Origin of the sequence: Pseudomonas sp., from assembly GCF_017744435.1 — a bacterium.
Taxonomy (GTDB): Bacteria; Pseudomonadota; Gammaproteobacteria; order Pseudomonadales; family Pseudomonadaceae; genus Aquipseudomonas.
On record NZ_JAGIBG010000004.1, the window covers coordinates 64327 to 179669 of the forward strand.

Genomic DNA, 115343 nt, shown 5'->3' on the forward strand with positions numbered 1-115343 from the left:
CAAGCAATTCGTGTGGGAGCTCATCAGCAGGCTGATGTCGTCGATTAAGGAGGTGATCCAGCCGCAGGTTCCCCTACGGCTACCTTGTTACGACTTCACCCCAGTCATGAATCACACCGTGGTAACCGTCCTCCCGAAGGTTAGACTAGCTACTTCTGGTGCAACCCACTCCCATGGTGTGACGGGCGGTGTGTACAAGGCCCGGGAACGTATTCACCGCGACATTCTGATTCGCGATTACTAGCGATTCCGACTTCACGCAGTCGAGTTGCAGACTGCGATCCGGACTACGATCGGTTTTGTGAGATTAGCTCCACCTCGCGGCTTGGCAACCCTCTGTACCGACCATTGTAGCACGTGTGTAGCCCAGGCCGTAAGGGCCATGATGACTTGACGTCATCCCCACCTTCCTCCGGTTTGTCACCGGCAGTCTCCTTAGAGTGCCCACCATAACGTGCTGGTAACTAAGGACAAGGGTTGCGCTCGTTACGGGACTTAACCCAACATCTCACGACACGAGCTGACGACAGCCATGCAGCACCTGTGTCAGAGTTCCCGAAGGCACCAATCCATCTCTGGAAAGTTCTCTGCATGTCAAGGCCTGGTAAGGTTCTTCGCGTTGCTTCGAATTAAACCACATGCTCCACCGCTTGTGCGGGCCCCCGTCAATTCATTTGAGTTTTAACCTTGCGGCCGTACTCCCCAGGCGGTCAACTTAATGCGTTAGCTGCGCCACTAAAATCTCAAGGATTCCAACGGCTAGTTGACATCGTTTACGGCGTGGACTACCAGGGTATCTAATCCTGTTTGCTCCCCACGCTTTCGCACCTCAGTGTCAGTATCAGTCCAGGTGGTCGCCTTCGCCACTGGTGTTCCTTCCTATATCTACGCATTTCACCGCTACACAGGAAATTCCACCACCCTCTACCGTACTCTAGCTTGCCAGTTTTGGATGCAGTTCCCAGGTTGAGCCCGGGGCTTTCACATCCAACTTAACAAACCACCTACGCGCGCTTTACGCCCAGTAATTCCGATTAACGCTTGCACCCTCTGTATTACCGCGGCTGCTGGCACAGAGTTAGCCGGTGCTTATTCTGTCGGTAACGTCAAAACAGCAAGGTATTAACTTACTGCCCTTCCTCCCAACTTAAAGTGCTTTACAATCCGAAGACCTTCTTCACACACGCGGCATGGCTGGATCAGGCTTTCGCCCATTGTCCAATATTCCCCACTGCTGCCTCCCGTAGGAGTCTGGACCGTGTCTCAGTTCCAGTGTGACTGATCATCCTCTCAGACCAGTTACGGATCGTCGCCTTGGTGAGCCATTACCCCACCAACTAGCTAATCCGACCTAGGCTCATCTGATAGCGCAAGGCCCGAAGGTCCCCTGCTTTCTCCCGTAGGACGTATGCGGTATTAGCGTTCCTTTCGAAACGTTGTCCCCCACTACCAGGCAGATTCCTAGGCATTACTCACCCGTCCGCCGCTGAATCAAGGAGCAAGCTCCCGTCATCCGCTCGACTTGCATGTGTTAGGCCTGCCGCCAGCGTTCAATCTGAGCCATGATCAAACTCTTCAGTTCAATACTGCTTGGGTTTTTAAGAAACCCTAAACTTGGCTCAGCAATCTCAAATGACTATGTGATTTCTCGCATGGCCACTTGTGATGCTGATAATCTTTGTGACTATCAGTCCGTACTCACAAGCACCCACACGAATTGCTTGATTCGATTTGTTAAAGAGCGTTTGGTTAAGAGCTTTTCGTCTCAACCGAGGCGCGCATTCTACGCCTTCCTCATTTGCTGTCAAGCGTTATTTTGAAGTTTTTTTGAAGCTGCTTTCTTTCAAAAGCGTTCAACTTCAACAACTTACCGCCTGCCTCGTTGCGTTCATCGCTGCGAGGAGGCGAATAATACGCGCTTTGAAATCAGAGTCAACACCTTGATCTGAAAAAACTTTCGATCTTCATCTGCGGCTGCCTGGCAACTAAATGCATGCAGCGCCGCTCTGTAGAGAAACAACCCGTGGAGCGTAACGACCATGAGCGATGCGCAGAGCGAAAAAACCCCTGGCCTGTCGGCGGACGAAGAAAAGGAAGTCAGCCATAACCAGCCGCCGCGGGCTGCGGTATTGCACGAGATCATTCGTTCTCAGGGCGACCAGGAACTGGAGCGCACGCTCGCGGCGCTCTGGTGGTCCGCCGTTGCCGCCGGCCTGAGCATGGGCCTGTCGCTGATGGCCATGGGGCTGTTCTATGCCCGGTTGCCCGAAGGTGACAGCGCCCAGGTTATCGCCAGCATTGGCTATAGCGCGGGTTTTCTTGCGGTGATCCTGGCACGCCAGCAACTGTTCACCGAAAACACCCTCACTGCCGTGCTGCCCGTCATGACCACGCCAACCCTGGCCAACCTCGGACGCTTGCTGAGGCTGTGGAGCGTGGTGCTGCTCGGCAACCTGGCGGGCACCTTGCTGGTGGCCTGGGTAATGCTCGAACTGCCGATCTTCGACAGCAAGACCGACGTAGCCTTCCTCGAAGTCGGGCGCAAGGTAATGAAGAACGACATCAGTCAGATGTTCGCCAAAGGCATCGTGTCGGGCTGGATGATCGCCACCATGGTCTGGATGATCCCATCCATGGAGCACGCCAAGATCTGGATCATCCTGATGATCACCTACCTGATGGCGCTAGGTGACTTCACCCATATCGTCGTCGGCTCGGTGGAAGTTTCCTACCTGGTATGGGCCGGCGACGAAACCTGGCGCAGCTTCTGGCTGGCGTTCGCCTTGCCGACCCTGGCTGGCAATATCATCGGTGGCAGCTTCATTTTCGCCCTGATCAGCCATGCCCAGGTACGCAGCGACAGCGGCAAGCCGCCATCGCAACTATTAATGGATGAAGAAAACCAGCAGGACCGGGACTGAACTCAGCGCGCCGCCAATGCCCGTTCAACTGCCCTGCCCCGCTGACGCGCCGGGTGTGGCTGCCACCAGTTCTGCCCCTCGTGCGGTGAGTCGATACTGACCCGCTCGCCCATCTGTGGCGTACTCAGCCGCACCTGGGCTGCAGCTGCCAGGGCGACGATGCGCTCGAACGGCTCCTGCCAGCCATGGATCGACAAGTCGAAGGTGCCATTATGGATCGGCAGCATCCAGCGCCCGCGCAGATCCAGATGTGCCTGCAGGCTCTGTTCCGGTTGCATGTGCACGTTGGGCCAGGCCACGTTGTAGGCACCGGTCTCGATCAACGTCAGGTCGAACGGCCCGAAGCGTTCGCCGATTTCAGCAAAGCCGGCGAAGTAACCGGTATCACCGCTGAAGAACAGGCGCGTCTGGTCATCTATCAATACCCAGGAGGCCCACAAGGTGCGGTTGCTGTCGAACAGGCCACGCCCGGAGAAATGTTGCGCGGGCGTGGCAACGAAACGCACACCCTCGACTTCGGTTTCCTGCCACCAGTCCAGTTGCACGACCTTTGCAGCAGGCACACCCCACTCGATGAGCAGGTCCCCTACCCCGAGTGGTGCCAGGAAGCGTTCGGCACGTGGGGCCAACCGGCGTATCGCCTGCTCATCTAGGTGGTCGAAATGGTCGTGGGACAGAATCACCGCCGTCAGCGGCGGCAACTCATCGAGCCCCAGCGGTGGTGCATGAAAGCGCAACGGCCCGGCCCATTGCACCGGCGAGGCGCGTTCGGCAAAGACCGGGTCGGTAATGAAGTAGCGACCGCGCAGCTTGAGCAATACCGTGGAATGGCCCAGGCGCCAGAGACTGTGGTCCGGCGCATCGAGCACCTGCTGGCGAGTCATGGGCTGCACGCTGATCGCGGCCGCCGGCCGGGTTTCCGGCGGCTTGCGCAGGAACAGGTACTTGAGGCCGATGCGCAGCTTCTTCAGCACGCCATCCTGAGGCAGGCTGGCCTGGTTGTGAAAACGTCCGTCCCGCTGCGGCGCCGATTGGTCGCCAGGATTAGCCATGGGAGCCATGAGCAGCAACACTCCAAGCAAGAGGAAAGGCTTCATGTTACCCCACTGGGATCACATCAACCGTGAATTGGCTTGTAAGGTCATTTTTCGCCGATGAAACACTGTTCAACAATATTCACGTGAGTTATGCGATAAACGGCACCCCAGCAGAAGAACAACGACCATGATGGACAATCGCAGCGGCAAGGGTCTTTCTTTCGTCAAGCGCATCTACTTGCCGCGTGTCATCGGCCTGGGCATCGGCATGTTCAGCGTAGCCGCTGCCGTGGCGCCGCTATCGCCGCCACCCTGGGTCTGGGTGCTGCTGCTGTTCAATGGCCTGGTCTGGCCGCATGTCGCCTATCAGTGGGCGTCGCGTTCGGCGGCCCCTTATCAGGCGGAACAGCGCAACATGCTACTGGACTCGCTGCTGGGCGGCTTCTGGACCGCGGCCATGCACTTCAACCCGCTGCCGACCGTAACCGTGCTGTCGATGATGACCATGAACAACGTGGCGGCGGGCGGTAAGCGCCTGATCGTGCGCGGGATAATGGCTCAACTTGCCGGCATGCTGCTGGCCAGCACGCTGCTGGGCACCGGGCTGCAGCTGAACACCACGGCGCTGCAGATCTACGCCTGCCTGCCAATGCTGACCCTGTACCCGTTGGCACTGGGCTGGGTCTGCTACCGCCTGGCAATCAAGCTGGGCGAGCACAAGCGTCGCCTCAGCGCCCTGAGCCTGACCGACAGCCTGACCGGCCTGCTCAACCACGGTGCCTGGAAAGACCTGCTGCTGCTCAGGTTCCAGGCCTGCCGGCAACAACAGTCAGCCGCCGTGATCGCGCTGATCGACATCGATCACTTCAAGACCATCAACGACACCTTCGGCCATGTGGTCGGCGATTGCGTGCTGCGCCAGATGAGCGAGGAGCTCAAGCGCAACCTGCGCGAATCCGACCAGGCTGGGCGCTATGGCGGCGATGAGTTCTGCGTGATCCTGCCCGCCACCAGCGAGGCTCAGGCCTGCCAGGCCATGGAGCGTCTGCGCGAACAGGTCGCCAGCTACCGCAACCCGCAGCTGCCGCACCTGCGCATCAGCCTGAGCATTGGCCTGGCGGCTTTCCACGCCGAGCTGCAGTCTCCCGAACACTGGCTGGAGCAGGCCGACAAGGCGCTGTACAGCGCCAAGCACCGCGGTCGCGACCAGGTCAATTTCGCCCAGGGCGAGGCCACCCCGCTCAGGCTGGCCTATCCTGACTGAACCTCCTTGCTGATTGCCCGGCAGGGGACTGCAGTCAACAAGGAGTTGTTCGCGCATGGCCAGGACCGCCAGCCCCCTCCCCCGTCTCCAAGTCCGTCATCTGATTGGCGGCTTCTGCGCAGTTTTCGGCCTCGCCTGCCTGGTCACGCTGGGTGCCTTGTTCAATATCGCCGCCACGCTCGACCAACAGGAGCAGCAACGCAGTGCGTTCCATGCCACCCAGGCGCTGGAACAACGGTTGCTGGCCTCCAGGCAGTTTCTTTCCAGCTATGCGGTATGGGACGCCGCCTTCGAACACCTGGCTGGCAAGGTCGACTGGCAGTGGGCCTATGAAGAAAAGAATGTCGGCGAGTCGCTGTACAGCGCCAGCGGCTACGAAGGGGTATTCGTGGTGGAGGACCAACGCACCACCTATGCGCTTTTCAAGGGGGCACCGACCCAGGCGGATGCCGGCAGTTTCATCGATGCCCCCCTGGCCGAAGTCATCGACGCGGCACGTGGGGCCGCCAGCGCCCGCGAGCAGATTACTCGCTTCGTCATGTTCAACAACTGGCCTGCAGTGCTCAGCGCTGCCGCCGTGCGCCCGGACCGGGATGTTTCCGCGCAGGAGGTGAGCCAGGCACCGGTCATGCTGTTCGTCGACCAGCTTACCGAAGCCAAGCTCGAGAGCCTGGGCACGGGGGCCGGCCTTGCGCACATGCACATCGAAAAGAACGGCGAGCACGACCGCCCCCAGCAACAAATCGCCCTGGGCAATACTGGCTACCACCTTACCTGGACCAGCCCACAGCCTGGGCGACAACTGTTATGGGCCGTACTGCCGCCCTTGATCTGCGCACTGCTGATACTGGCCTTGGTCATGCTCTATCTGTTTCGCCATGCACTGCGCAGCTCCCGCGCCATCGACCTCAGCCTTGAGCGCCTGCAGGAGAGCAACCAGGCGTTGGAAGCCAGTGAACAGCGTTTTCGTGCGGTCGCCGAGGCTGCGTCCGACTGGATCTGGGAGACCGACCGCCAGCAACGGCTGACCTATCTGTCACAGCGGTTCGTCAAGGTCACCGGTGACCCGGTCGAGGCCTGGCTGGGCCAGCCGCTCAACCAGTTGCTCAGCTGTGAAACCACGCCCCTTTCTCCGTGGCTCGACGCCCAGGCCGAGGCCGATTCGGAGCAACCGGCCAACTTGCGTTGCGCCTACCTCGACCACAATGGCCTGAGCCGCTACTGCCGGATTTCAGCCCGGGCGATCCGCTTCGATGGCAAGCTCGCCGGATTTCGCGGCACGGCCAGCGATATCACCGACGAAGTCGAGGCCCATGCGCGCATCCAGCACCTGTCGCTGCACGACCCGCTGACCGGCCTGGCCAACCGCAACAAGCTGGCCCGCCACCTGGAACAGGCATTGCTGCGCGGCAGTGACTCGCCGCCGCTGACCCTGCTGCTGCTTGACCTCGACAACTTCAAGCCCATCAACGACTCCCTTGGCCACGCGGCAGGTGATGCAGTCCTGCAAGAGGTCGCCGCGCGCCTGCGTGACACCACCCGCGACGTCGACCTGGTGGCGCGTCTGGGCGGTGACGAGTTCGTCCTGGTGCTCACCGGCATGGATAACCGCAGCGAGATCGACAAGCTGTGTCGGCGGCTCATCGAACTGCTGCAACAGCCCATCGCCTTCGAAAGCCATCAGTTGCACATCGGCGCCAGCGTCGGCATCGCCCAGACCCGCAATCAAGGTTTCGATGCTGGCGAGCTGATCCGCTGCGCGGACATCGCCCTGTACCAGGCCAAGGCCGATGGCAAAGGCACCTGGCGCTACTTCAGCGCCGAGATGAACCAGCAGATCCAGTATCGCCGCCAGCTGGAAAATGACCTGCGTCGCGCCCTGAACAACAACGAATTCGTTCTCCATTACCAGCCACGCTACCGCCTGGGCGACTTGCGCATCGTTTCGGTCGAAGCCCTGCTGCGTTGGCAACACCCGCAAGAAGGCCTGCTTGCCCCGGACACCTTCATCCCGCTGGCCGAGCAGAGCGAGCTGATCGTCACCCTGGGACGCTGGGTGTTGCGCGAAGCGTGCCGCAATGCGCTCGACTGGCCGGAGCACCTGCTGGTGTCGGTAAACCTGTCACCGGCGCAGTTCTTGCGCAGCGACGTGGTCGCCGACATTCGCGAGATCCTTCTGGATACGCGCTTCCCCGCCCAGCGGCTGGAGCTGGAGATAACCGAGAACGTGATGCTCAATGATATCGAAGGCGCCCTGGCCACCATGCTTGCGCTGAAGGAACTGGGCGTGCGGCTGAACATGGACGACTTCGGCACAGGCTACTCGTCGCTGGGTTACCTGCGGACCTATCCGTTCGACAGCATCAAGATCGACAAGCGCTTCATCGCCGGCCTTGCCAACGCCACCGGCAACGACCGGGCGGTCGTGCAGGCCATCATCAACCTGGGTGAGGCCATGGGGCTTACCGTGACCGCCGAGGGCGTGGAAACCGAACAACAGCTGCAAACCCTGGCCAGGGACAATTGTCATGAAGTGCAGGGCTACTACCTGAGCCGGCCACTGGACAGGGCCGGCTTCGAGCAATTGTTGCAACACAAGCCGGGTTGCGCTGCCGATGCCACTTGAACCAGCTCAGCGCAACGAGCGCTCGGCGACGATTTCCGGCAGATCGCGGCGGCGCAGGTAGATGCGCAATGGCTCGCCAATGTTCAGCCGGTCATCCACATGCTGCTCCAGCAACAGCGCCAGACGCTCCCGGCACAGTGCCATGCGCGCGCCCTGTTGCGGCCGCCAGACGAATTCGCTGCAGGGAGTGATGCTGTCATCCGCCACGTCCATGCCGAACGCGTCCTCGGAAAAGCGCACGATATGGACGCCGCGCTTGCCATGAAAGCCGACAAAGCCATTGAGCTGGTCGGCGGCGCTGCAGATGTCCTGGGAAGTGATGGCCATGACGTAACCTCGCAAATGAACGAAAGTGACGCACGCCAGGCAGCGGTCGCCTCTGTCGGGCAACGCGCAGTGGGCAGCCTAGCTCATGTACTCATCGTTGTGCCAAGGTTTTCGCCGTCTGGCATCGGGTCGACCTGCGACGCCAGCAGCCCACCCAGCCAGCCCATGAAGGCCTGGACCCGGCGTGGTACATGCCGTTGCCGGGCATACAGCAAGGACACCGGCATGGCCTGCGCCTGCCAGCCGTGCATCACCTCCACCAGCTCGCCGCTGGCCAGGTGATGCGCCACGCCGACTGCCGGCACCTGGATCAAGCCGAGGCCCGCCAGACATGCCGCCGAATACGCCTCGGCATTGTTGACCGTGACCACACCGGCCATGGGCTGAAAGCACACCTGGCCGGCCTGCATGTATTCAAAGCCCGCGCTGCGCGCCCCCAGGTTGCGCACATAGTGGACCAGGCGATGCCCCACCAGATCGTCCAGGCTCTGCGGCACGCCGCATCGGCCAAGGTAGGCGGGGCTGGCGCAATTACGCATGCTCAACTGGCCGACAGGCCGCGCCACGACATCAAGATCAGTCAGTGCACCGATGCGCATGACGCAGTCGAAACCTTCACGCAACAGGTCAACGTGTCGATCAGTGCAACTGATCTCCACCTCCAGCCTGGGAAACCGCGACAGGAACTGCGGCAAGGCCGGAATGATCACTCGGCGGGCCATCATGGTCGGCATGTCGACCCGCAGACAGCCAGCCAGCTCGGCATCGTCCGCGCGGAACAGGCTCTCGATTTCGTCCATGCCCGACAGCAGGTCCTTGCTGCGCTCATACAGCAGCGTACCGTCCTGGGTCGCCTGGACGCGCCGCGTGGTGCGGTTGAACAGACGCGTGCCGAGCAATTGCTCCAGCGCCCTCACCTGCTCCGATACCGTCGAGCGCGGCAGGCCCAGGCTGTCTGCCGCCAGTGTGAAACTGCTCAACTCACTGACGCGTACGAACGTGCGCAGCAGTTCCAGCTTGTTCATATTCACCCCGACTGTTCGAAACACACGAACAGTATTTCCGATTCCGCTGGATTTAACAGCCGCAGCACGATCAATAACCTGTCCTTCATCCACCACCCACGAGGGATACGACATGACCCGCAAGATCGCTCTGATCACTGGCGCCAGCCGTGGCCTGGGCCGCAATGCCGCCGAACATCTGGCTGCACGCGGTATCGACATCATCGGCACCTACCACAGCAAGGCCGACGAGGCCCAACAGGTGGCTAAGGCCCTCGAAGCGGCTGGCGCCAAGGCTGCCATGCTGCAGCTGGATGTCGGCGACAGCAGCAGCTTCGTCGACTTTGCCGAACGCCTGGGCACGACCTTGCAACAGCACTTCGGCCGTGAGCACTTCGATTTCCTGGTGAACAATGCCGGCATCGGCCTGAATGTGCCGTTCAGCGAAACCACCGAGGCGCAGTTCGACCAGTTGCTGAACATTCAGCTGAAGGGGCCGTTCTTCCTCACCCAGCGGCTGCTGCCGTTGCTGGTCGATGGCGGGCGCATCGTCAACATTTCGTCCGGGCTGGCGCGTTTCGCACTGCCCGGGTATGCCGCCTATGCGGCCATGAAGGGGGCGATGGAGGTCTTGACCCGGTATCAGGCCAAGGAGCTGGGGGCTCGTGGCATCCGCGTCAACATTCTCGCACCGGGGGCAATCGAGACAGACTTTGGTGGCGGCGTGGTACGCGACAACCAGCAGGTCAATGACTTCATTGCAGGCAATACGGCCCTGGGGCGGGTCGGGTTGCCCGATGATATCGGCGCGGCAATTGCGCTGTTGCTCGAAGAGGGCAATGGCTGGATTACCGGGCAGCGGCTGGAGGTGTCTGGCGGGATGTTCCTTTAAAGCAGAAATTCTGGGGCCGCTTTGCGGCCCCCTGGCCATCACTGTTCTATCTGATCCTCACGCACCTGCACACTGGCGGTCATCCCCGCGCTCAGGTGCACGCCTTCGGGAATCTGGTCCAGCCTGATCCGCACCGGTATGCGCTGCGCCAGCCGCACCCAGTTGAAGGTCGGCTCCACCACGGGCAGCAGCTGGCTGTCCGGGTTGCTGTTGCTGTCGGTGATGCCGCGGCTGATGCTTTCCACATGGCCTTGCATCGCATCGCCTGCGCCCATCAGCCAGACCTTCACCTGATCGCCCACCCGAATGCGCGGCAGCTTGGTCTCCTCGAAATAGGCCTGGATGTAGAACGTCGAATCATCCACCAGGGCCATCACCGATTGGCCGGTATTCACATAGTTGCCCTGGGCCAGGCGCAGGTTGGTGATATGCCCGCTGCGCGGTGCCCGCACTTCGCTGCGCGCCAGGTTGATCTTCGCCACCTGCAACTGGGCTTCGGCCTCATGCAGTTCGCCGCGGGCGACGGCGGCGTTGATCTGGGCATTCTCGCGCAGCTCGGCACTGATCGCCTCCGGGCCCAAGGCCGTGCGCCGCGCCGCTTCACGCTCACGCAGATGCAACTGCTGGGCGCGGGTCTCCGTCACCGCGCTGGCCTGGTCGAACGCGGCCTGGAAGCGCTCGCGATCGATGCTCATCAACAGGTCGCCAGCCTTGACCTGCTGGTTGTCTTGCACCTTGAGTTCACGCACCCAGCCAGACACGTCCGGGGCGATCACCACCACATCGGCACGTACCCGGGCATCACGCGTCCATGGCGTGAGCATGTAGTACTGCCAGAGCTTGAAGCCGGCCAGAACGGCAATGGCAACCACGCACAAGGTCACCAGGGTACGGACGACGGCACGCATTGATTCACTCCTTACAAAGGCCCCAGCAGGCGAACTACCAGGAACAGCACACAAACGAACAGCGCCGTGTCGAACAGCGCTTCATGCCAGATCCAGCGCCCCAGCGGCGTGGCCTGCACCACCAGGCGCAGCACGCCGGTCAGCGCCAGCGCCATCAGCACATAAATCAGGAACGGGCTGAGCAGCACACCGCCCAGCTCCCACTCACGCAAGCCCATGGGCATCCTCCTGCGAACGGCACCATTTCCCCCAGCTTTTCTGCAACTGCAGCACCGCGCCCTGGGCGAGGCGCAACGGGTCGCTGGCTGGCGCCCGCTGCAAGGCAGCGATGAACTGCTCGCTGGCCGCATCCAGACGCTGCCCGCGGCCCGCTGCCGGGCCTTTGGCCAGCACTGCCTCGACCTGCTGCAGGTACTCGCGCTCGGCGCCAGCCAATGCCACCTGGGCCGCCTGGGCCACCGCCAGGCACATGCGCAAGTGCACCAGCTCGTCACCGATATCCAGCCCATGCAGGCCGTCATCCCAACGCTTGCGCTCGGTAGCCGGCAATTCACTGGCATGCCGGGCCAGCTGCATCAGGCGGTCGGCCATGCGCCCGCCAAACCAGCTGTCGGCACCACGCAAATCGCGCCGGGTCAGGCGCACCAGGTCGCTCTGGGTCGCGGCGCGCAGGCGCCGGCCAAGCCAGGCCGGGTGACGGAACACCAGCAGGCGGAACGCCAACACGGCGGCGCCCACACCCATCAACATGGCCAGGGCGCTGTTGAGCATGGTAGCCACACCAAACGTCATGGCATTGAGCGGTGAGACCAGCACGATGAAGTGCAGGCAATAAGAGGTCGCCGTGGCGCCGGTACGCGGATGGGCCATGCCTAGCGCCCCGAAGAACAGCGGCACACCCATGCCCAGGCAGAGCATGGCAAAACTGCTCCACTGCGGCAGGATGATCTGCCCGACCAGGAAGGCGGCCGGGATCGCCAGGAAGATCCCGCGCAAGAAGCTCAGCCCGATCTGCGCGCCGTTCTCGCGGCTGGCGAACAGGCTGCAGACCACGCAGGTCAGCACCAGGCCGCCAGGCGCTGACGGCCAGGCAGTGGCCAGCCAGAAGCTGCTCATCACCAGGAAGGCCAGGGCACTTCGTGAACCGAACAACAAGGCCAGCGACCAGTCGCGGTGCACCGCCAGGCCCTGGGCGACATCCTTCGGCGCCCTGCCCGCCTCGACATCGTCCAGGGCCTGGGTGGCGGCCATGGCAAAGTCCAGCAGCAAGGCCATGCGCGCCAGGCAGAAGTGCTCGGCAGAACTGAACCGCTCGTCATGCGCGGCGTCCCAGATGCGCTGGCGCAGCACCAACAGGCTCGGCTGATCGGGGTTGACCAACTGGCCCCGCACCTCCTCAAGCCAAGGACCGAGGCGCCCGGCTTCCTGTTCGTCCAGTTGCAGCCATTGCCGGCGTACCGAGCGTGAAATACGCAGCAGCACCATGAGCTTCTGGCTCAGCCCGCGAATGGCCTTGGCCCGCAGCCGCCCGCGCGGGCCTTCGAACCAGGCGTGCTCGCGCTGGGTATCGATGGCGACAATGCGACCAAGGCTGTCGAGCAACCCTTTGCGCGCTTCGTCCTCGCCGCCAAGCATGGCGCTTGCCGCCTGCAAGCCGTTCTGCCAGGCCTGACGGGCCTGCCCGGCGAGCTGCTGCTCGACCCGCATCGGCCAGATCAGGGCACTGCTGGCGGTGGCGCAGAAAATCCCCAGGCAGATTTCGGTGCAACGCGCCACCGCCTGATCGAACACCTGCAAGGGATGACTGATGGCGGGCAAGGCAATAATGGCTGCGGTATAGCCGGCCAGTACGAACGAATAGGCCCAGGCACTGCGCAACTGCGTGGAAGCCGCCGTGCACAGGGCCAGCCACAGCGCCAGGGTAATCAGGAACAGCCATGGCGTCTGGGCGAACAAGCCGATGAACACCACCGACATGACCGTGCCGACCAAGGTCCCGGCCAGACGCGCCAGGCCCTTTTGCACCACCATTCCCGACAACGGCTGGGCGACGATGAATGCGGTCATCAACGCCCAGGACGGTTGCTCCAGCCCCCAACGCATGGCCAGCCACAGTGCCAGGCCCGCCCCAAGCAGGGTCTTGATGGCGAACTTGATGGCGAGGCTGCTGGGCGCGAACAGGGCCTGGAAAGTGATGGGCACGAATCGGACCTTGCGGGGGGATGGTCATTTAAACGATAGACAATGGGGGGAGGATACTGCCGGAACGATTAATTAGCTAGCTAATCATCTATGACAACGCACAAATTGCGGGCAAAAAAATGGGCGACCGAAGTCGCCCTAAATGCCTTGCGTGCTCATGGATCCGGAAGGTCAGCGCGGCTTGCGCTTTTGCGAGTCCTTCCAGATGAAAATGCCCAGACCGGCAAAGAATGCAAACATCAACCCGACCGTTACCACGCCCGCGATAACCACATTGTCGAAAAACATGCTGGCCTCCCGATTCGTTTGCCGTTGTCCGATGGATGCAAGGTAACGAATACGGGGGTGGGGAAAATTGATCAGGGTCAATGCTGCCCGGGGCCGGGCACGCGAGGCGGGTGCAGGGTTGACCTGCATCAAGTTTCAGCGCTTCTTGGGCTTGCCCTTGGGCTTCTTTTTCTTCGCGGTAGCCAGCGGCATGGCCTGCTCGAACGCCTGGCGCACTTCGTTCAGGCGTTTTTCCTTGAGGTCATGGATGCGCTTGGCGCGTTCGGCATCGAAGTCGATGAGGTTGTCTTGGCTCATGGGTGGGCTCGACGATCTACAGAGACTTGCATCATGAAGCCAGGCACTGGCCGTGACCAGCCCCGTGTCAGACTTCGATATCGACCAGCAGGCCTTGGCGCGGGTTTTCACCCATCAGCGGTGCCACCGGCACGGTGTTGTCGGCGTTGACTTCGTCACCCGGCACGGCGCTGTAAAGCTCCGCTTCGCCCTTGTTCTTGCGCCGTTGCTGCTGGCGGCGCTGCTCGTCGCGTAGCAATAACACCTGCTCCTGCGGGTCGCGCTGTTGCTTCAGGTCGATGGCGCTTTCATTGGACGAAGGCTGCACAGGCACCACCGGCTTGATGTCGGGGGTCTGCTTGGCCGGGTCCTGTTGAGAGGTCACGGGGGCGGCACTGAGCGGGATGATCGGCGGCAACATGGAAGTTCTCCTGTGCCCACTGTATCGGCCATCCGTTAGCCAGCTTGAGCGTAAAAGGTGAGGACGCGCGGCCTTTCAAGGCCGCGCCATGCCAGTATAGACAGCTGTTACTCGGCTTCATCCTCAGGGTCTTCGTCGCTGGCCGGCGGGCTAGCTTCGCTCCAGGGCCGTTTGTAGACCTGCTGCCAGACCGAGTCCATATGCTCTCGCAGCACCTGTGGCGCGTTCTTCAACGAAGCGCTGTCTTCGCGTTCGCCGCCAACCGGCTCTTCACCTGCCGGTGTGATCAGCGACTGGCCGGTGATGGTGTAGGCGTTCTGCCCTTCGCGCATCTCGATGGCGATGTCGTGCGGGTCGATACCGCCACCACAGAAGGCATGGCTGGCCACGGTCACTTCGGCGACACCATCCTTGTTCAGGTCACTGACGTCACTGACATCGGTATAGAAATCAACATCCAGGTCCAGCCCCGGGCAGGTGGTTTCCTGCTCGATCTGCCAGCGCGGCTTGAATGCGTCGCTCTCGGAACTGCGCCCGTACAGGGTGGCCTTGAGCACCACCTTGTCGACCTCCTGCTCGGACTCGGCATCGACCGCCTGGCCATCGCTGCGGCTGAGCACCAGCAGGCCCTCGCCGTCGCGGTCGCGGAAGTGCACGCTCTTGATCGGCGTCTGCACGCCCAGCACTTCGAGCTGCTCGACCGGGATCGCGGGCAGGGTTTCGAAATTTTTCTGTTCACAGGCAGCCAGCAGCAGCAAGCTGCCCAGGGCCATGGAGGTGTGCAACCAGCGGTGCTTGAGCGGCATATCGGTGCGTAGCCCTCGTCAGCAAGACGGTGTTCTGCGATGAAACAGCTAGACTCATGGACTTCTGGTCTATGGTCCGCCCGGCCTATCCGTTAACATAGCCGGCTTTTTCATCGCGGGAGTTCAGGCAGTATGGCGCAGCAGTATCAACCGGGGCAACGCTGGATCAGCGACAGTGAAGCGGAGCTTGGCCTGGGGACCATCCTGGCACAGGATGGCCGCCTGTTGACCGTGCTCTACCCGGCCACTGGCGACACCCGCCAGTATTCCCTGCGCAATGCGCCGCTGACCCGCGTGCGTTTCTCGCCGGGTGACCAGATCACCCACTTCGAAGGCTGGAAGCTGACCGTACGCGAGGTCGAGGACATCGACGGGCTGATGGTCTACCACGGCCTGGATGGCCAGAACCAGGCGCGCACCCTGCCGGAAACCCAGCTGTCGAACTTCATCCAGTTCCGCCTGGCCAGCGACCGCCTGTTCGCCGGGCAGATCGACCCGCTGTCGTGGTTCAGCCTGCGTTACAACACCCTGCACCACACCAGCAAGCAGATGCAGTCGTCGCTATGGGGCCTGGGCGGTTGCCGCGCGCAACCGATCGCCCACCAGTTGCATATCGCCCGCGAAGTCGCCGACCGCAGCGCCCCGCGCGTATTGCTGGCCGACGAAGTAGGCCTGGGCAAGACTATCGAGGCCGGCCTGGTGATTCACCGCCAGCTGCTGTCCGGTCGCGCCAGCCGCGTGCTGATCCTGGTGCCGGAGAACCTCCAGCACCAGTGGCTGGTGGAAATGCGCCGGCGCTTCAACCTGCAGGTCGCCCTGTTCGACGCCGAGCGCTTCATCGAAAGCGACGCCAGCAACCCGTTCGAGGATGCCCAGCTGGCGCTGGTCGCTCTGGAATGGCTGGTCGATGACGAAAAGGCCCAGGACGCACTGTTCGCCGCTGGCTGGGACCTGATGGTGGTCGACGAGGCGCACCACCTGGTGTGGCACGAAGAGCAGGTCAGCGCCGAGTACGGCCTGGTCGAACAACTGGCCCAGGTCATCCCGGGCGTGCTGCTGCTGACCGCTACCCCCGAACAGCTTGGCCAGGACAGCCACTTCGCCCGCCTGCGCCTGCTCGACCCCAACCGTTTCCATGACCTCGCGGCGTTCCGCGCCGAGAGCGAAAACTACCGCCCGGTGGCCGAAGCCGTGCAAGAGCTGCTTGAAGAAGGCCGCCTGTCACCCAAGGCCCATGCCACCATCCAGGGCTTCCTCGGTGCAGAGGGCGAAGCCCTGCTGGCCGCGGTCAACGATGGCGATACCCAGGCCAGTGCCCGCCTGATCCGCGAACTGCTCGACCGCCACGGTACCGGCCGCGTGCTGTTCCGCAACACCCGTGCGGCCGTGCAGGGCTTCCCCGAGCGCCAGCTGCATCCGTACCCGCTGGCCAACCCCGCGCCCTACCAGGACCTGCCAGCCGGCGAACACGCCGAGCTGTACCCGGAAGTGGCTTTCCAGGCCCAGGGTGAGGTCAGCGATGACGAACGCTGGTGGCGCTTCGACCCACGGGTCGACTGGCTGATCGATACGCTGAAGATGCTCAAGCGCACCAAGGTCCTGGTGATCTGCGCCCATGCTGAAACCGCCATGGACCTGGAAGACGCCCTGCGCGTGCGCTCCGGCATCCCGGCCACGGTGTTCCACGAAGGCATGAGCATCCTCGAGCGCGACCGCGCCGCGGCCTACTTCGCCGACGAGGAGTTCGGCGCCCAGGTGCTGATCTGCTCCGAGATCGGCAGTGAAGGCCGCAACTTCCAGTTCGCCCATCACCTGGTGATGTTCGACCTGCCGGCCCACCCGGACCTGCTCGAACAGCGCATCGGCCGTCTCGACCGGATCGGCCAGAAGCACACCATCGAACTGCACATTCCGTATCTGCAGGACAGCCCGCAGGAGCGCCTGTTCCAGTGGTACCACGATGGCCTGAATGCCTTCCTCAACACCTGCCCGACCGGCAACGCCCTTCAGCACCAGTTCGGCCCGCGCCTGCTGCCGATGCTCGAAGGCGGCGATGCCAAGGCCTGGACCGCACTGGTCAGCGAAGCCCGTGGCGAGCGCGAGCGCCTGGAGGCAGAACTGCATAGCGGCCGTGACCGCCTGCTGGAGCTCAACTCCGGTGGCGCCGGTGAGGGCCAGGCGCTGGTCGAGGCGATCCTTGAGCAAGACGACCAGTTCGCCCTGCCGATCTACATGGAAACCCTGTTCGACGCCTTCGGCATCGACAGCGAAGACCACTCGGAAAACGCCCTGATCCTCAAGCCGAGCGAGAAGATGCTCGACGCCAGCTTCCCGCTGGGCGACGACGAAGGCGTGACCATCACCTACGACCGCGCCCAGGCCCTGTCGCGTGAAGACATGCAGTTCCTCACCTGGGAACACCCGATGGTGCAGGGCGGCATGGACCTGGTGCTGTCCGGCTCCATGGGCAACACCGCGGTCGCGCTGATCAAGAACAAGGCGCTCAAGCCGGGTACCGTGCTGCTCGAACTGCTGTTTGTCAGCGAGGTGGTGGCGCCCCGCAGCCTGCAACTGGGCCGCTACCTGCCACCAGCGGCACTACGCTGCCTGCTCGATGCCAATGGCAACGACCTGGCTTCGCGCGTGGCGTTCGAAACCCTCAACGACCAACTCGAAAGCGTGCCACGGGCCAGCGCCAACAAGTTCGTCCAGGCCCAGCGTGACGTGCTGGCCAAGCGCATCAGCGGCGGTGAAGCCAAGGTCATGCCGGTCCACGTCGAGCGCGTGGCCGAAGCCCAGCGCCGCCTGGTCGCCGAGGCCGATGAAGAGCTGGCACGCCTGACCGCGCTGCAGGCCGTCAACCCAAGCGTACGTGACAGCGAGATCGATGCGCTGCGCAAGCAGCGTGAACAAGGCCTGGCGATGCTCGACAAGGCTGCGCTGCGCCTCGAGGCGATTCGTGTGCTGGTCGCCGGCTGATCGACCTGCCACATGACTGGGGGGCGCTTTGGCGCCCCCCAGTTCGTTATGCCGACTGGCTATCGACTTCAGAGCCAAATCATTGAAGCCAAAGTGCCACTAGTCAGGAAGGTTTAACCACCTGTTTCTATACTGCCTCAGAACAGTCTCCACGGCGCTTGAACGGAGACGAGTGAAAACTCGAGCAAAGGGCAAGCAATGGACTGGCTGGGGCTGCAACTGTTCACCGAACTGCCGGTAACCGGGCGCATCGTCATCGACTGCCGCCATGAACCGCTACTGGTGCTGATCGCTTTTGCCGTGGCCAGCGCAGCGTGCTTCGCCACGCTCGACATGGCCGAGCGCCAATCCCACACCGAGCTGCGCGCTGCCCAGCGACAATGGCGTGTCCTCGGCGCCTGTTGCCTGGCCGGCGGCATATGGGCCATGCACTTCATCAGCATGCTGGCCTTTCAGGCCCCGGTAGAGATGCATTACGACGTGTCGCTGACCGGCCTGTCACTGTTGATCGCCTTGCTGGTGGCCTGGCTGGCGATGAACAGCCTGGACCGCAGTGAAATGCGCCCGCAGCACTACCTGCAAAGCGCGCTGCTTATCGGCCTGGGCATTGTCATCATGCATTTCGTCGGCATGGCCGCGCTGCAGACCGGTGCCCAGCAGTATTACCAGACCGGCCTGCTGCTAAGCAGCGCCGTCATCGCCCTGCTCACCAGCCTTGTCGCGTTGTTGCTGGCCCGCTACTTCCGTAACGGCAGCGGTACCCTGCACCAGACCATGAAGTATGGCGCCAGCCTGATCATGGCCAGCGGCATCGTGGCTACCCACTTCACCGCCATGTCAGCCATGACCCTGGTAATCCCCGCCGACACCGCCTTGCGCCTGCCCTCGGGCGACAACAGCCTGCAGCTGGGGCTGTCCATCGCCTTCATCACCTTGCTGATCAGCGGTAGCAGCATCAGCGCCGCCCTGGCCGACAAGAAGCTGCAGAGCAAGGAAGACGACCTGCGCCGTTACGGTGTGCTGCTCAGCCAGCTGGACCAGGCCCGCGAGTCACTGCAACAGGCCGCCCACTACGACGCCCTGACCAACCTGGTCAACCGCCGTGGTTTCAACCAGATCTTCGCCGAACGCCTGGCAGAACAGAATCCCGGCGAACACCGCCTGGCCGTGATGTTCCTCGACATCGACCACTTCAAGCGGATCAACGACAGCCTCGGCCACGACGCCGGCGACGAATTGCTCAAGGTGATCGCCAACCACATCAAGGCTGCCACCCGCAGCCACGACCTGGTGGCCCGCTTCGGCGGTGACGAATTCTGTGTGGTCACCAGCCTCAACAACACCGACGAGGCGCGCCACCTGGCCCAGCGCATCATGCAGCGGATGAAGGAGCCGATCGATCTGGGCGGCCGGCGCATGGTCATGACCACCAGCATCGGCATCAGCATCTACCCCGATGACGGCCTGACCACCGAAGAACTGCTCAAGCATGCCGACCTGGCCCTGTATCAATCCAAAGGCAGCGGGCGCAACAGCCTGCACTTTTTCAACAGCAGCCTGAAAAGCCGTGCCAGCCTGGCCTTGCAACTGGAAGAGGAACTGCGCCTTGCCCTGCTCGAAGAACGAGGCCTGTGTGTGCATTACCAACCCATCTTCGACCTGCGCACCGGCCAGGTGGCCAAGCTCGAAGCACTGGTACGCTGGCAGCACCCGCTGCACGGGCTGATGGGGCCTGACCGGTTCATCGGCATTGCCGAAGCCAACGGCCTGATCGTCGACCTCGACCTGTGGGTGCTGCGCCACGCCTGCCAGGACCTGGCCCGGCTTCAGCAGCATGGCTTTACCAGCCTCAAGGTCACGGTCAATTGCTCGGCGGTGACCCTGGGCCATGAAACCCTGCCCAACGAAGTGGAAGTGGCACTGTTCCAGGCGGGCCTGGCGCCTCGCCAGCTGGAACTGGAAGTCACCGAAAACGCTTTGATGGGTGACATCGAGCATACCGTCAGCCTGCTCAAGCGCATTCGCGGCCAGGGGGTCGGCCTGTCGATCGACGATTTCGGCACCGGCTATTCGTCGCTGGCCTACCTCAAGCGCCTGCCTCTGGACGTGCTGAAGATCGACCGCACGTTCCTGCAGGATGTGCCCGGCAGCCTGAAGGACCGCGAGATCATCGAGGCCATCATCGCCATGGCCCACACCCTGCACCTGGAAGTGGTCAGCGAAGGCGTCGAAACCGTCGAGCAGCATGAGTTCCTGGCCAGCAATGGCTGCGACTACCTGCAGGGCTACCTGCTCAGCCGCCCCGTGCCGCTGAGCGAACTACGCTCGCTGCTCGATCAGCTCGACCGCCAGGAGAGTGTATTCAGCCCTTGTTGCGATACAGCTCTACCAGGGTCGCCGGATCTTTTTGCAGATACCCTTGGCTACCGTGCAGGCGCATCAACTGTGCGGCAAGGCCACTGAGCGGCGTTGCCGAGCCCTGCTCACGGGAAAGCTTGACGGCACCGTCGAGGTCCTTGAGCAGCGTGCGGACATGCCATTTGATCGGTTCGAAACGGCTTTCGGCCATCTGCGGCGCCAGGATCTGCAGCGGCTTCGAATCGGCAAAGCCACCGGCAAGGGCCTCGGCGATCAGGGTGGCGTCGACGCCTGACTGTTCGGCCAACGCCACCACCTCGGCAATCACCAGGGCATTGCAGGCCACGATCATCTGATTGCAGGCCTTGGTCACCTGCCCTGCCCCCACTGCGCCCATGTGCGTCACCCGCTGGCCAAGCACCTGCAGAACCGGGCGCGCACGCTGCAGGTCAGTGGCCTCGCCACCCACCATGATCGCCAAGGTGCCCGCCTCTGCCCCTGGCGTGCCGCCGGAAACTGGAGCATCCAGCCAGGCCATGCCACACAGTGCAGCCAGCTCGGCAGCCATTTCCCGGGTAGCGGTCGGTTCGAGGCTGGAGAAGTCCACCAGCAACTGCCCGCTGCGCCCGCCCTCGGCGATGCCTTGCTCGCCAAACACCACCTCGCGCACCACTGCCGTGTCGGCCAGGCACAGCAGCACCATGTCGCTGTCACGGCACAGCTCGGCCGGGCAGGCCGCCAGGCGGGCGCCTGCTGCGACCAACGCGGCACATTTGTCGGGGCTGCGGTTCCAGACCGTCAGCGGATAACCCGCGGCCAACAGGCGCCGGCACATCGGCAGGCCCATCAGGCCAATCCCGGCAAATCCCAGCGAAGGCAGTGCAGTACTCATGAACGACTCCAGGCAGACAATTAAAGAAGCGTGGCAAACGGGCGATGCAATGCCAGCTCGACAGAAAAATACTTAAAACAAGTAAGGGAAACCCCTATCGCACCCGCAAATGGCGCACTGATAGAGTCGCGGCGTTTCGCGTGATGGCCATATGGCATAACCCTCTGATAATCACTTAACACCAGGCAAATGGCGCACTATGACCTCTACGAACACTTCTGCCAATGCGGTCCCCGAGTCTTCGACTCTCCCCAACTTACCGACCGCCAGTGGTGTTCGTGACACACTACCGACACGCACCCCACCGACACAGCAGTACCTGTATTTCACCGAGCAGGACATCCAGCGCATCCTCGACAACCTCGACGGCCTGCGTGACCTGGTATTCCCCAGCAACCAGCACATCGAAGACGATGACCAACTGCGCCTGGAGCAGCAGTTCCCGTCGGTCTGCCTGATCGGCCTGGGCCGTTGCGGTTCGAACATCGCCCTGGACGTGGCGGAACTGGTCTACAACGCCCGTACCTTCTTCCTCAACGAGTTCAACAACGAAGACCGCCTCAAGGGCGAGTCGGGCTACAGCCCGGCACGCTGGATCCGCCAGAACCTGCGGCTGGTGCAGAACAAGGGCGTCAAACCGGTGTTCCTGGTCGAGCCGCTGGTGATGCTCGGCGACCTGGACAAGGACATCGCCGGGCGTATCCGCTTCTCGCGCAAGGGCGAACGCGGCGGATTCCTGCGTGACTACAGCAAGATGAAGATCATGGACCTGTCCGAGGTGCACGCAGGCGGTGCCGGCAATGCACCGATCCTCGGCCAGTACCTGGCCAAGATCATCCTCAACAAGGACACCCAGCGCTTCTCCAGCGCCGATTGGAAACTGATCCACTCCTACCTGATCGACTCCTGCGGCATCAAGGCCAACCAGTCGCGGCTGTACTTCTACATTTTCAGTGCCGGTGGCGGTACCGGTTCAGGCATGGCCTCGGAGTTCGGCCTGGCCCAGCAGTACTCGTACATGAACAAGACCTTCGACACCAAGCCTGCCGACGAGAACGACGGCAAGAGCGGGCACTCGTTCGTCTTCGAGCCGATCTTCACCAGCGGCATCTGCGTGCTGCCCAATGCGACGGACCATCGCAGCGAAATGTCCGAAGCCCTGCACATCAACGCCGGCCGACTGTTGTGCAAATACCTGTCGGAAGAATGGGACTTCTCGTACAACTTCGATAATGAAGACAGCAGCGAAGCCAGCGTGATGGGCCGTATCCGCCCATGGAACGCGATGATGCTGATCTCCAACGACATCATGCGCTACGCCGAAGAAAGCGATGACGGCACCATCCACAACATCGACGTCAACGCCATGGAGAAGCACGCCAACCAGTACATCTCCCAGCAGATCTTCAACATCCTGACCGCCCAGGCGGTGACCACCGACTACGACCAGAACTACTTCCGCCGCGCGGGCATCGACATTGGTGAAACCATCCGCCTGGACGCCAACGACCTGTTCATGAGCCTGGCCGGCCCGGTAGCGATTGCCTATGCCGAATCGGTGGTGCCCGAAGCACCAGCGCCAGGCACGGACAAGTTCAAGGTGTTCGAACGCGAAACCCCGCGCCTGGACATCGACGACCTGTTCTTCCGCTCCATCGACCTGCCGCACTTCAACAAGCAGACCCAGGCCATCGAGGGCATCAGCCTGCTGCCGATCGAATCGCGCCGCTACCGCGCTGCCCTGGAGCAATACCAGGCCTCGGGTTACGACGCCGCCGCACTGCATGACCTGCACTTCTTCAAGAACTGCTCGTCGGTGGTGTCGATCGTCTCGCTGCCCAAGGACTACAAGCTGTCGTACATGGACTTGAACCGGCTCAAGACCCACCTCAACAGCCTGTTCCCCAATACCACGCTCAAGCGCTACGCACTGGTGATCGGCGCCTCGGCCAACCTGTCGCTGACCACCCTGATCGCCAAGAGCCCATGCTTGTCGGACGACTTCCTGACCCTGATCGTGGCCTTCATCAAGCGTTGCTTTGCCCGCACCCCGTACCGCTTCGATGACACCCTGGACAACGCCATCCTCGAGTTCATCACCAGCGAGCACTTCGAGGAGGAGCGGATAGACGACCTGCTCAGTGAGTTCGAGAACCCGGCGAAGATCCTCGACACCAACTGGTATGCGATCAAGCCGATGTACGAAAAGAAATATCGCGAACTGATCAACGACAAGAGCCGCTTCGTGTCGATCAACGATATTCGTCTGTCGCGCGAATGCGTGAAGAAGGCGGTGAAGTACCTGCGCGAGATCTTCCGCCACCGCATCGGCAAGACCCGGGTGATTTCGCTGAACAGCCATACCGGCCGGGTCGATTACTAAACACGACGGGGCCGCTTTGCGGCCCTTCGCTGGCACGCCCGCTCCCACAGGGATTTCGTGCATGTTGGAATTGCACAGCACCTGTGGGAGCGGGCATGCCCGCGAAGGGCTGCTCTGCAGCCCCCATTACGCATGCCGTAAACTGTTACCGCAGCGCCGAATCAGCCCACCACTGTTACCAACTTCTACCTTACGTGAGCGTCAACGAGCACCGTCATGGGGCGGCTGTGCATTTTTACGCACTAAAAAAGCGCGCCGTTATTCCGCTTGTTTAGCCTGAATCACGATGAACGGTGAAACCACCACGGCCCAGATCTCTGGATCGCGGCTTTGCAGGTCGAGCGCTTGCTCGGCGCTGACCGGCCCGACAGTGCCATCACTACGCCACTTGGCGAAGATCTCGCTGCGATTCTCGGCCATTGCCGCGGCAACCTCGATCAGGTCGAGACTAGGGTCGACCCAAATCAGGTCACCCTTGGCCCAGAAACGCTCCAAAGCCTTCCACTCGATTGTCGCGGTCTCGCCGAGCAATTTGGCATAGAGGGTGCTTGTTTGATCAGTCATGGGTTTGTACCCGCAAATTCGGCCAATGAAAAAAGGCCGGCATTTTTGCAGAAAAACCCGGTTTCAAATATGTAATTTGGTCGATTGGCCCCGAAGTTGTGGGGTGGGGCCCGGGATACAGGCAAAGTGATGGCGCTTTTCTGTATCTTTGTGTCGATCATGCGACAACCCGCGGAACAGGCACTTTTTGCCCGCTTTTCAAGCGCGCGAACAGGGCTCTACACTGTACCGGTACAGTTCCGGGACATGTTCCGGGGGAAGGTGGGCATGCAGTGTGGCGTGGCCATACCGCAAATCCCGCCCGGTCTGTAGCCCTGGCCGCCAGGACTATAAGAATTACAACAGAATGAGTGGAGCACTATGATCAAGATTTCCAAGCTGTTCGCCGCAATGGTACTGGCCGGGGTAGCCAGCCATTCGTTTGCCGCCGATACCATCAAGATCGGGATCGCGGGCCCTAAAACCGGCCCTGTGACCCAGTACGGCGACATGCAGTTCATCGGCGCCAAGCAGGCCATCAAGGATATCAACGCCAAGGGCGGCGTCGATGGCAAGATGCTCGAAGCCAAGGAATACGACGACGCCTGCGACCCTAAACAGGCCGTGGCAGTCGCCAACAAAGTGGTCAACGACGGCGTCAAGTTCGTCATCGGCCACCTGTGCTCCAGCTCCACCCAGCCAGCGTCCGACATCTACGAAGACGAAGGCGTGATCATGATCACCCCGGCCGCCACCTCGCCGGAAATCACCGCCCGTGGCTACAAGCTGATCTTCCGCACCATCGGCCTGGACAGCGCCCAGGGCCCGGCTGCCGGCAACTACATCGCCGACCACGTCAAGCCGAAGGTCGTTGCCGTTCTGCACGACAAGCAGCAGTACGGTGAGGGCATCGCCACCGCAGTCAAGCAGACCCTCGAGAAGAAAGGCACCAAGGTTGCCGTCTTCGAAGGCCTGAATGCCGGTGACAAGGACTTCTCCTCGATCATCCAGAAGCTCAAGCAGAACAACGTCGACTTCGTCTACTACGGCGGCTACCACCCAGAGCTGGGTCTGATCCTGCGCCAAGCCCAGGAAAAGGGCCTGAAAGCCAAGTTCATGGGCCCGGAAGGCGTGGGTAACGACTCCATCTCGCAGATCGCCCAAGGTGCTTCCGAAGGCCTGCTGGTGACCCTGCCGAAGTCGTTCGACACCGACCCTGAGAACAAGGCCATCGTCGACGCCATCAAGGCTGACGGCAAGGACCCGAGCGGTCCGTTCGTGTTCCCGGCCTACTCGGCTGTCGAGCTGATCGCCAAAGGTATCGAAGCGGCCAAGTCCGAAGACACCGACAAGGTGGCAGCCGCCATCCACGCCGGTTCCTTCAAGACCCCGACCGGCACCCTGTCGTACGACGAGAAAGGCGACCTGAAAGACTTCAAGTTCGTGGTCTACGAATGGCACTTCGGCAAGCCGAAGACCGAAGTCTCCCCTCAGTAACTGCGTGACTAATAGCTGACCGTAGAAGCCCACTGTGCGAGCAGTGGGCTTTGTTTTACGAGGTTCATGGGCCTGATCCCCGCGATCCGGGGGCGGACTCACCTGAAAATCTTAAAACCGTCACCCGCGGTTTCCTGGCCGTACCCCCGCCAGCGAAATGCAAATCAGGTTTTTAGGAGCGCTGTAATGCCTGAGATCTACCATTTCTTCCAACAACTGGTTAATGGATTGACCATCGGCAGCACCTATGCCTTGATCGCCATCGGCTACACGATGGTGTACGGCATCATCGGCATGATCAACTTCGCCCACGGCGAGGTATACATGATCGGTTCCTACGTGGCCTTTATCGCCCTGGCGGGCCTGGCCATGATGGGTATCCATTCGCTGCCGATCCTGATGACCGTCGCCTTCGTCGCGACGATCTGCGTCACCAGTGCCTATGGCTACAGCATCGAACGGGTTGCCTACCGCCCCCTGCGCAACAGCAACCGCCTGATCCCGCTGATTTCCGCCATCGGCATGTCGATCTTCCTGCAGAACACGGTCTTGCTGTCGCAAGACTCGAAGGACAAATCCATCCCCAACCTGATCCCGGGAGCCTTCTCCTTCGGGCCGGGCGGTGCTGAAGAAGTCCTGATCAGCTACATGCAGATCCTGGTGTTCGTGGTCACCCTGGTGGCCATGACCTGCCTGACCCTGTTCATCTCCCGTTCCCGCCTGGGCCGCGCCTGCCGTGCCTGTGCCGAGGACATCAAGATGGCCAACCTGCTGGGCATCAACACCAACAACATCATCGCCCTGACCTTCGTCATCGGTGCCGCCCTGGCGGCCGTGGCGGCCGTGCTGCTGAGCATGCAGTACGGGGTGATCAACCCCAACGCCGGTTTCCTGGTGGGCCTGAAGGCCTTCACCGCAGCGGTACTGGGCGGCATCGGCAGCATCCCGGGCGCCATGCTCGGCGGGCTGGTGCTGGGCGTGGCCGAAGCCTTCGGCGCCGACATCTTCGGCGACCAGTACAAGGACGTGGTGGCATTCGGCTTGTTGGTTCTTGTCCTGCTGTTCCGGCCGACCGGCATCCTGGGCCGCCCGGAGGTTGAAAAAGTATGAACAGAAATCTCAAACAGGCGTTCTTCAGCGCCTTGCTGGTCTGGGCCGTGGCCTTCCCGGTGCTGGGCCTGAAACTGAGCATCGACGGCATCAGCCTGGCGGTGCACAGCCAAGGGTCGTTCACCATCAGTATCATCGCCGTGTGTTCGGTGCTGATGTTCCTGCGTGTGCTGTTCGACAAGCAGTGGAGCGCGGTGATGGGCCGTCGCTCGGATCGCAAGCTGATCCCGCCAGCCGTCAGCAACTACCTGACCCTGCCGAAAACCCAGCGCTACGTGATCATCGGCCTGATCGTCGCGGCACTGGTGTGGCCGTTCTTCGGCTCGCGCGGGGCGGTCGACATCGCCACGCTGATCCTGATCTACGTGCTGCTGGGCCTGGGCCTGAACATCGTGGTCGGCCTGGCCGGCCTGCTCGACCTCGGCTATGTCGGTTTCTATGCCGTCGGCGCCTACAGCTACGCGATGCTCTCGCACTACCTGGGCTGGAGCTTCTGGGTCTGCCTGCCGATCGCCGGCCTGATGTCGGCTACCTTCGGCTTCCTGCTCGGCTTCCCGGTGCTGCGTCTGCGCGGTGACTACCTGGCGATCGTGACCCTCGGCTTCGGCGAGATCATCCGCCTGTTCCTGCGCAACCTCACCGACTGGACCGGCGGCCCCAACGGCATCAGCAACATCCCCAAGCCGGAGTTCTTCGGCCTGACCTTCGAGCGCAAGGCCGCCGAGGGGATGCAGACCTTCCACGAGTTCTTCGGGCTGGAATACAACTCGATCAACAAGGTCATCTTCCTCTACCTGGTTGCCCTGCTGCTGGCCCTGCTGGCACTGTTCGTGATCAACCGCCTGCTGCGCATGCCGATCGGCCGTGCCTGGGAAGCGCTGCGCGAAGACGAGATCGCCTGCCGTGCGCTGGGCCTGAACCCCACCGTGATCAAGCTCTCGGCATTCACCCTGGGTGCCTGCTTCGCCGGTTTCGCCGGCAGCTTCTTCGCGGCGCGCCAAGGCCTGGTGACGCCAGAGTCGTTCACCTTCATCGAGTCGGCGATCATCCTCGCCATCGTCGTGCTCGGCGGCATGGGCTCACAACTGGGCGTGATTCTCGCGGCCATCGTGATGATCCTGCTGCCGGAGCTGATGCGTGAGTTCAGCGAATACCGGATGCTGATGTTCGGTGCGCTGATGGTGTTGATGATGATCTGGCGTCCGCAAGGCCTGCTGCCTATGCAACGTCCCCACATGGAGCTGCGTCGATGAGCCGCGAAATTCTGCAAGTCAGCGGCCTGAGCATGCGCTTCGGCGGCTTGTTGGCGGTCAACGGCGTGGCCCTGACCGTCAAGGAAAAACAGGTGGTGGCGCTGATCGGCCCGAACGGCGCTGGCAAGACCACGGTGTTCAACTGCCTGACCGGCTTCTACAAGCCCAGCGGCGGTACCATCCTGCTCGACGGCCAGCCGATCCAGGGCCTGGCCGGCCACCAGATCGCCCGCAAGGGCGTGGTGCGGACCTTCCAGAACGTGCGCCTGTTCAAGGAAATGACCGCGCTGGAAAACCTGCTGATCGCCCAGCACCGTCACCTGAACACCAACTTCTTCGCCGGCCTGTTCAAAACCCCGAACTTCCGCCGCAGCGAGAAGGAGGCCATGGAGCGCGCCCAGTACTGGCTGGAGAAGGTCAACCTGACCGAATTCGCCAACCGTACCGCCGGCACCCTCGCCTACGGCCAGCAGCGCCGCCTGGAAATCGCCCGCTGCATGATGACCCAGCCACGGATCATCATGCTCGACGAACCCGCCGCGGGCCTGAACCCCAAGGAAACCGAAGACCTCAAGACACTGATCGCCTACCTGCGCGAGTCGCACAACGTCACCGTGCTGCTGATCGAGCACGACATGAAGCTGGTGATGAGCATCTCCGACCACATCGTCGTGATCAACCAGGGCACGCCCCTGGCCCACGGCACGCCGGAGGAGATCCGCGACAACCCTGATGTGATCAAAGCCTACCTGGGGGAAGCGTAAATGCTGAAGTTCGAGAACGTTTCCACCTTCTACGGCAAGATCCAGGCGCTGCACAGCGTCAACGTGGAGATCAACCAGGGCGAGATCGTCACCCTGATCGGTGCCAACGGTGCCGGCAAGTCGACCTTGCTGATGACCCTGTGCGGGTCGCCGCAGGCGCACAGCGGCAGCATCAAGTACCTGGGTGAAGAACTGGTCGGCCAGCCGTCCTCGCACATCATGCGCAAGAGCATCGCGGTGGTGCCGGAAGGCCGCCGTGTGTTCGCCCGCCTGACCGTCGAGGAAAACCTGGCCATGGGCGGCTTCTTCACCGACAAGGGCGACTACCAGGAGCAACTGGACAAGGTCCTGCAGCTGTTCCCGCGGCTGAAGGAGCGTTACATCCAGCGTGGCGGCACCATGTCCGGTGGCGAGCAGCAGATGCTGGCCATTGGCCGAGCGCTGATGAGCAAGCCCAAGCTGCTGCTGCTCGACGAGCCTTCGCTGGGCCTGGCGCCGATCATCATCCAGCAGATCTTCGACATCATCGAACAGCTGCGCCGTGATGGCGTGACGGTGTTCCTGGTGGAGCAGAACGCCAACCAGGCGCTGAAGATCGCCGACCGGGCGTATGTACTGGAGAACGGCCGGGTGGTGATGCAGGGCACCGGTGAGGCACTGCTGACCGACCCGAAGGTGCGCGACGCCTACTTGGGTGGTTGAATGAAAAAGGGCCTTCGGGCCCTTTTTTCTGCCCGCAGGACGTGTATCGTGGCCAGCTCTTTGGCAAAGATTCTCCGGAGCCCGCCCCATGCGCCTCACCCCTACCCTGCTGCTCACTGCCCTGCTGCCCCTGTTCGCCGGCTGCCAGTTGCTGGCCGAGCAGCCCCGTGACCCGAACATCGGTACCACGCGCATGCAGGGCGAACTGAGCGCTGGCGGCGGCCGGCTGTTGTTCAAACCCTGCGGTGAAAGCCGCCACTTCGTGATCAATGACGTCGCCGGCACCGGCATCCTTCAGGAGTCCGTCAACCTGGCCAAGGACGCCAACGCCAAGTTGTTCACCGACGTGCGCGGGCGCCTCACCGGCAGCAAGCAGGCCGACAACGATGGCCAGCTGGAGGTCAGCCGCCTGTACCGCCTGGAACCCTCCACCCGCGCCTGCGACGACCCCAACTTCAAGCAGCTGACCCTACGCGCCAATGGCCACGAACCGGACTGGGACATCAAGGCCAGTGGCAAGGGCATGGTGCTCAACCGCGTCGGCAAAGACCCACTGCCCCTGCCGTTCCTCGAAGAAGAAGTGCCCGGCGGCGGCCTGACCCTGACCAGCGAAGCCAATGGCCAGCACGTTGAACTGTGGGTCGCCCCGCAACGCTGCGTCGATGGCGCCACTGGCGCCGTGCGTCACCTGCGCGCCGAGCTGCGCATCGACGGCCAGACCCTGCGCGGCTGCGGCTACTACGGCGGTGCGCGCGACAACTGATCGCCGGGCGCTTTTATCCTGCCAGTCGGGGCGGCTAACAGCTTATACTTGGCGGTTTGTGTAAAGCCGCCGGCCGCCCATGGCCGGGATACTGGACCCTGCCATGCTACGAATCACCGAACTCAAGCTGCCCCTGGACCATCCCGACGAAGCCCTGCGTGAAGCCATCGTCCAGCGCCTGGGCATCCGCGACGAGCAACTGCTCAGCTTCAACCTGTTCAAGCGCAGCTACGATGCGCGCAAGAAGAACAGCGAGCTGCTGTTCATCTACACCATCGACCTTGAAGCCAGCAACGAAGCCGAGCTGCTCAGCAAGTTCGCCGACGATCACAACATTGGCGTGGCACCCGACGTCACCTACAAGTTCGTCGGCCAAGCGCCGGCCGACCTGCAGGAGCGCCCGATCGTGGTCGGCTTCGGCCCGTGCGGCATCTTTGCCGGCCTGCTACTGGCACAGATGGGCTTCAAGCCGATCATCCTCGAGCGCGGCAAGGAAGTGCGCCAGCGTACCAAGGACACCTGGGGCCTGTGGCGTAAAAGCGTGCTCAACCCCGAGTCCAACGTGCAGTTCGGCGAAGGCGGCGCCGGGACCTTCTCCGACGGCAAGCTCTACAGCCAGATCAAGGACCCGAACCACCACGGCCGCAAGGTTCTGGAAGAGTTCGTCAAGGCCGGTGCGCCGGACGAAATCCTGTACATCAACAAACCGCACATCGGTACCTTCCGCCTGACTGGCATGGTCGAACAGATGCGCCAGGACATGATCGCCCTCGGCGCCGAAGTGCGCTTCCAGGAAAAGGTCACCGACCTGCTAATCGAAGACGGCCAGCTGACCGGCGTGGTGCTGGAAAGCGGCGAGCAGCTGCACTCGCGCCATGTGGTCCTGGCCCTGGGCCACAGCGCCCGCGACACCTTCCGCATGCTGCACGCCAAGGGCGTGTACATGGAAGCCAAGCCGTTCTCGGTGGGCTTCCGTATCGAACACCCACAAACGCTGATCGACAAGGCGCGCCTGGGTAAATACGCCGGCCACCCGAAACTCGGCGCCGCCGACTACAAGCTGGTGTATCACGCCAAGAACGGCCGTTCGGTGTACAGCTTCTGCATGTGCCCGGGCGGCACCGTGGTCGCCGCCACCAGCGAGCCGGGCCGCGTGGTGACCAACGGCATGAGCCAGTACTCGCGTAACGAGCGCAACGCCAACTCCGGCATCGTCGTCGGCATCGACCCCGAGCGCGACTATCCGGGCGGCCCGCTGGCCGGTATCGAGCTGCAGGAGCGACTGGAAGCCCACGCCTACGTCATGGGTGGCAGCAACTACCAGGCGCCGGCGCAGCTGGTGGGCGACTTCGTCGCTGGCAAGCCGTCCACCGCACTGGGCAGCGTCGAACCGTCGTACAAGCCGGGGGTGACCCTGGGTGACCTGGCACCGAGCCTGCCAGACTTCGCCATCGAGGCAATCCGCGAAGCGCTGCCGGCGTTCGACCGCCAGATCAAAGGCTACAACCTGCATGATGCGGTGCTGACCGGCATCGAGACACGCACCTCGTCGCCGCTGCGCATTACCCGTGGTGCGGATTTCCAGAGCCTGAACATGAAGGGGCTGTTCCCGGCGGGTGAAGGTGCGGGGTATGCCGGGGGGATTCTTTCGGCAGGCGTGGACGGTATCCGCATTGCCGAAGCCGTGGCTCGCGACATTCTCGGGCTCTAAGCTGCATTGCCTGAACTGGCCTCTTCGCGGGTAAACCCGCTCCCACAGGGATCGCACAACCTTTGAAAACTGTGCAGTACCTGTGGGAGCGGGCTTGCCCGCGAAGAGGCCGGCGCAGGAAAACAAAAAACCCCGAATGGGCCTGGCCCATTCGGGGTTTTTATTGACCGCTACGATCAGTGCGAAACGCGGCTGGTACCGTCAACGGTCATGATGCGCACGCGGTCGCCAACGCGGAAGACTTCGTTCTGCTGCACGGCCTGCACATAGGCGCGCATGCTGCCGTCGTCTTCACGCACGGTGATTTCCACGCCCTGGGTACGGGTCAGGCCTTCCTCGGCAGCGGAACCTGCCAGGCCACCGGCCACCGCACCAATCACGGCGGTGACGATGCTGCCACGGCCACCGCCAATGGCGCTGCCGGCCACGCCACCGACGATGGCGCCAGCACCACCGCCGATCGGGGTCTTGGTGCCTTCGATCTTGACCGGGCGCAGGGATTCAATGGTACCCATACGCACGGTCTGTACGCGACGGGCCTCATCACGGGAGTAGCTGTCGCCGGTCAGGCTCGAGGCACAGCCACCAAGCAGCAGCGACAGGGTGGTGAAAGTCGCCACCAGCAAAGCGGATTTACGCATGGGTACAATCTCCAAAAAACAGGTGTCCATTAGACGCCGCGCGTTGACGGCTGTCACTGCGCTGACGCAATAAATTTATTTCCATTCAGCCCCTGTACAGCCTTGACGGACAGTAATGCGGGCGTTACAGCTCAGACCAAGGATAGCCACGGATTACTTCATCAGTTGTGAAGAAGTGTTGGCTTGAGGAGGGAATGGGGCTGCCTGGCAGCCCCAAGGTGTCACGGTGCCAGGCGCTCGCGCGCCCACTGCCCGTCGACCAGACGGTAGTTCAGACGGTCATGCAACCTGCTGGCCCGGCCCTGCCAGAACTCGATCCGCTCAGGCAGCAAGCGATAGCCACCCCAATGTTCCGGGCAATGCGGCTGGGTATCGGAGAAGCGCGCTTCGGTGGCCTTGACCAGGCCTTCGAGCTCCTCACGGTTGGCAATGACACGGCTCTGTGGCGAAGCCCAGGCCCCCAGGCGGCTGCCCAGCGGGCGTACCTGGTAGTAGTCATCCGACTCCTTGGCCGTGACCTTTTCCACTCGCCCTTCGATCCGCACCTGGCGCTCCAGCGCCGGCCAGAAGAAGGTCATGGCAGCGAACGGGTTGGCCAGCAGTTGCTGGCCCTTGGCGCTGTCATAGTTGGTGAAGAAGGTGAAACCACGGTCATCGAGGCCCTTGAGCAGCAACACACGACAGTGCGGGCGGCCCTCGCCATCGACCGTGGCGAGGGTCAGGGCGTTGGCCTCCACCGGTGGCTGCTCGGTCTTCACCGCGTCGGCAAACCACTGGTGGAACAGGGCGAACGGCTCACCCGGGGCCTGGGCTTCGGCCAGGCCATCACGGGTGTAGTCGCGGCGCATATCGGCCAGGGATTGGGTCATGGCTGCGTTTCCTTGACGATCAGTTGGTCTTCGCAGGGCTGTTGGCGGCTACTTTCTTGTCAGTGGTAGCGGCTTTCTTGGCAGCCGGCTTGGCTGGCGCGGCCTTCTTCTTGGCAGTGGCCTTGGCCGCAGGCTTGGCAGCGGCTTTCTTCGCAGCTGGCTTGGCGGCTGGTTTCTTGGTCTCAACCGGCTTGGCGGCAGGCGCCTTGGCATCCTGCACGGCAACCATCGATGCCGGGGTTGCCACTGGAGCTGCCTGTTGATACTTGGCCAGCAAGGCAACCATGGTGTTCTGCGGCGTCAGCAGCATTTCAACACGGCGGTTCAGGGCACGGCCTTCAGCGCTGTCGTTGGCGGCACGCGGCATTTCCGAGCCCATGCCCTTGAGCGACAGGCGGTCACGCTGCAGGCCGCTCAGACGGAAGATCGCCGATACCGAGGCGGCACGCTCCAGGCTCAGCTTCTGGTTGGCGGCTGCGACACCGCTGCTGTCGGCGTGGCCAAGTACCAGCACGGCAGTCTTCGAGTCACCTTCGACGGCCTTGGCCACGCGGGTGATCGGGCCCAAGGTCATCGGCAGCAGCATGTTCGGGCGATCCGGGTTGTACGAGCTGTCGACCGGGATGGTCACCACCAGCACGTTGTCGCGGCGCTCCAGCTCCAGCTTGCTGTCCTTGACGGCTTCACGCAGCTTTGGCTCGTACTGGTCCAGCCAGGCCTGGGTGGCCTTCTCGTCGATCTTCGGCATTGCTGGCCCTTTGGCCTGCTGGTCGCTACCGCCAAACGGCCACCACCAGTGGCTGGCGCTCTCGGACTTGGCGTCGGCCTTGGCGACTTTCTCGGTAACCGCCGCTTTCACTTCCTTGTCGGCAACCTTGTCCGAACCGAACGGCCACCAGCTGCTGCCGCCGTCCTTGGAAGCGTCCTGGGAGTGGCTGGCGCAACCGGTCATAGCGGCCAGGCACAGGGCGAGAGCTAAGGTTTTATGTGAAGACATCAGCGATACACCATGAAATTGAAAGATATTTTGCCAACGCACTTCAGGCGTTGGCATTGAGGATAGTCAAAGGGGTTGCGTAATACCCGCTTTACCCGATCAAAGGCAAGTGCCAAGCACGCGTACCAGCTGCTGGGCTCTTGGATCCATGAGCACGTATGGGCCGAGGGTATTGACCACGAAGCCGAACGCCACGTCGTGTTCCGGATCGGCGAAACCCACCGAGCCGCCAGCGCCTGGATGACCGAAGGCACGGGCACCGAGGCCGAAGGTGGCGTTGGCCACATCGGGCTGGTCGAGCATGCACCCCAGGCCAAAACGGGTCTGGGTCAACAAGGTACGATCCTGGCCAAGGCTGTGTTCACGGGTCAGTTCGTCGAGCAGTTCGGATTCGAGCAGGCTGCCGTCGAGCAGGCCTGCGTAGAAGCCGGCCAGACTGCGCGCATTGCCGTGGCCATTGGCCGCCGGCTGCTGCATGCGCCGCCATTCGGGCTTGTTGGTGCTGGTCAGGATGGCTGGCGGATTGGTGAAGGCGCGAGTCGACAGTGCCTCGGGTTCACGCATGGTCACCTGCAGCAGGCGCTGGGCTGCGGCGTCACCCGCGTTGCCCTTGCCACGGGCAATATGCGCCACACGGTGGAACTCTTCGTCGGCCAGGCCGATATGGAAGTCCAGGCCTAGCGGCCGGGCGGTACGGGCGACGATCGACTCACCCGGGCCACGGTTATCGACGCGGCGGATCAGCTCGCCGATCAGCCAGCCGTAGGTGATGGCGGCATAGCCGTGCTCAGTGCCGGGCGTCCACCACGGCGTTTCCGCAGCCAGGGCGTCGACCATGGTCTGCCAGTCATACAGGGCCTCAGCCGGCAGCAGCTCGCGGATGGCCGGCAGGCCGGCACGGTGGCTGAGCAACTGGCGCAGGGTAATGTTCTGCTTGCCGGCCTGGGCGAATTCTGGCCAGTAGCGCGCCACCGGGGCATCCAGGGCAAGCTTGCCCTCACCCACCAGTTGCAGCGCCGTCACGGCGGTGAAGGTCTTGGTGCAGGAAAACAGGTTGGCGATGGTGTCGCTGTGCCAGGCCTGCTGGCAGTCCTTGTCGGCACTGCCCGCCCACAGGTCGACCACGGTCTCGCCACCGACCTGGATGCACAGCGCCGCGCCACGCTCCTGGGGATCTTCGAACAATGCCGCAAACGCTTCACGCACCGCTTCGAACTTCAGCTCATAGTGACCCTGGATCTGCACCCGCTGTTCTCCGTACGACCTTGCTGACAAAGGCGTGCATTGTTTCAGTAGTTGGCGGTTTTGCCTACTGGGCAAGGGCGGATGGTCGGTGCCGAAACAGCAGTGTCATCTGTGCCAGGGGGCGCAAGCGCCCCCGGTAGACCCTCAGGGGACCTTTTTCTCCAGATCGCCGCGCAACTGACCAACGGCCTGCAGGTTGCTCTTGCGCACCGCCTCGACGAACCCCGGGTATGGCACATCGGTAATTGCCACCAGGCCCAGGTGGCCGTTCTCGCCATCCAGCAGACGCCCACTGGCCGGTTGGTCGAGATACTGGAACCAATGCACACCGACGATCATCGGCTGTGCCAGGGCGGCCTTGAGGAAGTTGCCGTAGGCAGGCCCACGGTCCTCTTCCCTGGCCACTTCTACCGGCCCTGGCCAGAACGGCCCACGGTCGCGCGAACCGAACTGGAACTCGGACACCAGCACCGGCTTGTCGAGTTCGGCCAGACGGGCAAAGTCATAGCCATCCTCGGGCTTGAGGGTATAGAAGTTGAAACTCAGGACATCGCAGAACTCGGCGCAGGCCTTGACCGCTTCCGGTGTGCTCACGGCGTAGCGACCTCCCAGCAGCAGGTGGTTGGGCGCATGCCACTTCAGTGCATCGGAAATGGTCTTGAAGTAGGTTTCGGCGAATACCTGCTGGAAGTACTGGTAATCACGCTCGATTTCCGGGTGCTCGGGGTTGGGCAGCGGCGCCTCGAAGCCTGGGTCCTCCATCAGCTCCCAGGCCTGCAGGTCGATGCCCCAGGCCTTGGACAGCCCCTCCTGGTTGCGATACTTGTCGCGCAATTGCTTGAGGAATGCGCGCTTGGCCGGCACGTCGGTGGTCAGGCGCAGGGTGCCATAGGCCAGGCCATAGCGCGCCTTGGGGTCGCTGCCGGGCGCAGCCCAGGCCAGTTCGTTGTCGGCGAAATAGCCGATCAGCCAGGGGTCGTCACGGTGATCGCGCGCGGCGATGGCCACGGCACGTTCCGTGGCCATGGCAAACCGTGGGTCGAACGGGTCCGGCATGCGGCCCCACCAGTCCATGCCAGTGCTGATGCTGGCATAGTCACCGACGATCGACAGCGGCAAGGTATAGGCCATGCGCTTGGCCTGGCCGATGGCCGGGTCACTCCAGTTGCCCAGGGTGTTGAAGCCCCAGGCCTGCAGCCGGTCCAGTGTGTGAGCCCGCCAACGCTCGGCGTCCAGCGCCAACGGTGGGCAGACGGGAGGTGCCTGGCCTTCCACGGCTGGCGGGCAAGGCTTGCCATAGGTGCGCTGGATATTCGCGGCGTAGAAGTCGAACCAACGCCCCTGCTTGAAGCTGCGCCCTTGCGACGAAGCGTTGCCATCGTCGTTGTTGCCTTCGCCATAAAAGGCCGTCAGCGCATCGCCTTCACCTGGCAAGACCTTGAACATCCCCTCGCGACCGGCAACGTAGGTGCGCCCGCCATCGGCGGCCACGGCATTGACCCCCAGCGAGTAGAACGGATGGCCTTCCGGTGTGACCAGGTACCAGCGGCCATCACGCTTCTCCGTGCGGAAAAAACCCTTGGCGGCGAATGCCGGGCCGGCCAGCAAGCCCCCGTAGCTGTCCAGCTGCTGCTTCTGACGGTCAGCCAGCCAGCTCTTGAGTTGCTGCTGTTCACGAGTATCAGCAGCCTTGAGCTGATCGTCACTGACAATCTTCTCGGGCCAATGCCCCCGGGTGGACTGGCCGTAGGCATCGATCAACTCGTGGTAGGCCGCCTGGTAGGCCTGGTCGTCGTCCTGGATGCCGACCTTCTCGATCAGCAGGTTCTGCGCCATCTTCGGGTTGGGGATGGTCAGGCTGACCGACACCACCTGCTTGAGGTCTACCTCACCGGCACTGCTGGTCAACAGCAACCGCTGCCCTTCGTAGGCCCATGGCATGGGCGGGCCGGCACGCATGCCCTGGCTCAGTGGCGAACTGGCCTTGAGCGGCACCATGACGGTTTGCGCAGGCCCTGCAGGCAGGTCGATACGGCTGGTCAGCGTGCGCCCATCGCTGCCGAGCACCGTGACATCGACGGTCAAGGCCCAGTCCTGGGCGCTTTGCATGCGCAAGGTGAGGAACTGCCCAGCCGACCAGTCCCACACGCCGCTCTGCGGGCTCAGGCGCAAAGTCGGCCGTTCGACCGGGTTGAACACCACCCGCCTGAGCACCTCGCCCTCTGCCGTCTGCTCCGCATTGTACTGCGGCATGCCGGTGCCTTCGGTCGCCACATTGACCACCGAGGCCGGGCGGACGAAGCTGAACAACGTCTGTTGCCCAGCCAGCAATGGCGTGCTGAACAACAGAGTGAATACCACGGGCAAGGTGCGGCGGATCATAGGGCTGAGGCTCTCCTTCCAGGCCCTCATGGGCCCGCGACTGAGTCATGGACAACGGGCCGGCGCATCGTGCTCCGGCCGTCAGGAAATCTCCCGCCGGAATGGCGGCAGCGCATTGAGAATAGCCTTGCCGTAGCGCTGCGTGACCAGACGCCGATCCAGCAAGGTGATGACGCCGCGATCCTGCTCGGTACGCAGCAGGCGACCGCAGGCCTGGATCAGCTTCAGCGAGGCATCGGGCACGGCAATCTCCATGAACGGGTTGCCGCCACGGGCTTCGATCCATTCGGCCAGGGCCGCTTCGACCGGGTCGTCGGGCACGGCGAAGGGGATCTTGGCGATGACCACATGTTCACAATAAGCGCCTGGCAGGTCGACACCCTCGGCGAAGCTGGCCAGGCCGAACAGCACACTGTGCTGGCCGTCGTCGACCCGTGCCTTGTGCTTGTTCAAGGTTTCCTGCTTGGACAGGTTGCCCTGGATCAGCACCAGCTTGCGCCAGTCACGGTCCAGGCCGTCGAACACTTCCTGCATCTGCTTGCGCGAAGAGAACAGCACCAGCGCGCCACGGGCATCTTCGACGATGCTCGGCAGCTCACGGATGATCGCCGCGGTGTGTGCCGCCGCGTCACGCGGGTCGGCCTTGAGGTCGGGGACCCGCAACAGGCCGGCATCGCCGTGCACGAACGGGCTTGGGACCACACAGGTGACGGCATCGCGGGGCAGCCCCGAGCGCATGCGGAAGCGGTCGAACTTGCCCAGCGCGGTCAATGTAGCCGAGGTCACCAGGGCGCCATGGGCGACACTCCAGAGGCTGCGCCGCAGCATTTCGGCGGCGAGAATCGGGCTGGCATTGACCTCGATGTCGAACAGCGCACCACTTTCGGCCAGGGTCAGCCAACGCGCCATGGGCGGGCTGTCTTCCGGGTCTTCGGCAGTGAACGCGGTCCACAGCTCCCAGTTGCCCTGGGCGCGGGTGACCAGGCTGCCGAACAGCGGGTACCACTCCTCGGCCTGGTGGCTGGCGATACCGATGTTGACCTCACCGTCCATGCCTTCCTTGAGCAGGTCGGCCAGGCGGGTGAACAGGTCATTGAGGCGGGCGAAGCCCTTTTTCAGCTCGATGCCGACTTCGCGAATCTGCTCCGGCACCACACCGCCCTCGAAGCGGTAACGCGGGCGCTCCCGGCCTTCTGTGTCCTCGCTCGGGCGGAAGTCGGCGACCTGCTCGCACAGGGTGAACATGAACTGCTGCTGGGTACGCACTTCCCGCGCCAGCTCCGGCACCTGCTCGATGTACTTGCCCAGGTCGCCCGGCAGCGGGTGCTGGGCCAGCAGCTTGGTCAGGTTCTTGGCGGTCTGCTCCAGCCAGTCGGCAGTGGAGCGCAGGCGCGAATAATGGGCGAAGTGACCGATGGCCTTGTCAGGCAGGTGGTGGCCTTCGTCGAACACGTACAAGGTGTCGCGCGGGTCGGGCAGCACCGCGCCACCGCCCAGGGCCAGGTCGGCCAGGACCATGTCGTGGTTGGTGACGATCACATCGACCTTGCCCATGCCCTCACGGGCCTTGTAGAACACGCATTGCTGGAAATTCGGGCAGTGGCGACCGGTGCACTGGCTGTGGTCAGTGGTCAGGCGCGCCCAATCCTGGTCCTCTATGGCCTCCGACCAGCTGTCGCGGTCGCCATCCCAACGGTTGCCGGCGAGCTTTTCGATCATGCTGTTGAACAGCTTCTGGCTGCGCTCGTCGACCTCGATGTGGAAGCCTTCTTCTTCGAACAGCTGGGCAGTGGCCGACTGCGCGTGGCCCTCCTGTAGCAGGATGTCGAGTTTGGACAGGCACAGGTAGCGACCGCGCCCCTTGGCCAGGGCGAAGCTGAAGTTCAGGCCGCTGTTACGCATCAGGTCCGGCAAGTCCTTGATGACGATCTGCTCTTGCAAGGCCACGGTTGCGGTGGCAATCACCAGGCGCTTGCCGGCGGCCTTGGCGGCCGGGATCGCGGCCAGCGCGTAGGCGACCGTCTTGCCGGTACCGGTGCCCGCCTCCACCGCAACCACGGCAGGTTCGCCGGCGCGGCGGCCTTCGTCGTCACAGGCGATGTCGCCGAGCACCTTGGCCACTTCGGCGATCATCAGGCGCTGGCCATACCGCGGCTTGAGGCTCTTGGCTTCGAGAAAACGCGTGTAGGCGCCCTGGATGGTGGCTTTGAGTTCGTTGCTGATCATGGTCTGCAGGCGCCCGGAGGGCTGGATATATTTTCAGTGTTTCACATGGGGCGGCTATCATACCCCGCTATTGCCCTTTGTGCCGCATGGAGATCCGGATGCTAGCCTTTGCCCTGCCCTACACATTGCATGTCCTTGCCGCCCTGGTATGGGTCGGCGGCATGTTCTTCGCCTGGTTGGTGCTGCGCCCGGCAACGGTTGCAGCCCTTGAAGGGCCTGCCCGGCTGCGGTTGTGGGTGGAAGTTTTCCGACGCTTCTTCGTTTGGGTCTGGCTCGCCGTGGCGATTCTGGCGATAAGTGGTATCGGCATGTTGCACATGCGCTTCAGCGGCTTCGAGACGGCGCCCAAATATGTGCAGGTGATGATTGGCGGCGGGATTGCCATGTTCGCGCTGTTCATGCGCATCCAGGCATTGCTGCTGCCGGAGCTCAAGGCGGCGGTGCAGGCCGAGGACTGGCCGGCAGGCGCCGCCGTGCTGGGGCGCATTCGGCGGATGGTGGGGATCAACCTGCTGCTTGGCCTGGCGGTCGTCGCAGTGGCCAGTTCGCGACTGCTGATGTGATGTTGCGGGTGCCGGCGATGGGCCGGCGCCCGTTATCAGAGGCGCTGCAGAATCAGTTCACCCTCGGCGCCTGCCAACCCAGGCTGCCCCTCCTGCCCCGGCCGGCCATTGGCCCCGGCATCGGTGCGATAAACCAGGCAACCCTTGCTCGCCCCGCCCTTACCGGCCTTGCCGGCAGCCCCGGCCTTGCCCGGCGCACCGCCTTCCAGGCGTACCACGATGCGCTCCTGCGGGAAGCCTTGCGGCAGGCTAAGACGAATTCGCCCGCCAGGCGCACCGTCATGCCCGTTGCCACCATCATCGCCATTCGCCCCTTTGCTTGCCTGGCCCCAGGTACAGCCTCCCGCCTGGCCATTGGCGCCATCAAGGCCCATGTAGCCTGGCGCTCCGGCGCCACCACGGGCATCGATGGCCAGACGCTCGGCATCGACCTCGGCAAGCTTCAACTCCAGGCTGCGCCCAGAGCGTGCAGCGCGTTCGTAGGTGCCGGGCGCTCCTGGCGCGCTGATCTCGCTGCCCTCGCCCAGCACAGCACTGCGTACATCGATGAGCAACGGTGCTTCGGCAGGCGCAATGGCAATCCGCGCATCGCGGCCCAGTTGCAGATGATCGACTTTCAGCTCGGTCAATGTAGCCGGCAACAGCAAGGTCGCCGAGTCCGCCACACGCAATTGCTCCAGGTGCACGCTGGCCGACTTGTTCGGCAGGCGCAGCATGGAATGGGGGGCTACCTCCAGGCTCTGCGCCTGGGCCATGGGCGCGGCCAACATCGCCAGCAACATCAGTTTACGCATGGCGAGGTGCCTCCTGCGGACGGGGAATGGACATGACATGAAAGATACCGGTCAGCAGGATCTGCAGCCGGTCGAACCAGCGATGGCTGCGGCCTCGCAGGCTGCCGTTGAAAAACAGCACTTCAAGAAAATGCAGGCTCAGCACAAGAATGCCCAAGGCATTGATCAACAGATTCAACGGCAACGGTTGCGGCATCATCAGGTTGAACAGCACCACGCCCCAGAACGCCACGGTCAGGACCTTGCCCAGGCCCAGGATGAACTTCATACCCCGCCCCTACGTGTCTATTTATTGTTATGTCTACGCGGCCCGAGCAAACGCGCCGCGCAGCCAACACTACCTGCATGCCCAGGCACACGCCAGTGCAGTCAGTTGAGGTGCAAGTCCACCCGTCGGTTGTGCGCGCGCCCTTCATCGGTGCCGTTGTCGGCGATTGGCTCATGGGCGCCTCGGCCCTCGCTGGTCACCTTCTGCGGCGCCAGGCCCTGGCGAATCAGGTACTCGGCGACACTGGCGGCGCGGCGTTCGGAAAGCGCCTGGTTGTAGCTGTCGGAGCCGACGTTGTCGGTATGCCCAACCACCTTGATGCGCGTGACCCCCAGCTCGCTGAGGCGCGGCAGCAGGCTTTTCAGGCGCTCCTCGCTACCCGGGGTGAGGTCGGCGGAATTGAAGGCGAACATCACCTGGCCCTGGTCATCGAGGGTGATCACCTCGGGCTTGGGCTCCGGTGCGGGTTGGGACGGCGGATAGTGCGGCAGCGGGCAGCCCATGTGGTCGACCGGGGTGTTGGCCGGGGTGTCGGGGCAGCGGTCGCGACGGTCGAATACGCCATCGCCATCTTCGTCACCATCCTGGGCATAGCAGATCAGCCCGCCGGTGATCGCGCCAAGTGCACCGAGGCCAGCCGCCCAGCTCGAGTTCTCGATGGCGCCAAGGCCACCACCTAGCGCACCACCGAGCAGGCTGCAGATAGGCCAAGTCCTTTGATTGAGGGGCGCACTGCCGTCACTGTGGGTGGCGCAGCCTGCAAGCAGGCTGGTAACCACCAGCAACGGCATCGCCGCCTTCGACATTACACTCATGATGAATGCTCCTGTGTCATCGGCCGCAACCGGCTAGCAGGATTAAAGACGCGCCCGCGCCACTTCTCAAGGCGCGGGCGCAGGGCCGTCAACGCTGGATCTTGATCTCGGTACGACGGTTCATGGCACGCCCCTCGGCCGTGGCATTATCCGCCACTGGCTGGGTTTCGCCGGCACCTACCACCGAAATGAAGCTGGCACGAGGCACTCCGCTTTCGATGAGGTAATCGGTTACCGCGTGGGCGCGGTGCTCGGACAACTTCTGGTTGTACTTGTCGGAGCCTACGCTGTCGGTATGGCCGGTCACGCTCAGGCGGGCGCTCGGTGCTTCCTGCTTCAGGCGAGTGGCAACCGTATTCAGGCGCTCCTTGTCGGCCGCAGTCAGGCGCGAGGAATTGAACTCGAAGCGCACATCACGAATAACGATCACTTCCTCCTTCTGCACCACGACTTCCTCGACCACAGGAGGTGGCAGTGGGCAACCACTGGCATCGACCTTCACGCCGTGCGGCGTATGAGGGCACTTGTCACGGCTGTCCGGCACGCCATCACCGTCTTCGTCACCATCGCCGTGAGCCCAGCAATAGCCTGCCGCCAGGCCGCCACCAAGCAGCGCGCCCCAGCCAGCCCAGCTGGAACTCTCGATGGCACCCAGGCCGGCACCGGCGACGCCCCCGACGGCAGCACACTTCGGCCAGTCGGTTTTTTGCAAACCTGCACAACCAGTCAACACACTGGTGAGCAGTACCAGGGGTAACGCTGTGCGTACTATGCTCATTTTCGTAGCTTCTCCTAGGGAAATCGGCATAAGACCGATCTCTGGGAGTAAAGACCGCGCAATCCATCCCTGCCAGCAATAAGCCACGACGCGGCCACTTGCCTCTATGCCGGCGGGCAGCAGCCCGCTAGTCTTGGATGACTTGAACGAGGATTGGCAATGACCGACGGTTTTTCCCAGCGCACCCCGCAACAAGCCCTGGCCGCCCTGCTAGAGCGCTTCACCCCGCAACGCCTGCTGCTGGTGGGCACCCGCTTCCCGGCGCTGGATGCCTTTGCCCAGGCTCACCCCCAGGTGACCATCGAAACCTGTGCGCCAGGGCCATTGCCGGCAGCGCTGGCTGCGCAACGCTTCGACCTGGCGGTGCTGGTGGACTGCCTGGAACACTTGCCTAAACGCACCGGCCTGCAACTGCTGGGCGGCATCCGCAACCTCAACGCAAGCCGGGTTGCCGTGTTGGCCGACCTGCCCGCCTGCGGTTGGCAAGACACCGATTTCTTCTCCCTGGCACTGTCGGCCAGCGAGAAATTCCGCCGTGATGAGCAGGTGTTGAGCTTGTTCACCTATGATCTACATGACTACAAGCAGGTCCCGGACTGGCTCAACGCCAAGTTCTGGGCCAACCCTGAAAACTTCGGCAAGTATTGGTGGTGATGATGAGTGTCTCGGTTTGCCCTTGTGGCAGCGGCAACCTGCTCGACGCCTGCTGCGGGCACTACCATGCCGGCACCCCGGCGCCCGATGCCCAGACGCTGATGCGTTCGCGATACAGCGCCTATGTGTTGGGGCTGGTCGACTATCTGGTCGCTACCACCCTGCCGGCCCAGCAGGCCGAACTGGACCGCGCCGCCATGGCGGCATGGAGTGCCCAGAGCACCTGGCTGGGCCTGGAGGTGGAAAGTGCCGAAGTGCTCGGCGGGCAGCCTGAACACGCGTTCGTGACCTTCACTGCGCGCTGGCATGACCAGGAGGGTGACCACACGCACCGAGAGCGGTCTGCTTTCGTGCAACACGAGCGACGCTGGTACTTCATCGACCCTACTGTCGCGCTCAAGGCCGGCCGCAACGACCCCTGCCCCTGCGCCAGCGGGCAGAAATTCAAGAAATGCTGCGCCAGCTACGTTGGTAACTGAGCATGATCGCCGCCCCCCGCCTGTTCTTGCTCAGCGCCCTGCTGGCCCTGCTGGCAGGCTGTGCGAGCTGGGGCGACGATGACTCGCGCAAGCCGGAGCTGCACCTGGACAAGGTGGAAACGGTAAAGGCGCAGCTGCTGCAGCAGGAGTTCGTCCTGCACCTGCGCGTCGACAACCCCAACGACAGCCGCCTGTTCATTCGCAACCTGAATTATTCGGTGTGGCTCGACGACCTGCTACTGGCGCAGGACGAAGTCAGCCTCTGGCGCAGCGTCGGCGGGCATGCCAGGCGCACGTTCAAGATCACGGCGCGGACCAACCTGTGGCAACACCTGAAGCCATTGGCCAAGCTGCTCAAGAGCGGGCAGCCGTTGCATTACCGCCTGCAAGGCGAGCTGGAGACCGGTCTGATCGTCCATCAGGACCTGCACTTGTCGCGCAGTGGTGAGATAATCCCCGGCGATCTCATACCGGAGTAACCCTGCAATGACCCAGCAACCCCATGTTCATGGCCCGGACTGCAACCACGGTCACGATCATCATGATCACGACCACGGCCATGTACACGGCCCGCACTGCAACCACGGCCACCAGGAGCCGGTGCGCAACGCCCTGAAGGACGTTGGCCGCAACGACCCGTGCCCGTGCGGCAGCCAGAAAAAGTTCAAGAAGTGCCACGGCGCTTGATCCTTTGAACGCAGGTACCTGCAGCGGCGATGACGGCGGTGCAGGTACCGCTGGTAAATAAAGCTCCACCGCACCTTGCACGGCAGCTGCGCGCTCACTACCTTAGCGCCTTTCGAACCCCCGCCACGCCTTGCAGGAGCCCTTGTCATGGCCGCCCCCGTCCTTCCTCCCTTCCGCCCGCGGTTCACCGCCGCCGCCTCGTTGCTCGGCATGCTCGGGCTCGCCGGCTGCCAGATGGGTGGCTATCAGGACAGCGTGCCACCGACTACCGGCGTGCAGGCACTCAAGGGCCTGGCGCAGAGCGTCTCGGTCCGGCGCAACGCCATGGGCGCACCGCTGATCGAAAGCAGCAGCTTCCATGACGCCCTGTTCACCCTCGGCTATGTGCATGCCGGCGATCGCATCGAGCAGATGCTCGCCATGCGCCTGCTCGCCCAGGGCCGCCTGGCGGAGTTGGCCGGCAGCGAAGCGCTGGATATCGACCGCCTGATGCGCGCCGCCAACCTCAAGCAGAGCGCCGCCCAGCAGTACGCCGACGCCTCGCCACGCCTGAAGCGCTTCTTCGAGGTGTACGCCCGTGGGGTCAACGCCTACCTGTTCCGCTACCGTGACAAGCTGCCGGCCAGCCTTGCCAGCAGTGGCTATCGCCCGGAGTACTGGAAGCCTGAAGACTCGGCACTGATCTTCAGCCTGTATGCCTTCAGCCAGTCGGTAAACCTGCAGGAAGAACTCAGCGCCCTGACCCTGGCGCAGAAAGTCGGCAACGACAAGCTGCCCTGGTTGCTGCCCGGCGCGCCGGACGAGCCCCTGGCTGAGGCCGAGGTGGAAAAACTCAAGGGCCTGAACCTGAGCAGCCAACTGCCAGGTTTGCCGGCGCTGGCGGCGGCCAGCCAGAAACTCGCCGACCTCGACCTGCTCGGCAGCCCCGGTTCGGCCAACCTGGCGCTGGGGCCGCAACGCAGCCGCAGCGGCAAGAGCCTGCTGGCCAGCGACAGCCGCGCAACCTGGGCACTGAGCCCGGTACAGATCCACACCGGCAAGTACCAGGTCGCCGGCCTGTCACTGCCGGGCCTGCCCATCGTGCTGGCCGGCTACAACGGCAAGCTGGCCTGGAGCAGCAGTGCGGTGATGGCCGACAACCAGGACCTGTATCTGGAACAATTGCGTCATGCCGGCAACCAAGTGACCTACCTGGCCGACGGCAAGTGGCTGCCGGCCCGCGCCCGCAGCGAAACCTTCTTCGTCCGCGGCCAGCGCCCACTGCGCGAGGTGATGTACGACACCCGCCACGGCACCCTGCTGCCCCAGGCGGGGAACGCCAGCCTGGGCCTGGCGTTGAGCCTGCCGCAGCTCAAGGGCGACCGCAGCCTCGATGCGCTGTTCGACCTGACCCGCGCACAGAATGTGGAGCGCGCCTTCGACAGCACCCGTGAAGTCGCCACTGCCGCGCTCAACTTCGTCTTCGCCGAGCCCGATCACATCGGCTGGCAAGTCAGCGGCCGCTACCCGAACCGCCGCGAAGGCCAGGGCCTGCTGCCGTCACCGGGCTGGGACGGGCGCTACGACTGGGACGGTTATGCTGACCCGATGCTGCACCCCTATGACCAGGATCCACCGGCCGGCTGGATCGCCCACGCCAACCAGCGCAGCCTGCCGCGCGGCTACGGCATGCAGCTGTCCAGCACCTGGTACTACCCTGAGCGCGCCGAGCGCCTGGGCCAGCTGGCCGGCAACGGCCGTCACGACAGCCGCAGCCTGATGGCCCTGCAGAACGATCAGGTGACGTTGCTGGCCGACAAGCTCAAGCAGATGTTCGACGCCCCCGGCATGGCCCAGCCGCTCAAGCAGGCGATCGACGCCCTGCCCGCGGCCCAGCGTGACAAGGCGCGCGACGCCCTGGCCCGGCTGAAGGCCTTCGATGGCCGCCTGAGCCCGGTGTCGGCGGATGCAGCCCTGTACGAGCTGTTCCTCCAGGAAGTGACCCGGCAGACCTTCCTCGACGACCTCGGCCCGGAGTCTAGCCCCGCCTGGCAAGCATTCGTCAGCAATGCCCGCCTGTCGTACTCGGCCCAGGCCGACCACCTGCTGGGCCGCGACGACAGCCCGTTCTGGGACGATCGCAACACGCCGCAAAAAGAAGACAAACCGGCCATCCTCGCCCGCAGCCTGGCCGCTGCCGTGGATGCCGGCACCGCGCAACTGGGCAGTGACCGCCGCGCCTGGCAGTGGGGCAAGCTGCACCAGTACCGCTGGCCGGCCCCTGCCTACCACGGCCTGGGTGATGCACTGAGCCGCTCGCCGATGGCCGCCGGTGGCGATTTCAGCACCCCGGCCCTGACCCCTTACGCCTGGGGCAGCGATTTCGACACCCGTTTGCCGGCCTCGGCGCGGATGATCGTCGACTTCGGCCAGCCCGAGCCGCTGCAGGTACTGACCAGCAACGGCCAGTCGGGCAACCCGGCCAGTTCGCACTACAACGACGGACTGGATGCCTGGTTCAAGGGGCGGTTCATGAGCCTGCCGCTGCAGCCGCAGAACTTCGGGCGGGCCTATGGCAGCCAGCGGTTGACGTTGGTGCCGGGGCGCTAGTGAAGTAGAAAAGCCGCCTGGACTGGCGGCTTTTTCTTACGTGGGAGCGTCAAGCGTTTCTGGATAGTCGAAAGTCATTGTGCTCTCCCCTAATTGGGCTTATTGCAGCGCGGGCATGGTCGCCGTGCCAGCCTCTACAGCGACTACACCTTCGCGGTGTGGAACGCGCCACCCGGCACGCCCGACCGCGCGCTGGCGCCCTTCGCCAAGGCCTATTCGGGGCTCAGCGACGAAGAGATGCGCAAGGTGGACGCGATCATCCGCAGGCCCACAGTGGAAACCTTCGGGCCGGTGTGTAGCGTCACCCCACCCTGGTGTTCGAGCCGGGTTTCGAGGGGATTGCGCTATCCAGGCGCCACAAGAGCGGCCTCGCTGTCAGGTTTCCGCGGATGTTGCGCTGGCGTCTGGACAAGCCGGTCGAGGAAGCCGATGACCTGGCCAGCCTGCAGGCATTGCTGGTCTGAAAGAAGGCAACGCGGTGAGGCGCAATATCGGAAATTATGCTTCTATCTTTGAGCCGACCCGTGTCGCAGACCGTTTTCGCCACGCAGCCAGGACCACCATGCACCATTCAACCCACGACCTGCTTTCGCCCGTACCGGGCATTACCCGCCAATTGCACAGCTTCCACTTCGGCCCACGCGGTGGCGCCAAGGTGTATATCCAGGCCTCGCTGCATGCCGACGAATTGCCCGGCATGCTGGTGGCCTGGCATCTCAAGCGCCGCCTGGCCGAGCTGGAACAGCAGGGTCGCCTGCTGCGCGAGATCATCCTGGTACCGGTGGCCAACCCGGTCGGCCTGGAGCAGGTGATGCTGGACGCGCCCTTAGGCCGTTTCGAGCTGCAGAGCGGCGAGAACTTCAACCGCAATTTCGTCGACCTGTCCGACAGCATCGGCGACCAGATCGAAGGCCACCTGACCCAGGACCCGGCCCACAACCTGGCGCTCATCCGCGAATACCTGCGTCGTGGCCTGGACGCCCACCCGGCGCGCACTCCGTTGCAGTCCCAGCGCCTGACCCTGCAACGACTGGCCTGCGATGCTGATCTGGTACTGGACCTGCACTGCGACTTCGAAGCGGTCGAACACCTTTACACCACGCCGGAAGCCTGGCCGCAGGTCGAACCTCTGGCGCGCTACCTGGGCGCCCAGGCCAGCCTGCTGGCCACCGATTCCGGCGGGCAGTCGTTCGACGAATGTTTCAGCCTGGTCTGGTGGCAACTGCAGCAACGCTTTGGCAAGCACTTCCCGATCCCGCTGGGCAGCGTTTCGGTCACCGTCGAACTGCGTGGCCAAGCCGACGTCAGCCATGACCTGGCCAGCCAGGACTGCCAGGCGATTCTCGACTACCTGACCCACGCCAGTGTCATCGAAGGCACTGCCGCACCACTGCCGAAGTTACCACGCCCGGCCACGCCACTGGCCGCCGTCGAACCCGTGACCGCGCCCCTGGGCGGGCTGCTGGTGTACCACGCCCGCCCAGGTGAGCACCTGGAGGCCGGGCAGTTGATCGCCGAAGTCATCGACCCGCTCAACGACCGCGTGACTGCTGTGCGCAACAGCCAGCCCGGCCTGCTCTATGCCCGCAGCGTGCGGCGCATGGCCACGGCAGGCATGGTCATCGCCCATGTCGCCGGTGAACAGGTGTTGCGCAGCGGCTACCTGCTGGCCAACTGATCGGGTAAAACCAATGCATGCGGCGAGTGGTCTGTAGAAGCACAGCCTTCTCAGGTATGTGTTGCGAAGGCGGGCACAGCAACGGCTCAGGCTGCCTTGCTTCCTGATCGATGCTCAGGTCAGCCTGCTGCCGGCGTTCGGCGAGTTTACCGGGGGATGGCGATAGAGCCTGCCGCGGGGGCACGCGCCTTCGTCGCAGGGGCGATCGGGTGTGGGCACTCGCCAACTAGTCAGGCTAAGGGAGACGGTGGCGGCTCGTCCGGCAGGGTCGGCTCACCCGGTTCCATGGGCGGATGTTCGCCGGGCTCCGGCGGTTGCGGCGTGTCGGGGTCAGGCTGGTGTGGAACGCCACCGGCCTGCAATGGCAGGGGATGCGCCAGCAGTGACCACGCCAGCAACCCGATCTGGTTGGGCTGCAGTACGGCCAGCTTGGCACTGATTGCGGGGTTGAGTTTCATTGGCAGCTCCTGGACGAGGGCCGACACGCTGCATACGTATCGGCACTGTTCAAACTCTTGGAGTGCCATCAGGGAAACTAATTCCCCGCGCTCGTCGGATCAGGTGCGTGGCAGGGTGACGCCGCGCTGCCCCTGGTACTTGCCGCCACGGTCCTTGTACGACACTTCGCACTCTTCGTCGGACTGCAGGAACAGCATCTGCGCCACGCCTTCGTTGGCATAGATCTTCGCCGGCAGCGTGGTGGTGTTGGAGAACTCCAGGGTCACGTGGCCTTCCCACTCAGGCTCGAGCGGGGTGACGTTGACGATGATGCCGCAACGAGCGTAAGTGCTCTTGCCCAGGCAGATGGTCAGCACGTCACGCGGGATGCGGAAGTACTCAACGGTACGGGCCAGGGCGAAGGAGTTTGGCGGGATGATGCAGACGTCGCTCTTGATGTCGACGAAGCTGCCGGCGTCGAAGTTCTTCGGGTCGACGGTGGCCGAGTTGATGTTGGTGAACACCTTGAATTCGTCGGCGCAGCGCACGTCGTAGCCGTAGCTGGAGACGCCGAAGGAGATGACCCGGCTGTCCTGCTCGCCGCGCACCTGGCGCTCGACGAACGGTTCGATCATGCCGTGTTCCTGCGCCATGCGGCGAATCCACTTGTCCGATTTGATGCTCATGGCGGGGTGTCCTGAAGAGTTGCGAGGGGAAAATCCAGACGCGCATCTTACCGGTCCCGGCGCCCGGGTTAAAGTTCCAGTGCCTCATCCCGCGCCGGACGGGGGCTGCAGCCGCCGTCGATCCGAATTTGCGTAAAGCGTTCACAGACCATTGGCAGCTCGTGGAAAGTGGGGTAAGGTGGCGCCACTGTGCTGCACGTGACACCGAGAATCTCTAGTTTGATGCACGATCCTGATCGGCCCATCGCTGAATTTTCTGCTCTCTTTGCGCTCAGTCCCGGCCAGGGTTTTTCCTGACCGTTATCAAATTGTCCAAGGAGACAGAAAAATGTCCAACCGTCAATCCGGTGTTGTTAAGTGGTTCAACGATGAGAAAGGCTACGGCTTCATCACCCCTCAGTCGGGCGACGACCTGTTCGTGCACTTCAAAGCCATCCAAGCTGACGGCTTCAAAACCCTGAAAGAAGGCCAGGCTGTTACTTTCGTCGCTACCCGCGGCCAGAAAGGCATGCAGGCTGAAGAAGTTCAAATCGCCTAAGTCGATTTAGCTTCCTAGCTTTCAAAAAAACCCGCCTTCTGGCGGGTTTTTTTATGCCTGACTGAAAATCGGTGCTGGCTTCTTCGCGGGCTCGCCCGCTCCCACACAGACCGCGCGACACTTGAAGGCTGCGCTATCCCTGTGGGAGCGGCGGTGCGGCGATCCGATTTACCCGCGAAGCAGGCGACTCGGTTTCGGATCAGTCTTCGCTGATGGTGATGCTCGGCATCGCCGGCGCCGCCGCTTCCTGCAGCACGATCCGTGCGCCCACCTGACGGGCAAGCTCCTGGTAGACCATGGCAATCTGGCTTTCCGGTTCGGCGATCGCCGTCGGCTTGCCGCTGTCGGCCTGCTCGCGGATCAGCATCGACAGCGGCAGCGAGGCCAGCAGTTCGACGCCGTATTGCGCCGCCAGCTTCTCGCCACCGCCTTCACCGAACAGGTGCTCGGCATGGCCGCAGTTCGAGCAGATGTGCACGGCCATGTTCTCCACTACGCCCAACACCGGGATGTTGACCTTGCGGAACATCTCCACACCCTTCTTGGCATCCAGCAGGGCCAGGTCCTGTGGCGTGGTGACGATCACCGAACCGGCTACGGGCACCTTCTGCGCCAGGGTCAGCTGGATATCGCCAGTCCCCGGTGGCATGTCGATGACCAGGTAATCCAGGTCGTCCCAGGCAGTCTGGGTCACCAGCTGCAGCAACGCACCGGACACCATCGGCCCACGCCAGACCATCGGCGTGTTGTCATCGGTGAGGAACGCCATGGACATGACTTCCACGCCATGGGCCTTGATCGGCACGAACCACTTCTGCTCACGGATCTGCGGGCGGGTACCCTCGGCGATACCGAACATCACGCCCTGGCTGGGGCCATAGATGTCGGCATCGAGAATGCCCACCCGGGCGCCTTCACGGGCCAGGGCCAAGGCCAGGTTGGCGGCGGTGGTCGACTTGCCGACCCCGCCCTTGCCCGAGGCCACGGCAATGATGTTCTTGACGTTGGCCATGGCCGGCACCTGGGCCTGGGCCTTGTGCGCGGCGACCACGCAGTCGATCGACACCTGGGCTGAGCTGACGCCGTCGAGGTTCTCGATCGCGGTCTGCAGCACCTGGGCCCAGCCGTTCTTGAACAGGCCGGCGGCATAGCCCAGCTGCAACTGCACAGCGACCTGCCCGCCCTGGATGTCGATGGCGCGCACACAACCGGCGCTGACCGGGTCCTGGTTCAGGTAAGGGTCGGTGTACTGGCGAAGCACGCCTTCGACGGCGGCACGGGTGACGGCACTCATGGACACTCCCATTGGCAAACTGAGTACGAAACAGACGCCTATCCTAACCCGTCAATCGTCAGCAGATGCGTGCTTGGGGTGAAATATCTTCGCCGGCCCTTTATAGTGGCCGATCACCCTCATTTTTACCCGAGCCAGATAAGTAGCCGAGCCACCATGTCCGAGCCACGTCAGATTCTCGTTACCAGCGCCCTGCCCTATGCCAATGGATCCATCCACCTTGGCCATATGCTGGAGTACATCCAGACGGACATGTGGGTGCGCTTCCAGAAGCTGCGCGGCAACCAGTGCATCTACGTCTGCGCCGACGATGCCCACGGTTCGGCCATCATGTTGCGTGCCGAGAAAGAAGGCATCACCCCGGAGCAACTGATCGCCAATGTCCAGGCCGAGCACAGTGGCGACTTCGCCGACTTCCTGGTGGACTTCGACAACTTCCACTCCACCCACAGCGACGAAAACCGCGAGCTGTCGAGCCTGATCTACGGCCGCCTGCGTGATGCCGGGCACATCGCCACCCGTTCGGTGACCCAGTACTTCGACCCTGAAAAGGGCATGTTCCTCGCCGACCGTTTCATCAAGGGCACCTGCCCGAAATGCGCGGCTGAAGACCAGTACGGCGACAACTGCGAAAAATGCGGCGCCACCTACGCCCCGACAGAACTGAAGAACCCCAAGTCGGCGATCTCCGGTGCCACCCCGGTACTGCGCGATTCCCAGCACTTCTTCTTCAAGCTGCCGGACTTCCAGGCGATGCTGCAGCAGTGGACGCGCAGCGGCACCCTGCAGGATGCCGTCGCCAACAAACTCGCCGAATGGCTGGATTCCGGCCTGCAGGAGTGGGACATCTCGCGTGATGCGCCGTACTTCGGCTTCGAGATCCCAGGCGAGCCGGGCAAGTACTTCTACGTCTGGCTGGACGCGCCGATCGGCTACATGGCCAGCTTCAAGAACCTCTGCGCACGCCGCCCGGAGCTGGACTTCGACGCCTTCTGGAACGAAGGCTCCAAGGCCGAGCTGTACCACTTCATCGGCAAGGACATCGTCAACTTCCACGCCCTGTTCTGGCCAGCCATGCTCGAAGGCGCCGGATTCCGCAAGCCGACTGCAGTCAACGTGCACGGCTACCTGACCGTCAACGGCGCGAAGATGTCCAAGTCGCGCGGCACCTTCATCAAGGCCCGCACCTACCTGGACCACCTGCAGCCGGAATACCTGCGCTACTACTATGCCGCCAAGCTTGGCCGTGGCGTCGATGACCTCGACCTGAACCTCGAGGACTTCGTGCAGAAGGTCAACTCCGACCTGGTCGGCAAGGTAGTCAACATCGCCAGCCGTTGCGCCGGCTTCATCCACAAAGGCAATGCGGGCGTGATGGTCGCGGGCGATGCTGCGCCGGAGCTGACCGAGGCCTTCCTCGCTGCCGCCCCGTCGATCGCCGAAGCCTATGAAGGCCGCGACTTCGGCCGCGCCATGCGCGAAATCATGGCCCTGGCCGACCGTGCCAACGCCTGGATCGCCGACAAGGCGCCCTGGTCGCTGGCCAAACAGGAAGGCAAGCAGGACGAAGTCCAGGCCATCTGCGCCCAGGGCATCAACCTGTTCCGCCAGCTGGTGATCTTCCTCAAACCGGTGCTGCCACTGCTCGCCGCCGATGCCGAGGCATTCCTCAACGTCGCGCCACTGACCTGGAACGACCATCAGTCGCGCCTGGAAAACCACCAACTGAACCCGTTCAAGGCGTTGATGAGCCGTATCGAACCGGCCAAGGTCGAAGCCATGGTCGCCGCCAGCAAGGAAGACCTGCTGGCCGCCGAAGCCCAGGCACCAGCCGGGAACGGCGAGCTGACCAAGGACCCGCTGTCTGCCGAAATCGAGTTCGACACCTTTGCCGCGGTTGACCTGCGCGTCGCGCTGATCGTCAAGGCTGAAGCCGTGCCTGGCGCCGACAAGCTGCTGCAGCTGACCCTGGACATCGGCGACGAGCGCCGCAACGTGTTCTCCGGCATCAAGTCGGCCTATCCAGACCCCTCCCAGCTGGAAGGCCGCCTGACCATGATGGTGGCCAACCTCAAGCCGCGGAAAATGCGCTTTGGCGTGTCCGAGGGCATGGTCATGGCGGCCGGCCCTGGCGGCGAAGAGATCTACCTGCTCAGCCCTGACAGCGGCGCCAAGCCAGGTCAGCGCATCAAGTAAGCCTTCTGCCCCGGCCTCACCGCCGGGGCAGTTCCATCTGCCGCGCCAATGCCGGACGCTCCAGGCGATTCCCGGCTATCGTCATTCACATGAACGACTACATGCTGATCCTGGCCAGCGCTGCGCTGTTCAGCCACCTGCTCCTGCAACAACGGCCGTTGAGCCGGCTGCGCCTACAGGTCTGTGGCCTGGCAGGCGCCCTATCGATAGCGCTCGGGGCAAGCGGCGGGCAAGCGCTCGAACGGTTGATCATCGCCCCCTGGCATTTGCAGGACTTGCGCCTGTTCCTGCTGCTGCCCTGGCTGGCGTTGCTGGCATGGGGCGTGCCGCAGGTGTTGGCCAGGCTACGCCCGCAGTGGCCCACCGGGGACCTTGCGCTGCCCTTGCTGGGCAATGCCTTGCTACTGGGCCTGGTGCTGCAAGTGACGGCTGATGACACCTCGGCGCTGGCAACGTTGTGCTGGGGGATAGTGGCCGGCCTGGGCTTCTGGCTTGCGCTGATGCTGTTCGACGACCTGCACCTGCGCAGCCAGCACCCTGACGTACCGGCCGCGCTGCGCGGCTTGCCCATTACATTGATCGGTACAGGTGTCATGGCCCTGGCGTTCTCGGGATTCAACGGACTTTTCACTCAATGAACTTGATTCAACGCATCGACGCCCTGCTGCCGCAGACCCAGTGCGGCAAATGCGGCCACAATGGCTGTCGGCCCTACGCCGAAAGCCTGGCTGCGGGCGACGCCATCAACAAGTGCCCGCCAGGCGGCAGCGAAACCATCGCCGCGCTGGCCGTGCTGCTGGAAGTGCCACTGCTTGCGCCTGACCCACAACGAGGAAGCGCACCGCCCCAGGTTGCCTTCATTCGCGAAGCCGAATGCATCGGTTGCACCAAATGCATTCAGGCCTGCCCGGTCGATGCCATCGTCGGCGCCGCAAAGCTGATGCACACCGTCATCGCCGACGAATGCACCGGCTGTGACCTGTGCCTGGCGCCCTGCCCCGTCGACTGCATCGACATGCAAGCGCTGCCTGCCACCGTGGTGCCGATTGTCAGCGGACTGGCCCATACCCCCGAACAACTGCAGGCCCGTCGCCAGCGCCGCGATCATGCGCGTCAGCGCCACGAACAGCGAAACGCCCGCCTGCAACGCGATATCGCGCGCCGGGAAGCGCAGCGCCAGGCTCGTGCGGCCGGAGCCACACAAGGCGCGCCAGACGCGATCAAGGCCGCCCTCGAACGGATCAAGGCGCAAAAAGCCGCCGCTGCCGATGCTGCGCACACAGCGGCCGGGCACGACCATGGCAAACCCTGACCCACGGCTACGAAAGGCCATGGGCCTGGTGCTGCTGGCCTGCGTGCCCGGCTTGCTCGCGGCCCTCTGGACTCAGGGCTGGGGAGTGATGTTCAGTCTGTTGCTGTGCGCCAGTAGTGCACTGAGCTGCGAAGCAGCACTGCTGGCTGTGCGTCGACAGCCGGTTCTACCAGCATTGAACGATGGCAGTGCCCTGGTAACTGCAGTGCTGCTGACCATCGCCCTGCCTGCACCAGCGCCCTGGTGGTTGCCTGTAACAGCAGCAGGCATTGCCATCGGCGTCGGCAAGCAAGCCTTCGGCGGAGTGGGCCGCAACCTGTTCAACCCGGCAATGGTCGGTTACGCCTTTGTACTGCTGAACTTTCCGCTGCAAATGACCCACTGGCCCAGCCAGGCCGTAGGCTTTATCGATAGCCTGCAGCTGGTGTCTGGCAGTGGCAACCAGATCGATGCCTGGGCGGGGCCGACCATTCTCGATGGCCTGCGTCACAACCGCAGCCTGACCATCGACGAGCTCTTCGCCAGCCACTCCGGTTTTGGCAATTTCGGCGGCCGCAACAGCGAGTGGATCAACCAGGCACTCCTGTGTGGCGGGCTGTTTCTCTTGCAGCGCAAGGTCATCAGCTGGCATGCCCCGGCAGGCCTGCTGGCCGGCCTGTTCCTGTTCAGTCTGTTGGCCTGGAATGGCTCCGGCTCGGATTCGAACGGCTCGCCACTGCTGCACCTGTTCAGCGGCTCAACCATGCTGGCGGCGTTCTTCATCGCCACGGAGCCGGTGTCAGGCCCCAAGATCAACCTGGCCAGGTTGCTGTTTGGCTTTGGCGCAGGCGCGCTGATCTACCTGATCCGCACTTGGGGCAGTTACCCGGATGGCACGGCATTCGCCATATTGCTGATGAACCTGGCGGTCCCCGCCCTTGATCGGTTTGCCTTGCAACGTCAGCAGGTGTCGCCATGATCGCACCTGTTCGCAGCAGCTTGCTGGTACTTGCTGTCGGTGGGTCGGCGCTGGCGTTAACGCTGGCCTGGCAACACTGGACTCGCCCTGCCATCATCGACGCCCAGCGCCAACTGCAGGCAGGCCAATTTCTGGCGGTGCTGCCCGCGCAAAGTTACGACAATCGCCCCCTGGACAACGCGTTGCCATTGCCCGCCGATCAGCCCTTGCATAGCAAGGTACTCGCGGCCTATCGCGCAACCCTTGGCACTTCGCCAACAGCCATCGTGATGGTGAGCCAGGTTCAGGGCTATGCCGGCCCGATCAGGCTGACCATTGCCATCGGCGCTGATGGCCGACTGATCGGCACTCGAGTGATCGAACAGCAGGAAAGCCCTGGACTGGGCGGTCAGATTGCCGACCCGCAGTCTGGCTGGCTGGCACAGTTTACCCATCACGGCCTAGGCGATCGCTGGGCGCTCAGGCGCGACCAGGGCGACTTCGACCAACTGGCCGGGGCGACCGTTACTTCCCGGGCCGTGATTGATGCCCAACAGGAGGCATTGCGATATTTTGACCAGCATCGCAGCGAGCTGCTCGGAGCCCCCGCCCATGAATAAATACGGCCTGCTGGTGACCGGCCTGGCTCCGCTGCTGGGTGCAACGCGCACCTTCCCGCAAGCAGTGGCCATCGGCGCGTGCATGCTCGTGCTACCCCTTCTCCACCAAGCCTTGCTAAGCCAGCTGCGGGCAACACTCAACGGCGCGAAGTACTGGTTGGCAAGCTTGCTGCTGCTTGCTGCGCTTGCCAGTTGCCTGCAACTGGCACTGCGGGCCTGGGCATTGCCATTGGCGCTGGCGCTTGGTTTTTATCCTGCGCTGATCTGCCTGCAATGTCTGGTCATCGACACATTGCTGCCAACTGAAGGGCGCTGGCGGCAACTGTTGCTGCATTTGAGTGGCCTGCTGCTCGCCTGCTTGTTGCTTGGCGCCGGCCGCCAATGGCTGGGCGATGTCGCCGGCATGCACCTGGCCCACCTGCCGTCAGGTGGGCTGCTAGTGCTCGGCGCGCTACTGGCCTTGTACAATGGGTTGCGCCCCACCCTCACACGTCGTCAAGGAAAGCGTTGAACCCATGAATGCCGCCAAACGCCTGGAGATCTTTCGCAGGCTGCACGAAGACAACCCCGACCCGAAAACGGAATTGGCTTACACCACGCCATTCGAGCTCCTGGTTGCCGTGACGCTTTCCGCACAGTCCACCGATGTCGGCGTCAACAAGGCCACTGCGCGCCTGTTCCCGGTCGCCAATACACCGCAGGCCATCCATGCGCTCGGTGTCGAGGGCCTGAGCGAATACATCAAGACCATTGGCCTCTACAACAGCAAGGCCAAGAACGTCATCGAGGCGTGCCGCCTGTTGATCGAACGCCATGACGGCGAAGTGCCGCAGACCCGAGAAGCACTGGAAGCGCTGCCGGGCGTTGGCCGCAAGACTGCCAACGTGGTACTCAACACCGCCTTCCGCCAGCCGACCATGGCCGTCGACACGCACATTTTCAGGGTCAGCAACCGCACCGGCATTGCACCCGGCAAGACTGTGCTCGAAGTCGAAAAGAAACTGCTCAAGTTCGTCCCCAGGGACTACCTGCTCGACGCCCATCATTGGCTCATCCTGCATGGCCGCTACGTGTGCCAGGCACGCAAGCCTCGTTGCGGTAGCTGCCGCATCGAAGATCTGTGCGAATACAAGCACAAGACCTCCGACGATTGAGCCAATAGCAAAAACAGCTGCATCGTGATTGAAAAAATCTTTTTTACCGGACTTCGCTTTCTCGCTATAAGGACGGCCAATGGCCCTTTGGCTTGGAGCGACTCATGAGTACCGATAAAGACGACCTGTCGATCGAAGATGACTTTGCCACCGCTGACGACGAAGCGGAGCCTCAGGTAGAAACCGCGAAGACCAACCTGAGCAAGCGTCGCACCATTGACAACCTCCTCGAAGAGCGACGCCTGCAACGGCAGCTCGCCGACTTCGACTACGACCTGTAGCCTCGCACAAAGCCTCCTTCGCGGAGGCTTTGTGCTTGCCGGGCTCAGTTCAGGCCATGACGCCGGGCCAACTCGATCAGGTCCACCAGTGAATGGGCATTCAGCTTCAGCAGCAGACGCGTCTTGTAGGTGCTGACCGTCTTGTTGCTGAGGAACATGCTGTCGGCAATTTCCTTGTTGGAGCGACCGCGTGCAAGCTGCTGCAGCACCATCATCTCCCTTGCCGACAGGCGATCTACCATTTCAGCCTCGCTGGCGCCTCCCACCCGGCCGTGGGACTTATGCAAAGCCTGATTCGGGAAATAGCTGTAACCAGAGAGCACAGCCTTGATGGCACTGAGCAGTTCGGTGAGTTCCTGCTGCTTGCACACATAGCCTGAAGCCCCCGCCTGCATGCAGCGCATGGAGAAATGCCCGGGCGCCTGGGAGGTCAGCACCAGGACACGGCTGCCTGGGCTGGCCGCAGCCATACGGGCGATGACTTCCAGCCCGTCGAGCTTGGGGATGCCGATATCGAGTACGACAATATCGGGGAGGTGTTCGCGAGTGAGCTGCAAGGCCGCTATGCCGTTGTCGGCTTCCGCAACAACATCGTAACCATGCCGTTCCATCAGCATGCGCACTGCCAAGCGTATGACCGGATGATCATCCACGATAAGGACTTTATTCATGCGATATCCATCATTCATTATTCTGCTTTGACGACTGCCTCACAATAACCGAGCAGAACGCTCAATGGCGCGTCGATTCCCCGCACAAATAGCCGAATAGATGAACCTTACATCGGTTTGGGAATTTTCCTACAAGAAAAATTTATAGCCTTCTCGCGAGTGCACTTACGAACCCGCAAATCGAAACGTGATCCATTTTCCCTGCCCCGGAAAAAGTCCACAATTTAGTTGAGGCAGTTAGTAGGTTATTGATAAGAAAAACATGCAGGAGGCAATAATCATGAACGAGAACCAACCTGTGGCTCCACTGACGATAATCGCCATTTTCGCCGGCATCATTGAAGCTTCAGCCTTGGCAACCTTGCCTTTTCTCAGCGAAAAAAGTCAGACGTACTACACATGGTTCCTTGTAGGGTTTCCATTCTTCCTCACAGCCCTGTTCTTTCTCACCTTGAACTTCAACTACAAGTCCTTTTACAAACCTGACCCTGCCGAGCAGAAGAACATCCCTGAACAAGCGACGCAGCCCGACATCCAAGAAACTGTAACCATGATGTTTTCCGGCCCTGACGCACAGAAGCTGATAGAACAACAAATCCTGCAAGCTATTACCCAACCGCATGTCGAAAACAGGCGTTGGCGCTTGTGCAATATGGACTTACAGCAGTGCGTGGATCTTTCTACCACCCACTTGCCTGAGGATCTACTCCATGGATATTGATCAGGCCAGCGTCCAGAAGGCAAAAAAAACCCCGGCAGAGCCGGGGTTTGTTTGCCACTTCAGCCAGATGCTCAGAGCATCCCGCGGCCTTTGTTGGCAGCGATACGCATGCGCAGCGCGTTGAGCTTGATGAACCCGGCCGCATCGGCCTGGTTGTAGGCGCCGCCGTCTTCTTCGAAGGTCGCGATATTGGCATCGAACAGCGAGTCGTCCGACTTGCGGCCAACCACGATGACGTTGCCCTTGTACAGTTTCAGGCGCACGACGCCGTTAACGTTGACCTGAGAAGCGTCGATCATCTTCTGCAGCATCAGGCGCTCCGGGCTCCACCAGTAACCGGTGTAGATCAGGCTGGCGTACTTCGGCATCAGCTCGTCTTTCAGGTGAGCGACTTCGCGGTCCAGGGTGATCGACTCGATGGCGCGGTGGGCCTTGAGCATGATGGTGCCACCAGGGGTTTCGTAGCAGCCGCGGGACTTCATGCCCACGTAACGGTTCTCTACGATGTCCAGACGGCCGATACCGTTGGCGCCGCCGATGCGGTTCAGCTCGGCAAGCACGGTGGCCGGGGTCATCTCGACGCCGTCGATGGCGACGATGTCACCATTGCGGTAGGTCAGCTCGATGTAGGTAGCCTGGTCCGGGGCGTTTTCTGGCGAGACGCTCCAGCGCCACATGTCTTCTTCGTGCTCGGTCCAGGTATCTTCCAGGACACCGCCTTCGTAGGAGATGTGCAGCAGGTTGGCGTCCATCGAGTACGGCGACTTCTTCTTGCCGTGGCGCTCGATCGGGATACCGTGCTTCTCGGCGTAGTCCATCAGCTTCTCGCGGGACAGCAGGTCCCACTCGCGCCATGGGGCGATGACCTTGACGCCTGGCTTGAGGGCGTAAGCACCCAGTTCGAAGCGAACCTGGTCGTTACCCTTGCCGGTAGCACCGTGGGAAATGGCGTCGGCGCCAGTTTCGTTGGCGATTTCGATCAGGCGCTTGGCGATCAGCGGGCGGGCGATGGAGGTACCCAGCAGGTACTCGCCTTCGTAGACGGTGTTGGCGCGGAACATCGGGAAGACGAAATCACGCACGAACTCTTCGCGCAGGTCGTCGATGTAGATCTCTTTTACGCCCATCGCCTGGGCTTTGGCGCGAGCCGGCTCGACTTCTTCGCCCTGACCCAGGTCAGCAGTGAAGGTCACCACTTCGCAGTTGTAGGTATCCTGCAGCCACTTGAGAATCACCGAAGTATCAAGGCCGCCGGAATACGCCAGTACGACCTTTTTTACGTCCGCCATGCCATCACTCCACGGGGTTGTACGGAAAGGGATCGATTCTACCGGCGTTGCGGATAAATTTACAGTGGGGCGACAGCTTCTGACGACAAAGCGACAGGAACTGTCGGTGGCGCGACGTAGGGCGGCGAAGAGATACGGTCAGGGTGCCTTCGTTCCTGGTGCACCCGGAGCAGCCGGAGCCGGAGCCGCAGCAGCAGGCGGGATGGCAGGCGCTGCGGATGCAGGTGCCGGCTGCTGAACCGGCTGCACTACCGGCTTCTCTGCCATCGCCACCCGATCCAGCTCGATATTCACCCGCCGGTTACGCGCCCGATTGGCCGGGCTGTTATTTTTCACCAGCGGATAGCGCTCGCCATGGAAGCGCACGACGATCTGCTCTTCGGGCACACCATGGGCCTTGAAGTAGTCGGCAACGGCCAAGGCCCGACGCCGTGAAGTGTCGCGATTGGTCAGGCGGTTACCACTGTTGTCGGAATGGCCATTGAGTTCGATGTGGTTCACCGTCGGGTCGGCCTTGAGGTAATCGAGGATCACATCCAGCCGCGCACGGGCGTCGGCATCGAGATCGAAGCCACCGCCCGGGAAACCAACCTGAGTCTGGCGCACCTGGTCATAGTTCATCGGCAGCATCTTGCTGGCACAGGCCTGATAGTCGTCATACGCCTTGGCGAAGCTGACCGGCAGCACGCGTACCTCCATCGCCCGCCCGCCTTCGCCGGTGTAATTGCGCACCACCGTGCTGCGGCCATCGAGCAGGCCGTTGATCAGGCGACTGGCCTGACTCTGCGACGAGCTGAACAGCACGCCGCTGCGGGCCATGCGAACAGCGCCGAGATTCACATCGCCGCGGCCCGGCTGCCAGGGGGCAGCGGCTGCCAGCAAGGTAGCGGAACCTGCACCGAGCACATTGCTGTGCGAACGCAACTGGAACACCGGCTGCTCACCGGCCTTGCGCACGAACTCGCCACTGCCGAAACCGTCGATCGGCTGGATCAGGCGGCACTCGAACTGGTCACCCTCGACTTTCCAGGCGACATTCTCCATGCGGGTCTGGAAGGTCAGTGCGCCGGCCGGCAGGCTGGCGACAAGGGTCAACAGGGCTAGGTAACGCTGGCGCACGGGCGGCTCCACAAATTCTGACGGCTTACAGGCAGGCTATCGGACGCTTGCCGGAAAACTTGATAGCCGTGCTCGGACCGGGGTTTTCCGGTAGCATTGGGGCCTGAGTTCGACCCGCCTGGAATTCCCAATGTCCGATCGCCTGACCCTCCTGCGTCCCGACGACTGGCACATCCATCTGCGCGATGGTGCCGTCCTGCCCCATACCGTTGGCGATGTGGCGCGTACTTTCGCCCGTGCCATCATCATGCCTAACCTGGTTCCGCCGGTGCGCAATGCCGTCGAAGCCGGTGCCTACCGCGAGCGCATCCTTGCCGCCCGCCCGGCTGGCAGCCGCTTTGAACCGTTGATGGTGCTGTACCTCACCGACCGCACCAGCCCCGAGGACATCCGCGCGGCCAAGGCCAGCGGTATCGTCTACGCCGCCAAGCTTTATCCGGCTGGCGCGACGACCAACTCCGATTCGGGCGTGACCAGCATCGACAACATCTTCCCGGCCATCGAGGCGTTGGCGGAAGTGGGCATGCCATTGCTGGTGCACGGTGAAGTGACCCGCAGCGAGATCGACGTGTTCGACCGCGAGAAGCGTTTCATCGACGAGCACATGCGCCGCCTGGTCGAACGCTTCCCGACCCTGAAAGTGGTGTTCGAGCACATCACCACTGGCGACGCCGCGCAGTTCGTCACCGAAGCCCCGGCCAACGTCGGTGCGACCATCACTGCCCAGCACCTGCTGTACAACCGCAACCACATGCTGGTCGGCGGTATCCGCCCGCACTTCTATTGCCTGCCGATCCTCAAGCGCAACACCCACCAGGTGGCGCTACTGGACGCGGCCACCAGCGGCAACCCGAAGTTCTTCCTCGGCACCGACTCGGCACCCCACGCCCGTCACGCCAAGGAAGCCGCCTGCGGTTGCGCCGGCTGCTACACCGCCTATGCAGCGATCGAGATGTACGCCGAGGCGTTCGAACAGCGCAATGCACTGGACAAGCTGGAAGGTTTCGCCAGCCTGCACGGCCCGGCCTTCTATGGCCTGCCGGCAAACACCGACACCATCACCCTGGTCCGCGAAGAATGGACCGCCCCGGACAGCCTGCCGTTTGGCGAGCAGACCGTGATCCCGCTGCGTGCCGGTGAGAAACTGCGCTGGCGCCTGCTGGAGGACAACGCGTGAGCGAAGACCTCTACGAAGACGACCAGGACGGTCAGGGCGGCAGCGGCTCGCGCCACCCGATGGCCGAGCGTTTCCGCGGCTATCTGCCAGTTGTGGTGGATGTCGAGACCGGCGGCTTCAACAGCGCCACCGACGCCCTGCTGGAAATTGCCGCCGTGACCATCGGCATGGACGAGAAAGGTTTCCTGTTCCCCGAGCACACCTACTTCTTCCGGGTCGAACCGTTTGAAGGGGCCAACATCGAGGCGGCCGCCCTGGAGTTCACCGGCATCAAGCTGGACCACCCGCTGCGCATGGCGGTGAGCGAGGAAAGCGCGCTCACCGACATCTTCCGCGGTGTGCGCAAGGCGCTGAAGGCCAACGGCTGCAAACGGGCGATCCTGGTCGGCCACAACAGCAGTTTCGACCTGGGCTTCCTCAATGCGGCGGTAACGCGTAACGATATCAAGCGTAACCCGTTCCATCCGTTCTCCAGCTTCGACACCGCAACCCTGGCGGGCCTGGCCTACGGCCAGACCGTGCTGGCGCGGGCCTGCCAGAGCGCCGACATCGACTTCGACGGCCGCGAGGCGCACTCGGCGCGTTACGACACCGAGAAGACTGCCGAACTGTTCTGCGGCATCGTCAACCGCTGGAAGGAAATGGGCGGCTGGCGCGACTTCAACGACTGAGTCGAAATGCTGAGCCGCTTTGCGGCCCCAGCATCCAGGCACAAAAAAACCGGCCACATGGGCCGGTTTTTTCATGCGCGTGGCAATTACAGCTTGCCAGCGTTCTCGCTCAGGTAAGCAGCAACGCCTTCTGGCGAAGCGGTCATGCCCTGGTCGCCTTTCTTCCAGTTGGCAGGGCAGACTTCGCCGTGCTCTTCGTGGAATTGCAGGGCGTCGACCAGACGCAGCAGCTCGTCCATGTTACGGCCCAGTGGCAGGTCGTTGACGATCTGCGAACGAACAACACCGTTGGTGTCGATCAGGAAAGCGCCGCGGAAGGCTACGCCGCCTTCGGACTCGACGTCGTAGGCCTTGCAGATTTCGTGGGTGATGTCGGCCGCCAGGGTGTACTTGACCTGGCCGATACCGCCGGCGTTGACCGGGGTGTTACGCCATGCGTTGTGGGTGAAGTGCGAGTCGATCGAAACGCCGATCACTTCAACGTTGCGCGCCTGGAAGTCAGGGATGCGGTTGTCCAGGGCGATCAGCTCGGACGGGCAGACGAAGGTGAAGTCCAGTGGGTAGAAGAACACCAGGCCGTACTTGCCCTTGATGGCCGAGGCCAGGTTGAAGCTGTCGACGATTTCGCCATTGCCCAGGACGGCTGGGACGGTGAAGTCGGGGGCTTGTTTGCCAACGAGTACGCTCATTGTAATCTCCTGATGAGGGTGAAGAACCATTTGCCGGGCCAAGGCAGGCTTGCCCGACATCCAACAAAGGCCGACCATCATACACGGCTTGTGGTGACAGGCCGAATGCAACCGTCGGTCGCTCAAGCACGCCCCTTTCAGAAAGTCCTTTGACAAGCATTCTCATTAACATTAAGCTCCAACCCATCGACTCAACCCGCGATGGTCAGCCCCTATGTATGTGTGTCTTTGTGTCGGCGTCACCGACGGACAGATCCGCGATGCGATCTATGAAGGATGCTGCAGTTACAAGGAAGTCCGAGCGGCGACCAACGTCGCCAGCCAGTGTGGCAAATGCGCCTGCCTGGCCAAGCAGGTGGTCCGCGAGACCCTCACCGAATTGCAGGTGAGCCAGCACGCTGCCCTGCCCTATCCGGTGGAATTTACTGCTGCCTGATATTACAGAATTCGAAGAACCGGACCTCGTGTCCGGTTTTTTTATGCCTGTATATCAATAAGTTAGCCTTCCAACGCGGTTCACAAACATTCTTATTCCTATTAATTTTTACTTATTATTCAAACACTTAGGTTTGACAGCCCCCAGTTACAGGCTCAAACTTCCCTGTATTGGCACACTTCTACAGGGCAGGAACCCGACATGAAAGGCGACGTAAGCGTCATCCAGCATCTCAACAAGATCCTCGGAAACGAGCTGGTCGCGATCAACCAGTACTTCCTGCACGCGCGCATGTACGAAGATTGGGGCCTGAACAAGCTCGGCAAGCACGAGTACAAGGAATCCATCGACGAGATGAAGCACGCTGACAAGCTGATCAAGCGTATTCTCTTCCTCGAAGGCATCCCCAACGTTCAGGACTTGGGCAAGCTGCTGATTGGCGAGCACACCAAAGAGATGCTCGAGTGCGACCTGAAGATCGAACAGAAAGGCCTGGTCGACCTGAAAGCCGCCATCGCCCACTGCGAAACCGCTGGCGACTTCGGCTCGCGTGACATGCTCGAAGACATCCTCGAGTCCGAGGAAGAGCACATCGACTGGCTGGAAACCCAGCTGGGCCTGATCGACAAGATCGGCATCGAGAACTACCTGCAGTCGCAGATGGGCGAAGAATAAGATTCTCGCCCCATAAAAAAACCCGCTTTGAGCGGGTTTTTTTATGGCTGCCTGAGGATCAGGCTTCGGAAGCCTTGGCCTTGGCGGCGGCGTCCTTGATCAGGGTCTGCAGCTCACCCTTCTCGAACATTTCCAGCATGATGTCGCTACCGCCAACCAGCTCACCGGCTACCCACAGTTGCGGGAAGGTCGGCCAGTTGGCGTATTTTGGCAGGTTGGCGCGGATTTCCGGGTTCTGCAGGATGTCGACGTAGGCGAACTTCTCGCCGCAACCCATCACAGCCTGCGAGGCACGCGCGGAGAAGCCACACTGTGGGGCATTCGGCGAGCCTTTCATGTAAAGCAGAATGGTGTTGTTGGCAATCTGCTCTTTGATCGTTTCGATGATATCCATGTAGCACCTCGGATGAACTTTCCGACGCGGTCGTCGGCACGGTGACGCATTGTATCGGAAAGCCGAGCAGCGTGCTCGGCCTTACCGCTGCTCATGCGGCCTCGACCTGCACGGGCACGCCATTGAGCGCAGCATTACCGGAAACCGGGTCACGCAGGCGTTCATCCGTAAGGTCGTTGGCACTGACACCTGCTTGCGCCTGGGCAACCTGCAGCTGCACACCCTGGCGACCATGGCCGAAGCCATGGGGCAGGCTGACCACCCCGGGCATCATGTCTTCACAAGCCTGCACCTCGACCTCCAGCGTGCCGGTACGCGAACGGACACGCACCCGCTGACCATCCTGTAACTGCCGCTGCTGCAGGTCCTGCGGGTGCATGAGCAGTTGATGGCGCGGCTTGCCTTTGACCAGGCGATGGAAGTTGTGCATCCACGAGTTGTTGCTGCGCACGTGACGGCGGCCGATCAGCAGCAGCTCGCCCGGCGCTGGAGGCGCCTGCAGGGCCAACCGCTGCAGGTCATCCAACAGCACCTGCGGCGCGGCCTCGACGGCTTTGCTGGCGGTTGCCAGGCGCGTCGCCAGGTTGGCATGCAGCGGCCCCAGATCTAGCCCGTGAGGGTGCTCGTCCAGCGCCTGCAGCGAGAGCTTCCAGGCACTGGTTTCGCCATAGCGCCCCTTGCGCAGGGCCTGGTCGATCATCTGCGCTGGCGGCCAGGTCGGTTTCAGTTCAAGTTCGGCACGCTTGGCGAACGCCTGTGCCAAGCCGACGAAAATCTCCCAGTCATGCAAGGCGCCCGCCGGCTTGGCCAGGATAGCTCGATTGAAACGGGTCACGTTGCGCACGGCCAGCAGGTTGAAGGTGCTGTCGTAATGATCGTTTTCCAGCGCCGAAGTCGAAGGCAGGATCAGGTCGGCGTGGCGCGTGGTTTCATTGATGTAGAGGTCGATACTGAGCATGAACTCCAGGCCGTCCAGCGCCGCATCCAGCTGCCGGCCATTGGGCGTTGACAGCACCGGATTGCCGGCAACCGTCACAAGGGCGCGCACCTGCCCCTCTCCAGGGGTCAGCATCTCCTCGGCCAGGGCCGCCACCGGCAGCTCGCCTGCGTACTCCGGCAAGCCCGAAACCCGGCTCTGCCAGGCATTGAAATGGCCACCTGAAGTGGTCGCCACCAGATCGACCGCAGGCTCGGTACACAGCGCCCCACCCTCTCGGTCGAGGTTGCCGGTCACCAGGTTGATCAGCTGCACCAGCCAGTGACACAGCGTGCCGAACGCCTGGGTCGAGACCCCCATGCGCCCATAGCAGACCGCCTTGTCTGCAGCAGCGAAGTCCCGCGCCAGTTGGCGTATCTGAGTGGCGGTAACGCCACAGTGCGCACTCATCGCCTCCGCGCTGAACGGCAGGATCGCTTCGCGCACTTGCTGCAGGCCATTCACCGGCAATTGCGAGCCTCGTACAAGCTCCTCATCGAACAGGGTGTTGAGCAGGCCACAGAGCAAGGCAGCATCGCCACCGGGTCGGATGAACAGATGCTGGTCGGCCATGGCGGCGGTTTCACTGCGCCGGGGATCGACCACTACCAGGCGACCACCTCGCCCGCGCAGGGCTTTCAGGCGCTTTTCCACGTCGGGTACGGTCATGATGCTGCCATTGGAAGCCAGCGGATTGCCGCCGAGGATCAGCATGAAGTCGGTGTGGTCGATATCAGGGATCGGCAACAGCAGGCCGTGGCCGTACATCAGATGACTGGTCAGGTGCTGCGGCAGCTGGTCGACCGAGGTGGCGGAGAAGCGGTTTCGGGTCTTGAGCAGGCCGAGGAAGTAATTGCTGTGGGTCATCAGCCCATAGTTGTGCACGCTGGGGTTGCCTTGATAGACCGCCACGGCATTGCGCCCGTGGTTCTGCTGAACCTCCCACAGCCTGTCGGCGGCCAAGGCAAAGGCCTCGTCCCAGCCGATCGGCTGCCACTCGCTCCCCACCCGCCGGTGAGGTTGGCGCAGGCGGTCCGGGTCGTTCTGGATGTCCTGCAGCGCCACCGCCTTGGGGCAGATGTGACCGCGACTGAACGGATCCTCCGGGTCGCCCTTGATCGAGCTTATCAGCGCTCGCCCGTCGTCTTCGTGGCTGACTTCTATGTTCAGGCCGCAGATCGCTTCGCACAGGTGACAGGCACGGTGATGCAGGGTCTTGGTCATGGCCGCCTCTGCCTGGTTGTCGTAAGGAATCGTCGAACAATGACTATGCGCTGCAGCCCTTGCGCCGGCCAGCGCGCTTCGCGGCGTGAATCCCGCGACATCAGGCGCACGATTCGCGACAGCCATTTGCCAAATTGCCAGCAAGCCGTGTACAACCTTCTGTAGCAAATAAAAAACAGCACAGGCCCAAGGGGTACGACACCCTTTGCAACATCTTAAGAACGAGCTGCTGTTTCCCCTCTTGGTTTCAGGCGACATTTAATTATAGTATTGCGCCTTTCCCCATTTCGTCCGCCCCGTGCGGCTTACGCCGCAGGTCACTCCCGTTGTCAAAAAAAACCATACGGTCGACCTGCATACCGTTGCAGATAAGGTAGTCAATCATGAGCGCTAGGCACTTTCTCTCCCTGCTGGATTTCACCACCGACGAATTGCTCGGTGTGATCCGCCGAGGCATCGAGCTGAAGGACCTGCGCAAGCGAGGCGTGCTGTTCGAGCCCCTGAAGAACCGCGTGCTGGGCATGATCTTCGAGAAGTCCTCGACCCGTACCCGCGTGTCGTTCGAAGCCGGCATGATCCAGCTCGGTGGCCAGGCCATCTTCCTCTCGCCACGCGACACCCAGCTGGGCCGTGGCGAGCCGATCGGTGACAGCGCCATCGTGCTGTCGAGCATGCTCGACGTGGTGATGATCCGTACCCACGCCCACAGCACCCTGACCGAATTCGCCGCCAAATCCCGCGTGCCGGTGATCAACGCCCTGTCCGACGAGTCGCACCCGTGCCAGCTGCTGGCCGACATGCAGACCTTCCTCGAGCACCGCGGCTCGATCCAGGGCAAGACCGTGGCCTGGATCGGCGATGGCTTCAACATGTGCAACTCGTATATCGAAGCGGCCAAGCAGTTCGACTTCCAGCTGCGCATCGCCTGCCCGGAGGGCTATGAGCCCGACCCACGCTTCATGGCCCTGGGTGGCGACCACGTGCAGATCATCCGCGATCCGCAGGAAGCCGTGCGTGGTGCGCACCTGGTAACCACGGATGTCTGGACTTCCATGGGGCAGGAAGAGGAAACTGCAAGGCGCCTGGCGCATTTCGCGCCTTACCAGGTCACCCGCGCACTGCTCGACCTGGCGGCACCCGACGCCCTGTTCATGCACTGCCTGCCCGCCCACCGGGGCGAGGAAATCAGCCATGACCTGCTCGACGACCCTCGTTCGGTCGCCTGGGACCAGGCTGAAAACCGCTTGCATGCACAGAAGGCCCTTCTCGAATTCCTTGTCGAACCGGCTTACCACCACGCATGAGTCAACCCTTACTGCTCAACCTGCACAACCTCGCCTGCGGCTACGGCGAGCAGCGCATCGTCCAGAACCTCAACCTGCACCTGAACGCAGGCGACATCGGTTGCCTGCTGGGCTCGTCGGGTTGCGGCAAGACCACCACCCTGCGCGCCATCGCCGGTTTCGAGCCGGTGCACGAAGGTGAGATCCAGCTGGCCGGCGAGGTGATTTCCCGCGCCGGCTTCACCCTGGCACCGGAGAAACGCCGGATCGGCATGGTGTTCCAGGACTACGCCCTGTTCCCGCACCTGACCGTGGCGCAGAATATTGCCTTCGGTATCGCCAAGCACCCTAACCAGGCGCAGGTGATCGAAGAGATGCTTGAGCTGGTCAAGCTCGGCGGCCTCGGCGGGCGCTATCCGCATGAGCTGTCGGGCGGCCAGCAACAGCGTGTCGCCCTGGCGCGCGCACTGGCACCTGAGCCACAACTGCTACTGCTCGACGAGCCGTTCTCCAACCTCGACGTGGAACTGCGCCGGCGCCTCAGCCACGAAGTGCGCGACATCCTCAAGAGCCGCGGCACCAGTGCGATCCTGGTGACCCATGACCAGGAAGAGGCGTTTGCCGTCAGCGACCACGTGGGTGTGTTCAAGGAAGGCCGGCTGGAGCAGTGGGATACGCCCTACAACCTGTATCACGAACCGCAGACGCCGTTCGTGGCCAGTTTCGTCGGCCAGGGTTACTTCATCCGTGGCCAGATGAGCAGCCATGAGGCGGTCAATACCGAGTTGGGCGAGCTGCGTGGCAACCGCGCCTACACCATGGCGCCAGGCAGCTCGGTGGATGTGCTGCTGCGCCCTGATGACATCGTGTCGGCCCCGGGCAGCACGCTGCAGGCGAACATCGTCGGCAAGAGCTTCCTGGGTGCGTCGACACTGTACCGTTTGCAGTTGCCCACTGGCAGCCAGCTCGAAGCGATCTTCCCGAGCCATATCGACCACCAGGTGGGTGAGGATGTGGGGATTGCGGTGAAGGCCGACCACCTGGTGCTGTTCCCGGTGCCGGGTAGTGTCGCGACACATTCTGCGCGTCAGGAGAACGGGGTTCGCCGCTACAGTTCGGCGACCTGATTCAAGATGTTGGGGCCGCTATGCGGCCCCAACAATCTCAGCCTCTACCAATCCCGGCAAATTTGCCCTGGGTATGCTCAGCCAGCACCGCTGCCGCCAACTCGACCTCCAGCCCACGCCGTCCGGCGCTGACATGGATGGTTGCAAAATTCTGCGCCGAATCATCGATAAAGGTGCGCAGGCGCTTCTTCTGCCCCAACGGGCTGATCCCGCCCACCAGATAGCCCGTCGCCCGCTGAGCCGCCGCCGGGTCGGCCATTTCGCACTTCTTCACCCCAGCCGCATGGGCCAGGGCCTTGAGGTCCAGCGTCCCCACCACCGGCACCACCGCCACCAGCAATTCGCCCTTCTCGCTGCTCGCCAGCAAGGTCTTGAACACCTGCTGCGGATCGAGCCCGAGTTTTTCCGCCGCCTCCAGCCCGTATGACGCCGACTTGGGGTCATGTTCATAGCTGTGTACGCGATGTTCGGCGCGGGCCTTTTTCAACAGGTCGAGTGCGGGGGTCATGCAGTGCTCCGGTCTGGGACAGGTCGCGGCTACTTTAGGGCAATTCCTGCATCCCAGCCAGCCAATGGCTGACGCAGCCCTCTACGACGGGCATCAGCCTTTGAAACAGGCGACCAAAACGTGACTACCCGTTCACTTTCGACCTTTGACATCAGCGTTTCTTGTCTATATTTTTTCGTTTCTGAATAAATGGTGCCCTTTTTAGGTGCGCTTCTTAACACCCGCCTGGGGTCAATGGGGATAGACACCAGGCTTTGCTGTCGAGCGCTTCGCGCCTCACAACAAAAACAACGAGGTCATACATGACGACTGCTCTACGCGAACCCACGCTGTCCAGCCAATGCCTGGCCGAGTTCCTCGGCACCGCCTTGCTGATCTTCTTCGGTACCGGTTGTGTCGCCGCGCTCAAGGTTGCCGGCGCCAGCTTCGGGTTATGGGAAATCAGCATCATCTGGGGTGTCGGCGTGAGCATGGCGATCTACCTCACCGCCGGCATTTCCGGCGCGCACCTGAACCCGGCCGTGAGCATCGCACTCACCCTGTTCGCCGGCTTCGACAAGCGAAAGCTGCCGTTCTACGCGCTTGCCCAGGTCTGCGGTGCATTCTGCGGCGCCGCACTCGTTTACACGCTCTACAGCAACCTGTTCTTCGATTTCGAACAGGCCCACGCCATGCTGCGTGGCAGCACCGAAAGCCTGGAACTGGCCTCGGTATTCTCGACGTATCCGCACCCGTCACTGTCCACTGGCCAGGCGTTCCTGGTCGAAGTGGTGATCACCGCAATCCTGATGGCCGTGATCATGGCCCTGACCGATGACAACAATGGCCTGCCGCGCGGCGCCATGGCCCCGCTGCTGATCGGCCTGCTGATCGCCGTGATTGGCAGTGCCATGGGCCCGCTGACCGGTTTTGCGATGAACCCGGCCCGCGATTTCGGCCCCAAATTGATGACCTTCCTGGCTGGCTGGGGCGAAATCGCCTTCACTGGCGGTCGGGATATTCCGTATTTCCTGGTTCCGGTGCTCGCACCGATCCTCGGCGCTTGCCTGGGGGCTGCGACCTATCGCGGCCTGATCGCCCGCAACCTGCCGACGGCGCAAAGCGCAAGCGCCGAGACAACCGACAATCGCCAGGGCGATACTCAAGCCAACTGATGCTGACGCCCTGAATTCCTCTTTATGCAAGGCCTACGACCATGACAGACACCCAGGATAAGAACTACATCATCGCCCTGGACCAGGGCACCACCAGCTCGCGGGCGATCATCTTCGACCGCGATGCCAATGTGGTCGGCACCTCGCAGCGCGAGTTCGCCCAGCACTATCCGCAGGCTGGCTGGGTCGAGCACGACCCGATGGAGATCTTCGCCACCCAGAGCGCGACCATGGTCGAGGCCCTGGCCCAGGCCGGTATCAGCCATGCGCAGGTTGCCGCGCTGGGCATCACCAACCAGCGTGAAACCACCGTGGTGTGGGACAAGGAAACTGGCCGCCCGGTGTACAACGCCATCGTCTGGCAGTGCCGCCGCAGCACCGAGATCTGCGCCCAGATCAAGCGTGATGGCCATGAAGACTACATCCGCGAAGCCACCGGCCTGGTCACCGACCCGTACTTCTCCGGCACCAAGCTGAAGTGGATCCTCGACAATGTCGAAGGTGCCCGCGAACGCGCCGAGCGTGGCGAGCTGCTGTTCGGCACCATCGATACCTGGCTGATCTGGAAGTTCTCTGGTGGCAAGGTGCATGTCACCGACTACACCAACGCCTCGCGCACGCTGATGTTCAACATCCACAGCCTGCAGTGGGACGACAAGCTGCTGGAAATCCTCGGCATCCCGCGGCAGATGCTGCCCGAGGTCCGTCCGTCGTCGGAGGTCTACGGCCATACCAAGAGCGGCATCGCCATCGCCGGTATCGCTGGCGACCAGCAGTCGGCGCTGTTCGGCCAGATGTGCGTGGAACCGGGCCAGGCCAAGAACACCTATGGCACCGGCTGCTTCCTGCTGATGAACACTGGCGACAAGGCCGTGAAATCCTCCCACGGCCTGCTCACCACCATCGCCTGCGGCCCGCGTGGCGAGGTGGCCTATGCGCTGGAAGGCGCGGTATTCAACGGTGGTTCCACCGTACAGTGGTTGCGTGACGAGCTGAAAATCGTCAACGATGCACTGGATACCGAGTACTTCGCCAGCAAGGTCAAGGACAGCAACGGTGTGTATCTGGTGCCAGCCTTCACCGGTCTGGGTGCGCCGTACTGGGACCCTTATGCCCGTGGCGCGCTGTTCGGCCTGACCCGTGGCGTGAAGGTCGATCACATCATTCGCGCCGCGCTGGAATCGATCGCCTACCAGACCCGCGACGTGCTCGAAGCCATGCAGCAGGACTGCGGCCAGCGCCTGTCGGAGCTGCGCGTGGACGGTGGCGCAGTGGCCAACAACTTCCTCATGCAGTTCCAGGCCGACATCCTCGGCACCTGCGTTGAACGCCCGAAAATGCGCGAAACCACCGCCCTCGGCGCCGCCTACCTGGCAGGCCTGGCCTGTGGCTTCTGGAGCGGCCTGGAGGAACTGCGCGACAAGGCGATCATCGAGCGCGAGTTCAGCCCGCAGCTGGATGAGGCGCAGAAAGAGAAACTGTATGCCGGCTGGAAGAAGGCCGTCGACCGCACCCGTGACTGGGAAGATCACGAGGCGTAACACCACATGCGTGCTGACGCGGTCCCTGTGGGAGCGGCCTTGCGTCGCGAAAGGGCCGCAACGCGGCCCCACAGTTTCAGCGCAGACGCACAAACTTGCCGGGGCTGCTTTGCAGCCCTTTCCGACCGGTCCGGCGCCCCGGCAAGGCCGTTCCCACAATGACCGCGCGCTAATGCGCCATCGTCTACTGGCCGTAGTCCCCTTCCTACGGCATCATTGCAGAATTTGTCCGGCAGCCCCAAAGGACCGCCCATGAATCTGCCCCCACGCCAACAACAAATCCTCGAACTGGTGCGCGACCGCGGCTACGTCAGTATCGAAGAAATGGCGCAGCTGTTCGTCGTCACACCGCAAACCATCCGCCGCGACATCAACCAGCTGGCCGAGCTCAACCTGCTACGCCGCTACCACGGCGGTGCTGCCTATGATTCGAGCATCGAAAACACCGCCTATGCCATGCGCGCCGATCAGATGCGCGACGAAAAGCAGCGCATCGCCGAAGCCGTGGCGCAGCAGATCCCCGACCATGCCTCGCTATTCATCAACATCGGCACCACCACCGAATCGATTGCCCGGGCATTGCTCAACCACAACCACCTGAAAGTCATCACCAACAACCTGCATGTGGCTGCCATTCTGGCCGCCAAGGATGACTTCGAGGTTTTGGTAGCCGGTGGCACGGTACGTCGTGATGGCGGCGTGGTCGGCCAGGCCAGCGTCGACTTCATCAACCAGTTCAAGGTCGATTTCGCCCTGGTTGGCATCAGCGGCATCGATGAAGACGGCAGCCTGCTCGATTTCGATTATCAGGAAGTGCGGGTTTCCCAGGCGATCATCGCCAATGCTCGCCAGGTGGTACTCGCCGCCGACTCCAGCAAGTTCGGGCGCAACGCGATGGTGCGCCTCGGCTCGATCAGCCTGGTCGATTGCCTGGTGACCGACCAGGCACCTACCCCAGCCCTCACCCAATTGCTGAACCAGTACAAGATCCGCCTCGAAGTGGTCTGACCCCACGACGGGCCGTCGGCAGGCCCGTCATTTTCGTAAATGTTCACTTTATTGTCATCTGATCAGTTTTTTCTATAAAGACTGACTGGCGACCGGCTTTCTGTTGCGCTAGTATTTTCGGAAACGAACATTGATGTTCATATTCGATGTAAACAGCCTCAGGAGGCCTTGTCCGTGTCCCAGCCCGTCTCGCCCCAGCCCCCAGTCGCCGACTGCTACGACCTCGCCGTGATCGGCGGTGGCATCAATGGTGTGGGCATCGCTGCAGACGCCGCCGGGCGTGGCCTCAAGGTATTTCTCTGCGAAAAGGACGACCTGGCACAACACACCTCGTCGGCCAGCAGCAAGCTGATTCATGGCGGCCTGCGCTACCTGGAGCATTACGAGTTCCGTCTGGTCCGTGAAGCGCTGGCCGAGCGCGAAGTCCTGCTGGCAAAGGCCCCTCACATCGTCAAGCCAATGCGCTTCGTGCTGCCGCACCGCCCGCACCTGCGCCCGACCTGGATGATCCGTGCCGGTCTGTTCCTTTACGATCACCTCGGCAAGCGCAAGCGCCTGGGCGCCTCGCGCAGCCTGCGCTTCGGCCCGGGCTACCCGCTCAAGCCGGCGATCACCCGCGGTTTCGAATACGCCGACTGCGCGGTGGACGATGCTCGCCTGGTGGTGCTCAACGCCATGAGCGCCCGCGAAAACGGCGCGCACATCCACACCCACACCCGCTGCCTGCGCGCCGAACGCGTGGACGGCCTGTGGCAGGTTGAACTGCAGCATGCCGATGGCAGTGTGCAGAGCATTCGCGCGCGCGCCCTGGTGAATGCCGCCGGCCCTTGGGTGGCCAGCTTCATCAAGGATGACCTCAAGCTCGAGGCGCCTTACGGCATCCGCCTGATCCAGGGCAGCCACCTTATCGTGCCGCGTCTGTACGAGGGCGAACACGCCTACATCCTGCAGAACGAAGACCAGCGCATCGTCTTCTGCATTCCGTATCTGGACCGCTTCACCCTGATCGGCACCACCGACCGCGAGTACAGCGGCGACCCGGCCAAGGTGGCGATCACCGAACAGGAAACCGACTACCTGCTGAAGGTGGTCAACGAGCACTTCAATCACCAGATCAGCCGCAGCGACATCCTGCACACCTATTCGGGCGTGCGCCCACTGTGCAACGACGAATCGGACAACCCGTCGGCGGTGACCCGCGACTACACCCTGGCGTTGTCGGCCAGTGAAAACCAGGCACCGCTGCTGTCGGTTTTCGGCGGCAAGTTGACCACCTACCGCAAGCTGGCGGAATCGGCCATGGGTGAACTCAAGCCATTCTTCCCCCAGATGCGCGGCAGCTGGACAGCCACGGCACCGCTGCCGGGCGGCGAGAACATGACCACCGCCCAGGCTTTGAGCGACGCCATTCTGGCGCGCTGCGGCTGGCTGCCGGTGGACATAGCCAAGCGTTGGGCATCTACCTACGGCAGCCGTGTGTGGCGGTTGCTGGATGGCGTACACGGGCCTGAAGATCTCGGCCAGTCGATGGGTGGGGGCTTGTTCAGCCGTGAAGTGGACTACCTGAGCGATGAGGAATGGGCGCACGATGCCGACGACATCCTCTGGCGCCGGACCAAGCTGGGCCTGTTCACCAGCACCAGCGAACAACAAGCGCTGCGCAATTACCTTGCACAAGCACAACTGAAGCAGGCGGCGATCCGCGCCGCCTGACATCAAGCCGCACAGGGCAGCGCTTCGGGCGCTGCCCACGTTCACCTGAACCCAGGCAGGCGCCACTCAGGCCTGGGCGTTCAAGCGTTGCTGCAACTGCGAAGCCAGTGTGCGATAACACTCACGTTCGGCATCTTCATGTTCCTTGCGCAGTGCGTTCCCACGTTGGAGGTATTGCCACTCATTGATACGCTCGGCATTCACGTCGGCCAGGTTCTTTTCCTCTTGCTCCAGGAAAGACTCGGTTAGTTCATCGAATCGTTCTGGATAATGGTCACGCGCATACGTCTGCCAAAACGGTCGATCCGCCAGCGAGTCGATCAGCCGCTGCGGGGTTTCTCTCGAAAGCACTCGCCCTTCGACGCCGATCAGATCCCGATTGCTTACATTGGCGAACATCGGGTAATGCATTTGGTCAGCCTCGATCGGCAAGCCAAGTGAATGCATCAGCCGGGTCCGAAAAAACAGCCGAACCTCGATATCGTCAACTTCGTTTCCGCTCTCGCGCGCATCTTTGATATGCAATGCAGCAGCATTGTCGACCTCGTCCAGACGAAAATAGGCGCGCCCCAACCTCCACAGCTCACCCTCGAGTTGCCTGCCGCCTAAGCCACCAAGAGCACGTTCCGCCTGTACTGCCACCTCCAGCTCATTCAGGATGTAAAGCAAACGGTCATCACAGGTAGCAGCTCCGCCAGCTACCTCGAACATTCGTACGCGCAACGGCTCATGCTGCTCGCAAAACTTCAGAATGCTCCAGATACGTCGGCGGTAGTGCTCAGGGTATCGCAAGAAATCCCGGCCATCGGTGAAGTCCGCCAGAAAACGAAACAGGTCGCTCGACCCCTGCTCGGCGCGCAGGGCCTCCCATGTCGCGGCGTAACGCTCTCGCTGCGTCCCTTGCTGTGGCCCCAGCCAGTCGGAAAGCACCCGCTCATTGACCGCCTGATGCCGGTAGGCTGCGCTTCTGCGCCCCTCGCCCGCAGCCACCTCATCCACCAGTCTCCGGCTGGCCGTATCCAGCGGGTTGTCATGCAACGCGGTTCGCTGCAGCCGGTCTCGCAGCAGGCGTATGTCCTGGCGTAACTGGACGATCCTGTTCTCACGCAGGTCAAGATGGGCGCGTGGGGGGATCTGCATAGGCAACTCAGTCAGCTGTGTGTCACGCAGGTTCACCCGCTGAAGATTACGCATGGCCATCAGCGACGGCGACTGAACCAGCGGGTTGCGGGCCAGATCCAGCGTATGCAGACGTTGCAGGGTAACCAGTCGAGCCTGATCCGCCGGGCTGATGGTCAGGCGATTGTCGCTGAGCCGCAGCTCCCGCAATTGCGTCAGGCGCTCGATACCTGGCGGGATGGCCTCAAGCCTGTTACCCCGCAGATCAAGCGACAGCAGATTGGGAAAGCGCGCCAGGAAGTCTTGTGACAATTCGGTCAGGCCCATATCGGTCAGACGCATCCTGCGCACGTGGCCAAAATCCAGCGCTTGCGGTAGATCAGGCAAGCGCCCCACGCGCTGGCCACTGATGTCCAGCACATAGTCCCCGGCATCGTTGGTAATCTTGCGGCGCCAGCTCCTGCGCAACGCTCGTGCAACACGATGGCGCCGCCACACGTCCCGCGGGCCCTCAGCCTGCCCACGCCAGCTGCGCAATGCACTACGCAGATTGTTCAGGTGAGCGTCCAGGTCGATGTAGTGCTCCCATAAGCCGACATTACGCCCCATGACACCTTCCAGATAGGCATTCAACTGCTCATCGTTCAGTGTCGGGAAAATGCGATGGATACCACACCTGATAGCCCGCCGACTGCTGCCTGCGCCTCCACTGAGCGAGTAGCCCAGGCGTCCATCCCCGAAACGTCGGGGCGGCCGCAGCCTGTTATCGGCCGCAGCCAAGCCTATGATTTCACCCGCAGCCTCTCGATCAGCGGACGCAGCCCCTACCAAACGTTCGCGCAAGGCCTGCGGGGAGAGTTCCCTGCCCGGCAGCAGTAGCAACTGCTGATCAGCATCCAACGTAAGTTTCAGCGCCTCCAGCAACTCCAGCGTCTGATCTGACGCGCCAATCGTGTAATGCTGCTGATGCTTGACGATCGTGCGGACCTCGCCCGCCTCGGCCGCCCCGCTGCGCGCCAGTAACCGTCCATCCAACGCCCCGTCGCGCAACTCGACAGCTATCGACTCGGGCCAGGGTGCGAGCTTGTCAACCAAACCTATTGCCAGACGTTCAGTGTCGGCATTTGCCATCCGCGCCCATTGCAGGCCGACACAGGCCCGATCGAGGCGCTGGTCTCGCATGTACCAACGTGCTCGTTGCGCGAGGCTCAGCGGTACTCGCTGGTGCTTGTGCAAACTGTCGAACTGGACGTCGGTCAAATCATCGAGAATCTCCCGGCTTCCTCGCGCAGACAACCCGGGAAAGGTTTTGCGAACAAGCTGCTCTGTCTCATTCAGCGGTGGTTCCCGTCGGATCTGCTCCGTGTCCAGCGACTCGCCATACAACTCAGGCAGCTGTTCCCGTATCTGGTACAACTCCCAGACATCTGCAATCCGTGCAGGCGGGCCCATGTTCTCCAGGTGCAGTCGCCTGATGCTGGCCTGGTCGAAACCGGTGATTCGCAGCAGCTGCTCCGCGACGTCCTCAGGCATCTCGCCAAAACTGTGCTGCATGCGGCGCAGCAACGCGCTGCCCTGCCAACGTTGCCGATACTCCAGCTCGTGAAACTGCCCACCGGCGGGATTTTCATGGACCTCTGGAGCGAAGGCGTCTTCACGCAGGGGGTGTTTCAAGCGAGTAATCCCTGAGGCACTGTCCTCGACGACACGGTAATAGGCGTTGTCGATGCTCAACAGCTCTTGCGCGTGACCAGCCGCTCCCGCACCTTGCACGCGATAGGCCGCCAGGTCACTGGCACACAAGCGTACTTGCCCAGAAGGCAGGCAAACCGGCGCAAGCTCATCAACGAACGCGTAGCGATCAAGCGTCTTGAGCACCACACTGCTGCCCTTCGCTATCAATGCGCCGAGAACGATGTTTTCCGCGACACCGAACAGGTGGTCCAGTGCGCCTTGCCTGTCACCCCGTTGCCAGTCCTGGTAACCCTCGTAGACCTCATTGACGATATCCAATGCTCCGACCACCAGCAGCACTTCGCCAACGACAGGCAGGAACAAGCCGGCAAGGTTGACAAGCCCCATACCCATGGACGTGTAAAAACTCAAACGCTCACGCCGGTCCTGTTCGTCTTCGTCAGCGGTAGGAACAGCCAGCACGCGCGCATCATCGAACAACTTTGCGATATGCAGGGCTGCCAGGTGCTCGAAACACGGCGTATCAATAGGTAGGTTGCGCGCATCGAGTTCAGCGTCACCGCTGGCTGGCTTTCCAGCAACACGTTGCAGCAGAAGTTGATGAAAGCCGGAGCGGTCCCGCTCGCTGATAAATCGGAAGAAAAATGCCTGGTACGCGGGTTTTGCAAGCCGCTTGGCCAACTCGCTGTACAAGGCCTCCCAAGATGGGAAGGACGTCAACGCGCCATGAGGATCACCCGGGATCCACACCAGGACTTGCGATCCGGGCATGGCGCTGATTTCAAAGGTAGCCACCCCCCGGATCTGTTTGCCCAGCAGATACAGCTGGCGAGCAACCGTCGTACCCGTCAGCGCCGGCACTACCGGCCGCTTCGACATTATCGGCAGTAGATGCAGATAGCAGGCTTCATCCACAGTGCCTTGCATGGCGGCCATGCGTACGTCTACTTCGAACCGTGCCCGTACACTGTTTTCGAAAAGCCGTCGCACGCGCAAAGCAGCTGCACCCGCTGACTCGCCTGGAGCATCTTTGGGCTTGAGATGCTCCTCCAGCAGTTCCTGGTATCGCCGCCCAAGGTCAAGTTCACGGCACATGCCGGCAAACGCGGTAAAGCCGATTGGCAACTGTCTGCCCTGCTCATCGACCAGCTGGCCTTTGCGCCCAGTCACGGGCCGCGTGTCGGCGACATGATAGTTATGCAAGGCAGCTGCGAGCACTACTTGCTTCTCGTGGGACACTACATGCAAGGGGGACACTGTCAGCGAAACAGTGGGTAACAAGGTTTCCTGCCTGATTCGGACCCAGCACGTCCTTGCATCGATCTGCCTGACGCCACGATGGCTCAGGCTCGCGTGCAACAGTGGCAGTGCAAACTGATCGAGCGGTGTAACGTGCCGCATGACCTCATGCAGATGGTGCGTGGCATTGTCCTGCTCGCGAAGCGCGGCGTGCAGGGCCCGCAAGCGGTCAAGCGAGGCCTTGGTCAGCCAGTCGGGCAAACGGCCTTCGATGAACGTATCGATTGAAGCAGCGTGGAACAGGCTCATGCGACTCTCCCTTGTGGAAATCGCAAGATCACCATGCGCCGCGACACGTTCTGCGTTACTTATTGCTGATCCCGTCAATCAGCGTCCCGACTCGCCATTCGTTCGGATTTCCGCTCGCGACAAATCGATTCATTCGGAAAGCCGAACACCAACTGTAGGGGCGTGCACGTCAAAAAAGCTTAATCCCCAGCGTTTTCGCGGCGTTATGATCAGTACCAGAGCTTGGCACGACTCATGCTCTACACTTGGTAGCCGAATGCACTCGCTTCTTGCTGTATTCGTTGAACGAAAGAGTCCGCCAACGGCTCCATAAAAAAAACAAACACGTCGAGGAAAATTTGATGCGTATCGTTCGTCATCTGTTGGGCGCAACCATCGCCGCCGCGATCATCGCTTCGCCAGCCATGGCTGAAGAACTGACCGGTACCCTGAAGAAGATCAAGGACTCGGGCACCATCACCCTGGGCCACCGCGACTCTTCCATTCCATTTTCCTACCTGGCCGGCGGTCAAACGCCCGTGGGTTACTCCCATGACATCCAACTGGCTGTCGTCGATGCCCTGAAGAAGCAACTGGGTACCGACATCAAGGTCAAGTACAACCTGGTCACTTCCCAGACCCGCATCCCGCTGGTGCAGAACGGCACCGTCGACCTTGAGTGCGGCTCCACCACCAACAACGTCGAGCGCCAGCAGCAAGTCGGCTTCTCGGTCGGCATCTTCGAAGTCGGTACCCGCCTGCTGACCAAGGTCAAGGACGGTCAGCCTTCCTACAAGGACTTCCCGGACCTGGCCGGCAAGAACGTGGTGACCACCGCCGGTACCACCTCCGAGCGCATCCTCAAGGCGATGAACGCCGACAAGCAGATGAAGATGAACGTGATTTCCGCCAAGGACCACGGTGAAGCCTTCAACATGCTCGAAAGCGGCCGCGCCGTGGCCTTCATGATGGACGACGCCCTGCTCGCCGGCGAAATGGCCAAGGCGCGCAAGCCGGCCGACTGGGTTATCACCGGTACTCCACAGTCGTACGAAATCTACGGCTGCATGGTGCGCAAGGATGACCCGGCCTTCAAGAAAGCGGTCGATGACGCCATCGTTGCCTACTTCAAGTCGGGCGAAGTCAACAAGAGCTACGACAAGTGGTTCACCCAGCCGATCCCGCCAAAGGGCCTCAACCTGAACTTCCAGATGAGCGACGAGCTGAAGAAACTAATCGCCGAGCCGACCGACAAGGCCGCGGACGAGAAGAAGTCCTGATCCTCAGTCAATAGTGGCCTGGTGCGCATCCGCACACGATTGAACCCACAGGCCACGCTTTAGTGTCTACCCTTTCATCCGAGGGCGTTCATCGCCCTTGGATGCTCGAAGGTGCCCGTGAAACAACCGTCTGAGGGGAAATCCCGATGAATTACAACTGGGACTGGGGCGTGTTCTTCAAGTCCACCGGCGTGGGCAGCGAGACCTATCTGGACTGGTACATTACCGGTCTGGGCTGGACCATCGCCATCGCCATCTCCGCCTGGATCATCGCATTGCTGCTGGGGTCGGTCCTCGGCGTCATGCGTACCGTGCCGAACCGTCTGGTATCGGGCATCGCCACCGCCTACGTGGAGCTGTTCCGCAACGTGCCGCTGCTGGTGCAGCTGTTCATCTGGTACTTCCTGGTGCCGGACCTGCTGCCCGAAGGCCTGCAGGAATGGTTCAAGCAAGACCTCAACCCGACCACTTCGGCGCTGATCAGCGTGGTCATCTGCCTGGGCCTGTTCACCGCCGCCCGCGTCTGCGAACAAGTGCGCACCGGTATCCAGGCGCTGCCTCGTGGCCAGGAAGCCGCCGCCCGCGCCATGGGCTTCAGCCTGCCGCAGATCTACAACAACGTGCTGCTGCCGCAGGCATACCGGATCATCATTCCGCCGCTCACCTCGGAATTTTTGAACGTGTTCAAGAACTCCTCGGTGGCCTCGCTGATCGGCCTGATGGAACTGCTGGCGCAGACCAAACAGACCGCCGAGTTCTCGGCCAACCTGTTCGAGGCCTTCACCCTGGCCACGCTGATCTACTTCTCCCTGAACATGGGCCTGATGCTGCTGATGCGCATGGTCGAGAAGAAAGTCGCCGTGCCTGGCCTGATCTCCGTAGGGGGCAAGTAAATGGACATGGATTTCAGCGAAATCATCCCCGCCCTGCCGGCCCTGTGGGACGGCATGGTCATGACCCTGCAGCTGATGGTCATGGGCGTGGTCGGCGGTATCGTGCTGGGCACCATCCTGGCGCTGATGCGCCTGTCGTCGAGCAAGCTGCTGTCGCGTGTGGCCGGTGCCTACGTCAACTACTTCCGCTCGATCCCGCTGCTGCTGGTGATCACCTGGTTCTACCTGGCGGTGCCGTTCGTGCTGCGCTGGATCACCGGCGAGGACACCCCGGTGGGTGCCTTCACCTCGTGCGTGGTGGCGTTCATGATGTTCGAGGCCGCCTACTTCTGCGAAATCGTCCGCGCCGGTGTGCAGTCGATCTCCAAGGGCCAGATGGGCGCTGCCCAGGCCCTGGGCATGACCTACGGCCAGACCATGCGCCTGATCATCCTGCCCCAGGCCTTCCGCAAGATGACCCCGCTGCTGCTGCAGCAGAGCATCATCCTGTTCCAGGACACCTCGCTGGTGTACACCGTGGGCCTGGTGGACTTCCTCAATTCGGCACGTTCCAACGGCGACATCATCGGGCGCTCCCATGAGTTCCTGATCTTCGCCGGGGTCGTGTACTTCGTCATCAGCTTCTCCGCTTCGTGGCTGGTCAAGCGCCTGCAAAAAAGGATCACCGTATGATTTCCATCAAGAACGTCAACAAGTGGTACGGCGACTTCCAGGTGCTGACCGACTGCACCACCGAAGTGAAGAAGGGTGAAGTGGTGGTGGTCTGCGGCCCATCGGGCTCGGGCAAGTCCACACTGATCAAGTGCGTCAACGCGCTGGAGCCGTTCCAGAAAGGCGACATCGTGGTTGATGGCACCTCGATCGCCGACCCCAAGACCAACCTGCCCAAGCTACGCTCGCGGGTGGGCATGGTGTTCCAGCACTTCGAGCTGTTCCCGCACCTGAGCATCACCGAGAACCTGACCATCGCCCAGCGCAAGGTACTCGGCCGCAGTGAAGCGGAAGCGACCAAGAAGGGCCTGGCCCTGCTCGACCGCGTCGGCCTCAGTGCCCATGCCAAGAAGCACCCCGGCCAGCTTTCAGGCGGCCAGCAGCAGCGCGTAGCCATTGCCCGCGCGCTGTCGATGGACCCGATCGTCATGCTGTTCGACGAACCGACCTCGGCGCTGGACCCGGAGATGGTCAACGAAGTACTGGACGTGATGGTCGAACTGGCCCACGAAGGCATGACCATGATGTGCGTGACCCACGAAATGGGCTTCGCCCGCAAAGTGGCCAACCGGGTGATCTTCATGGACAAGGGCAACATCATCGAGGACTGCCAGAAGGAAGACTTCTTCGGCAACCCGAGCGCCCGCCACGAACGCACCCAGCACTTCCTCAGCAAGATCCTGCAACACTGATTCGGCAACAACGGCACCGCTGCCCGGGTTCGCCCGGCAGCGGATGCTGGCCGTGACAAGGCCACTGTGATGAAATGCGACCCTTCGCTTCTTCTCCCTGCCAAGCCCGCCGTGAAATCCCGCCTGATTCGCCAATTGCTGCTGCCGCCCCTGATCATCCTGCTGATGGTCGGGCTGGGCATGGCCGGCTTCCTGATCAGCGAGAGCAACGGCATCCGCACCTTGAGCGAAAGCGGCGAGCGCGCGCTGGAGCTGCATGCGCGCACGGTCGAGAGCGAAATCAGCAAGTACACCTACCTGCCGAGCCTGCTGGAGCTGGAGGACAGCGTCTCGCAGCTGCTCACCGACCCTGATGGCGCCAACCGGCAGACCGTCAACGAATACCTCGAAGGCCTGAACCGCCGCAGCCGCAGCCGGGCGATCTTCGTCCTCGACACCAACGGCCGGGTGCAGGCCAGCAGCAACTGGCGCGATGCCGACTCGTTCCTGGGTGAAGACCTGTCGTTCCGGGCCTATTTCCAAAGCGCCGTGCGCGGCGAACCGGGCCGTTTCTACGGGATCGGCAGCACCACGGGCGAGGCTGGCTACTACCTCGCCCACGGCCTGGAAGAGCACGGCAAGATCATCGGCGTGGCGGTGATCAAGGTGCGCCTGGATACCCTCGAAGAGCGCTGGCAGCGCGCCCGCCTGGAAGCCTTCGTCAGCGACGAGAACGGCATCATCATTCTCTCCAGCGACCCGGCCCGGCGCCTGAAATCGGTGCGCCCACTGACCCCGCAGATCAAGGAGCGCCTGGCACGCAGCCTGCAGTATTACTGGTGGCCGCTGAACGAACTGCAGCCGCTGGCCCGCGAAACCCTGGCCGATGGCGTGGAGAAACTGACCTTCCCGGCCAACGCCGAAACCGCCCAGGGCAAGCCCCACGAAGTGAGCTACCTGGCGCAAACCCGGCGCCTGGCCGACACGCCCTGGCACTTCACCCTGCTCACCCCGCTGCAGGACCTGCGCCGCGAATCCATGGTGCAGGGCATCCTGGTCGGCGTGGCCTTCGCTCTGCTGACCATCCTCGCCATCGCCTGGAACGAGCGGCGCAAGGTGATTGCCACACGCCTGGCCGCCCGCGAGGCCCTGGAAGAAGCCAATAGCCAACTGGAACGGCGCATTGCCGACCGCACCGCCGACCTGCGCGCCAGCAACGAACGGCTCAAGGGCCAGATCCGCGAACGCCGGCACGCCGAACAGACCCTGCGCCACGCCCAGGACGAACTGGTACAGGCCGGCAAGCTGGCGGCGATCGGGCAGATGTCCACCAGCATCGCCCACGAGCTCAACCAGCCACTGGCAGCGTTGCGGACCCTGTCCGGCAACACCGTGCGCTTCCTGGAACGGGGTGCATTGGAAACCGCCAGCACCAACCTGCGCACCATGAACGACCTGATCGACCGCATGGGCCGCATCACTGCAAGCCTGCGCTCGTTCGCCCGGCGTGGCGACGACAGCGGCCAGGCGTCGCTGGCCAAGGCCGTGGACGCCTCCTTGCAGGTGCTGAACAACCGCATCACAGGCTGCCACCTGCAGCTGCACAGCCTGTTCGACGACCAACAGCTGGCCATCGACCAGACCCGCCTGGAGCAGATCCTGGTCAACCTGATCGGTAACGCCCTGGATGCCATGGCCACCCAGCCACTGCCCGAGCTGTGGCTCGAAGGCGAGCTGCAAGGCGACAAGTACCGCCTGCGGGTGCGCGACAACGGCCACGGCATCGATGCCGAAACCCGCAAGCACCTGTTCGAACCCTTCTTCACCACCAAACCGGGCGAACATGGCCTGGGCCTGGGGCTGACCCTGTCGGCGAGCCTTGCCGCCGCCGCCAAGGGCAGCCTGAACGTCGAGCACCCCGCCAGTGGCGGCACCGCGTTCGTCCTCGCCCTGCCCCTGGTCACGCCCCCCAGCGAATCGGCAGAGCAACCATGAACCAAGCGCCACTTACCGTCCTGATCGTCGAAGACGACCCGCATGTGCTGCTCGGCTGCCAGCAGGCGCTGGCCCTGGAAGACATCGCCTGTGAAGGGGTCGGCAGTGCCGAACAGGCCCTGGAGCGCATCGGCGATGACTTTGCCGGGATCGTCGTCAGCGATATCCGCCTGCCCGGCATCGATGGCCTGGAGCTGCTCAACCGCCTCAAGGCCCGCGACCGCAGCCTGCCAGTGGTGCTGATCACCGGCCACGGCGATATCGACATGGCCGTCGGCGCCATGCGCAATGGTGCCTACGATTTCATGGAGAAACCGTTCTCGCCCGAGCGCCTGGTCGATGTGGTGCGCCGTGCACTTGAGCAACGCGGGCTGTCACGCGAGGTGGTGGCCCTGCGCCGGCAGCTGGCCGAACAGAGCAGCCTGGAGGGGCGTATCATCGGCCGCTCGCCGGCCATGGAACATCTGCGCGAGCTGATCGCCAACGTCGCCGATACCTCGGCGAACGTGCTGATCGAAGGTGAAACCGGCACCGGCAAGGAGCTGGTCGCCCGCTGCCTGCACGATTTCAGCCGACGCCAGGGCCAGCCGTTCGTGGCGCTGAACTGTGGTGGCCTGCCGGAAAACCTGTTCGAGAGCGAGATCTTTGGCCACGAAGCCAACGCATTCACTGGCGCTGGCAAGCGGCGCATCGGCAAGATCGAACACGCCAATGGCGGCACGCTGTTCCTCGACGAGGTCGAGAGCATGCCGATCAACCTGCAGATCAAGCTGCTGCGCGTGCTGCAGGAGCGCACCCTGGAGCGCCTGGGTTCGAACCAGAGCATTGCGGTGGATTGCCGGGTGATCGCCGCCACCAAGTCCGACCTCGACGCGCTGGGCCAGGCCGGGCAGTTCCGCAGCGACCTGTATTACCGCCTGAACGTGGTGACCCTTGAGCTGCCACCGCTGCGCGAGCGCCGCGAAGACATCCTGCAACTGTTCGAGCACTTCCTGCAGCAATCGGCGCTGCGCTTCGACCGCGAGGCGCCGACGCTGGACAGCCAGACCCTGTCGCGGCTGATGGCCCATGACTGGCCGGGCAACGTGCGCGAGTTGCGCAACGTGGCCGAGCGCTATGCCCTGGGGCTGCCGGCGTTCAAGAAGGGGCCAAGCGGTGGCGCCAGCCAGGGGCTGGGGTTTGCCGAGGCGGTGGAGGCCTTTGAGCGCAACTTGCTCAGCGATGCCTTGCAACGCACCGGCGGCAACCTCAGCCAGGCCAGCCAAGAGCTGGGCATGGCCAAGACCACCCTGTTCGACAAGGTCAAGAAGTACGGGCTTGGCTGACAGAGCGGCGTCACCTGCTTCGCGGGCACGCCCGCTCCCACAGGTACTGTGCAAGCCTCGGGCATCACACTATTCCTGTGGGAGCGGGCATGCCCGCGAAGCAGGCGGTGCCGATTCAAAGCCCGGCGATATGGGTAACATCCTGCCGGTGCGATTGCAGGTAAGGCAGCACCGCCGCCAGCAAGGGTGCCTTGAACCGCTCCTGGAAGCGGTGCGCCAGCCCCGGAATCAACCGAAGCTGACTCCCCTGAATATGCGCCGCCAAGTGCACCCCGTGCATCACCGGCAGTAACGGATCGGCGGTGCCATGCACCACCAGTGTCGGCACCCGCAACTCATTCAGCAACTGCACGCGGCTCGGCTCGGCCAGAATCGCCATGATCTGGCGCTTGGCGCCTTCCGGGTTGTACGCCCGGTCGTACGCCACCGCCGCCTGCTGCAGCAGCACCGCCCGATCGTCATGCACCTGCGGGCTGCCCAACGCAGCCAGCAAGTCAGCCTGCTGCTCGATGGCCACCTCACGACTCGGCGCACTGCGCCGCGCCAGCAACTGCACCAGGGCCGGATCCGGTGCCGGCAGCCCTGCCGCCCCGGAACTGGACATCACCAGGGTCAGGCTACGCACTCGCTCGGGCGCCATGGCGGCCAGGTGCTGGGCGATCATCCCGCCCATGCTCACGCCCAGCACATGGAACTGGCGAATGCCCAGTACATCCATCAGCTGCAGGCCATCGTTGGCCATGTCGGTCAAGGTGTAAGGCGCGGAAACTGGCAAGCCGAGCTTGTAGCGTAACAGCTCGACCGTGAGGTTGGCCGAAGGCGGCAGCTGGTTCCAGCGGGATAGGCCGACATCGCGATTGTCATAGCGAATGACCCGGAAGCCCTGGCGGCACAACGCCTCGACCACATCGTCCGGCCAATGGATCAGTTGCCCGCCCAGGCCCATGACCAGCAGCAAGGCCGGATCACGAGGCGCGCCGACGCTCTGATAGACCAGGCTCAGCTCACCGATTTCGGCACGTTGTACCGGCACATGGGCGTCGCAGCGGGTGTCGGCGAAGCTTGCCGAAGTGCTGAACACCAGAAAGAAAAAAAGCAGAAAAGCCCGCATGAAAGAAACACCAGAATGCAGATCCCCAGTAGAGCGCGAGTCTGATGAATTTAATTCGGGCGCGCTGCCACAGTTCAGTGACAGTTTGATGAACCCTGCCGAGCGGTGCGGCGCAGGGTCCAGTCGACAGCCCGGGGCAACATGAGCGAAACTCAACTCATTCCCCTGTTTTCTCAAAATTTTCTCTCGGAGTCAGCCGTGCTGGAGATCCGCCACCTGAAAACCCTTCATGCCCTGCGCGAGGCCGATAGCCTGGTGGAGGCGGCCGAACGCCTGCACCTGACCCAGTCGGCGCTGTCGCACCAGTTCAAGGAGCTTGAAGAGCGCCTGGGCCTGCCGCTGTTCGTGCGCAAGACCAAGCCGATCCGCTTCACCAGTGCCGGCCTGCGCCTGCTGCAACTGGCCGATGCCACCCTGCCGCTGCTGCGCGGCGCCGAACGCGACATCGCCCGCTTGGCGGGTGGCACCGCCGGGCGCCTGCACATGGCCATCGAATGCCACAGCTGCTTCCAGTGGCTGATGCCAACCATCGACCAGTTCCGCGATGCCTGGCCGGAGGTGGAGCTGGACCTGGCCTCGGGCTTTGCCTTCGCCCCACTGCCGGCGCTGGCCCGGGGCGACCTCGACCTGGTGGTGACCTCCGACCCGCTGGACCTCGCCGGCATCACCTACGTGCCGCTGTTCACCTACGAAGCCATGCTCGCCGTGGCCAACCAGCACCCGCTGGCCAGCAAACCCTACATGGTGCCCCAGGACCTGCTCGACCAGACCCTGATCACCTACCCGGTGGAGCGCGACCGCCTGGACATCTTCACTCGCTTCCTGGAGCCGGCCGATATCGAGCCGGCTGCCGTGCGCACGTCCGAGCTGACGGTGATGATGATGCAACTGGTGGCCAGCGGCCGTGGCGTGTGTGGCATGCCGCACTGGGCGCTGCACGAATACAGCGCGCGGGGCTATGTGAAGGGCAAGCGCCTGGGCGAGAAAGGCCTGTTCGCCACGCTGTACGCGGCGGTGCGCACCGACATGCTCGATGCGCCTTACATGCGCGACTTCCTGCTGACCGCCAAGGACACCTCGTTCGCCACCCTCGACGGGGTCAGCGCGGTACGCTGACGGCCTGGCGGTACAAAGGCAGGATCAGGTCGCGGGTCAGCGGCGCCAATTCAGGCGTTGCTGTCTGATCGGCGGCCATCCACAGCACTTCTTCGATTTCCGCCGCCGGGGCTACCGCTTCGGCGCTGTCGACACGGAACAGTTCGGCCTGGACCTCGAAGCCCGGTTCGTTGGCTGCCGGTGCGCTGAACTGGCCCAGGTGCACGGCCTGGTCCGGGTCAATGTGCAGCCCCAGCTCTTCGTGCAGTTCGCGCATCAACGCCTGAATGGGTGATTCACCCGCATCGATCTTGCCACCCGGTTGCATGAACGCCTGGGTGCCACGCTTGCGCACCAGCAGGGTGCGGCCTTGCGGGTCGATCAACAGGGCGGCGGCGATGCGGATGATGTTGGGCATGGGTGGGCTCGCTGAAAAGGCGACAGTCTACAGAAGATCCGCGACGAACGGCCCCTTGCCAAGCCGCCGTTCACCCGCCATAACCAACAGATGAACCTGCCAGCCCACCAGCACCCGGTGCTCGAGCTGTTCCACCCGGCCGTCGGCACCTGGTTCCGCCGCCACTTCGCCACGGTCACCGATGCCCAGGCCCGTGCCTGGCCCCTGATCCATGCCGGCCAGTCGATGCTGCTCGCCGCGCCGACCGGTTCGGGCAAGACCTTGAGCGCCTTTCTGGCCGTGCTCGACGAACTGTTTCGCGAAGGCCTGGAGCATGACGGCGAGCTGCCGGCGCACACCCAGGTCGTCTACGTGTCGCCGCTCAAGGCGCTGTCCAACGACATCCGCCTGAATCTGCAGGCACCGCTTGAAGGCATCGGCCAGGCCCTTGAACAACAGGGCTTGAAAGCACCACGCATCACCGCTGCCGTGCGCACCGGCGACACCCCGCAAAAAGAGCGGGCGGCCATGCGCAAGCTGGCACCGCATATCCTGGTGACCACACCCGAGTCGCTGTACGTGCTGATGGGCTCGGCCTCCGGCCGTGAAGGCCTGGCCAACGTGCACACAGTGATCGTCGATGAAATCCACGCCCTGGCCGGCAACAAGCGTGGTGCCCACCTGGCGCTGACGTTGGAGCGTTTGCAGGCTTTGTGTGGGCGCCCACTGCGACGTATCGGCCTGTCCGCCACCCAGCGTCCGGTGGAGCGCGTGGCGCAGTTCCTGGTTGGCGACCAGCGCCCATGCGCAATCGTCGATGTCGGCCATGCGCGCCAGCGCGACCTTGCCATCGAAGTGCCGCCGGTGCCGCTCGGCGCCGTCATGGCCACGGACGTCTGGGGCCTGGTCTATGACCGCCTGGCTGCCCTCGCCGGCGAACACCGCACCACACTGGTCTTCGTCAACACCCGGCGCCTGGCCGAACGCATCACGCGCCACCTCAGCGACCGCCTGGGCAAGGAAGCGGTAGCCGCGCACCATGGCAGCCTGGCCAAGGAGCTGCGCCTGGACGCCGAGCAGCGCCTGAAGAACGGCCAGCTGCAGGTGCTGGTGGCCACCGCCGCGCTGGAGCTGGGTATCGACATTGGCGATGTCGACCTGGTCTGCCAGATCGAATCACCCGGCTCGATTGCGGCATTCCTGCAGCGCGTCGGCCGCTCCGGGCACCAGGTCGAGGGCATCCCCAAGGGCCGGCTGTTTCCGACTTCCCGCGATGACCTGATCGAATGCGTGGCCCTGCTCGACTGCGTGCGCCATGGCGAACTCGATGAATTGCATGTCCCCAAGGCACCGCTGGACGTGCTGGCCCAGCAGATCGTCGCCGAGGCCAGCAACCAGCCCTGGCAGGAACAGGCGTTGTTCGACTGCTTGCGCCAAGCCGCGCCTTATACCGCCCTCGATCCCGCGCATTACCAGGCCCTACTGCGCATGCTTGCCGAAGGCTACAACGGCCGCCTGGGCATCCGCAGCGCCTATCTGCACCGTGATGCGGTCAGCGGCACCTTGCGCGGGCGCCGGGGTAGCCAGCTGACCGCACTGACCAGTGGCGGCACCATTCCCGACAATGCCGACTATGCCGTGCTGCTCGAGCCCCAGGCGCTGAACATCGGCAGCGTCAACGAAGACTTTGCGGTGGAAAGCATCGCCGGGGACATCTTCCAGCTGGGCAATGCGTCCTATCGCATTCTGCGGGTCGAGCCCGGGCGAGTGCGCGTCGAGGATGCCCAGGGCTTGCCGCCGACCATTCCCTTCTGGCTCGGCGAAGCACCGGGGCGCAGTGACGAACTGTCCGCTGCAGTCGCCCGCCTGCAGGCCCGCCTGGATGACCGTTTGGCACAGAGCGAAGAGGCTCTGCAGTGGCTGCAGGACACCTTCGAACTCGACGAAGCCAGCGCCAGCCAGTTGCTCGACTACCTGGGCCGCACCCGCCAGGTGCTCGGTGCCCTGCCCTCGCAACAGACCCTGGTGATGGAGCGCTTCTTCGACGAGTCCGGCGGTACCCAGCTGATCATCCATTCGCCCTACGGCAGCCGTATCAACCGTGCGTGGGGGCTGGCCCTGCGCAAACGCTTCTGCCGCACCTTCAATTTCGAGTTGCAGGCTGCGGCCAGCGAAGACGCCATCGTGCTGTCGCTGTCGACCAGTCACAGCTTCGAACTGGACGAGGTGTGGCGCTACCTCAACAGCCGCAGCGCCGAGCAGATCCTCATCCAGGCCCTGCTCGACGCCCCGTTGTTCGGCGTGCGCTGGCGCTGGAACGCTGGCGTGGCCCTGGCCCTGCCGCGCTTCGTCGGCGGGCGCAAGGTGGCGCCGCAGATCCAGCGCATGAAGAGCGAGGACCTGATTGCCGCGGTGTTCCCCGACCAGATCGCCTGCCTGGAGAACATCGTCGGCGAACGGCAGATCCCCGATCACCCACTGGTTGAGCAGACCCTCGACGACTGCCTGCACGAGGCCATGGACAGCGAAGGCTGGCTGGCATTGTTGCGGCGCATGGAAAGCGGCCAGGTGCGCCTGCTGTGCCGCGACCTGCCAGCGCCCTCGCCGCTGGCCTCGGCCATTCTCAATGCACGGCCCTATGCCTTCCTCGATGACGCCCCGCTGGAGGAACGACGCACCCAGGCGGTGCTCAACCGGCGCTGGAATGAGATGCATGACGGCGATGACCTCGGTGCGCTGGACGCCGATGCGATCACCGCCGTGCAGGCCGAGGCCTGGCCGCAACCGGGCAATGCCGACGAGATGCACGAGGCGCTGATGACCTTGGGCGCCGTCAGCCAGGACGAAGTCCAGGCCAATCCCAGTTGGGACCTGCTGCTACGCCAGCTGGCCAAGGCCGGGCGCGCCATGCGCCTGATCGATGAAAAGCTCTGGCTGGCACGCGAACGCCTGAACCTGCTGCAAACGCTGTATCCGGCATCGCGCCTGGAGCCCGCACTGGAAGTACTGCCCGGCTTCGACCAGGCCATCGACCCGGACAACGCGCTGAGCGAGCTGCTACGCGCCCGCCTGAGCGGCTACGGCCCGCTGAGCGTGGCACAGATTGCCGCACCACTTGGCAAGCCGGTTGCTCAGGTCGAGCAGGCGCTGGCCCGACTGGAAGCCGAAGGTTATGTGTTGCGTGGCCACTTCAGCCCAGGGGCACGGGACCTGCAGTGGTGTGAGCGCCACCTGCTGGCACGCATCCATCGCTATACGGTGAAACGCCTGCGCCGAGAGATCGAGCCGGTCAGCCTGCAGGACTTCATGCGTTTTCTGTTCGACTGGCAGCACCTGGCGCCTGATGAGCGCCTGCGTGGGCCTCAGGCGGTGGCCGAAGTGCTGGGGCAGCTACAGGGTTTCCCCAGTGCTGCCGGCGCCTGGGAAGCGGAACTGCTGCCCGCACGGATCAAGGACTACAGTCCGCACTGGCTGGACGATGCCTGCCGCAGCGGGCAGTTTGCCTGGAGCCGGCTGGCGGCGACGCTGGCGAGCAATACCTTGTCGAGCACACCGTTGGTGTTGCTGCCGCGTGAACACATGGGCCTGTGGCGTAGCCTTGCCCCCGAGCCGGCCCCGGAAGCACTTGGCGGGCGGGCACAACGGGTGCTTGAGGCGTTGCAGGCCCAGGGTGCGCTGTTCTTCGACGAATTGACCGTTGATGCCCATCTGCTGCCCAGCGAACTGGAGACGGCGTTGCAGGAGCTGGTGGGTGCCGGCCTGGTGGGTGCCGACAGTTTCACCGGCCTGCGCAGCCTGATTACCCCGGCGGCGAAGCGCTCATCGCGCAACAGCCGGCGCGGCCACCCGCCGCTGTCCAGCAGCATGGCCCACGCCGGGCGCTGGGCCTTGTTGCGGCGGGGCAGCGGCACGGTCGACGAGCAGCAGCGCCTGGAACACATCGCCCGCGCCCTGCTGCGGCGCTATGGGGTGATCTGCTGGCGGTTGCTGGAACGAGAGAGCGATGTGCTGCCGCCCTGGCGCGAGCTGCTGCGTTGCTACCACCGGCTGGAAGCGCGTGGCGAGATTCGGGGTGGGCGCTTCATTGCCGGGCTGGCAGGTGAGCAATTCGCCTTGCCGGAGGCGGTCGGGTTGCTTCGGCAGGTACGCCGACGGGCGCTAGATGGTGGGCTGGTGGTGGTGAGCGCCAGTGATCCGCTGAACTTGATAGGGTCGTTGCTGCCCGGTGCGAAAGTGCCTGCTGCGGGTGATAACCGGCTGCTGTATCGCGATGGCGTACCCGTAGCGGTGCGGGTGGCGGGGCGGTATAGCTATCTGGTGGAGGGGGCGGCGCAGGAGCAGGCTAGATGGAAGGAGAAATTGGTGCGCGATGCGCTGTGATCTGGCTTGAAGGTCTGAAGCATCGCGGTGTCCGTCTTGAGGGCTTATCAAGACCACAGGCGTACGCCGACAGAGTTTCAGCGCCTGTGAGATCGAGCGCCGCCCGCGCGGCGCATCGCGGTCGGCGCTCGTTCTGATAGGCGCTGCACATCTGTCGGCAAACACCCACGGACGAGAATGATTTTCGCTACCCCGATTTTGATTTGCACTGCCACACAAGTTGGCTATGGTCGGGGTTTGCCCCAGGCCCTGAGCCTGACCGCGCCATCGCAAGGACCCCGTATGAGCCTGTCACTTCTCAGCCGCTATGCCTTCTTCACCGCCTGTGTACTGTTCACCCTGGCGAGCCTGCCGTTCCTCCACCACGAATGGCTGTGGCCGTTCACCGTGGCCACCGGGGTGCTCAGCCTGATCGGGCTGTTCGACCTGATGCAGCAACGCCACGCGGTACGCCGCAACTATCCGATCCTTGGCAACATCCGTTACCTGGTCGAGGCCATCCGCCCGGAAATCCGCCAGTACCTGCTGGAAGCCGACAGTGACGCCCTGCCCTTCTCCCGCGCCCAGCGCTCGCTGGTATACGCCCGGGCCAAGAACGAAGCCTCGGACAAACCCTTCGGCACCCTGATCGACGTCTACGAATCAGGCTTCGAGTTCATCGGCCACTCCATGCGCCCGGCGCCACTGACCGACCCGGCAAGCTTCCGGGTCATCGTCGGCGGGCCGCAGTGCAGCCAGCCGTATTCGGCGTCGATCTTCAACATCTCGGCCATGAGCTTCGGCTCGCTCAGTGCCAACGCCATCCGCGCCCTGAACAAGGGCGCCAAGCTGGGCAACTTCCACCACGACACCGGCGAAGGCAGCATCAGCCCCTATCACCGCGAAAACGGTGGCGACCTGGTCTGGGAGCTGGGCAGCGGCTACTTCGGCTGCCGCACCGCCGACGGCCGCTTCGACCCGGAACGCTTTGCCGCCCAGGCACGCACCCCACAGGTGCGGATGATCGAGATCAAGATGAGCCAGGGCGCCAAACCCGGCCACGGCGGCATCCTGCCCAAGCACAAGGTGACCCAGGAAATTGCCGAAACCCGTGGTGTACTGATGGGCGAGGACTGCATATCGCCTTCGCGCCATAGCGCCTTCTCCACCCCGATCGAGATGATGCACTTCATCGCCCAGCTGCGGGAGCTGTCCGGTGGTAAACCGGTAGGCTTCAAGTTCTGCCTGGGCCACCCGTGGGAATTCATGGGCATCGCCAAGGCCATGCTGGAAACCGGCATCCTGCCCGACTTCATCGTGGTCGATGGCAAGGAAGGCGGCACCGGCGCCGCGCCGGTGGAGTTCACCGACCACATCGGCGTGCCGCTGCGTGAAGGCCTGTTGTTCGTGCACAACACCCTGGTCGGCCTGAACCTGCGCGACAAGATCAAGCTCGGCGCCAGCGGCAAGATCGTCAGCGCCTTCGACATCGCCAGCGTGCTGGCCATCGGCGCCGATTGGGCCAACTCGGCGCGCGGGTTCATGTTCGCCATCGGCTGCATCCAGTCGCAAAGCTGCCACACCAACAAGTGCCCGACTGGCGTGGCCACGCAAGACCCGCTGCGCCAGCGCGCCCTGGTGGTGCCGGACAAGGCCCAGCGGGTGCTGAACTTCCACCACAATACCTTGCGTGCGCTGGCCGAAATGCTGGCCGCAGCAGGCCTTGAACACCCGGCGCAGCTGGAGGCCAGGCACCTGGTGCGGCGCGTGTCGGCCACCGAGATCAAGCTGTTCTCGCAGATGCATGTGTTCCTCAAGCCTGGGGAACTACTGACCGGCGAGGTCAACGGGCAGTTCTATTCGCGCATGTGGCAGATGGCCCGGGCCGACAGCTTCGAGCCGCAAAGTGAAGCGGTCGCTTGAGTACCTATACTGGCTGAATGAAATGCAAGTTGGCGGTAGTGGCGAATCGGCCTTCAGTCAGCTTGCCTGAGGCGAAGGGAACCGCCTGGTACACCGGACGATCTTCTCTGAAACCTCCAGACCAGGGCACTGACCATGAACAACGCCCGCGACCTTCGCATCGACTTTTTCCGTGGCCTGGCCCTGGTGTTCATCTTCTGGGACCACATTCCCGACAACCCGCTGGGCAATTTCACCGTGCGCAATATCGGCTTCAGCGATGCGGCGGAGATCTTCGTGTTCCTCGCCGGCTACGCGGCAGTGCTGGCCTACGGCAAGGTCGCCCGGCGCGACGGCTGGCTGGTGGCGAGCATGCGCATCCTGCGCCGGGTCTGGGTGTTGTACGTGGCGCATATCTTCCTGCTGGCGCTGCTGATGGGCATGGTGTTCGTCGCCAACCACCATGCCCAGCGGGACATGATCGAGGGCATGGGGCTGAGCTACTTCCTCCACGACCCGCAGCAAGCGCTGGTGGACGAATTGATGCTGCGCTTCAAACCCAACCTGATGGACCCGCTGCCGCTGTACATCCTGTTGTTGCTGGGCTTGCCGCTGCTGCTGCCAGTGTTGATGCAGCGCCTGGCGCTGGCGGTGGGCCTGTCGCTGGGGCTGTATGTACTGGTGCAGGCGTTCAAGTGGAACCTGCCGGCCCAGGCCGGTGGGGTCTGGTATTTCAACCCGTTTGCCTGGCAATTGCTGTTCGTACTCGGTGGCGCAGCAGCACTGAGTGGGCAGCGCACCGCAACAAAGACGTCCAACCGGGTATGGCGCCAGCCGCTGTTCGTGGCCGCAGCCGTCGTGGTGCTGGCCAGCGCGCTGATCACCCTGTCCTGGCGTTGGGCGGCACTGCACGACGTACTGATCCCACGCTGGCTGGGCGAATGGCTGTACCCGATCGACAAGACCAATCTCTCACCGCTGCGGTTGTTGCAGTTCCTGGCGCTGGCTTACTGCACCGCCAAGCTGGTGCGCAGCGGCCCGTGGCTGCAAGGTTGGGCGGCGCGGCAGAGTTGCAGGATGGGGCGCTATTCGCTGGAAGTGTTCTGCCTGGGCGTGTTGCTGGCGCCGATGGCGGACATGTTCAATGCGATGGGTGGCGATCGCTGGCCGGTGCAGCTGCTGACCGCATTGAGCGGGCTGCTGGCCATGCTGATGCTGGCAGGCTGGCTGGACTGGAACCAGCAGTTGGGGCAACGCGTGGCAGCAACCCCGGTGGTCGGACAAGGGGCAGCCTAGCTGCCCCTCTTTCACATCAGGACGCCGGGCTGACGATGCCCTGCTCCTGCTTTGGCGCAAGACGGAACGTGTAATACAGCACCGTCAGCAGCACCAGGAACGCCGGGCCGATGTACAGCGCCACGCGGGTATCCTCGAAGTACGCCATCAGGCCCACCACCAGCACCAGGAAGGCCAGGGCCAGGTAGGAGCTCAGCGGCCACAGCCACATGCGGTACTTCAGCGCCTTCTGCTCGGCGGTCGACAGGCCGGCGCGGAACTTGATCTGCGCCAGCAGGATCATCACCCAGGTCCAGATCGCACCGAAGGTGGCGATCGAGGTCACCCAGACGAACACCTTTTCCGGCACCAGGTAGTTGGCCAGCACGCCCAGCAGCAACGCACCGATCGACAGCAGCAGCGCATTGCGCGGCACGCCGCTTTTCGAGGTGCGGGCAAAGGCGGCCGGGGCCTGGCCGTTCTGCGCCAGGCTGTAGAGCATGCGTCCGGTGCTGAAGATGCCGCCGTTGCACGACGACAGCGCAGCGGTAATCACCACGAAGTTGATGATGCCGGCAGCCGTCTTGATGCCCAGACGCTCGAAGGTCATCACGAACGGGCTGCCCTGGCTGCCGATGCCGTCCCACGGGTAGATCGACAGGATCACGAACAGGGCGCCGACGTAGAACAGCAGGATGCGCCAGAACACCGAACCGATCGCCTGGGGGATGGTTTTCTGCGGGTTGCGTGCCTCGCCAGCGGTCAGGCCGATCATTTCCACGCCCAGGTAGGCGAACATCACCATCTGCAGCGACATCAGCACGCCCGTCACGCCGTTGGGCATGAAGCCGCCATTGCTCCACAGGTTGGAGATGCCCACAGCGACGCCATCATTGCCGAAGCCGAACGCGATCACGCCAATGCCACCGAGGACCATGGCAATGATGGTGACGATCTTGATCAGGGCGAACCAGAACTCGAACTCGCCGAACGCCTTGACCGCGATCAGGTTGACTGCGCCCATGCTGCCCAGCGCCATCAAGGCCCAGATCCAGCGCGGCACGTCAGGGAACCAGATGCCCATGTAGATGGCCACCGCGGTGATTTCCGCCACGCAGGTCACCAGCCACAGGAACCAGTAGTTCCAGCCGGTGAGAAAGCCCGCCAGCGGGCCAAGGTAGTCCTGGGCGTAGCGGCTGAACGAGCCGGCGACCGGGTTGTGCACGGCCATCTCGCCGAGGGCACGCATGATCACCAGGATCGCCAGGCCACCAATGATGTAGGAAAGCATGATCGCGGGGCCGGCCATTTCGATGGCTTTGGCCGAACCGAGGAAAAGACCGACGCCGATACAGGCGCCCAGGGCCATCAGACGAATGTGCCGTTCGCCCAGCTCACGCTTGAGCGGGCCGCCCTCGGTGGGTTCGGCATGGGCAGGATGGTTGCCGACTGGCATAGCAATACAACCTCATTTTGTTATTGGATTTGACCTTCGTGCAGCACCGGCCATGCCGATAGGCATGGCGTTGGCTTGCCAGGCTGGCCTTGTGGGCCGGCCCGTGTGCCGGGCTAGAGCGGCCGGCAGGGCGAAGGGGCCGAGCAGTATAGGAAGTCCGTTACAGGGGTTTTCGCTGTAAAAACAGGGAAATTCAGCGAGTTTTTCGGGGACTGCTGCGCCACCCCCAGTTCCACTGCCACCCTAACAACAACGCCGCAGGAATAAACCCACACCAAAGCCGCATAGCCCTACGCCACTTTTCTCGACTTCCTACAAATTTTTCACCTGTTCCTGCCAACGTCTAAGCTTCAGACAAGCAAGACGAAAACACCTGGCCGGATTGAAGACTATGGGCGCACTGTGGCAATCGGAACCAACCAGAACGGAAGCATCTGAAGCACCTCCGGACAAGACGCCACAACCGCAGTCCCCACGTCAGCGCAGGCTCTGGTGGCGGCTGATTTTCCTGATCCTGCTGGTGGCACTGATTGCCCTCGGTTTCGCCGCCTACGACGAGTTCCGCACTTCCAACCTGCAATCGCGCGAATTCAGCAAGCTGGCCACCACCCTCACCTATTCGCTGCAGCCAGGGCCGAGCGATGCGATCGTCTATCCGGGCGACGGGCCGTTCGACAAGCGCCTGGGCTACAGCGGGCTGGGCGAGTTTCTGCCACGCCTGCTGAAACGCGATTACCTGATCAGCGAACAGGTGCAGTTCTCCCCTGCCCTGATGAGCTACGTCGAGCACGGTCTGTTCGCCCCCTACATCGAGAAGATCCAGGCCGGCCTGTCGATCACCGACTGCCGCGGCGACACGCTGTACCAGTACAACTACCCGCAGCACCTGTACCCGGATTTCGCCTCCATCCCGCCGGTGATGGTTAACAGCCTGTTGTTCATCGAAAACCGCGACCTGCTCGATACCCAGGACGTGAAGAACAACCCGGCCGTGGACTGGCCGCGCTTTGCCAAGGCCGCGTACAGCCAGGTGGCCAAGTACCTGGCCCTGCCCGGCCAGTCGGCGGGTGGCAGCACCCTCGCCACCCAGCTGGAGAAGTACCGCCATTCGCCGGATGGCCTGACCGTCAATGGTGCCGAGAAGATCCGCCAGATGATCTCGGCCAGCGTGCGCGCCTACCAGGGTGGCCCCGACACCAGCGAAGCGCGCCACCGGATCGTGCGTGACTACCTCAACAGCGTGCCACTGTCGGCCGTGCCCGGGCATGGCGAGGTGCATGGCATGGCCGAGGGCCTGCGGGTGTGGTACGGCGCCGATTTCGACCAGGTCAACCAGGCGCTGACCTCTACCGCCACGGACTCGGACAGCATGGCCGCGCGCGGCCTGGCCCTGCGCCAGGTGCTGTCGCTGATGATCGCCCAGCGCCGCCCTTCGCATTACCTGTCCAAGGGCCGCGTCGAGCTTGCCGAGCTCACCGACTCGCACATTCGCGTGCTGGCGGCCGCCAAGATCATCGAGCAACCGCTGGCCGATGCGGCGCTGGCCAGCAAGGCGGTGTACCGCGACTGGGTCGCCCAGCCGACCATCGTGCCGATCATCACCAACAAAGGCATCAGCCTGGCCCGCAACCGCCTGGCGGCGATGCTCAACCGCCCACTGTATGACCTCGACCGCCTCGATGTGTCAGCCACCAGCACCCTGCAAGCCGACCTGCAGCTGCAGGTCAGCCAGTACCTGAAAAACCTTGCCGACCCCGAGTTCGCGGCGCAGATCGGCCTGATCGGCGAACGCCTGCTCACCTCCAAGACCACCGACCAGGTGAGCTACAGCTTCACCTTGTTCGAGCGCACCGCCGATGGTTCGCGGGTCCGTGTGCAGACCGACAGCACCAACCAGCCTTTCGATATCAACGAAGGCAGCAAGCTGGAACTGGGCTCGACCGCCAAGCTGCGCGTGCTCACGACTTACCTGGAGATCATCGCCGAGCTGCACGACAAGTACGCCGGCAAACCTGCCGCCGAGTTGAAGAAAGTCGAAGTCGCCGAGCTCGACCGCATCACCCAGTGGTCGCTGGAATGGCTGGCACAGAACAGCAAGAACCAGAGCCTGGATGCCATGCTCGATGCGGCGCTGGAGCGCAAGTACTCGGCCAACACCGGCGAGGCCTTCTTCACCGGCGGCGGCATGCACGTGTTCAACAACTTCCGCAAGGAAGACAACAACCGCAACCCGACCCTCAAGGATGCCCTGCGCGAATCGATCAACCTGCCGTTCATCCGCCTGATGCGCGACCTGGTGCGCTACGTCACCTACCAGCAGCCGTTCAACCGCGTGCCGCTGCTCAAGGATGACTCCGACCCGCGCCGCCAGGAATACCTGGCCCGCTTCGCCGACAAGGAAGGCACCAGCTACCTGATGCGCTTCTGGAAGAAGTACCAGCGCAAGACCTCACAGCAGCGCCTGGACACCTTCCTCGACAGCATGCGCGCCACCCCGCAGCGCCTGGCGGCGGTGCACCGCTACCTGTTCCCCGAAGCGGGCCAGGAGACCTTCAATGCCTTCGTCCGTGCCCACAGCAAGGATGACAAGATCGCCCTGGGCAAACTCACCGACGGCAAGCTGGCGGAGATGTACGAAGCCTACGGCCCCGGCAAGTACGACCTGCCCGACCAGGGCTACATCGCCAAGGTCCACCCGCTGGACCTGTGGCTGCTGGGCTACCTGTTGAAGCACCCGAGCTCCACGCTCACCGAGATGGTCAACGCCAGCCATTTCGAGCGCCAGGAGGTCTACAGCTGGCTGTTCAAGAGCCGCCACCAGGGTGCGCGTGACAGCCGCATCCGCACCATGGTCGAGATCGAAGCGTTCCTCGATATCCATCAACGCTGGAAACGCGTGGGCTACCCGTTCGACCATCTGGTGCCGTCGCTGGCCACCGCCATCGGCAGTTCCGGCGACCGCCCGGCCGCGCTGTCGGAACTGGTCGGCATCATCCAGAACGACGGCGTGCGCCTGCCGACGCTGCGCATCGACACCCTGCATTTTGCCGCCAATACGCCCTACGAGACCAAGCTGGTCAGCGACCCGGACCGGGGTGTGCGGATTCTGCCGGTGGAAGTGGCGCGGGCGCTGAAAGGGGCCATGTCGCAAGTGGTCGATGCCGGTACCGCGCGGCGCATCTCCGGCAGCTTCAAGCTCAAGGATGGCACGCCGCTGGTGATGGGCGGCAAGACCGGCACCGGCGACAACCGTATCGAAAGCTTCGGCGCTGGTGGCCGGCTGATTGGCTCACGCTCGCTCAACCGTACTGCCACCTTCGTGTTCTTCCTCGGTGAAAACCACTTCGGCACCCTGACCGCCTTCGTCCCTGGGCGCTCGGCGGAAGCCTTCAAGTTCACCTCGGCGCTGCCGGTGCAGGTGCTCAAGGGCATGGCGCCGATCCTGATGCCGTACTTGCAGCCAGGTAACCCGAACGAGTGCAAACCACCGCAGGTTGCCATGCATGGCGACGATTCATCTAAAACGTAGATGATAATCATCGGCATTTAGAGGCTTGTGTTTAGATATATCTTGAGTAATATCTTGCGATATATCGAAACACAGGGAGCCTCTAAATGCGTGACCATTCCGCACATGACCCTTTTGAACGCCGCCCCGCCCGGGGCGAGCGTGGCCCACGGGTTTTCGCCCCGGGCGACCTCAAGCTGCTGATGCTGTCGATGCTGGCCGAACAACCGGGCCATGGCTATGACCTGATCCGCCAGATCGAGAACCTGTTCGACGGCAGCTACACGCCGAGCCCCGGCGTGATCTACCCCACCCTCAATTTCCTCGAAGAAGCCGAGTTGATCAGTGGCCAGGTGCACGGCAGCAAACGCCTGTACGCCATTACCGCTGCCGGCCGTAACGCGCTGGCCGATCAGGCCGTCGCCCTGGATGGCGTGCGCATGCGCATCGAAGTCAGCAAGCGCGCCCTGCGCGGCCACGACCGCCCGCCAGAAATCCACGAGGCGGTCGGCAACCTGCGCCATGCCCTGCACATGCACAGCGGCCGCTGGACGCCGGAAGAAATCGAACGGGTGCGCAACCTGCTCAACGACACTGCCAAGGCCATCGCCTCCGGGCCGGCCGATCCAGTCAGGGAGAATCCCCATGAGTGACACCATTCACCGCGTCAACCACGAAATTCGCCAACGTCGCCTGCAGGTGCTGCGGGTCACCGAGCTCACCCCGCGCATGCGCCGCATCACCCTTGGAGGCGCCGAGCTGCAGGGCTTCACCAGCCTGGGCAGTGACGACCACATCAAGTTGCTGTTCGCTGAAACAGCCGAGCAGCAGCAGGCCATCGACGCCCGCAACCTGGGCCGTGACGGCGGCGCCCGGCCGACCATGCGCGAGTACACGCCGCGCCGTATCGACCTGGTGGCCAACGAACTGGACATCGATTTCGTGCTGCACGGCGACGGCCCAGCTTCGACCTGGGCGGCCCAGGCGGCACCGGGGCAGACGCTGGACATCGCCGGGCCACGGGCTTCGATGGTGGTGCCGGATATCTTCGACAGCTACCTGCTGGTGGGTGACGAAACGGCGATCCCGGCGATTGGCCGGCGACTGGAAGAACTCCCGGCGGGGCGGCGGGTGCTGACAGTGATCCAGATCGAGGATGAACAGGAACGCCAGCCGCTGCCGAGTGCGGCGCAGGTCGAAGTCATCTGGGTCAAGCGGGATGAGGACCTGTTGGCGTTGCTCAAGGATCTGGCATTGCCGGAAGGCAAGCTGTACAGCTGGGTGGCGCTGGAGAAGTCGCTGACCCGGCTGACCAAGGCGCTGCTGCTGGAGAAGGGCGTGGCCGAGGATGCCCTCAAGGCGGCCGCTTACTGGCGTGCCGACGGGACCGCGGACGACGAGTGATTTGCTCTCTCCTGCACCGGCCTCTTCGCGGGCACGCCCGCTCCCACAGGTACTGCGCAAACCTTGAGGGCTACAGTGTTCCTGTGGGAGCGGGCATGCCCGCGAAAAGGCCGGTGCAGGTCAAGCCAATCTGTACCTTCCCCGCCACCGATCCAGCCCCAGCAACACCAGGCCAATCCCCCAGAACCCCGCCAACACCCCCAGGGCATTGAGCATCACCTGCCCATACCCCAGGGTCGCCACATCGATGAACGGGTAGGCATACGCCCCGATCTCACTCCCCCGCCACAGCGCATAGACGAAATACACCGCTGGGTACAGCGCCCATACCACCAGGTGCCAGAGCCGCAGGCAGCCCTTGGGCACCTCGAACCACCAGTACAAGGCGAACAGCACCGGCATCACATCGTGCAACAGTTCATCCGCCAGCCACTCCCAGCCTTCGGGCTGCCACAGGTGGCGCAGCAGCACGCTGTAAGCCAACGCCACCAGCACGATGCTGGCCGCCACCGCAGAACTCACCGATGGCGACAGAAACCAGCGTCTGGCCGCCGACTCCCGGCCAAAAGCCGCATAGCTGAGCACCGTCGCCACCAGGGTATTGGTCAGCACCGTGAAGTAACCGAACACATTGATCAGCCCGCCAATCAGGCTGGCTTGCTCCTGCCAGCGCGCCAGCAGCACCAGGTAGACCTGCACCGTGAGGCCGAACCAGCCAAGCAACGCCATCGACGTCAGCCAGGGGCGCCGTGGCATGTCAGGCCTGGCGCTGCAGCTTCACGTACAACTGCTCGACCTTCTCCCGCGCCCAGGGCGTCTTGCGCAGGAAGGTCAGGCTCGACTTGATGCTCGGGTTGCTTTTGAAGCAGCGCACATCAACGCGTTCGGCCAGGCCCTGCCATTGGTAGTGCGCCACCAGTTCGGTGAGGATCTGTTCGAGGGTCTTGCCGTGCAGCGCGTTGTGTTGGGCCGTGCTCATGCCAGTGCTCCGTAGGAAAGATGCGCACCTTACACGAGTGTAGTGGCGGGTGGGATCCGTGTTGTCTGCGGAAAAACCACTGGCCAGGGGCAAAAGCTCTGTGCTGAAATAGCAATGTTATATTGTAACAACACAAAAGCATCTGCCAAGGAACGCCTCATCCCCATGCTGCACATCCCGCTCCGCCTCTCCCCCCTCGCTGTCGCCCTGTGGCTCGCGTCATCACCCAGCCAAGCCGTGGAACTGGAACCCCAGGTCATCACCGCCAATCCACTGGGCAACCGTCAACTGGCTGCCCCCAGCACCGTGCTTGAAGGTGACGACCTGCTGCAACAGCAGCACGGCAGCCTCGGTGAAACCCTGAACAAGCAACCCGGCGTGGCTTCCACCTGGTTCGGCCCTGGTGCCAGCCGCCCGGTGATTCGCGGCCTGGATGGCGACCGCATACGCATCCTGCGCAATGGCGTGGGTGCCCTGGATGCCTCGTCGCTGTCCTATGACCACGCCGTGCCGCTGGACCCGGTCACGGTCGAGCGCGTGGAAATCGTCCGCGGCCCGGCCGCCCTGCTGTACGGCGGCAATGCCATCGGCGGCGTGATCAACACCTTCGACAACCGCATCCCCGACTCGCCGATCGAGGGCATCCACGGTGCTGGCGAACTGCGCTATGGCGGTGCCGATACCACCCGCAGCAGTGCAGGCAAGCTGGAAGCCGGTGACGGCAGTTTCGCCTTGCACCTGGATGCCAACAGCCGCCAGTTCAACGACCTGCGCATTCCCGGCTACGCGCAGAGCGCCAAGGTCCGTGACCCCGACGCGCCTGGCAGTCGCCACCGCCTGGAAAACAGCGACGGCCGCCAGGACGGTGGCGCGATCGGCGGTTCCTACAACTGGGAGCATGGCTATGCCGGCCTGTCCTACAGCCGCTACGACAGCAACTACGGCTCGGTGGCCGAGTCCGGCGTGCGCCTGGACATGAAGCAGGACCACTACGCCTTTGCCTCGGAGCTGCGTGACCTGGACGGCCCGTTCAGCTCGGTCAAGGTCGATGCGGGCTACACCGACTACGAGCACAGCGAGATCGAAGAAGGCGAAGTACACACCACCTTCAAGAACAAGGGCTACGAAGCCCGCATCGAAGCCCGTCATCAGCCGCTCGGTCCGCTCGAAGGCGTGATTGGCGCACAGGTCAGCCGCAACGAGTTTTCGGCGCTGGGCGAGGAAGCCTTCGTCCCGCACACCGACACCGACAGCCTGGCGCTGTTCATGCTCGAGCAGTGGCAGGCCACCGAGCGCCTGAACCTGAGCCTCGGCGCACGCCTGGAACACACCCGCGTCGACCCCGATGCCAAGGGCAACGAGAACTTCGTCGACGCCGACAGCGCCAGCAGCTTCAACGCCTTCAGCCTGTCCTCGGGCGCGGTATACCAGCTCGACCCGATCTGGTCGCTGGCGGCCAATCTCGGCTACACCGAACGCGCCCCGACGTTCTACGAGCTCTATGCCAACGGCGCCCACGTCGCCACCGGCGCGTACGAAGTCGGTGATGCCAGCCTGAACAAGGAAAAGGCCATTTCCGCCGACCTGGCTCTGCGCTTCGACAATGGCACCCACAAAGGCAGCGTCGGGGTGTTCTACAGCCACTTCCGCAACTACATCGGCCTGATCGGCACGGGCAACCTGCGTGAAGGCCATGACCACGACCATGACGAAGATGATCACGACCACGATCATGACGATGGCGGCTTCCCCGAGTACCAGTACCAGGGCGTGCGTGCGCGTTTCTACGGCATCGAGGCGCAGGACCGCTGGCAACTGCTCGAGAACCGCTATGGCAGCTTCGCACTGGAGTTGTCCGGCGACTACACCCGGGCCAAGAACCTCGACAGCGGCGAGCCGTTGCCGCGCATTGCCCCGCTGCGGCTGAACAGTGGCCTGGTCTGGGAACTGGACCGCTGGCAGGCACGGGTCGAAGTGCAACATGCCGCATCGCAGCACCGCAAGCCTGAGAATGAGACCAGCACCGATGGCTACACCACGCTCGGGGCCAGCGTCGGTTACCGCTTCGACATCGGCCAGAGCCAGTGGCTGGCCTTCGTGCGCGGCGAGAACCTGACCGACCAGACCGTGCGCTACGCGAGTTCGATCCTGCGGGATATCGCGCCAGCGCCGGGGCGTAGCGTGGAAATCGGGCTGCGCACAACGTTCTGACCTGACGCCGTCCCTGTGGGAGCGGGTTCATCGGGGCGCCGAACCGCCGCGAATGCGGCATTTGCCCTGGCATCGCATTCGCAGGGAAACCTGCTCCCACAGGCCATGGCAACATGGCTTTGTTACTGGATCAGCAACAATCAACTGCGACATTTTGTCTTTTTTTCTTACAACTTCCCCTATATCCTCCCCGCCGCAAGCTGAATCGCTTCACCCAGCATTCCCCATTGCCACTTCCATCGAAGAGCCCGCTCCTCGGTGCGCTTGCCGTTTGCTCAATAATCAAAAGATAGCGCTATCTCATGTTCCAACTGCCCAAGACCCGCTACACCGGCTTTGCCCTCATTGCCCTCACCGCCAGCCTGCCGAACACGGCCAGCGCCAGCGAACCCTTCGCCAAGGACTCCCCATGGATGTTCGGCGACTGGGGTGGCACCCGTACCGAGCTGCTGGAGAAAGGCTACGACTTCACCCTCGGCTACACCGGCGAGATGGGCAGCAACCTGCACGGCGGCTACGACCACGACCGCACGGCACGCTACAGCGACCAGTTCACCTTCGGCAGCCACCTGGACCTGGAGAAGATCCTCGGCTGGAACGACACCGAGTTCCAGCTGACCGTCACCGAGCGCCACGGCGACAACATCAGCAACGACCGCATCAACGACCCACGGGTCGGCGGCTTCACCTCGGCCCAGGAAGTCTGGGGCCGTGGCGAAACCTGGCGGCTGACGCAAATGTGGATCAAGCAGAAATACTTCGACGGTGCACTGGACGTGAAGGTCGGCCGTTTCGGTGAAGGCGAGGATTTCAACAGCTTCCCCTGCGACTTCCAGAACCTGGCCTTCTGCGGCTCGCAGGTGGGCAACTGGGTCGGCGGCATCTGGTACAACTGGCCGGTCAGCCAGTGGGCCATGCGCGTTCGCTACAACCTCAACCCTGAGCTGTACGCCCAGGTTGGCGTGTATGAGCAGAACCCGTCCAACCTCGAATCGGGCAACGGCTTCAAGCTCAGCGGCAGCGGCACCCAGGGCGCGGTCATGCCGGTCGAACTGGTGTGGAGCCCACGCCTGAATGGCCTGAAAGGGGAATATCGCGCCGGCTACTACTACAGTAATGCCAAGGCACAGGATGTTCTCAAGGACAGCAACGGCCAGCCGGCCGCCCTCAGTGGCGCCGCCTACCGCAGCAGTTCGAGCAAGCACGGCATGTGGCTCGGGGCCCAGCAGCAGGTCACCTCGCTGGCATCCGACCAGTCGCGCGGCCTGAGCCTGTTCGCCAACGCCACGGTGCACGACAAGAAGACCAATGTCATCGACAACTATGTTCAAGCTGGACTGGTTTACAAAGGCCCCTTCGACGCCCGCGCCAAGGACGACATCGGCTTCGCCGTCGCCCGCGTGCACGCCAACCCGGCCTACCGCAAGAACGCCCGCCTGGCCAATCAGGTGGCCGGCCTCGACGACTACGACAACCCGGGCTACCTGCCGGTGCAAGACACCGAGTACAGCGCCGAACTCTATTACGGCATTCACCTGGCCGACTGGCTCACGGTGCGCCCGAACCTGCAATACATCCGCCATCCGGGCGGGGTGTCGCAGGTCGACAGCGCGCTGATCGGCGGCCTGAAGATTCAAAGCACGTTCTGATCACTTTCACACTGACCACCTTCACTAAAGGGAGAACCTACGATGAGCACTGACGGTGCCAACCAAGGAACCCGCTGGCTGCCACGCCTGATGGGCGTGCTGCTGTTGCTGATGGGCCTGGCCCTGCTGGCCGGCGGCATCAAGCTGAGCCAGCTGGGCGGATCGCTGTACTACCTGATTGCCGGTATCGGCTTTGCCCTGTCGGGCGCCCTGCTGCTGGCCAAGCGCCGCATTGCCCTGGGCCTGTATGGCCTGGTGCTGCTGGGCAGCACGGTATGGGCCATGCTCGAAGTGGGCCTGGACTGGTGGCAACTGGTGCCGCGCCTGGCCATCTGGTTCGCCATCGGCGTGGTGCTGCTGTTGCCGTGGGCCCGTCGCCCGCTGACCGGCCCTGCCGCCAAGGCCAACACCGCGCTGCTGAGCGTTGCCGTGCTGGCTTCGGGCGCCTGTGCCCTGGGCAGCCAGTTCACCCACCCGGGTGAAGTGTTCGGCGAACTGGGCCGCGACAATAGCGAAATGGGCAGCGCCGCACCGGCCATGCCGGATGGCGACTGGCAGGCCTATGGCCGCACCGAGCACGGCGACCGCTATTCGCCGCTGCGCCAGATCACCCCGCAGAACGCCTACCGCCTGGAAGAAGCCTGGCGCATCCGTACCGGCGACCTGCCGACCGACAACGATCCTGTCGAGCTGACCAACGAAAACACCCCGCTGAAGGCCAACGGCATGCTCTATGCCTGTACCGCCCACAGCAAGGTGCTGGCCCTGGACCCGGACACCGGTGCCGAGATCTGGCGCTACGACCCACAGATCAAGACCCCGGTCGGCACCTTCAAGGGCTTCGCCCACATGACCTGCCGCGGCGTCTCGTACTATGACGAGAACAGCTACGTCAGCCGCGACGGCAGCCCGGCACCGAAGGTGTCCGACGCCGGCCAGGCCGTGGCCCAGGCCTGCCCACGCCGCCTCTACCTGCCGACCGCCGACGCCCGCCTGATCGCCATCAACGCCGACAACGGCAAGGTCTGCGAAGGCTTCGCCAACCAGGGCGCGATCGACCTGACCACCGGCATCGGCCCGTTCACTGCCGGTGGCTACTACTCCACCTCGCCGGTAGCGATCACCCGCAGCCTGGTGATCATCGGCGGCCATGTGACCGACAACGAGTCGACCAACGAACCGTCCGGCGTGATCCGCGCCTACGACGTGCACGACGGCCACCTGGTGTGGAACTGGGACAGCAACAACCCGGACGACACCAAGCCGCTGGCCCCAGGCAAGATGTACAGCCGCAACTCGGCCAACATGTGGTCGCTGGCCAGCGTCGACGAAGACCTGGGGATGGTCTACCTGCCGCTGGGCAACCAGACCCCTGACCAGTGGGGCGCCGACCGCACCCCGGGCGCCGAGAAGTACAGCGCCGGCGTGGTCGCCCTGGACCTGGCCACCGGCAAGGCCCGCTGGAACTACCAGTTCACTCACCACGACCTGTGGGACATGGACGTTGGCAGCCAGCCGACCCTGGTGCACCTGAAGACCAAGGACGATGTGAAGCCGGCGATCATCGTGCCGACCAAGCAGGGCAGCCTGTACGTGCTCGACCGCCGCGACGGCACGCCGATCGTGCCGATTCGCGAGATCCCGGTCCCGCAGGGCGCGGTCAAGGGTGACCACACCGCACCGACCCAGGCCCGCTCCGACCTCAACCTGCTGGGTCCTGAACTGACCGAACAGGCCATGTGGGGCGCCACGCCGTTCGACCAGATGCTGTGCCGTATCCAGTTCCGCGAGCTGCGCTACGAAGGCCAGTACACCCCGCCGTCCGAACAGGGCAGCCTGATCTACCCGGGCAACGTCGGCGTGTTCAACTGGGGCAGCGTGTCGGTCGACCCGGTGCGCCAGCTGCTGTTCACCTCGCCCAACTACATGGCCTTCGTGTCGAAGATGGTGCCGCGCGAGCAGGTGGCCGCCGGCAGCAAGCGCGAAAGCGAGACCAGCGGTGTGCAGCCGAACACTGGCGCGCCGTACGCGGTAATCATGCACCCGTTCATGTCGCCGATCGGCATCCCCTGCCAGGCACCCGCCTGGGGTTATGTGGCGGCCATCGACCTGTTCACCAACAAGGTGGTGTGGAAGCGCAAGAACGGCACGACCCGTGACAGCACGCCGGTGCCGGTCGGCATGCCGGTAGGCGTACCGAGCATGGGCGGTTCGATCGTCACCGCCGGTGGCGTCGGCTTCCTCAGCGGTACCCTCGACCAGTACCTGCGCGCCTATGACGTGAACAACGGCAAGGAACTGTGGAAGGCCCGCCTGCCAGCGGGTGGCCAGGCCACGCCGATGACCTATACCGGCAAGGACGGCAAGCAGTACGTCCTGATCGTCGCCGGCGGCCATGGCTCACTGGGCACGAAAATGGGCGATTACATCATCGCTTACAAATTGGCTGAGTAAGCTTCAGCTGCGGCGGTGGCTTCACCGCCGCCTTCGCGGGCAAGCCCGCTCCCACAGGGAAATCATAGTCTTTGAGGACTGTGCAGTAGCTGTGGGAGCGGGCTTGCCCGCGAAGAGGCTGGCAAAGACTGAAGATGAAACCCTCCCCCTGCGCCCTTCGTCTACCATTGAAACCCATCCCCCCCCGCCCCATCTAAGCACCATAGTCATTCACGCAGGTGCCCCATGAGCGACCAGCAGGATTTCCCGGAACAACCCGACGAACACAGCGCAATCGAACAGCCCGACCCCCAGGCCGATACCGGCCACGCCCTCGCCCTGCCCGGCCAGCAACTGCCGGACAAAGTCTACGTGATCCCGATCCACAATCGCCCGTTCTTCCCCGCGCAAGTGCTGCCGGTGATCGTCAACGAAGAGCCCTGGGCCGAAACCCTCGACTTGGTGGCCAAGACCGAACACCACTCGCTGGCCCTGTTCTTCATGGACACCCCGCCGGAAGACCATCGTCATTTCGACACCTCGGCCCTGCCGGAGTACGGCACCCTGGTCAAGGTGCACCATGCCAGCCGCGAAAACGGCAAATTGCAGTTCGTCGCCCAGGGCCTGACCCGGGTGCGCATCCGCACCTGGCTCAAGCACCATCGCCCGCCGTACCTGGTCGAGGTCGAGTACCCGCGCCAGCCGGCCGAGCCGACCGACGAGGTCAAGGCCTACGGCATGGCGCTGATCAATGCGATCAAGGAGCTGCTGCCGCTCAACCCGCTGTACAGCGAAGAACTGAAGAACTACCTCAACCGCTTCAGCCCCAATGACCCGTCGCCCCTCACCGACTTCGCCGCCGCGCTCACCTCCGCCACCGGCAACCAGCTGCAGGAAGTACTCGACTGCGTGCCCATGCTCAAGCGCATGGAAAAGGTCCTGCCAATGCTGCGCAAGGAGGTCGAGGTCGCGCGCCTGCAGAACGAGATTTCCGCCGAGGTCAACCGGCAGATCGGCGAGCACCAGCGCGAGTTCTTTCTCAAGGAGCAGCTCAAGGTCATCCAGCAGGAGCTGGGCCTGACCAAGGACGACCGCAGCGCCGACCTTGAACAGTTCGAGCAGCGCCTTGCCGACAAGACCTTGCCCGAGCAGGCGAAAAAGCGCATCGACGAAGAAATGAGCAAGCTGGCCATCCTCGAGACCGGTTCGCCCGAATACGCCGTTACCCGCAATTACCTGGAATGGGCCACCGCCCTGCCCTGGGGCGTGTACGGCAAGGACAAGCTCGACCTCAAGCATGCGCGCAAGGTGCTCGACCAGCACCACGCCGGCCTGGATGACATCAAGGAGCGCATCCTCGAATTCCTCGCCGTCGGCGCCTGGAAGGGCGAGATCAGCGGCTCGATCGTACTGCTGGTGGGCCCGCCCGGGGTGGGCAAGACCAGCATCGGCAAGTCCATCGCCGAGTCCCTCGGCCGGCCGTTCTACCGCTTCAGCGTCGGCGGCATGCGCGACGAGGCCGAGATCAAGGGCCACCGCCGCACCTACATCGGTGCCCAGCCGGGCAAGCTGGTGCAGGCGCTGAAGGAAGTCGAAGTGATGAACCCGGTGATCATGCTCGACGAGATCGACAAGATGGGCCAGAGCTACCAGGGCGACCCGGCCTCGGCGCTGCTGGAAACCCTCGACCCGGAGCAGAACGTCGATTTCCTCGACCACTACCTGGACCTGCGCCTGGACCTGTCCAAGGTGCTGTTCGTGTGCACGGCCAACACCCTCGACTCGATCCCCGGGCCGCTGCTCGACCGCATGGAGGTGATTCGCCTGTCCGGCTACATCACCGAAGAGAAGCTGGCCATCGCCAAGCGCCACCTGTGGCCCAAGCAGCTGGACAAGGCCGGCGTGGCCAAGACCAGCCTGAGCATCAGCGACAGCGCCCTGCGCACGGTGATCGAGGGCTACGCCCGTGAAGCCGGGGTGCGCCAGCTGGAGAAACAGCTGGGCAAGCTGGTGCGCAAGGCCGTGGTCAAGCTGCTGGAAGACCCGGACGCCAAGCTCAAGATCGGCAACAAGGACCTCGAGCCCGCCCTGGGCATGCCGGTGTTCCGCAGCGAGCAAGTGCTGGCAGGCAAAGGCGTGATTACCGGCCTGGCCTGGACCAGCATGGGCGGCGCGACCCTGCCGATCGAGGCCACCCACATCCACAGCCTCAGCCGTGGGCTGAAGCTCACCGGGCAGTTGGGTGACGTGATGAAAGAGTCGGCGGAGATCGCCTACAGCTACATCAGCTCGAACCTCAAGCAATTCGGTGGCACACCTGGCTATTTCAACGAAGCCTTCATCCACTTGCACGTGCCCGAGGGCGCCACGCCCAAGGATGGCCCCAGTGCCGGGGTGACCATGGCCAGCGCCCTGCTGTCCCTGGCCCGTGACCAGGCGCCGAAAAAGGGCGTTGCCATGACCGGCGAACTGACCCTGACCGGCCAGGTGCTGCCGATTGGCGGCGTGCGTGAAAAAGTGATCGCGGCGCGGCGGCAGAAGATCTTCGAACTGATCCTGCCCGAGCCCAATCGCGGTGACTACGAAGAACTGCCGGACTACCTGCGCGAAGGCCTGACCGTGCATTTCGCCAAGCGCTTCGCTGACGTCGCCAAAGTCCTGTTCTGACCTTTACCGGCCTCTTCGCGGCTAAAGCCGCTCCCACAGGGAAATCACAGTTTTCGAGCGCTGTGCTGTACCTGTGGAAGCGGCTTTAGCCGCGAAGAGGCCGGCACTGGCAACACAAAATCCCTCGATCATCGGGTATCCTCAGGCCATCGCCAGTCTTCGGAGCCACCATGACCGCCCCTCGTCTGCTCGTTCCCCTGAGCCTCGCCCTGCTCGCCGCCTGCGCCCAACAGCCCAGGCAAACCATCGAACTGGAC

The 115343-nt window shown here is 63.1% G+C and carries 96 protein-coding genes, 1 rRNA gene and 3 pseudogenes (1 of these 100 running past the window's edge); 61 read left to right on the forward strand and 39 right to left on the reverse strand.

Annotation, left to right across the window (positions count from 1 at the left end; all coding sequences use genetic code 11):
- Positions 1-45: 45 nt before the first annotated feature.
- Positions 46-1582 (reverse strand): 16S ribosomal RNA (locus J7573_RS04495).
- Positions 1583-2039: 457 nt separating this feature from the next.
- Here J7573_RS04495 and J7573_RS04500 point away from each other — a divergent pair.
- Entirely contained in the window at positions 2040-2921 is an 882-nt protein-coding gene (locus J7573_RS04500) for a formate/nitrite transporter family protein (protein ID WP_294326185.1), read from the forward strand.
- A 2-nt stretch (positions 2922-2923) separates the two neighbouring features.
- On the opposite strand, the gene J7573_RS04505 is transcribed toward J7573_RS04500, so the two are convergent.
- On the reverse strand, positions 2924-4018 hold the full coding sequence (locus J7573_RS04505) for an MBL fold metallo-hydrolase (protein ID WP_294326187.1): 1095 nt from the start codon (positions 4016-4018) through the stop codon (positions 2924-2926).
- A 130-nt stretch (positions 4019-4148) separates the two neighbouring features.
- On the opposite strand from J7573_RS04505, the gene J7573_RS04510 reads away from it, so the two are divergent.
- Positions 4149-5222 carry a diguanylate cyclase gene (locus J7573_RS04510; protein ID WP_294326832.1) on the forward strand — a complete coding sequence of 358 codons (1074 nt, stop codon included), beginning with the start codon at positions 4149-4151 and terminating at the stop codon, positions 5220-5222.
- A gap of 55 nt (positions 5223-5277) precedes the next feature.
- Positions 5278-7848 (forward strand): EAL domain-containing protein, encoded by a 2571-nt coding sequence (locus J7573_RS04515; RefSeq protein WP_294326189.1) that lies wholly within the window; start codon positions 5278-5280, stop codon positions 7846-7848.
- A 6-nt stretch (positions 7849-7854) separates the two neighbouring features.
- Here J7573_RS04515 and J7573_RS04520 read toward each other — a convergent pair whose 3' ends face one another.
- Positions 7855-8175 (reverse strand): DUF2025 family protein, encoded by a 321-nt coding sequence (locus tag J7573_RS04520; RefSeq protein ID WP_294326191.1) that lies wholly within the window; start codon positions 8173-8175, stop codon positions 7855-7857.
- Between the two features lie 83 nt (positions 8176-8258).
- Positions 8259-9200 (reverse strand): LysR family transcriptional regulator, encoded by a 942-nt coding sequence (locus J7573_RS04525; RefSeq protein ID WP_294326193.1) that lies wholly within the window; start codon positions 9198-9200, stop codon positions 8259-8261.
- A 112-nt stretch (positions 9201-9312) separates the two neighbouring features.
- Here J7573_RS04525 and J7573_RS04530 point away from each other — a divergent pair, with 112 nt between their 5' ends.
- Positions 9313-10071, forward strand: a complete 759-nt coding sequence (locus J7573_RS04530) for an SDR family oxidoreductase (protein WP_294326195.1) — start codon at positions 9313-9315, stop codon at positions 10069-10071.
- A 38-nt stretch (positions 10072-10109) separates the two neighbouring features.
- Here the strand turns inward: J7573_RS04530 and J7573_RS04535 are convergent, their stop codons facing one another.
- The 7 genes from J7573_RS04535 to J7573_RS04565 form a co-directional block, all read right to left on the reverse strand.
- Positions 10110-10979 (reverse strand): HlyD family secretion protein, encoded by an 870-nt coding sequence (locus J7573_RS04535; protein ID WP_294326197.1) that lies wholly within the window; start codon positions 10977-10979, stop codon positions 10110-10112.
- 11 nt (positions 10980-10990) lie between these two features.
- The gene (locus J7573_RS04540; protein ID WP_027918922.1) at positions 10991-11197 is read right to left on the reverse strand and encodes a DUF1656 domain-containing protein; all 207 of its coding nucleotides are present in this window, start codon (positions 11195-11197) and stop codon (positions 10991-10993) included.
- Positions 11184-13181, reverse strand: a complete 1998-nt coding sequence (locus tag J7573_RS04545; RefSeq protein WP_294326205.1) for an FUSC family protein — start codon at positions 13179-13181, stop codon at positions 11184-11186. Before J7573_RS04545 ends, J7573_RS04540 begins: the two co-directional genes overlap by 14 nt.
- Before the next feature lie 171 nt (positions 13182-13352).
- Positions 13353-13469, reverse strand: a complete 117-nt coding sequence (gene ccoM, locus J7573_RS04550) for a cytochrome c oxidase subunit CcoM (protein WP_275898203.1) — start codon at positions 13467-13469, stop codon at positions 13353-13355.
- 135 nt (positions 13470-13604) lie between these two features.
- On the reverse strand, positions 13605-13766 hold the full coding sequence (locus J7573_RS04555) for a hypothetical protein (protein ID WP_165837386.1): 162 nt from the start codon (positions 13764-13766) through the stop codon (positions 13605-13607).
- A 67-nt stretch (positions 13767-13833) separates the two neighbouring features.
- Complete coding sequence (locus tag J7573_RS04560; RefSeq protein WP_294326214.1) at positions 13834-14166, reverse strand: aspartate-semialdehyde dehydrogenase; 333 nt, start codon at positions 14164-14166, stop codon at positions 13834-13836.
- A gap of 107 nt (positions 14167-14273) precedes the next feature.
- Positions 14274-14972, reverse strand: a complete 699-nt coding sequence (locus tag J7573_RS04565) for a M949_RS01915 family surface polysaccharide biosynthesis protein (RefSeq protein WP_294326216.1) — start codon at positions 14970-14972, stop codon at positions 14274-14276.
- 132 nt (positions 14973-15104) lie between these two features.
- Between J7573_RS04565 and rapA the strand changes: the two genes are divergently transcribed.
- Both rapA and J7573_RS04575 read left to right on the forward strand, forming a co-directional pair.
- Positions 15105-17951 carry an RNA polymerase-associated protein RapA gene (gene rapA, locus J7573_RS04570; protein WP_294326218.1) on the forward strand — a complete coding sequence of 949 codons (2847 nt, stop codon included), beginning with the start codon at positions 15105-15107 and terminating at the stop codon, positions 17949-17951.
- A gap of 198 nt (positions 17952-18149) precedes the next feature.
- Complete coding sequence (locus J7573_RS04575; protein WP_294326220.1) at positions 18150-20414, forward strand: EAL domain-containing protein; 2265 nt, start codon at positions 18150-18152, stop codon at positions 20412-20414.
- On the opposite strand, the gene J7573_RS04580 is transcribed toward J7573_RS04575, so the two are convergent.
- Positions 20314-21201 (reverse strand): NAD(P)-dependent oxidoreductase, encoded by an 888-nt coding sequence (locus tag J7573_RS04580; protein ID WP_294326222.1) that lies wholly within the window; start codon positions 21199-21201, stop codon positions 20314-20316. The genes J7573_RS04575 and J7573_RS04580 overlap by 101 nt on opposite strands.
- Before the next feature lie 199 nt (positions 21202-21400).
- Between J7573_RS04580 and J7573_RS04585 the strand changes: the two genes are divergently transcribed.
- Complete coding sequence (locus J7573_RS04585; protein WP_294326223.1) at positions 21401-23584, forward strand: hypothetical protein; 2184 nt, start codon at positions 21401-21403, stop codon at positions 23582-23584.
- A 258-nt stretch (positions 23585-23842) separates the two neighbouring features.
- Here the strand turns inward: J7573_RS04585 and J7573_RS04590 are convergent, their stop codons facing one another.
- Entirely contained in the window at positions 23843-24148 is a 306-nt protein-coding gene (locus J7573_RS04590) for a DUF2288 domain-containing protein (protein ID WP_254481148.1), read from the reverse strand.
- A gap of 360 nt (positions 24149-24508) precedes the next feature.
- On the opposite strand from J7573_RS04590, the gene J7573_RS04595 reads away from it, so the two are divergent.
- From J7573_RS04595 to J7573_RS04625, 7 genes are all read left to right on the forward strand, one after another.
- A complete protein-coding gene (locus tag J7573_RS04595; protein WP_294326229.1) occupies positions 24509-25624 on the forward strand; it encodes a branched-chain amino acid ABC transporter substrate-binding protein in 1116 nt (371 codons plus the stop codon).
- A 186-nt stretch (positions 25625-25810) separates the two neighbouring features.
- On the forward strand, positions 25811-26734 hold the full coding sequence (gene livH, locus J7573_RS04600) for a high-affinity branched-chain amino acid ABC transporter permease LivH (protein WP_167070573.1): 924 nt from the start codon (positions 25811-25813) through the stop codon (positions 26732-26734).
- A complete protein-coding gene (locus J7573_RS04605; protein ID WP_294326236.1) occupies positions 26731-27987 on the forward strand; it encodes a high-affinity branched-chain amino acid ABC transporter permease LivM in 1257 nt (418 codons plus the stop codon). The genes livH and J7573_RS04605 overlap by 4 nt, the downstream gene beginning before the upstream one ends.
- Positions 27984-28751 carry a high-affinity branched-chain amino acid ABC transporter ATP-binding protein LivG gene (gene livG / locus J7573_RS04610; RefSeq protein WP_294326238.1) on the forward strand — a complete coding sequence of 256 codons (768 nt, stop codon included), beginning with the start codon at positions 27984-27986 and terminating at the stop codon, positions 28749-28751. Before J7573_RS04605 ends, livG begins: the two co-directional genes overlap by 4 nt.
- On the forward strand, positions 28752-29453 hold the full coding sequence (locus J7573_RS04615) for an ABC transporter ATP-binding protein (protein ID WP_003254879.1): 702 nt from the start codon (positions 28752-28754) through the stop codon (positions 29451-29453).
- An 88-nt stretch (positions 29454-29541) separates the two neighbouring features.
- Entirely contained in the window at positions 29542-30216 is a 675-nt protein-coding gene (locus J7573_RS04620) for a hypothetical protein (RefSeq protein WP_294326273.1), read from the forward strand.
- Between the two features lie 103 nt (positions 30217-30319).
- On the forward strand, positions 30320-31927 hold the full coding sequence (locus J7573_RS04625) for an NAD(P)/FAD-dependent oxidoreductase (protein ID WP_110639630.1): 1608 nt from the start codon (positions 30320-30322) through the stop codon (positions 31925-31927).
- Between the two features lie 176 nt (positions 31928-32103).
- On the opposite strand, the gene J7573_RS04630 is transcribed toward J7573_RS04625, so the two are convergent.
- From J7573_RS04630 to dinG, 6 genes are all read right to left on the reverse strand, one after another.
- Entirely contained in the window at positions 32104-32568 is a 465-nt protein-coding gene (locus tag J7573_RS04630; RefSeq protein WP_294326277.1) for a glycine zipper 2TM domain-containing protein, read from the reverse strand.
- A gap of 221 nt (positions 32569-32789) precedes the next feature.
- Complete coding sequence (gene pdxH, locus J7573_RS04635) at positions 32790-33437, reverse strand: pyridoxamine 5'-phosphate oxidase (RefSeq protein WP_103449444.1); 648 nt, start codon at positions 33435-33437, stop codon at positions 32790-32792.
- Between the two features lie 19 nt (positions 33438-33456).
- On the reverse strand, positions 33457-34434 hold the full coding sequence (locus J7573_RS04640) for an OmpA family protein (RefSeq protein WP_294326283.1): 978 nt from the start codon (positions 34432-34434) through the stop codon (positions 33457-33459).
- Between the two features lie 99 nt (positions 34435-34533).
- Positions 34534-35679, reverse strand: a complete 1146-nt coding sequence (locus tag J7573_RS04645; protein ID WP_294326285.1) for a serine hydrolase domain-containing protein — start codon at positions 35677-35679, stop codon at positions 34534-34536.
- A 144-nt stretch (positions 35680-35823) separates the two neighbouring features.
- A complete protein-coding gene (locus J7573_RS04650; protein WP_294326287.1) occupies positions 35824-38061 on the reverse strand; it encodes a beta-galactosidase in 2238 nt (745 codons plus the stop codon).
- Between the two features lie 81 nt (positions 38062-38142).
- Positions 38143-40287, reverse strand: a complete 2145-nt coding sequence (gene dinG / locus J7573_RS04655) for an ATP-dependent DNA helicase DinG (protein WP_294326289.1) — start codon at positions 40285-40287, stop codon at positions 38143-38145.
- Positions 40288-40385: 98 nt separating this feature from the next.
- Here dinG and J7573_RS04660 point away from each other — a divergent pair, with 98 nt between their 5' ends.
- Complete coding sequence (locus tag J7573_RS04660) at positions 40386-40850, forward strand: CopD family protein (RefSeq protein ID WP_294326291.1); 465 nt, start codon at positions 40386-40388, stop codon at positions 40848-40850.
- A 35-nt stretch (positions 40851-40885) separates the two neighbouring features.
- Here J7573_RS04660 and J7573_RS04665 read toward each other — a convergent pair whose 3' ends face one another.
- The 4 genes from J7573_RS04665 to J7573_RS04680 all read right to left on the reverse strand — a co-directional run bounded on the left by J7573_RS04665 (position 40886) and on the right by J7573_RS04680 (position 43505).
- Complete coding sequence (locus J7573_RS04665; RefSeq protein ID WP_294326293.1) at positions 40886-41644, reverse strand: collagen-like protein; 759 nt, start codon at positions 41642-41644, stop codon at positions 40886-40888.
- A complete protein-coding gene (locus tag J7573_RS04670) occupies positions 41637-41912 on the reverse strand; it encodes a DUF1145 domain-containing protein (RefSeq protein ID WP_079226805.1) in 276 nt (91 codons plus the stop codon). The genes J7573_RS04665 and J7573_RS04670 overlap by 8 nt, the downstream gene beginning before the upstream one ends.
- 101 nt (positions 41913-42013) lie before the next feature.
- On the reverse strand, positions 42014-42727 hold the full coding sequence (locus J7573_RS04675; protein ID WP_294326295.1) for an OmpA family protein: 714 nt from the start codon (positions 42725-42727) through the stop codon (positions 42014-42016).
- 88 nt (positions 42728-42815) lie between these two features.
- Positions 42816-43505 carry an OmpA family protein gene (locus J7573_RS04680; protein ID WP_294326296.1) on the reverse strand — a complete coding sequence of 230 codons (690 nt, stop codon included), beginning with the start codon at positions 43503-43505 and terminating at the stop codon, positions 42816-42818.
- A gap of 159 nt (positions 43506-43664) precedes the next feature.
- Between J7573_RS04680 and J7573_RS04685 the strand changes: the two genes are divergently transcribed.
- The 8 genes and pseudogenes from J7573_RS04685 to J7573_RS04720 all read left to right on the forward strand — a co-directional run.
- On the forward strand, positions 43665-44159 hold the full coding sequence (locus tag J7573_RS04685; protein WP_110639620.1) for a DUF6231 family protein: 495 nt from the start codon (positions 43665-43667) through the stop codon (positions 44157-44159).
- A gap of 2 nt (positions 44160-44161) precedes the next feature.
- Positions 44162-44638, forward strand: a complete 477-nt coding sequence (locus tag J7573_RS04690; protein WP_294326298.1) for a YchJ family protein — start codon at positions 44162-44164, stop codon at positions 44636-44638.
- 2 nt (positions 44639-44640) lie between these two features.
- Positions 44641-45117 carry an LEA type 2 family protein gene (locus J7573_RS04695; RefSeq protein WP_294326299.1) on the forward strand — a complete coding sequence of 159 codons (477 nt, stop codon included), beginning with the start codon at positions 44641-44643 and terminating at the stop codon, positions 45115-45117.
- A 7-nt stretch (positions 45118-45124) separates the two neighbouring features.
- Entirely contained in the window at positions 45125-45325 is a 201-nt protein-coding gene (locus J7573_RS04700; protein WP_023379046.1) for an SEC-C metal-binding domain-containing protein, read from the forward strand.
- A 147-nt stretch (positions 45326-45472) separates the two neighbouring features.
- On the forward strand, positions 45473-47914 hold the full coding sequence (locus J7573_RS04705) for a penicillin acylase family protein (RefSeq protein ID WP_294326307.1): 2442 nt from the start codon (positions 45473-45475) through the stop codon (positions 47912-47914).
- A gap of 105 nt (positions 47915-48019) precedes the next feature.
- Positions 48020-48378 (forward strand): annotated as a pseudogene (locus J7573_RS04710) (ATP-dependent DNA ligase); the annotation flags it as partial.
- A 98-nt stretch (positions 48379-48476) separates the two neighbouring features.
- The gene (locus J7573_RS04715) at positions 48477-49592 is read left to right on the forward strand and encodes a succinylglutamate desuccinylase/aspartoacylase family protein (RefSeq protein WP_294326323.1); all 1116 of its coding nucleotides are present in this window, start codon (positions 48477-48479) and stop codon (positions 49590-49592) included.
- A gap of 55 nt (positions 49593-49647) precedes the next feature.
- Positions 49648-49822 (forward strand): annotated as a pseudogene (locus J7573_RS04720) (DEAD/DEAH box helicase); the annotation flags it as partial.
- Here the strand turns inward: J7573_RS04720 and J7573_RS04725 are convergent.
- Positions 49823-50050 carry a hypothetical protein gene (locus J7573_RS04725; protein ID WP_294326325.1) on the reverse strand — a complete coding sequence of 76 codons (228 nt, stop codon included), beginning with the start codon at positions 50048-50050 and terminating at the stop codon, positions 49823-49825.
- 99 nt (positions 50051-50149) lie between these two features.
- Positions 50150-50716, reverse strand: a complete 567-nt coding sequence (gene dcd, locus J7573_RS04730) for a dCTP deaminase (RefSeq protein ID WP_003258001.1) — start codon at positions 50714-50716, stop codon at positions 50150-50152.
- A gap of 328 nt (positions 50717-51044) precedes the next feature.
- Between dcd and J7573_RS04735 the strand changes: the two genes are divergently transcribed.
- Complete coding sequence (locus J7573_RS04735) at positions 51045-51254, forward strand: cold-shock protein (RefSeq protein WP_003254922.1); 210 nt, start codon at positions 51045-51047, stop codon at positions 51252-51254.
- Positions 51255-51453: 199 nt separating this feature from the next.
- On the opposite strand, the gene apbC is transcribed toward J7573_RS04735, so the two are convergent.
- Entirely contained in the window at positions 51454-52548 is a 1095-nt protein-coding gene (apbC, locus tag J7573_RS04740; RefSeq protein ID WP_159409131.1) for an iron-sulfur cluster carrier protein ApbC, read from the reverse strand.
- 156 nt (positions 52549-52704) lie between these two features.
- On the opposite strand from apbC, the gene metG reads away from it, so the two are divergent.
- The 8 genes and pseudogenes from metG to J7573_RS04780 all read left to right on the forward strand — a co-directional run bounded on the left by metG (position 52705) and on the right by J7573_RS04780 (position 59048).
- Positions 52705-54744 (forward strand): methionine--tRNA ligase, encoded by a 2040-nt coding sequence (gene metG, locus J7573_RS04745; protein ID WP_159409130.1) that lies wholly within the window; start codon positions 52705-52707, stop codon positions 54742-54744.
- Positions 54745-54833: 89 nt separating this feature from the next.
- A complete protein-coding gene (locus J7573_RS04750; RefSeq protein WP_294326437.1) occupies positions 54834-55382 on the forward strand; it encodes an Rnf-Nqr domain containing protein in 549 nt (182 codons plus the stop codon).
- Positions 55379-56020, forward strand: a pseudogene (gene rsxB, locus J7573_RS04755) (electron transport complex subunit RsxB); the annotation flags it as partial. The gene J7573_RS04750 and the pseudogene rsxB, both read left to right, overlap by 4 nt.
- A gap of 22 nt (positions 56021-56042) precedes the next feature.
- Positions 56043-57014 (forward strand): RnfABCDGE type electron transport complex subunit D, encoded by a 972-nt coding sequence (locus J7573_RS04760; protein ID WP_294326439.1) that lies wholly within the window; start codon positions 56043-56045, stop codon positions 57012-57014.
- Complete coding sequence (locus J7573_RS04765; protein WP_294326441.1) at positions 57011-57613, forward strand: RnfABCDGE type electron transport complex subunit G; 603 nt, start codon at positions 57011-57013, stop codon at positions 57611-57613. The genes J7573_RS04760 and J7573_RS04765 overlap by 4 nt, the downstream gene beginning before the upstream one ends.
- Positions 57606-58124, forward strand: a complete 519-nt coding sequence (locus J7573_RS04770) for an Rnf-Nqr domain containing protein (RefSeq protein ID WP_294326443.1) — start codon at positions 57606-57608, stop codon at positions 58122-58124. Before J7573_RS04765 ends, J7573_RS04770 begins: the two co-directional genes overlap by 8 nt.
- Before the next feature lie 4 nt (positions 58125-58128).
- Entirely contained in the window at positions 58129-58767 is a 639-nt protein-coding gene (gene nth / locus J7573_RS04775) for an endonuclease III (protein WP_294326446.1), read from the forward strand.
- A gap of 104 nt (positions 58768-58871) precedes the next feature.
- A complete protein-coding gene (locus J7573_RS04780; protein ID WP_027918964.1) occupies positions 58872-59048 on the forward strand; it encodes a PA3496 family putative envelope integrity protein in 177 nt (58 codons plus the stop codon).
- A gap of 44 nt (positions 59049-59092) precedes the next feature.
- Here J7573_RS04780 and J7573_RS04785 read toward each other — a convergent pair whose 3' ends face one another.
- The gene (locus tag J7573_RS04785) at positions 59093-59719 is read right to left on the reverse strand and encodes a response regulator transcription factor (RefSeq protein WP_294326838.1); all 627 of its coding nucleotides are present in this window, start codon (positions 59717-59719) and stop codon (positions 59093-59095) included.
- 280 nt (positions 59720-59999) lie between these two features.
- On the opposite strand from J7573_RS04785, the gene J7573_RS04790 reads away from it, so the two are divergent.
- Positions 60000-60440 (forward strand): hypothetical protein, encoded by a 441-nt coding sequence (locus J7573_RS04790; protein WP_294326454.1) that lies wholly within the window; start codon positions 60000-60002, stop codon positions 60438-60440.
- A gap of 71 nt (positions 60441-60511) precedes the next feature.
- Here J7573_RS04790 and J7573_RS04795 read toward each other — a convergent pair whose 3' ends face one another.
- Positions 60512-61729: an argininosuccinate synthase gene (locus tag J7573_RS04795; protein ID WP_294326457.1), complete on the reverse strand. Its 1218-nt coding sequence runs from the start codon at positions 61727-61729 to the stop codon at positions 60512-60514.
- 138 nt (positions 61730-61867) lie between these two features.
- Positions 61868-62848 (reverse strand): OmpA family protein, encoded by a 981-nt coding sequence (locus J7573_RS04800; RefSeq protein ID WP_294326459.1) that lies wholly within the window; start codon positions 62846-62848, stop codon positions 61868-61870.
- A gap of 130 nt (positions 62849-62978) precedes the next feature.
- Between J7573_RS04800 and pyrC the strand changes: the two genes are divergently transcribed.
- Both pyrC and rnt read left to right on the forward strand, forming a co-directional pair.
- The gene (pyrC, locus tag J7573_RS04805; RefSeq protein WP_085675229.1) at positions 62979-64025 is read left to right on the forward strand and encodes a dihydroorotase; all 1047 of its coding nucleotides are present in this window, start codon (positions 62979-62981) and stop codon (positions 64023-64025) included.
- On the forward strand, positions 64022-64696 hold the full coding sequence (gene rnt / locus J7573_RS04810) for a ribonuclease T (RefSeq protein WP_294326467.1): 675 nt from the start codon (positions 64022-64024) through the stop codon (positions 64694-64696). Before pyrC ends, rnt begins: the two co-directional genes overlap by 4 nt.
- Positions 64697-64782: 86 nt before the next feature.
- Here the strand turns inward: rnt and J7573_RS04815 are convergent, their stop codons facing one another.
- On the reverse strand, positions 64783-65385 hold the full coding sequence (locus tag J7573_RS04815) for a peroxiredoxin C (protein ID WP_027918971.1): 603 nt from the start codon (positions 65383-65385) through the stop codon (positions 64783-64785).
- A 214-nt stretch (positions 65386-65599) separates the two neighbouring features.
- On the opposite strand from J7573_RS04815, the gene J7573_RS04820 reads away from it, so the two are divergent.
- Positions 65600-65821, forward strand: coding sequence for a bacterioferritin-associated ferredoxin (locus J7573_RS04820; protein WP_027918972.1), 222 nt, complete (start codon positions 65600-65602; stop codon positions 65819-65821).
- 201 nt (positions 65822-66022) lie between these two features.
- Positions 66023-66496, forward strand: a complete 474-nt coding sequence (bfr, locus tag J7573_RS04825) for a bacterioferritin (RefSeq protein WP_003258014.1) — start codon at positions 66023-66025, stop codon at positions 66494-66496.
- A gap of 58 nt (positions 66497-66554) precedes the next feature.
- Here the strand turns inward: bfr and grxD are convergent, their stop codons facing one another.
- Together grxD and J7573_RS04835 are read right to left on the reverse strand one after the other, a co-directional pair.
- A complete protein-coding gene (grxD, locus tag J7573_RS04830) occupies positions 66555-66890 on the reverse strand; it encodes a Grx4 family monothiol glutaredoxin (protein WP_010952251.1) in 336 nt (111 codons plus the stop codon).
- A 91-nt stretch (positions 66891-66981) separates the two neighbouring features.
- The gene (locus J7573_RS04835) at positions 66982-69090 is read right to left on the reverse strand and encodes a molybdopterin-dependent oxidoreductase (protein ID WP_294326490.1); all 2109 of its coding nucleotides are present in this window, start codon (positions 69088-69090) and stop codon (positions 66982-66984) included.
- Positions 69091-69473: 383 nt separating this feature from the next.
- On the opposite strand from J7573_RS04835, the gene argF reads away from it, so the two are divergent.
- Positions 69474-70394 (forward strand): ornithine carbamoyltransferase, encoded by a 921-nt coding sequence (gene argF / locus J7573_RS04840; RefSeq protein WP_060512706.1) that lies wholly within the window; start codon positions 69474-69476, stop codon positions 70392-70394.
- Entirely contained in the window at positions 70391-71500 is a 1110-nt protein-coding gene (locus J7573_RS04845; RefSeq protein WP_294326496.1) for an ABC transporter ATP-binding protein, read from the forward strand. The genes argF and J7573_RS04845 overlap by 4 nt, the downstream gene beginning before the upstream one ends.
- Before the next feature lie 37 nt (positions 71501-71537).
- Here the strand turns inward: J7573_RS04845 and ybaK are convergent, their stop codons facing one another.
- Positions 71538-72008: a Cys-tRNA(Pro) deacylase gene (gene ybaK, locus J7573_RS04850; RefSeq protein ID WP_294326499.1), complete on the reverse strand. Its 471-nt coding sequence runs from the start codon at positions 72006-72008 to the stop codon at positions 71538-71540.
- Between the two features lie 302 nt (positions 72009-72310).
- Between ybaK and J7573_RS04855 the strand changes: the two genes are divergently transcribed.
- The 4 genes from J7573_RS04855 to glpD all read left to right on the forward strand — a co-directional run bounded on the left by J7573_RS04855 (position 72311) and on the right by glpD (position 77424).
- Positions 72311-73162 (forward strand): MIP/aquaporin family protein, encoded by an 852-nt coding sequence (locus tag J7573_RS04855; protein ID WP_294326500.1) that lies wholly within the window; start codon positions 72311-72313, stop codon positions 73160-73162.
- 41 nt (positions 73163-73203) lie between these two features.
- The gene (glpK, locus tag J7573_RS04860; protein WP_294326502.1) at positions 73204-74703 is read left to right on the forward strand and encodes a glycerol kinase GlpK; all 1500 of its coding nucleotides are present in this window, start codon (positions 73204-73206) and stop codon (positions 74701-74703) included.
- A gap of 252 nt (positions 74704-74955) precedes the next feature.
- Positions 74956-75711, forward strand: coding sequence for a DNA-binding transcriptional repressor GlpR (gene glpR, locus J7573_RS04865; protein WP_294326504.1), 756 nt, complete (start codon positions 74956-74958; stop codon positions 75709-75711).
- Between the two features lie 174 nt (positions 75712-75885).
- A complete protein-coding gene (glpD, locus tag J7573_RS04870) occupies positions 75886-77424 on the forward strand; it encodes a glycerol-3-phosphate dehydrogenase (protein WP_294326506.1) in 1539 nt (512 codons plus the stop codon).
- Positions 77425-77490: 66 nt separating this feature from the next.
- Here the strand turns inward: glpD and J7573_RS04875 are convergent, their stop codons facing one another.
- A complete protein-coding gene (locus J7573_RS04875; protein ID WP_294326508.1) occupies positions 77491-81786 on the reverse strand; it encodes an NEL-type E3 ubiquitin ligase domain-containing protein in 4296 nt (1431 codons plus the stop codon).
- Positions 81787-82127: 341 nt separating this feature from the next.
- Here J7573_RS04875 and J7573_RS04880 point away from each other — a divergent pair, with 341 nt between their 5' ends.
- From J7573_RS04880 to J7573_RS04905, 6 genes are all read left to right on the forward strand, one after another.
- The gene (locus tag J7573_RS04880) at positions 82128-83045 is read left to right on the forward strand and encodes a glutamate/aspartate ABC transporter substrate-binding protein (RefSeq protein ID WP_159409111.1); all 918 of its coding nucleotides are present in this window, start codon (positions 82128-82130) and stop codon (positions 83043-83045) included.
- Positions 83046-83191: 146 nt separating this feature from the next.
- Positions 83192-83938, forward strand: a complete 747-nt coding sequence (locus tag J7573_RS04885) for an amino acid ABC transporter permease (protein WP_294326512.1) — start codon at positions 83192-83194, stop codon at positions 83936-83938.
- Positions 83939-84610, forward strand: a complete 672-nt coding sequence (locus J7573_RS04890) for an ABC transporter permease subunit (RefSeq protein ID WP_103449396.1) — start codon at positions 83939-83941, stop codon at positions 84608-84610.
- Positions 84607-85341: an amino acid ABC transporter ATP-binding protein gene (locus tag J7573_RS04895; RefSeq protein ID WP_103449395.1), complete on the forward strand. Its 735-nt coding sequence runs from the start codon at positions 84607-84609 to the stop codon at positions 85339-85341. The genes J7573_RS04890 and J7573_RS04895 overlap by 4 nt, the downstream gene beginning before the upstream one ends.
- A 69-nt stretch (positions 85342-85410) precedes the next feature.
- Positions 85411-87315, forward strand: a complete 1905-nt coding sequence (locus J7573_RS04900) for an ATP-binding protein (protein WP_294326515.1) — start codon at positions 85411-85413, stop codon at positions 87313-87315.
- Positions 87312-88640: a sigma-54 dependent transcriptional regulator gene (locus J7573_RS04905; RefSeq protein ID WP_294326516.1), complete on the forward strand. Its 1329-nt coding sequence runs from the start codon at positions 87312-87314 to the stop codon at positions 88638-88640. The genes J7573_RS04900 and J7573_RS04905 overlap by 4 nt, the downstream gene beginning before the upstream one ends.
- 115 nt (positions 88641-88755) lie before the next feature.
- On the opposite strand, the gene J7573_RS04910 is transcribed toward J7573_RS04905, so the two are convergent.
- Complete coding sequence (locus J7573_RS04910; protein ID WP_294326518.1) at positions 88756-89751, reverse strand: alpha/beta hydrolase; 996 nt, start codon at positions 89749-89751, stop codon at positions 88756-88758.
- A gap of 198 nt (positions 89752-89949) precedes the next feature.
- On the opposite strand from J7573_RS04910, the gene metR reads away from it, so the two are divergent.
- Entirely contained in the window at positions 89950-90867 is a 918-nt protein-coding gene (metR, locus tag J7573_RS04915; protein WP_294326521.1) for a transcriptional regulator MetR, read from the forward strand.
- Here metR and J7573_RS04920 read toward each other — a convergent pair.
- Entirely contained in the window at positions 90851-91264 is a 414-nt protein-coding gene (locus J7573_RS04920; RefSeq protein ID WP_294326524.1) for an NUDIX domain-containing protein, read from the reverse strand. The two genes, metR and J7573_RS04920, sit on opposite strands and share 17 nt — an antisense overlap.
- Before the next feature lie 90 nt (positions 91265-91354).
- Here J7573_RS04920 and J7573_RS04925 point away from each other — a divergent pair, with 90 nt between their 5' ends.
- The 3 genes from J7573_RS04925 (at position 91355) to J7573_RS04935 (ending at position 98800) form a co-directional block, all read left to right on the forward strand.
- Positions 91355-95623, forward strand: coding sequence for a crosslink repair DNA glycosylase YcaQ family protein (locus J7573_RS04925; protein ID WP_294326526.1), 4269 nt, complete (start codon positions 91355-91357; stop codon positions 95621-95623).
- Positions 95624-95905: 282 nt separating this feature from the next.
- Positions 95906-97525, forward strand: a complete 1620-nt coding sequence (locus J7573_RS04930) for an FMN-binding glutamate synthase family protein (RefSeq protein WP_294326528.1) — start codon at positions 95906-95908, stop codon at positions 97523-97525.
- A gap of 135 nt (positions 97526-97660) precedes the next feature.
- On the forward strand, positions 97661-98800 hold the full coding sequence (locus tag J7573_RS04935; protein ID WP_294326531.1) for an OpgC domain-containing protein: 1140 nt from the start codon (positions 97661-97663) through the stop codon (positions 98798-98800).
- Positions 98801-98816: 16 nt separating this feature from the next.
- Here the strand turns inward: J7573_RS04935 and J7573_RS04940 are convergent, their stop codons facing one another.
- Positions 98817-100235 carry an amino acid permease gene (locus J7573_RS04940; RefSeq protein WP_294326532.1) on the reverse strand — a complete coding sequence of 473 codons (1419 nt, stop codon included), beginning with the start codon at positions 100233-100235 and terminating at the stop codon, positions 98817-98819.
- Between the two features lie 391 nt (positions 100236-100626).
- Here J7573_RS04940 and J7573_RS04945 point away from each other — a divergent pair, with 391 nt between their 5' ends.
- The 3 genes from J7573_RS04945 (at position 100627) to J7573_RS04955 (ending at position 105147) form a co-directional block, all read left to right on the forward strand.
- Positions 100627-103764 carry a transglycosylase domain-containing protein gene (locus J7573_RS04945; protein WP_294326534.1) on the forward strand — a complete coding sequence of 1046 codons (3138 nt, stop codon included), beginning with the start codon at positions 100627-100629 and terminating at the stop codon, positions 103762-103764.
- Positions 103765-103850: 86 nt separating this feature from the next.
- Positions 103851-104396 (forward strand): PadR family transcriptional regulator, encoded by a 546-nt coding sequence (locus J7573_RS04950; RefSeq protein ID WP_294326535.1) that lies wholly within the window; start codon positions 103851-103853, stop codon positions 104394-104396.
- Positions 104389-105147, forward strand: a complete 759-nt coding sequence (locus J7573_RS04955; RefSeq protein WP_294326537.1) for a siderophore-interacting protein — start codon at positions 104389-104391, stop codon at positions 105145-105147. The genes J7573_RS04950 and J7573_RS04955 overlap by 8 nt, the downstream gene beginning before the upstream one ends.
- 120 nt (positions 105148-105267) lie before the next feature.
- Here the strand turns inward: J7573_RS04955 and J7573_RS04960 are convergent, their stop codons facing one another.
- A complete protein-coding gene (locus tag J7573_RS04960; protein ID WP_294326538.1) occupies positions 105268-105903 on the reverse strand; it encodes a Pr6Pr family membrane protein in 636 nt (211 codons plus the stop codon).
- 1 nt (position 105904) lies between these two features.
- Positions 105905-106126 (reverse strand): VF530 family protein, encoded by a 222-nt coding sequence (locus tag J7573_RS04965; protein ID WP_023378991.1) that lies wholly within the window; start codon positions 106124-106126, stop codon positions 105905-105907.
- Positions 106127-106291: 165 nt separating this feature from the next.
- Between J7573_RS04965 and J7573_RS04970 the strand changes: the two genes are divergently transcribed.
- The 5 genes from J7573_RS04970 to J7573_RS04990 all read left to right on the forward strand — a co-directional run.
- Entirely contained in the window at positions 106292-108337 is a 2046-nt protein-coding gene (locus J7573_RS04970) for a TonB-dependent receptor (protein WP_294326542.1), read from the forward strand.
- 302 nt (positions 108338-108639) lie between these two features.
- Positions 108640-109986: a carbohydrate porin gene (locus tag J7573_RS04975; protein WP_294326544.1), complete on the forward strand. Its 1347-nt coding sequence runs from the start codon at positions 108640-108642 to the stop codon at positions 109984-109986.
- Positions 109987-110028: 42 nt separating this feature from the next.
- The gene (locus J7573_RS04980; protein ID WP_294326546.1) at positions 110029-112440 is read left to right on the forward strand and encodes a glucose/quinate/shikimate family membrane-bound PQQ-dependent dehydrogenase; all 2412 of its coding nucleotides are present in this window, start codon (positions 110029-110031) and stop codon (positions 112438-112440) included.
- Between the two features lie 225 nt (positions 112441-112665).
- Positions 112666-115086: an endopeptidase La gene (lon, locus tag J7573_RS04985; protein WP_294326548.1), complete on the forward strand. Its 2421-nt coding sequence runs from the start codon at positions 112666-112668 to the stop codon at positions 115084-115086.
- Positions 115087-115256: 170 nt separating this feature from the next.
- A protein-coding gene (locus J7573_RS04990) for a protease inhibitor I42 family protein (protein ID WP_294326550.1) crosses the window boundary here: on the forward strand, positions 115257-115343 show its 5' end (the start). Its footprint extends 306 nt past the window's final position; 87 of the gene's 393 nt are visible here — the first part of the coding sequence; its start codon is at positions 115257-115259; the stop codon falls past the right edge of the window.

What these genes read in the sequence shown, in the direction of transcription:
- J7573_RS04500 (WP_294326185.1), top strand. Translation starts at nt 2,040, where the DNA reads ATGAGCGATGCGCAGAGCGAAAAAACCCCTGGCCTGTCGGCGGACGAA.
- J7573_RS04505 (WP_294326187.1), bottom strand. Translation starts at nt 4,018, where the DNA reads ATGAAGCCTTTCCTCTTGCTTGGAGTGTTGCTGCTCATGGCTCCCATG.
- J7573_RS04510 (WP_294326832.1), top strand. Translation starts at nt 4,149, where the DNA reads ATGGACAATCGCAGCGGCAAGGGTCTTTCTTTCGTCAAGCGCATCTAC.
- J7573_RS04515 (WP_294326189.1), top strand. Translation starts at nt 5,278, where the DNA reads ATGGCCAGGACCGCCAGCCCCCTCCCCCGTCTCCAAGTCCGTCATCTG.
- J7573_RS04520 (WP_294326191.1), bottom strand. Translation starts at nt 8,175, where the DNA reads ATGGCCATCACTTCCCAGGACATCTGCAGCGCCGCCGACCAGCTCAAT.
- J7573_RS04525 (WP_294326193.1), bottom strand. Translation starts at nt 9,200, where the DNA reads ATGAACAAGCTGGAACTGCTGCGCACGTTCGTACGCGTCAGTGAGTTG.
- J7573_RS04530 (WP_294326195.1), top strand. Translation starts at nt 9,313, where the DNA reads ATGACCCGCAAGATCGCTCTGATCACTGGCGCCAGCCGTGGCCTGGGC.
- J7573_RS04535 (WP_294326197.1), bottom strand. Translation starts at nt 10,979, where the DNA reads ATGCGTGCCGTCGTCCGTACCCTGGTGACCTTGTGCGTGGTTGCCATT.
- J7573_RS04540 (WP_027918922.1), bottom strand. Translation starts at nt 11,197, where the DNA reads ATGGGCTTGCGTGAGTGGGAGCTGGGCGGTGTGCTGCTCAGCCCGTTC.
- ccoM (WP_275898203.1), bottom strand. Translation starts at nt 13,469, where the DNA reads ATGTTTTTCGACAATGTGGTTATCGCGGGCGTGGTAACGGTCGGGTTG.
- J7573_RS04555 (WP_165837386.1), bottom strand. Translation starts at nt 13,766, where the DNA reads ATGAGCCAAGACAACCTCATCGACTTCGATGCCGAACGCGCCAAGCGC.
- J7573_RS04560 (WP_294326214.1), bottom strand. Translation starts at nt 14,166, where the DNA reads ATGTTGCCGCCGATCATCCCGCTCAGTGCCGCCCCCGTGACCTCTCAA.
- J7573_RS04565 (WP_294326216.1), bottom strand. Translation starts at nt 14,972, where the DNA reads ATGCCGCTCAAGCACCGCTGGTTGCACACCTCCATGGCCCTGGGCAGC.
- rapA (WP_294326218.1), top strand. Translation starts at nt 15,105, where the DNA reads ATGGCGCAGCAGTATCAACCGGGGCAACGCTGGATCAGCGACAGTGAA.
- J7573_RS04575 (WP_294326220.1), top strand. Translation starts at nt 18,150, where the DNA reads ATGGACTGGCTGGGGCTGCAACTGTTCACCGAACTGCCGGTAACCGGG.
- J7573_RS04580 (WP_294326222.1), bottom strand. Translation starts at nt 21,201, where the DNA reads ATGAGTACTGCACTGCCTTCGCTGGGATTTGCCGGGATTGGCCTGATG.
- J7573_RS04585 (WP_294326223.1), top strand. Translation starts at nt 21,401, where the DNA reads ATGACCTCTACGAACACTTCTGCCAATGCGGTCCCCGAGTCTTCGACT.
- J7573_RS04590 (WP_254481148.1), bottom strand. Translation starts at nt 24,148, where the DNA reads ATGACTGATCAAACAAGCACCCTCTATGCCAAATTGCTCGGCGAGACC.
- J7573_RS04595 (WP_294326229.1), top strand. Translation starts at nt 24,509, where the DNA reads ATGATCAAGATTTCCAAGCTGTTCGCCGCAATGGTACTGGCCGGGGTA.
- livH (WP_167070573.1), top strand. Translation starts at nt 25,811, where the DNA reads ATGCCTGAGATCTACCATTTCTTCCAACAACTGGTTAATGGATTGACC.
- J7573_RS04605 (WP_294326236.1), top strand. Translation starts at nt 26,731, where the DNA reads ATGAACAGAAATCTCAAACAGGCGTTCTTCAGCGCCTTGCTGGTCTGG.
- livG (WP_294326238.1), top strand. Translation starts at nt 27,984, where the DNA reads ATGAGCCGCGAAATTCTGCAAGTCAGCGGCCTGAGCATGCGCTTCGGC.
- J7573_RS04615 (WP_003254879.1), top strand. Translation starts at nt 28,752, where the DNA reads ATGCTGAAGTTCGAGAACGTTTCCACCTTCTACGGCAAGATCCAGGCG.
- J7573_RS04620 (WP_294326273.1), top strand. Translation starts at nt 29,542, where the DNA reads ATGCGCCTCACCCCTACCCTGCTGCTCACTGCCCTGCTGCCCCTGTTC.
- J7573_RS04625 (WP_110639630.1), top strand. Translation starts at nt 30,320, where the DNA reads ATGCTACGAATCACCGAACTCAAGCTGCCCCTGGACCATCCCGACGAA.
- J7573_RS04630 (WP_294326277.1), bottom strand. Translation starts at nt 32,568, where the DNA reads ATGCGTAAATCCGCTTTGCTGGTGGCGACTTTCACCACCCTGTCGCTG.
- pdxH (WP_103449444.1), bottom strand. Translation starts at nt 33,437, where the DNA reads ATGACCCAATCCCTGGCCGATATGCGCCGCGACTACACCCGTGATGGC.
- J7573_RS04640 (WP_294326283.1), bottom strand. Translation starts at nt 34,434, where the DNA reads ATGTCTTCACATAAAACCTTAGCTCTCGCCCTGTGCCTGGCCGCTATG.
- J7573_RS04650 (WP_294326287.1), bottom strand. Translation starts at nt 38,061, where the DNA reads ATGATCCGCCGCACCTTGCCCGTGGTATTCACTCTGTTGTTCAGCACG.
- dinG (WP_294326289.1), bottom strand. Translation starts at nt 40,287, where the DNA reads ATGATCAGCAACGAACTCAAAGCCACCATCCAGGGCGCCTACACGCGT.
- J7573_RS04660 (WP_294326291.1), top strand. Translation starts at nt 40,386, where the DNA reads ATGCTAGCCTTTGCCCTGCCCTACACATTGCATGTCCTTGCCGCCCTG.
- J7573_RS04665 (WP_294326293.1), bottom strand. Translation starts at nt 41,644, where the DNA reads ATGCGTAAACTGATGTTGCTGGCGATGTTGGCCGCGCCCATGGCCCAG.
- J7573_RS04670 (WP_079226805.1), bottom strand. Translation starts at nt 41,912, where the DNA reads ATGAAGTTCATCCTGGGCCTGGGCAAGGTCCTGACCGTGGCGTTCTGG.
- J7573_RS04675 (WP_294326295.1), bottom strand. Translation starts at nt 42,727, where the DNA reads ATGAGTGTAATGTCGAAGGCGGCGATGCCGTTGCTGGTGGTTACCAGC.
- J7573_RS04680 (WP_294326296.1), bottom strand. Translation starts at nt 43,505, where the DNA reads ATGAGCATAGTACGCACAGCGTTACCCCTGGTACTGCTCACCAGTGTG.
- J7573_RS04685 (WP_110639620.1), top strand. Translation starts at nt 43,665, where the DNA reads ATGACCGACGGTTTTTCCCAGCGCACCCCGCAACAAGCCCTGGCCGCC.
- J7573_RS04690 (WP_294326298.1), top strand. Translation starts at nt 44,162, where the DNA reads ATGAGTGTCTCGGTTTGCCCTTGTGGCAGCGGCAACCTGCTCGACGCC.
- J7573_RS04695 (WP_294326299.1), top strand. Translation starts at nt 44,641, where the DNA reads ATGATCGCCGCCCCCCGCCTGTTCTTGCTCAGCGCCCTGCTGGCCCTG.
- J7573_RS04700 (WP_023379046.1), top strand. Translation starts at nt 45,125, where the DNA reads ATGACCCAGCAACCCCATGTTCATGGCCCGGACTGCAACCACGGTCAC.
- J7573_RS04705 (WP_294326307.1), top strand. Translation starts at nt 45,473, where the DNA reads ATGGCCGCCCCCGTCCTTCCTCCCTTCCGCCCGCGGTTCACCGCCGCC.
- J7573_RS04715 (WP_294326323.1), top strand. Translation starts at nt 48,477, where the DNA reads ATGCACCATTCAACCCACGACCTGCTTTCGCCCGTACCGGGCATTACC.
- J7573_RS04725 (WP_294326325.1), bottom strand. Translation starts at nt 50,050, where the DNA reads ATGAAACTCAACCCCGCAATCAGTGCCAAGCTGGCCGTACTGCAGCCC.
- dcd (WP_003258001.1), bottom strand. Translation starts at nt 50,716, where the DNA reads ATGAGCATCAAATCGGACAAGTGGATTCGCCGCATGGCGCAGGAACAC.
- J7573_RS04735 (WP_003254922.1), top strand. Translation starts at nt 51,045, where the DNA reads ATGTCCAACCGTCAATCCGGTGTTGTTAAGTGGTTCAACGATGAGAAA.
- apbC (WP_159409131.1), bottom strand. Translation starts at nt 52,548, where the DNA reads ATGAGTGCCGTCACCCGTGCCGCCGTCGAAGGCGTGCTTCGCCAGTAC.
- metG (WP_159409130.1), top strand. Translation starts at nt 52,705, where the DNA reads ATGTCCGAGCCACGTCAGATTCTCGTTACCAGCGCCCTGCCCTATGCC.
- J7573_RS04750 (WP_294326437.1), top strand. Translation starts at nt 54,834, where the DNA reads ATGAACGACTACATGCTGATCCTGGCCAGCGCTGCGCTGTTCAGCCAC.
- J7573_RS04760 (WP_294326439.1), top strand. Translation starts at nt 56,043, where the DNA reads ATGGCAAACCCTGACCCACGGCTACGAAAGGCCATGGGCCTGGTGCTG.
- J7573_RS04765 (WP_294326441.1), top strand. Translation starts at nt 57,011, where the DNA reads ATGATCGCACCTGTTCGCAGCAGCTTGCTGGTACTTGCTGTCGGTGGG.
- J7573_RS04770 (WP_294326443.1), top strand. Translation starts at nt 57,606, where the DNA reads ATGAATAAATACGGCCTGCTGGTGACCGGCCTGGCTCCGCTGCTGGGT.
- nth (WP_294326446.1), top strand. Translation starts at nt 58,129, where the DNA reads ATGAATGCCGCCAAACGCCTGGAGATCTTTCGCAGGCTGCACGAAGAC.
- J7573_RS04780 (WP_027918964.1), top strand. Translation starts at nt 58,872, where the DNA reads ATGAGTACCGATAAAGACGACCTGTCGATCGAAGATGACTTTGCCACC.
- J7573_RS04785 (WP_294326838.1), bottom strand. Translation starts at nt 59,719, where the DNA reads ATGAATAAAGTCCTTATCGTGGATGATCATCCGGTCATACGCTTGGCA.
- J7573_RS04790 (WP_294326454.1), top strand. Translation starts at nt 60,000, where the DNA reads ATGAACGAGAACCAACCTGTGGCTCCACTGACGATAATCGCCATTTTC.
- J7573_RS04795 (WP_294326457.1), bottom strand. Translation starts at nt 61,729, where the DNA reads ATGGCGGACGTAAAAAAGGTCGTACTGGCGTATTCCGGCGGCCTTGAT.
- pyrC (WP_085675229.1), top strand. Translation starts at nt 62,979, where the DNA reads ATGTCCGATCGCCTGACCCTCCTGCGTCCCGACGACTGGCACATCCAT.
- J7573_RS04815 (WP_027918971.1), bottom strand. Translation starts at nt 65,385, where the DNA reads ATGAGCGTACTCGTTGGCAAACAAGCCCCCGACTTCACCGTCCCAGCC.
- J7573_RS04820 (WP_027918972.1), top strand. Translation starts at nt 65,600, where the DNA reads ATGTATGTGTGTCTTTGTGTCGGCGTCACCGACGGACAGATCCGCGAT.
- bfr (WP_003258014.1), top strand. Translation starts at nt 66,023, where the DNA reads ATGAAAGGCGACGTAAGCGTCATCCAGCATCTCAACAAGATCCTCGGA.
- grxD (WP_010952251.1), bottom strand. Translation starts at nt 66,890, where the DNA reads ATGGATATCATCGAAACGATCAAAGAGCAGATTGCCAACAACACCATT.
- J7573_RS04835 (WP_294326490.1), bottom strand. Translation starts at nt 69,090, where the DNA reads ATGACCAAGACCCTGCATCACCGTGCCTGTCACCTGTGCGAAGCGATC.
- argF (WP_060512706.1), top strand. Translation starts at nt 69,474, where the DNA reads ATGAGCGCTAGGCACTTTCTCTCCCTGCTGGATTTCACCACCGACGAA.
- J7573_RS04845 (WP_294326496.1), top strand. Translation starts at nt 70,391, where the DNA reads ATGAGTCAACCCTTACTGCTCAACCTGCACAACCTCGCCTGCGGCTAC.
- ybaK (WP_294326499.1), bottom strand. Translation starts at nt 72,008, where the DNA reads ATGACCCCCGCACTCGACCTGTTGAAAAAGGCCCGCGCCGAACATCGC.
- J7573_RS04855 (WP_294326500.1), top strand. Translation starts at nt 72,311, where the DNA reads ATGACGACTGCTCTACGCGAACCCACGCTGTCCAGCCAATGCCTGGCC.
- glpK (WP_294326502.1), top strand. Translation starts at nt 73,204, where the DNA reads ATGACAGACACCCAGGATAAGAACTACATCATCGCCCTGGACCAGGGC.
- glpR (WP_294326504.1), top strand. Translation starts at nt 74,956, where the DNA reads ATGAATCTGCCCCCACGCCAACAACAAATCCTCGAACTGGTGCGCGAC.
- J7573_RS04875 (WP_294326508.1), bottom strand. Translation starts at nt 81,786, where the DNA reads ATGAGCCTGTTCCACGCTGCTTCAATCGATACGTTCATCGAAGGCCGT.
- J7573_RS04880 (WP_159409111.1), top strand. Translation starts at nt 82,128, where the DNA reads ATGCGTATCGTTCGTCATCTGTTGGGCGCAACCATCGCCGCCGCGATC.
- J7573_RS04885 (WP_294326512.1), top strand. Translation starts at nt 83,192, where the DNA reads ATGAATTACAACTGGGACTGGGGCGTGTTCTTCAAGTCCACCGGCGTG.
- J7573_RS04890 (WP_103449396.1), top strand. Translation starts at nt 83,939, where the DNA reads ATGGACATGGATTTCAGCGAAATCATCCCCGCCCTGCCGGCCCTGTGG.
- J7573_RS04895 (WP_103449395.1), top strand. Translation starts at nt 84,607, where the DNA reads ATGATTTCCATCAAGAACGTCAACAAGTGGTACGGCGACTTCCAGGTG.
- J7573_RS04900 (WP_294326515.1), top strand. Translation starts at nt 85,411, where the DNA reads ATGAAATGCGACCCTTCGCTTCTTCTCCCTGCCAAGCCCGCCGTGAAA.
- J7573_RS04905 (WP_294326516.1), top strand. Translation starts at nt 87,312, where the DNA reads ATGAACCAAGCGCCACTTACCGTCCTGATCGTCGAAGACGACCCGCAT.
- J7573_RS04910 (WP_294326518.1), bottom strand. Translation starts at nt 89,751, where the DNA reads ATGCGGGCTTTTCTGCTTTTTTTCTTTCTGGTGTTCAGCACTTCGGCA.
- J7573_RS04920 (WP_294326524.1), bottom strand. Translation starts at nt 91,264, where the DNA reads ATGCCCAACATCATCCGCATCGCCGCCGCCCTGTTGATCGACCCGCAA.
- J7573_RS04925 (WP_294326526.1), top strand. Translation starts at nt 91,355, where the DNA reads ATGAACCTGCCAGCCCACCAGCACCCGGTGCTCGAGCTGTTCCACCCG.
- J7573_RS04930 (WP_294326528.1), top strand. Translation starts at nt 95,906, where the DNA reads ATGAGCCTGTCACTTCTCAGCCGCTATGCCTTCTTCACCGCCTGTGTA.
- J7573_RS04935 (WP_294326531.1), top strand. Translation starts at nt 97,661, where the DNA reads ATGAACAACGCCCGCGACCTTCGCATCGACTTTTTCCGTGGCCTGGCC.
- J7573_RS04940 (WP_294326532.1), bottom strand. Translation starts at nt 100,235, where the DNA reads ATGCCAGTCGGCAACCATCCTGCCCATGCCGAACCCACCGAGGGCGGC.
- J7573_RS04945 (WP_294326534.1), top strand. Translation starts at nt 100,627, where the DNA reads ATGGGCGCACTGTGGCAATCGGAACCAACCAGAACGGAAGCATCTGAA.
- J7573_RS04950 (WP_294326535.1), top strand. Translation starts at nt 103,851, where the DNA reads ATGCGTGACCATTCCGCACATGACCCTTTTGAACGCCGCCCCGCCCGG.
- J7573_RS04955 (WP_294326537.1), top strand. Translation starts at nt 104,389, where the DNA reads ATGAGTGACACCATTCACCGCGTCAACCACGAAATTCGCCAACGTCGC.
- J7573_RS04960 (WP_294326538.1), bottom strand. Translation starts at nt 105,903, where the DNA reads ATGCCACGGCGCCCCTGGCTGACGTCGATGGCGTTGCTTGGCTGGTTC.
- J7573_RS04965 (WP_023378991.1), bottom strand. Translation starts at nt 106,126, where the DNA reads ATGAGCACGGCCCAACACAACGCGCTGCACGGCAAGACCCTCGAACAG.
- J7573_RS04970 (WP_294326542.1), top strand. Translation starts at nt 106,292, where the DNA reads ATGCTGCACATCCCGCTCCGCCTCTCCCCCCTCGCTGTCGCCCTGTGG.
- J7573_RS04975 (WP_294326544.1), top strand. Translation starts at nt 108,640, where the DNA reads ATGTTCCAACTGCCCAAGACCCGCTACACCGGCTTTGCCCTCATTGCC.
- J7573_RS04980 (WP_294326546.1), top strand. Translation starts at nt 110,029, where the DNA reads ATGAGCACTGACGGTGCCAACCAAGGAACCCGCTGGCTGCCACGCCTG.
- lon (WP_294326548.1), top strand. Translation starts at nt 112,666, where the DNA reads ATGAGCGACCAGCAGGATTTCCCGGAACAACCCGACGAACACAGCGCA.